Source organism: Pseudoscardovia radai (assembly GCF_002259605.1).
GTDB classification, from domain to species: Bacteria; Actinomycetota; Actinomycetes; order Actinomycetales; family Bifidobacteriaceae; genus Pseudoscardovia; species Pseudoscardovia radai.
Map to the genome: position 1 here is coordinate 57672 of NZ_MWWR01000005.1, position 115343 is coordinate 173014.

A 115343-nucleotide genomic window follows, 5' to 3' on the forward strand; every position below is an offset into this window, starting at 1 on the left:
AGCCCGACCGCCACCGGCACCACCTCGCCGTACTTGCCGATGCGTTCGGTGGCGTCGGCCACGCGCGCGGTGGCGGCGTCGAGGTCGCGCCTGGCGTTGGCGATCTTCTTGCGCACGCTGTCGGGGTACTTCGCGGTCGGCAACGTGCCCTCGAGGCGCTCGACCTCCTTGGTGGCGGCGTCGAACTTGCCCTGCCATGTGGCGAGATACTCATCGAGATGCACCTCGGCGAGCATGAACTGCGCGTCATCGCCGAAGGAATCGTAGAAGCGCTGGAAATACGCGAGGTCTCGGTTCGCAAAATGCTGTTTCTCGGCGCTCATCTCGCAGATGTCGTGGAACACGTCCAGCTCGTCGCGGCCGAGCCGGCGCACGGTGACGCCGCTGTTGCGCGCGATCTTGACGTTGCGCCGCGTGTTCTTGAGGTACGTCTTGAGCAGCGCGTCGCCGTCCTTGATACCCGTGAGGTCCTTGAGATACACCCAGCGGTTCACGATGCTTCCATAGCCACGGTCGAATCCGGCGTGACGCCAGCCCAGGCGCGTCATGTTCTCGATGGCCGCGTCATCGGCGGGCCCGTCGGGTTCGCCGTCGGTGGTGCGGCGCATGTAGACCTGGCCCGGCCAGCAGCTGACGGACACGGCGTGGTGTTTGCGCGCGCAGATGGTGATGGCGCGGGTCATGGCGGCGAGCAGCTCGGCGTCGTCCTCGTCGCACAGGGGGCCGAGCCAGATGGAGCCTTCGAGGCCGAAGCGCCCCTTGGTGAAGGCGATCATGCATCCGGCCACGATGGTGCCGGCCGCGTTGCGCACGCCGACGCAGTCAATCGTGATGCCGCCGCGCTGGGCGAGCGTCGCCATATGCGACGTCTGCTGGAAGCCGCCCTGCGGGTGCCGCGCCGACAGCGCGTCGAGTTCGGCGGGCGTGATCTGCCCGACCGTGTACGTCTTCTGAGTTGTCATTCCTACCTGTTCCTGCCTATCTATTTGCCGACCATGCACCATCGTGCGCCATCGGCTCAACGGCCGAGAATTCGATGCGCCAGGTTCTTCAGCCTGAACACCATCGGACGGACCGGCAGCACGAAGGAACCCGTGAGCTCCTCCACATACCCGTTGAAGCCCTGCTTGAACTCGAGCACGCCGCGCCCCTCGTCATCGGGGTCGCCGAACACGCCGGAGATGCCGTAGAAATTGTACCGGTCCACGCCACGCTCCACACACAGGTGCAGCATGGCCCAGTGCTGGATAAGCGCCGACGCATAGAACGGCTTGTAGCGCTCCACGCTTCCCGAAAACAGATACACCGTCTCGCGCGGATTCTCCACGAACAGCGATGCCGCCGCCGGAAGCACGTCTCCGTCCCCCGCATATTCCGCAGCCTCGGCCAGACGTTTGCGCGCCGCCTCGAGGTTGCGGGTCTCCTCGCCCAGCTGGCGCTCCGTCCTCGTGGTGGGATGCTGGGCCTGCTTGGCCTGCAGCGCCTCGACCTTCGCCTGCAGCGCATCGCGCTTCGTCTCCATGTCGGCCACATATTCGGCCACATGGATCTCGGCCACCGTGAAATGCGCCGCGTTGCCGAACGCCTCCTTGAAACGGCGGAAATACTCCTCGCCGCGGTATTCGAAACCGCGGCGCTCGGCGGTCTGGCGCTCGATATCCGCGAACACGCCCAGCTCGTCCGCGCCCAGTTCGCGCACATGCACGCCCATCGAAGCGGCGCGCTTCACGCTCCACTGCGTGCGCTTGTCATAGGACTTCAGCAACGCCTTCTCGTCCGAGATGCCGGACAGGTCCTTCACATAGCGCCACCTCGGAACGGCGGTGTATCCGACGGTGAAACCCTCGTGTTCGAATCCGCAGTCCTTGAGGGTTTCCACGATGTCATCCGCCGGCGCACCCTGCTCGCCGTCGATCTCACCACCGTCGGACGCGCGCAGGCGATACGGCTCCTCGGGCGTGATTCCCAGCTGTGCGGCGCCCTTTGCCTTCGCATGATGCTTCAGTGCGTCCATGAAGCGCTCGACGAGCTCGCGGTCGTGCCAGTCACACAGCGGACCGTCATGCACCTCGCTGAACGTGGACAGCTTGCCGTGATGCGTCTCGAACAGGGCCGCGGCCACCATGCGGCCGTTCTCCCGCATGCCGAGATACTCCACGTCGATTCCCTCGCCCTCGCGCAGACGCCCCATGGCAGCGGTCTGCTGGAAATTCGACTGCGGGTGTTTCGCCGAAAACCCGTCGAATTCCTCCGGCGTGAGCGTGACAAATTCGAAATCTCGCATGCTGTCAATTCCTCTGCTCGATGCGTTCCTTCGCGCCCGGCGCGCGTTCTCGTGCGCGCCGTCGCCTCCGTGTCCGGCGCGAATGCCGGCGCGGAAAGGTCCCGCCCCATTATGCTACTCGGGGGGCGCGGTGCCCCGCGTGCGCCACCAGGTCGGCCCGGGGTCTTCACGATATCGACGGTATCGGCGCGTCGGGTGGGGCGGGCGACGGCGCTTCACACGACGCGGCGGCTACCTCCTGACGAGCAGCTCCTCGATGGCGGGGACGATGGCGCGAATGGCCTTGCCACGGTGCGAGATCGCGTTCTTCTCCTGCGGCGTCATATCCGCGGAAGTCAGAGGCTCGACGGCGTTGGCCGCGCGGTCGGGCTGGTCGTCGGGAACGAACAGCGGATCGTAGCCGAAGCCGTTCGCGCCATGCGCCTCATGCAGCAGGCGTCCGGGCATCTCGCCGCGCACGGTGCGCTCGACGAGCGAGCTGTCGGCGGCGGGCACCACGAGCGCCATGGCGCACACGAACCGTGCACCGCGATGCCCGTCGGGGATATCCGCCATCTGCGCGAGCAGCAGCGCGTTATTCGCCGCGTCGTCGCCGTGGCGTCCGGCCCATCGCGCCGACAGGATGCCCGGCGCATTGCCCATGACGTCCACGATGAGCCCGGAGTCATCCGCGAGCGCGGCGCATCCGGTGCGGCGGGCCACGTCGCGCGCCTTGATCAGCGCGTTCTGTTCGAAGGTGACGCCGTCCTCGACGGGGTCGGGCAGGCCCAGGGAGCCGGCGGTGACGATATCGATGCGTGCGGCGTCGTCGCCGAGGGATTCGTCGAGGACCCTGCGGATCTCGACGAGCTTGCCCTCGTTATGGGTGGCGACGATAAGGCGCGTGCGGCCGGCGGCCGGCGCGGAGGCGGCGGAGGCGTCGGCCAGCGCGGCATTGCTCGGCGCGGCGTTGATCGGCATGGCGTCAGTCATGGGCGAGCGCCTCCTTCTGGATGGCCTGGAGTTCACGATTCCCCTTCTCGGCGAGGTCGAGAAGCGTGTTGAGCTCGGCGCGGGTATAGGGCTTGCCCTCGGCGGTGCCCTGCACCTCGATGAAGGCACCGGAGCCGGTCATGGCGACGTTCATGTCGGTCATGGCGCGAGAATCCTCGACGTACGGAAGGTCGAGCATCGGCGTGCCGTCGATGATGCCGACGGAAATCGCGGAGACCTGGTCGGTCAGGGCGCGGCTGGCACTGCGGATGATGCGCTTCCTCTCCGCCCATGCGAGCGCATCGGCGAGTGCGACCCACGCGCCCGTGATGGACGCGGTGCGCGTACCGCCGTCGGCCTGGAGCACGTCGCAGTCAATCTGGATCTGGTTCTCGCCCAGCTCCTTCATATCCACCACGCCGCGCAGGCAACGCCCGATAAGACGGCTGATCTCATGCGTGCGGCCGCCGATCTTGCCCTTGACCGATTCGCGCTCGGTACGCTCGGCCGTGGCGCGCGGAAGCATGGCGTACTCGGCGGTCACCCAGCCAAGACCGCTGTCGCGACGCCAGCGCGGCACGCCTTCGGTGAAGCTCGCCGTGCACATGACGCGCGTCTTGCCGCACTGGATGAGCACCGAGCCCTCCGGCGCGTCGGTCCAATGCCGCTGGATCGTCACGGGACGGATCTCGTCCACCGCGCGCCCGTCGGCCCTGGTCATAGTCGTCGTTCCTGCCATCGTGTATCTGCCTCTTCCATATCGTGCCACGGACTCTTGCACCGCGGCCATGTCAGCCGCCCCCATCGTAATACACGGAGCACGCCGCAGGCTGGCGGACGCGGCACGTCACGCCACGCGGCGGAACTCCCATCGTGGCGGCACGTCCGATGGGAGACCGCGAGGCCGACCTGTTCAAGACATCCTCTATGGTGGACGACCATGAGATATGTAGCTGGAGTCTTTCGACTCGTCATCGCGTTCTTCTGTTTGGCCGGCACATCCGAGACGTGGAGCTTCGCGAAGCCCGCGAACTTCGTGTACTTCACCCATCAGACCAACCTGCTGCTCGGCATCACGATGCTCTGGGCGGCCATCGCGTCGTTCACGGGCACGAAGCAGCCGCCCGCGTGGCTCAAGGGCATGCTGACGCTCAACATCCTCATCACGGGAATCGTCGCGGCCGCGATCCTGCCACCCACCGACCCCGCGGAATTCGTGTTTCTTTCGTGGCTGCCGGGCATTCCGCTCGTGCGCATGGTGCATGTGATCGCACCGATTCTGGCAACAGTCGACTTCCTCGTGTTCGACGAGCACAAACGCTACCCGTGGTCATATGCGTTCTGGTGGTTGCTGTATTTCCCCGTGTATCTGGCGTTCGTGCTCGTCCGCGCGCAGATCTGGCCGAATTCGGGCCCCGAGAAAGGCGGTGACCCGTATCCGTATGGATTCGTGAACCTCAGGGAGCTCGGATGGGCGGGGCTCGGCAAGAACATCATGATCTACATGACGGCGTTCTGCATCGCGGGACTGCTTCTGTGCCTCATCGACCACGTTCTGCCTCGCCGCACGCCGCTCACCGGCTGTCTGCCGGGGACGAGCGGCTCGCGCGGCACGCTGCCGGACGGGTCCGCGCCGGCTGACGGCGACGACGGCGCTGCGGCGGACGGTGCTGGCGCCAGGGCACACGATGGCACCGCTCCACATTCTTCGAATGTGGCGTGACCACACCACATAACCCCCACACCACATAACCCCCGCCAAAGCTCGGTTCCCACATCGCCCGGAATCACAGGATTCCGGGCGTTTCCATACCCGCCATCCGGGCACCCTTCCGAAGGCGCGCAATCGTGCACCCTCGACCGCGATTACCCCACCCCGACAGCCCCTTTCCCCACCTAACCCGCACCGAGGGCGCAGAACAATGTACCCTCGACCGCCACTTGCCGCGGGCAAGGCGTATCGGGGCGCGGAAAAGCGGAAAATAAGGGCGGGAACCGGCGTCACGGCCTAGAATGAGACCAGCTCGACGCGGTCGCGCCCCTCCGGAGCCGCGCCCCACAGCATGTCCGGAACCCAGGGCGCCGCCCGGAACCCAGGGCGCCGCCAAACCCAGCCAAGCACAGAAAGCAGGGAGTTGCACATGACCATGGATTACTTCGATTTCAGCCCCGCGATGATGACCGACATGTACGAGTACACGATGCTCGACGCGGCCCTGCGCGACGGAACGGCGAACCGCCGCTGCGTGTTCGAGGTCTTCGCCCGCCACCTGCCGCTGCGCCGCCGCTACGGCGTGGTCGCGGGACTCGGGCGCATCCTCGAGTACCTCAAGGATTTCAAGCCGAACGAGTCCGACCTCACATACATGAAGGACAACGGCATCGTGTCGGACGAATGCATCGAGTGGCTGCGCGGCTATGAGTTCCACGGCTCGATCTGGGCGTATCGCGAGGGCGAGATGTTCTTCCCGAACTCCCCCGTGCTGCAGGTGGAGGGCAGCTTCGCCGAATGCGTGCTGTTGGAGACGCTGCTGCTGTCAGTTCTGAATTACGATTCCGCCATCGCCACCGCCGCCAGCCGCATCACCGCGGCGGCGGGCAACCGTCCGTGCATGGACATGGGCGGGCGCCGCATCCACGAATGGGCCGCGATCGCCGCATCACGCGCCGCAATCGTGGGCGGTTTCGCCGGCACCGCGAACCTGGCCGCCGCGAAGAAATACGGCCTCAAGTGCATCGGCACCGCCGCGCACTGCTTCACCCTTGTGCACGACACGGAACGCGATGCCTTCGTCAGCCAGATCGCCACGCTCGGCAAGGGCACGACCGTGCTCACCGACACCTATAACATCGAGGATGCCATCCGCACGGCCGTCGAGGTAGCGGGCCCCGAGCTCGGCGGCATCCGCATCGATTCGGGCGACCTGGCCACGATGGCCCAGCGTGCCCGCCGCCAGCTCGATTCCCTCGGCGCCACAAAGACCACGATCACCGTGACGAACGACCTCGACGAATACTCGATCGCCGCGCTCGCCACCGCGCCCGTGGACTCCTACGGCGTGGGCACGCGCCTCGTAACCGGCTCGGGCTGCGCCACCTGCAACATGGTGTACAAGCTTGTGGAGCGCGAGAACGGCGCCGGCGAGATGGCGCCGGTGGCGAAGAAGTCGTTCGGCAAGGCGACGACGGGCTGGCGCAAGCGCGCGCTGCGCTCCTATCAGTACGGGCTGGCGCAGGGCGAGCTCGTGCTCGCGGGCAGCAAGGAGTCGCTCGAGAAGTGGACGGCGCCGGCGGAATACGGCGACGTCAAGGACCTGCTGATCTGCGCTGTGGACCACGGGCAGATCGACGAGAGCCTCACGACGCGCGACGCGCTGTTCGCCGCGCGCGATTACCACAAGGCCGAGCTCGACGAGCTGCCGATCGGCGCGCTGTCGCTGTCGGAAGGCGATCCCGCGATCAACACCCAGACCCTCAACATCGGCTGAGTGCGCATCCCGGGGAGGGATCCCTCCCGGCCCCCTCCCCAATGGACGGCTCAGCGGCCCATGGACATCATCTGGTCGTAGATGCGCTTGCACTCGGGGCAGACCGGGTACTTGCTCGCATCGTGCTTGGGAACCCACACCTTCCCGCACAGCGCGACGACGGGGCGCCCGGTCAGGCGCGATTCCATGACCTTGTCTTTGGCGACGTAATGCGCGAAGCGGTCGGCGTCGCCGTCGTCGGTCGAGCGTTCGGGCTTCGTCTCGGTGCGCTCGAGCGTCGCGGTGGACGCACCGGTGCCGGTGGAGGTGGAGGTGTCGGCCTCATCGCGGAAGCCGGCCCCCATCAGGGTTCTCTCAGCGGCTTCCCCACGGTATTGTGCTGCAGTCATGCTCCCATGATACGGCCGAGAAACGCGCGGTTCCGTGAATTCCCCGCATGGCCGAAACGCATGCGGGGTCACGATGGGGCAATCGTGGCCCGCCTCAGCACCCCGCGCACACGCACGCCCCGCACCCACCGCAACCCTTCCGCGCCCCGCGCCCCGCGCACACGCACGCGCCGCCGAGTACTCTAGGAACCATGACAATAGCCGTATGCCCAGGATCCTACGATCCCGTCACCTCAGGCCACCTCGACGTCATCGAGCGATGCACCGCGTTTTTCGAACAGGTTCACGTGGTCATCGCCGTCAACGGAGCCAAGGAACCGCTGTTCACCACCGACGAACGCATCGCCATGCTGCGCCGCGCGCTCGATGACGACGGATACACGAACGTCATCGTGAGCAGCTGGACCGGCCTCATCACGCAGTACTGCACCAACGTCGGCGCCACGGTGATGGTCAAGGGCCTGCGCCAGAACGGCGACTACGAGGCCGAGCTCGGCATGGCGCTCGTGAACCGCAAGCTCGCGGGCATCGAGACGCTGTTCCTCCCCGCAGACCCCATGAAGGAGCATATTTCCAGCTCCATCGTGAAGGACGTGGCGCGCCACGGCGGCGATGTGACGGGCATGGTGCCCGATTCCGTGATCCCCATGCTCAACAAGGCGATGCCGCATCCCGAGCTGTAGGCGGATCCCGGGCACAGGCGGTAAGAAACACGATTGCGATGCCCGGAGCCCATGCCACGCCCATGACGCGCCGGGCGAAACGCGGCGCCAAAGTCATATCGGCGCACGATAATGGGAACCACGCACGACACACCGACGCCCGCCGCAACCGGACGCGAGGGCCGCGCACAGAACGAGGCCGCATAGACCGCGCGCCCGGCACAACAAGCCCGGCACAACAACAAAAGGAGAAGCGCATGAGCGACGCCACCGACGAAACCGTCAACGAAGGCACCGGCACCGCCCCGGATGCGGCAGCAGCAGCGTCATCGGGCGATATCGCCGCGCAGTCGGCGGCATCATCGTCAGACGCATCGCTCGCCGCCTCCGCCAGCGCCTCCGCTGCCGCCGATGACGTGGAGACGACGGATTTCCACAGCGCCGCGCCCGCGGCATCCGTGACCGCGGACATCATGCTTGACTCCTACGCCGCCGGCGACGACGATGACGAGAACGCCCCGCTTCCCGATGACGATGACGACGAGCCGATCGACGACTACGCCGCCGACGACCCCGAATCCCACTCCGTCGCCTCGGCATCCGCCGCCGCACGCGCCGCGAAGGCGAGCGCCGCCGCCGACGACATCCTCTCCGAGGACGAGGAGGAGATGGCGCATAACCAGTTCAGCACCGCCTTCGATCTCATCGATGACATGATCGCCGAGATCACCGAAGCGCCGGGCACGCTGTTCAACCATGACACGGCGCGCGTCAGCCGCAGCCATCTGCTCGAGGAACTCGACAGCCTCAAGCGGTACCTGCCGGTGCAGCTCTCGCAGGCCTCGAGCCTTATGCGCACGGCCAACCTGCGTCTCGACGAGGCGCAGCTCAAGGCCGATTCCGTCATCTCCAAGGCCAATGCGAGGGCCGCGGAAATCATCCATACCGCAGAGGACCGCGCGGAGTTCCTCGCCGGCCAGCAGAACGTGGTCGCCATCGCGACCGATCGCGCGCGGCGCATCGTCACCGACGCGCAGGCGAAGGCGAGCAAGCTGACGATTGGCGCCGACCAGTACTGCAACGACGTCATGGGCGAGCTCAGCCGCCAGCTGCAGCATGTCACGGCGAGCGTCAACGAAGGCGTGCGCGTCATCAATGAGCGCAAGGCCCAGGCGCAGGGTGCCCTGGATTCGCTGACCGCGGCGCAGCAGGCGCATGATGCGCAGACGCAGGCGCAGAACGCGTCCGACGGCGACGAGGCGCAACAGGGCTGATCGCGGCGCAACCCGACGGCAGCGCAATCGTAGATTCGCAATCGTAGATAACTGGCGGCGCCGCACCCGGCGGCCCGCCGAAACCGAAAGGCAGAACATGGCAATTCATCGCAGCGACTCCCCGTGGGCGATTCCCGTGGCCCAGGTCGGCAGCCGCGCCGGACAGACGAAGAGCGTCGACATGGTCATGCCCGCGCCGAGCGGCATCGGCGACGAGTACTTCGGCATCCCCGAGGGCTCGGATGTGCGCGTCGAGGGACGCATCGAGTCGCTCGCCGACGGCCTGCTGCTCACGGCCACCGCGACGGCCGGGCTCGTGGGCGAATGCAGCCGATGCCTTAAGTCGCTCGACCAGGACTGGCTCGTGCAGTTCAGCGCCTACTTCCCCTACGACATGCCCGAATCCACGCCCGACTTCGACGGCGACGAGGATATCGACGCCGGGGAGGACGAAGGCGAGGACACCTACCCGCTGTTCGAAAACGCCACGATCATGGACCTCGAGTCCACGCTGCGCGATTTCTTCGTCGGCTCGCTGCCCTCGCAGCCGCTGTGCAAGCCCGACTGCCTGGGACTGTGCCCCGAATGCGGCGCCGACCTCAACGCGGATCCGCAGCATCACCACGACACCTACGACGCCCGCTGGTCCCAGCTCGGCGACCTCAAGCGCCGCCTCGAGCAGCTGCAGGACGGCGACGATGGCACGAGCGACGAGAGCGGCGACGGCACCGATGATGACAACGACGCCGGCACCAACGCCGGCACGGATGCGAACGGCCATCCCGCCTCCTGACCGGCACGACCGGAGCCCAACTCGCGAAATTCAGCAGATGTGCTATACTCTCAAAGGCTTAAGCTCCAACAATTCGAATTGAGGAACAAAAATGGCACTGCCTAAGTACAAGATGTCGCGCGCGAACACGCATTCGCGCCGTGCTAACTGGAAGGCCTCCGCCACCGTCACCGTGGCATGCCCGAGCTGCGGAGCCCCGAAGCTCCCCCACACCGTCTGCCCGAACTGCGGCGCATACCGCGGTCGTAACTATCCGGCGGCTGTGGATTCTCGCCTCGCCGAGTAGCTTGAACGGAAACCCTGCCATCGACGGGTGGCAGGGTTTTTCTTTGCTCTGACGACATCCCTCACGATTTTCCCACCGAATCCCGCGCCTCTTCCCCGGCGCATCCGCGCGGCGGACAGTTGAATCGACGGCTTTGCGAAGCCGGCTGTTCCACCGACCACCGCATGCCGGCGGACATCGTGTTCCAGGAATCGTGTTCCAGCGCGCCGCACACACCGCAGCGCGCCGCACACACCGCAGCGCGCCGCACACACCGCAGCGCGCCGCACACACCGCAGCGCGCCGCACACACCGCAGCGCGCCGCACACACCGTAAACACACCCCAAACGAAAGTCACCATGGCACTTCATAAGATCAACGACCACACGATGGTCGAACTCCCCCCGGCCACGCACGAGCTGTTCCGAGAGCTGGGCAACACCATCAGCCCCGAACTGCTCGTCACGGCCCTCACCCACCGCTCGTTCTCAAACGAGAACCCCGGCGCCGAGAACTACGAGCGCCTCGAATTCCTCGGCGACGCGGTGCTCGAACTCGTCGTGACCGAAACGCTGTTCACCAAGCACCCGGACTTCACCGAAGGCCAGATGGCGAAGATCCGCGCGGCCGCCGTGTCGGAGGAATCGCTGTCGCATGTCGCGAGCACGCGCCTGCATATCCAGCCGTTCATCCTTCTGGGACGCGGCGAGCGCAGCAGCGGCGGCGCCGACAAGCCGTCGATCCAGTGCGACATCGTGGAGTCGCTGATCGGCTCGGTGTTCCTCGAGCACGGCATCGAGGGCGCGCGCAAAACCGTGCACCGCCTCATCGACGACACGCTTGCGGAGAAAACCACCGAGGGCCCGGCCCTCGATTGGAAGACGTCGCTGACCGTCAAGGCGCATGAGATGGGCCGCGGCGAGGTGACGTACCGCATGAAGGTGACGGGGCCGGCGGAACGCCCGGTTTTCACGGCCAGCGCGTTCCTCGGCGACGAAACCGAGCCGATCGGCATCGCCACGGGCACGAGCAAGCGCAAGGCGCAGCTCGCGGCCGCCGAGAAGGGCTGGAAGCGGCTTGCGGCGCAGGAGAACGACGCCGCCTGAGTTTCGTGCGATGCTTCCGCGGCGGCATCGCGGCGGTGCGCATATGGCCGAATCGTCGCACGAAACCTCCGCGAAACGCTAGTATGTTCAATACACACATCCGTCACGAACGGATACCGGCGATACCGGCGGCCGATGACCACGACGAAATCGGACGCCCCCGCCGGCTTCGTGCCACGCACGCGACGCACCACAGCAGCCGTCGTCCCGCGGCACGGCCGCTCCATGCGCCGAAGGGGTTCCGTCAGAGCGCCACGCCCGTGCCACACGCACCGGCGGCGTATCCGACCCGCTCCCCCGCGCATCCATTCATGATTTGAGAGGACGACATGGCTAGGCCCACTCCATTGCAGGCATTCAGCGGAGTCCCGAAGGGAACCGCACAGAACGACGATGCGCCGACCACCGGCGAGAAGATGACGGGCGCGCAGGCGCTGGTCCGCGCGCTGGAGGATCTGGGCGTCAAGGATGTCTTCGGCATTCCCGGCGGCGCGATCCTGCCTGTCTATGACGCCATCAAGGACGATACGAAGTTCCGTTTCGTGCTCACCCGCCACGAACAGGCCGCGGGCCACGCCGCCGAGGGATACGCCGTCGCCACCGGGCGCTGCGGCGTGTGCATCGTGACCTCCGGCCCCGCCGCCACGAACCTCGTGACCGCCATCGCCGACGCGAACATGGACTCGATTCCGATGATCGCCATCACCGGCCAGGTCGGCGTGAACGCCATCGGCACCGACGCCTTCCAGGAAGCCGATACCGTCGGCATCACCTACCCGGTCACCAAGCACTCCTACCTCGTCACGCGCGCACAGGACGTGCCGCGCGTCGTGGCCGAGGCCTATTACATCGCCACCACCGGCCGCCCCGGCCCCGTGGTGATCGACCTGTCGAAAACCGCGCAGACCGGCGAGATGTACTACACATGGCCGCAGCGCCTCATGCTGCCCGGCTACGCCCCCACCACCAAGGCGCACGGCCGAGTGCTCGAGAACGCCGCCAAGCTGTTCTCGCAGTCCTTCCGCCCCGTGCTGTACGTCGGCGGCGGCGCCATGCGCTCCCACGCCTCCAAGCAGGTCAAGGAACTCGCCGAGATCACGGGCGCGCCGGTCGTCACCACGCTCAACGCGCGCGGCATCATCCCCGACTCCGACCCGCATATGCTCGGCATGCTCGGCATGCACGGCACGATCGCCGCAACCGGCGCCGTGCAGCGCTGCGACCTGCTCGTCGCCATCGGCGCCCGCTTCGACGACCGCGTGACCGGCAAGCTCGCCGCCTTCGCGCCGACCGCCCGCGTCATCCATATCGACATCGACCCGGCCGAAATCGGCAAGAACCGCGCCGTCGACGTGCCCATCGTGGGCGACGTGGCCACCGTCCTGGACGACCTCATCCCCGCCATCCGCGAGTCGCAGGCGCAGAACGGCACGCACGACCTCAAGCCGTGGTGGGACGCGCTCACCAAGCTGCGCACCGAGTACCCCACCAGCTACGACCGCCCCGAAGACCAGCCGACCGACGGCACGCTGTCGCCGCAGTGGGTCGTGTCGCAGCTGAGCAAGGCCGCCGACCCCAACACCATCTGGGTGTCCGGCGTGGGCCAGCACCAGATGTGGGCGAGCCAGCTCATCGACTTCGAGAAGCCGAATTCCTGGATCTCCTCCGGCGGCTCCGGCACCATGGGCTACGGCCTGCCCGCCGCCCTCGGCGCCATGGTCGGCTCGCAGCGCGACTTCGACGGCAAGCACCCCGTGTGGCTCGTCGACGGCGACGGCAGCTTCCAGATGACGAGCGAGGAGCTGGCCGCGGCGACGCTCGACGGCACGCCGCTCAAGATCGCCATCCTCAACAACTCCGTGTACGGCATGGTGCGCCAGTGGCAGACGCTGTTCTTCAACCAGCACTACTCCGCCACGATTCTGCACGACGGCGAGCCGGACGCCGATGAGACGCCGGGCAAGTCCGGATACGTGAACATCCCCGACTTCGTCAAGCTCGCCGAGGCCTACGGCTGCCTCGGCCTGCGCGCCACCACCAAGGAGGAGGCGCTCGCCGCCATCAAGACCGCGAACGAGACGAACGACCGCACGGTGCTTATCGACTTCCGCGTGTGGCAGGACGCCATGGTGTGGCCGATGGTCCCGGCCGGTGCGTCCAACGATTCCGTGGCCTACCGCCAGGGCATCCATCCGCTCGACAACTCCGAGGCCGCCGCGAAGGCGACGCTGTCGCCCGAGGGATTCTGAGTCAGTCCAGCTAGTGAGTCTTGAGTCTTACGAGGAGAATTTGACATGGCAGCTTATCCTGCATCGCAACCCGGCGCCCAGCGCCACACCCTCTCCGTGCTTGTGGAGAACCGTCCGGGCGTGCTCGCCCGCGTGTCCGGCCTGTTCGCCCGCCGGTCTTTCAACATCGACTCCCTGACCGTGTCGCCGACGGAGCGCCCCGAAATCTCGCGCATCACCGTCACCGCACGCGTGGAGCAGGCTCCGCTCGAGCAGATCATCAAGCAGCTCAACAAGCTGCTGCATGTGCTTAAGATCGTGGAGCTCGACCCCTCCACCACCGTCGAGCGCGAACTCGTGCTCATCAAGGTGGCGGCCGACGTGTCGAACCGTTCCGATGTGCTCGAGCTCGTGCGCATGTTCCGCGCGCATGTGGTGGATGTGAACACCGAGGCGCTCACGATCGAAGCCACCGGCTCGCAGGGCAAGATCGACGCCCTCATGGACCTGCTCCAGCATTACGGCGTGATCGAGCTCGTGCGCTCCGGCGCCGTGGCCGTGACGCGCGGATCCAAGGCGCTGAGCGAGAAAGTGATCGGCTCGGAGATCTCCGACCGCTGAGTCTGGTATAGGGCCGGCTCGCGGGCCGGCAAACGATTCCAAGGGCTCCGCACCATTATTTGGTGCGGAGCCCTTTGCTATTCCCCCTCAGTCAGCTCGTTTCTAACCGCCACCGAAGGCGCACCATCGTGCACCCTCGACCCGCATTACCCTATCCCCACGGCCCTTCCCGCACACTAACCGCCGCCCAAGGTGCACCATCGTGCACCCTCGACCCGCATTACCCCGCCCAACACCACCCCACAACACCCCAACCCCCGCCCAGGGTGCACAATCATGCACCCTCGACCGCCATAACACGCTCCGCGCCTCGGCGAGAACCGGCGATTTTGGCTTAAATACTGGTCATTTGGAGGGTTTGAAAAATGGATTTACACTAGGGGCATCAAGTTCTTTACCAGAGGGGACTTCCAAGGCCGGCGCCATCGGAGGCGCGGGCCATAACGAAAGAACAACAGAACAATCAACAAAGGCAGCGCACGAACGCGCCGCATGGGGATTCCGATTCACAACGATTCGCAACGATTCGCACAGCGGAGCCATTGGTTCCGAAGGGTCGCCGACGGTTTGGCCACCCGGACCTTGGGGACCGGTGTTTTCGCCAACGGATCGACCGCGCTCTCCGAGGCCCCGCGGCGAACGCGTTCGAGCGCACGACAGGCACGGTGCAAGGCATCGTGCGGAAAGGGAGACATATGAACAAGCCCAACGATTCGTCGAATGACGATTCGGCGGAGGACGCCGTGCCCGACCAGGAGACAACCGCCGACACGGCTTCGGACACCACGTCGGCGCCCGGCGATGCATCGGGCACAGGCAACGGCTCCGACGCCTCCGGCACCCCGGCCGCTGTGAGCGACGGGCGGTCCGGCGAATTCGTCGAGACGCCTGTCTCCGCCATCGCCGCCGCGCAGCGCGAGCGCCGCCACGGCATCACGCCCGAGGAAGGGGAGGATTGGATCAACCAGAGCGTCTCCGTCGACGACGAGGACGACGATGACGAGGACGAGAACGACGAGGACTTCGCGGATACCCCCGCCACTACCGCCGCTGCCATCGATTCCACCGACCCCGCGCAAAGCCATCAGTTCGGCCATCGTCATATCCGCACCATGGACGACCTTCGCGCGGCCATCGACATCATGCACTGCGACGAGTGGGACGAATCCGACGGCCCGCGCCTCGAGGCGTTCTGGATCGACAGCGGCGGCGAAAGGATTGACGACGCACTGAGCAACGGAAAGCTCAACGGCATGCCGTTCTACGATTACCCGCTGATCCGAAGCCGCATCGACGACTACGTGTACTGCTCAACGCGACGGTTCCGGCGTGCGTCGAACAACGAGCCAAATTTTTACAATGCAGGCGATTTCGTCAACCGCCTCGCCGTCAGCACGCCGACCGCGGGCGACCCCGCGGTTTCCGAAGGAGGAGTCAGCTGGGGAAGTTCGTCGCATTGCATGTTCCGATCGATTCTCGACGAAACGAATCTCCTGCTCACTGAGCCGACACCCGGCCGCACAGCACCCGACTGCCTGGTGCTGTGCGAGAGGGAATCCGGCCTTGCCATGCCCGTGCCTACCGGCATGACGCTGGAATGGCGCATCTTCCCCTCCGACGGCATGCCCGGCGGCACGCTCGACATCCGCACCTACTGTCTGCCGCGCTGGGGCGCGTCCAACCCCGCGTACACCGACATGACGCGCGACGTCGACCAGATGACGCTGTGCCGCGAGGCGGTGGCGACGGAACGATTCCTCGTCGCGCTGCTGACATCCGCCGCGTCGCAGGCGGGCGGCCCGCCCCAGGCATACGACGACTACCGCCAGGAGATCAAGCGGATCCGCGAGGAGCACGCCTGATTCGCGCATCGCGTATCCGTCTTCACAGTCCCATTCTCACGGTCCCATTCTCACAGTCCCGTCTTCACCGCGTAAGGAGCGCATCATGGCAACAGCATTTTCCACAATCCCCATCGTCGACACCACATCCATCACCGACGCCGCGGCCGCGCCGACCGCAGCGCCGTCCACCACAGCCACATCCACCTCCGCCGCATCCCCGGCGACCCCCACCGCCTCCACCGGCGTGTCCATCGTGGAGACCACCGCCACGCCGGATTTCGACGACATCGACCTGCCGCCGCTCGATGATGACGACGGCGGCAGCCACGGCTGCGAATGGGAATTCGATAACTGCTACGAGGAAGGCACCTATTCGCTGGCCCCCTATCTCGACACCGCCACCGGTCAGCCGGAGCAATACCGCCTGTGCCTGCGGCATTACGTCGTGTGGCTCGAGCGCATCGCGGATATCCTCGGGCAGTCGATCTGCCGGAGGGAGCACGTCCCCCAGAGCGTCCTGCAGGAACAGGTGCTGGACGCGATCAAGGACTGGAAGCACCCGGCCGGGGCGCCGCTCGAGGAAGTCCCGTTCCCCACCGTGCTGTACAGGCGCTACGGGAACCGGACGGTGGACATCAACCCCTATTGCTCGGAAATGATCGACGGTGGCGCCGCGGAGGCCGGCACCGCATCTGCCGATGCCGCGGAGGCCGGCGCCGCTCCCGCTGGCGCTGACACCGACGTCGAGGCCACCGATGCCACCGATGCCAACTCCGACACCAGCACCAGCTCCGACACCACCGACGCCACTGCCACATCCTTCGATGACCTGGAAACCGTGAATCCGAACCGCCGGATGGGTTACAACGAAGCCGTTTTCGCCGCCGTGACGCGCAAAATCGACGAATTCACCGCACGGCGTGGCATCACGGTGACGGCGTCCGCGCATTTCGACACGCACACCCGCACGCGGAATCTGCGCTGGTACTCGTCTCTGTACGAGCTCATCCAGTCCGCGGTGCTGGAGGGGACGCATTCCACCAAACAGGCGCTGGAAGCAATCGAGGCGTTGGACATCGATGCGATGGTCAATGCCATCGCCGATGCGCGGGACGACTCGTTGCGCCAGTCCCCCATTCCCGGCGGCACCGACGAACTGATGCGATACATCAAACACGAGGTATGGCGTCTGGAGAAGGAGAAGCGTCAACGCGCCCGGGCGGAGAGGGAGATGCAGGACGCCGCTTCCGGCGAGGATGCCGATGATGACAGTACCGTTTCCGGCGACGCCGGTGCTTCCGACAGCGATGGCGCTTCCGGCAACGCTGATGGCGACGCCTAGACCGCGTCAGCGTATTCTGACGGGAGGCCGCGGTGCAAGACGCCATAACGAAAACCGATGGCGAAACGCCCGGCAGGTCCATGCCTTCGGGCGGAGGCTGTGCCATACTTGAACATAGCGTCCGCCATTGCGGTACCATGCTGCCCCGCGGCTCTGCGCGTTCCGTCCATCTCACCCATCCTGGAACGCGACGCGGGAACCGTCTGTACGAGAAGGGATTCCATATGCTGTCAGACGACAACCAGACGCGAGTCAAGGCCTATCTCTCGGAGCTCGCCCATTACGGGCTCATCCAGTCCGGCACCGCCTACACCGCGCTGACCATCGACGAGATCAACCACCTTGCCGACGCCCTGCGCTCCGGCAAGGAGAACGTCGACTCCATGAAGGTGGCCGACCTCATCAACAAGCGCGTCCAGGCGGCGAAGACGAATCCGACGGAATCCTTCGTGGAATAGGCGCGCTTCTCCTTCCCATCGCCCGTCGCCGCGTTACATCCGCGCCGGTGCCGCAAGCCGTGCTTGCCTGGCAGCTAGCCTGACACTGACACTTTTCGCTGGAATGCTTCGTTTCTCGGCTACAAACCAGTCGGTTCCCGCGCCATTCCAGCGAAAAACGTCGGCATTCCCAACATTAAAACAGCATGGACCGGCCGTAATAGTCCTCGTTCCCCAGCTTCTCCAGCCGCTCGCGCCGCTTCAGCTCGGCTCCGAAAACACGCGGCACACCAATAAGACTGAGTTTCCGGCGCAATTCCTGCGGATGCCGCACATCGCCCATATGAAACCGCACGACGAGAACACCCAGGGAATTCAGCGCCGTCTCCCGGTCCTTCTCACGCACCAGCACCTCCTCCACATCCCGCCCATTGCGCATGGCCTCGTCCTTGTATTTGCGCATACCATCGAGCTCGCCCGCAATCAACAAGCCTTTCTTCACACGCCACAGAAAATCTGGGCGGATCTCACGGTGCGTCAGAGGGTTGACGAACGGAACCTGAATCTCGGGGTCGACAAAGCCCAGCTGGAGAATCGCTGCATGCGCCTTGGACTCGCCACCGTTCTCGCAATGCCCATTTGCATAACGCCACACAAGCCGCGCGGCGCGGATTCCCTTGTATGGCCCGGAGAATGACTCCAGGTACTCCTGCATGCGCCCGGGTGACGTCAGGTCACGTCTGTACGCCATCTCCCAGATGGGAAGCGAGTCGCAAAAGCGCAGATCCCGAGCACAGTCCAGCAGCACCCGTTCGACGCTTGGCACGTGCACCCCGTCGATTTCCACGCACCCATGCGAATCCCCGATCGACTCATGCCTCTGCACCGCGTCGCCGCCGCTCCTCATCGACACGCCACGGGGCACCAGGACATGAACCTTGCGTTGCAGCGATACGTCATCCGTGAGCCCAAGCATCCACGCCGCGCTGAGCGAACACAACGTGCACCGGGGATTTTTCAGGGCAACGGAGCGCAGAATCACCGTAATGCGCTGTTCAATGCCGAGTTTCCGCCATTCTTCGGCGATCGCATACATATGCGGCAGCGGGGTGACGAGCCGTCCCGCAAGCATGTTGCGCCGAAGATAACTCCTTTCGGAGTTATCTTCGGCCCATGCAAGGGTCTGCCGCTCCTCGGCACGGACCAGCGCCCTATGCAGCATCACTTTCCCCGCTTCTTGCATGGAGACGCAACACTTTTCGCTGGAATACGCCGTTTTTTACCCCAAAAACAGCCTACATTTGCAGCGTTCCAGCGAAAAGTGTCGCGGCCACCCTACCGAGAAGCCTTGGAAGCCCTGGCATCGACGGCGCGGATGCAATCCACCACCTTCTGCTCGGTGATATCATGCACGGCTCCGCGGAAGAAGGACTCGGGCCCGCCCGCGATCACGGCCACCTTCCACAGGTTCTCGTCGGTCGGTTCGGCGCCCACCTCGGCGAAGGTGCACGGCAGCCCGATCTCGCGGTAGATCGGCAGGAGACGGTCGAACTCGTCCCACTCGTTCTGCGCGGCGAGCTGCACGAGAATGCCGTACGCCACCTTCTGCCCGTGCGTCGACACATGTGTCTCCGGGCACGCGGTCAGGCCGTTATGCACGGCGTGCGCGCCGGACACGCGGCCGTTCGTGCCGGCGAATCCTCCCACGCACGAGGCAATATGCACAATCACGTCCACCATATGCCCGAGCTTCTCGTCCGCCACGCCATTGCGCACGGAGGCGAGCGCCTCGCCGCTCTCGCGCACAAGGAAGTCGCGCGTCACCTTCGCGGCGGCCAGGCCCAGCGCGTCGGCGGGCTCCGGGTCGGTCAGATGCCTCTGAATGCCCTCGGCCTCGTACCACTTGGCGAGCGTGTCGCCGATGCCGCCCACGAGGTAGCGCTCGGGCGCGGCCGCGATGATCGTCGGATCGGCGACGACGAGCTCGGCGCCGTGGCGCAGCGGCATGCCGGCGATGCGCTTGCCGTTCTCGTCATACACAATGACGACGGACGAGGACGCGGCGCAGGTGGCGGCGATGGTGGGGACGGTGACGATCGGCAGGTTCATGTTGTGGTGCACGCCCTTGGCGGTGTCGAGCAGGCGTCCGCCTCCGATGGCGACAATGACGTCGGCCTCCGCGTCGAGCACCTTCTCGGTCAGCTCGTCCATATTGCGGTAGGTGACGGTGCCGTCATAATGCAGCACCTCGGTTCCGTCGGGCAGGGTGCCGCCCGCCTCCTGGAAGGCCTCCCACGATGCCTCGCCGGTGATGACGCACGGCTGGCGGTAATCCTTGGCGATGTATTCTGCAAGGTGCTTGACCGCGCCATTCGCGCGAATGTACTGGTGCGCGCCCGGCCTGACATCCATGGTGACGGCGCTTGCCTCGGTTGTAGCCATGATTCTCCTTTTATGCCTTGTGTACGTACACGCGGAGATCCCCGAATCATCCACGATCCGGCTCCATGGAATCCACGCGTTACGTCCCATCGTACCAAGCCATACCTTGTGCGCCGCTGAATGACCCATATCGCCACGGCGTGTCCGGCCAATGTGCCCGGGCGGACGCCGACGGGGCGGGGCGCCCCGCACGCCCCCGCGCCCCGCACGCCCCCGCGAAGGAAGACGACGGAGGCAGAGGCGCCGGGGTACGCTCACACCACCATCCGCCTTATCTCGTTCTACGCCTCCTGCGCCTCGAAAGGCGTGCGCTCGCCCGCGGTGACGTGGAACGGCAGACGATTCTCGCGCCGCGGCACGGGGCAGGTGCAGTACGGAGTGAAGGCGCACGGGAAGTTGTAGGCGCGGTTGAAGTCGATCCGGTCGATGGCGCAGGCGGCCGCCTGCCCGAATTCGAGGATGCGGCCGTTGCCGTAGGTCTCGTGCCCGCTTGTGGCGTCGGCGAAGAACACAGTGGGCGTGCCGTGGTCATCGACCACCTCCAGCGAATACCCGGCGCCCCGGTACTCGAAGTCCACGGTGCCGATAACCGGCAGCAGCTGGAACACGGATGGTTCCACGGATTCCTGGCGCGTGACCCGCGCCTTATCGCACGGAGTGAAATGCGCAGGCAGCACCCAGTCGGGGTTGGGCCGGTAATGCGGCACGCCGAAGAAACGGCGGCGCGTGATGGAATGCGGGTTCTTCAGGCGCAGCCAGAAGCGGGGCGCGCCGCCGATGAACGCGCCCGGCAGCGAGCGCACCTCGACGCGCAGGTCGCCGTAGTCGAAGTCGGCGAGGTCGTTCTCGCCTTTGTTGCGCGCGGTGAACGACATCGGCCGCGCCACGGTACGCCCGGCGTTCATCACCAAATGGTGCGCGTCGGGTTCATACACGATGGTGTCGTCCTGCGCATGCCAGGTTCCGGGGAACAACGGGACCTCTGCGCTGTCTCCCGAGGACAGCCATGTGAGGGCGACGGGAGACAGATAGCCGTGCGGCGAGGCCAGCGCATCGATGTGCGCGGCATGCCAGACGTACCAGCTCTGCTCGAAGGAGTCTGCCGGTTCGGCGGAAGAGAAGGCCACGGAGGCCGCCGAGGCCTTGCGTTCCGCCGCTCCCTTGCGCGAATGCGAGCCGTCATGCCTGCCAGCGACGGCGGCGAATAGAGAGGCGGTGCGCGCCTCGGTGCTGCTGGACGCGTCGGCGGTGTCCGACGTGGGCGATGGCGCGGCGTCGTTGCCGTGCGCGACGCCCGACGATAGATGGTCATCCGGCTGGCCGGAATCCTGAAAAGCTTCCACGATTGTCCTTTCGGGATGTTTCGCATATGACGGCGGAGCCCCGACGACGCGGCCCGTGTTATCAGACGACGAACATGCGCCCGGCGCGTGATGTCTGCGGATACCCCTTCGATGGATGACCCCCGGTGATACGCCTATCATAGGATTCCTCCGACGACGACACATCCTTGTTGCCATTGTATACGACGATGACGCGTCATCGGCGGCATGTGGCACCGGATAGTTCAGCGTGTCGCGCCGCGCATCACGTCTCGCGCCAATGGCGCCGCGGATACCAACGCCCGCGCCGCACCTCAACCAGCAACACCGCCACCGTCACGACGCCAATCGCCGCAATCGCGACCATCAGCCCCTTGCGCTCGTCCCATACTGTCGTCGGATCGGGCGCGGCGCCCGGATACTCCACGCGGTGCCCGCTGACGAGCAGGCGCTGCGTGTTCACCCCGTACGGTGTGCAGGTCATGAGCGTCAGCCGGTCCTCGCCGGGCGTGACGCGCAGAAGCGAGGTGTCGTCGGGATTGATGATCCAGATGGCGTCGACCTGATAGGCCAGCGTCTCCCCCAGCACCTCGAGGTACATCGAGTCACCCTTGCGCATCTCGTTGAGACGGGTGAACATCTCCGCGTCGGTCAGACCGCGGTGCCCCGTGATCACCGTATGCGTGGACGGGCCGCCGACGGGCAGCGACGTGCCGTACAGATGCCCGGCCCCCACGGCGAGCACACGGTCGGAGGTGCCGTGGTAAACGGGCAGGTCCACGCTGATCGACGGCACGCGCACGGTGGCCATGACGCCGTCGCCGGCGTCGAGAAGCGACAGGTAGTCGGCATAGGACGAGCCGTTGCTGGTGTCGTTCATATCGGGTGTGGGGTCGGAGGCAGCGGTGCCGGCATCTGCGGCGGAATCGGCGGACGCCGTGGCGCTTCCGACGCCGGACAGGGCGCTCGTGCTGCCGATCTGCGGCTGGCCGGAGCGCGCGAGGCGTTCGTTATACGCCTGGGCGTCGGCAAGCATCTGCTTCACGCGGTCGGTGGGCCACCGCGAGACCTCGGTCTGCGCATTGTCGGCCACGTCTGCCAGTTCCTTCGCCGATTGCATCTGAAGGAACACCGGATACAGACCGAGTATGAGCGAGGCGGCGACGAGCAGCACGATCAGCATTCGCAGCAGGCGCAGATACCGGCGCAGGCGACGCTGGCGGCGGCGATGCGGAAGGTCGACGATCAGCGAATCGAAATCCGGGGCGGCGGCACCGCCATCATTTCTCATGGTGCCGGATTCCCCGGTGCCGTCACCCCCCACAGTGTCTCCGGACCCCGCAATGTCGCCGGCCCCCACAGTGCCGCCTCGGATACCGGCGTTCTCCGGCATGCGAAGCGCCGCCCCAGTGCCTGCAACGGCATCGGGGCGGTCACTATCGGAACGCCGGATCATGTCGGCCTCTTCGCATCGGTGAACCCGGAAACGGACTCAGGTGACTTCCCGGGCCCTACTCCTCGAGTCCCTTGCGCGCACGGCGGTAGGTCACCGTCAGCGTGACCGCGATACCCGCGATGACGAGGGCGAGGAACGTGAACAACACCACGCCCGCGGCGCCGGTCAGCGGCAGCTGCGTGACGTTCTTCACGTTCTTGACCGTGATGGCGCCGTCCGGGGAGATCGTGGCGAGGCCCAGCGTGTTGTTCTTGGTCGAGCTGAGAGTGTTCGTCACGTCGCCGTTGTCGCCGATCGCATGGTCCACCGTGAAGGTGGCCAGGATCGACTGCGCGTAGCCCTTCGCCGTGTTGGTCGATGTCTCCTTGAAGGTGTAGGGGGCGGCCTGTACCTTCGGATTCGGCACCTCGTTCGCCGCCAGGCCGTTGACCGTGATCTTGCCGTTGGCATCGGTCACAAGGTTGGTGACCTTTCCTGACGGGTTGTAGTTGTACTCGCCGTCCACCACTTTGTCGCCGTCCATCACTTTGTCGAAGGTCAGCGGCTTGTTGGTGTCAGACTGCTTGGCGCTGTCGCCGCGGAACAGGTTGAAGGTGACGTCGGCCAGGGCCGTGTCAGCCCCCACACCCACCTTCGTGAACGAGATGGAACCCGTGAACACCGTGGTGTCCCACTTGTCGGTCCATCCCTGGCCATTGGCGTTGACGCGGGCGGAGTTATACGCCTTGTTCGCTGCGAGGTCTTCGGTCGTGTCGCTTGTCTTACTGGTCGCGGCGTCCGTGGACGTGGACGTGTAGGTTCCCGCCTTAACGATGTCGGCGTTAATCGTTGCCGGGTAAGCCACGCGCAGATACTTGCCGGCGAGCGCCTTCGGCGACGTGATCGTGATCGTCATCGTCGTGGTCTTGTCGGCCGCGGTGGAGACGTTCCACGAGTAGTCGGCGCCGTTGGTCAGCGTCGCGGCCGAGGCCTCGGTGTCCGAGGTGATCGCGGCATCGGCGAACATGACCTTCATAGCCGTCGGGTTGAGCGTCAGGCCGCGCGAGGCCTGGTCCATGATGACGAAAGTGTAGTCATTGTAGTTGGCGGCGTGGGGCGAGATCCGCGTATCGATCGTGTAGTACAGCGTGTCGCCGATGCTGAAGTTCGCCAGATCGTCGGCATTCGTGTGGGCGGCGTCGGAGTAGACCTCTTTATGCGGCTTGGACTGAGCCTCCTCCGCCTTGGCGTAGAAGCGGCCCAGCGTGTCGGCGATGGCGCTCTGGCCGGTTCCCTCGTCGATGAGGAACTTGGTGTAGATGGTGCCGTTCGAGGTGATGGGCGTCGCCACGATGGCGAGCTTGTCGGTGCCGCTGTCCTTGATGACGTACCATCCCTCGGGCAGCTTCGGAATCGTCAGGTCCTGGGCGGCGTCCCCTGGCACTGTCGCCGAGCCGTTGGGCGCCAGGCCCTCGGGCAAAGACAGCATGGCGGCCACCGAGGCGAGTTCGTCGCCCGTCAGCGTCGCCATGAAGGCGGCGGGGTTCTCGCCGTAGGCGTCGCTCCACTTGGCCTTCACGCTGTCGTTGCCGTACATGCAGGCGGTGTGCAGCTTGTACACCCAGCGCTGGTTGTTATCCTCGGACGGCCCGGGAACGGTTGTCACGTCCATGGACGCGATCGTGTCGGTCGAGGCGGCCTTGACATTCGAAAACGTCGCGAAGCGATACGCGCTGTACGTATGCCCCGGCTGCGCGTTGACGACGGTGATGCCGCTGGTGTCCGTGGGATCGGCAAGCGCCGGCCTCGCGGGCAGCATCGTCATGAAGGCCATTCCCACCACTGTCATCATCGCCACCAGCGCGGCGATGAGCTTACGTGTCCTGGTCATCGTAATCTCCTTATTCTCTTCCCCCGGACCGGCGGTGCCGGCCCGGTCCCATACGGGTTCGTTATCTGTTGTCTGTCGACGCCCCGCGCGGTATGCGCGGTACATGCGCCGTGCGCGCAGGCCTGCCATGGATCCGTCGGCGATGACGGGGCGACCTGCGGGGCCGATGTCATCGCACGGCTACGCATCACGGTTCTTCATCACGCTCCCTCCTTTCCGCCACCCGTTGCATGATGGCGAGCACGACGCCCAGCAGCAGCGCCATCGCGAGCATCGCCCCGATGACGATCAGTCTCTCGAGGCCCGATCGAGATCCCGTCAGGGGAAGCGCCGCCGTCACGGCATCCGTATTGGTGAAGTCGAGAACGGCGAACGATGCATCGGTGACGTTTATCTTCCACGCCACGAAGTCGTACCTTTCCTGCCCCATGTCGTCGGCCGTGCGCCAGGCCGTGAGGTCCGCCTCCAGCGTCGAGGACGCGTCATCGGTGGCTTCCACGGAGACCACCACAAGATACGACGCCTTCGAATAGCTGTAGGCGGAGGAGCCGGAACCGGCGCCGGCGACCTCGGTGACGCGGTAGCGGTAGAGCCCTGGCACGGAGAACGCGATGCGTCCGAAGGTTCCGGTCACGCTTGCCCCGGGACCCGACGATGCATCCTTCGCCACCGTGATCTGGCACGGGTTCGCGGACGTGGCTCCCGAGCAGGACGACGGCATCGGGTTGCCGTATGCCTCGTCCACACCATCATCGGACGCGACGGGCACGAGACGCAGCACGAAGGCATCGCCGGCCGCCCATCCCTTGTCTCCGCTCACGGTGACGCGCACCGTCGGGAAGTTGGTGATGGAAACCGCCTTCGCACGATTCGTCACCACCACCGACAGAGCGTCGCCCGCGGCGAGGGACGGGGCGCGTTTCGCTGTGCCCGTCACTCCCCCGTCGGCAGGCGTGGAGGCGGCGCCGTCAAGGGCGCCGCCGGCCATCACATAGGTCGGGGCGAGGTAGCTTCCGTCATTGAAAGCGCTTCCGTCGGAGTTGACCTCGCGCACGGTGACGCCGTTCCCTCCAACGATGCGGTGGATCAGCGCCTTCTGACCCACACCGAGCGTCACAAGCCCGTTCGTCGTCGTAAGACTCTGCGTGGAGCCGTCGGGCAGCACGAGGTCATAGGAGCCGGAAAACGGAGTCGCCCCGATGAGGGCGAGTAGGGTGAACTGCGCATCGGACGGGCAGTCGATGCATTTCTTCTCCAGCGTCGCGTCGAACACATTCGCCGAAATGACGGCATTGTCGACCTGCAGATGGGAGACATCATCGACCACATAGGTCGGCGTCGTCAACCCCAGCGCATCGCGCGTCAGAGACCTGCCTTGCACCGTGGTGGAATACGCGGCGCTCCAGTCACCCAGCTCCGTGACGTAATACTTGCTCGTCACATGGATGGTCTCGCCGGGCGGGGCGGTCAGGCGCGCAGTCTGGCCGCCCGCCAGCCAGATGGTTCCGTCCGCGGCACTCACGCCGCTCGACACCGTGGCCCCCGATGCGTCGATGACGTCATAGGAACCGGTGAAGCGTTCGAAAGCCGTGGAAACATCGGGGTCGTAGTTGATGAACGCGGCGAAGCCGAACCGCGTCTCGTCCACCGGCACGGCATCGCCGAACGTCACCTTCTTGGCGATTTCAAGGGTTCCGCTCGGCAGCGTCGGCATGTTGAAGCGCATGAAGCAGTTCGAACCGCCTCTGCCGCGCTCCAGGTAGAACAGCGACAGCGTGTGCTTCTTGTACGGCGTGGGATCCCACGTCTTGCCCACCCGGGAGAACGCCTCCCAAAGCGTCGTCGCATGCGAGACGGCCCACCAGTCCGCATCGGGCTGGTCGTAGGTGATGGCGCCCGTCGTGAAATCGATGGTGCCGCCGCGACGCTCGGAGCTGCTACCGCCGCGGATGCCGCCCATGTCGAGCGCAAGCACGCCATCCACGAAAACCCACACGTCATCATCGCCGGAGAAGTCGAAGATCATGTCCTCGCCGTCGGTCTTGCCTCCGTCGGGCATATAGAATCCGCCCGACATGGACATGCCGCGCGCTTGGTAAGAGGAGTGGGGCGCTACGTTGTCGAGAGGAGTGAACTCCCGCACACGGCTCGAACCGCCGGCCGGGATATCCGTCAGCGTCATGCGCTGGGTCGAGGGGTCGTACCTCGCGTCCTGCGTACCGCTGTCGAACCGATAGTAGCCGTCCGTGCCGCGCTTGAGAAAACCGCCGGCCACCGGATAGGAGGTGACTGCCACGTCGCTGGCGCCGCCGAATAGGTAGGCCAGGCTTTCGGTGCTGCCTGTGACGTCCGGGTCCAGCGTCGGATACCCGTCGGAACCGAGTGCGTTCTCGACGATGCCCGCATACACGGGTCCTCCGGTTGCACAGTTCCAGTCGTAGTCCCGCCCGGACGAATGGTCGAGGCAGTCGGTGTCCGTTATGACACCGTTCCACTGCTTGTCCGTACCGGAGTGGTCGCCGAACAGCAAGGCATGGCCGTTGTCATTGATGGATGGCTTGGTCAGGCTGTATCCCCATCCCCACCCCCGTCGGTAGCTGCGCTGGTCTGAATAGTCGAACAGCGTTATCGCCATGCCATTGTCGGAGGCATCGACGGAGGAGTCGGCCGCATACGCCGGGTGCACGCCCATGGGCGAGACGGCGACGAGCGGGATGCAGACGAAAAGCGTCACGACGATAGCCGCGACGATCTTGCGGGCGCAGACAGCGACGGAGGCACGGCGGGCTACGCCGGACGCACCAGACGTATCGTGCACGCCGGGCACACCGGACATGCCAGGCACACGTCGGGGCACATCCCGAAGGCGCGGTGCTTCCGCGCCACGAGTGAATCGTTCCAGTCGAACCATGGAAGCCACCTCCCTTCATTCAGCTACCCTGGCTGTGCGGGCGTCCGTACGAATGCCCGTGACTGTGGCGTTTCCGATGCGAAAGCGCGAAGCCCTCGCCATCGTCCCGCCGCTCTCTCGGCGGCCGGACCGACAATCGAAAACACCCTGCGGTTCAGTTATGCGATGGAACGGCGATGCCGCTCATGGCCCCCCATGGGAACGCATATGGGCATATGGAAAGGGACGGATAGCAGATAGCCGGCTCTTCCCATACGTCTCCGCGGACCGTCGTCATCGACGGCGCGGGCGGCATTCCGTTCCAATGTTGCGTTCGAGACGGAATGTCGATTCCGCTTCGAACGGCCAAAGTCATCTCGTGCATTCCATCGTAACACCCGGGAAATCCCAAGCAAGAAGTCTTCTTTGAAATGTTGGCGAAGGGCGAGTTCCGCGGCGTGTCCGGCGTGTCATGCGTGCCAGGGCCGCCATGGGGAAGACGAATCGTGGCCTCTTGCGCCGCGCGCGAACGGATAGCGGCCTGCGGATATCATGGCAGACATGTCTACGATTACGGTTTCTACGGATGGCAGCGCGCTCGGCAACCCGAACGGCGCCATGGGATGGGCCTGGGCGGACCACGAGGGCGGCCGGTGCGACGCCGGCGGGGCTGCGAACGGCACGAACCAGATCGGCGAGCTGTGCGCCGTGCTCCAGGCGTTGCGCACACATCGGTGCGCCGATACGCTCGTCATCGAAAGCGACTCCCAGTACGCCATCAACTGCTCCACCAAGTGGCTGCGCGGCTGGAAGCGCAACGGCTGGCATAATTCGCAGAAGCAGCCGGTGAAGAACGCCACCATCATCAAGGCCATCGACTACGAGATCTCACACCGCGAAGGCGCCGTGAAATTCTCATGGGTCAAAGGCCATGCTGGCGACGAGTTCAACGAGAAATGCGACACGCTGGCGCGCGGATACGCCGAACAGTGCAAACAACACGGCACGCCCGGTTATCTGCCGATCGAGGGATGGCACGATCTCATCGCCAGCCCGTACGCCGCGAACCTGCGCGTTCCCGACGATGTCCGCGCCGCGTTGGAAACGGGCATCGCCTCGGTGAGTCGCACCATCGCGAGCACGCCGGAGGGTGCGGAGCATGTTCCGGCGCCGTCGTGGGCCCGGAGCGGGGCTGGCTCCCGGCGCGCAGCCGGCCCGGCTTCCAGGGCAGGGGCGGAATCGAGGGCGGGCGCGGCGACAGCGCCGTCGGCGTCTTCGGCCGCGGCATCGTCATCGTCGGCATCGTCATCATCGGCGCGACATACGCCCGCGCACGCCGCGGCGCCGCATACACCGGCCCATGCGGCGGGCTCCGTTCCCGCACCGCCGGTCCAAGGCGCGGGCGCGACACGGGCAGCATCGGCCGCGCGTACGGCTTCGTCGACGCACACGGGTTCCGCCTCGCGCACAGCTTCCGCCTCGCGCGCGAGCATGCCGGCGGGGGAATCGCCGGACAACTCCGTCGCCAACCTCGTACGCGTCATGGATGCCGCGACACGCCGCCTTCTCGAGGCCTCCGAACGCCTCGACGCCGCCACCGGACGCTACGAACGCGCCGCCGCCCGGCTCGAGACCGCCGTGCGACGTCTTGACGACACCACGGGGAATAATAAAACCCAAGGCACGCTGTTCTAGAACCGCTTGACGCCGTTCCGGACGGCGCGGCGCATACGACACGGCATACAACACGTCGGGGCGACGAACGCCCCGCGATGATTAAGGAGAACAATGGACAAGGCAGAACAGGACAGGCTTAAGAAGGCCGCCGGCATCGAGGCCGCGAAGCTCATCCAGGACGGCATGATCGCCGGCCTCGGCACCGGTTCGACCGTGCGCTTCCTCGTGGACGAGCTCGGCCGCCGAGTGCAGGAGGAGGGCCTCAAGTTCACGGGCGTCACGACGTCGCGCCGCACGCAGGAGCAGGCCGAGGGCTACGGCATCAAGATCGTGAACATCGACGACGTGGACCATATCGACATCACCATCGACGGCGCCGACGAGGTGGACAAGAACTTCAACGGCATCAAGGGCGGCGGCGCGGCGCTGCTGTGGGAGAAGATCGTGGCGATCAACTCCAACAAGGTGGTGTGGATCGTGGACCAGTCCAAGGTGGTCGACACGATCGGCAAGTTCCCGCTTCCGGTGGAGGTCATCCCCTTCGGCAACGGCCAGGTGATCCGCAAGTTCGAGGCGAAGGGCTACAAGCCGACGCTGCGCCTCGACGCCGAGGGCAAGCCGGTGCTGACCGACGAGAACGACTATGTGGTGGATCTGCACCTCGAGCGCATCGACCATCCGCAGGAGCTGGCCGAGGACCTCATCCACACCGTGGGCGTGGTGGAGCACGGCCTGTTCCTCAACATGGTGGACCAGGTTATCGTCGGCGATCCGGCAGGTCCGCGCGTGCTGACGAATCCGAATAAGTAAGCGGATTCCCGCTGATTTCAGCGGATTTTCCACGATTCCTAGGGGAGGTCGAGTTCGGCCTCCCCCTTGTTTTTGTTTTTTCATGCGCTTTGTGCTTCGGCGTTCGAATGCGGGCACGAGAAAATCCTTCGGAGTGTCGCGCGGTTATGATTGAGATGTCATGTCTATTCATAAGGCGGATCGCAGGGAAGAGCGGCCGCCGAGCCGTCGAGGTTCCGAACCGAGACGGTACCGACACTGAGGTAATGAGGGAAAGCGTCCCGCGATGGCGCTCCGGTTCGAGAAGGGTTTCGATCCGGATCGGGCGGGCGACTCCGTGGGTACGCGCTCCCTTGGGGGAAGGAGACACCTATGAAAGCCACAGCACACCGGCGCATAGGCAGACGATTCGTCGCCTGCCTCGCGGCGATCGCGATGGCGCTGGCGGGAAGCATCGTCGTTGCCGCGACGGTCGCACCCACGGCGTCGGCCGCGAGCGCGTGGGAAAGCCTGTCGCTCACCGAGAAGCAGTCCTCGTATGGCTTCTTTATGTGGCGCGCGGAGAACGGCACCAGCGATTTTATGAGGAACACCGCCAAGGATGCGGCGAATATCCTTAAGAATTCCAAGCTTCCGGAGACCAAGAACATTGGCGGCGACGGCGATGCCACGAGTCTGCCGAACCTGAAGATGGGCGCCGAATACCTGGTCCGTTATAACAAGTGGCGTTCCGAACATTCCGGCACCGAGCCGTGCCGCCATGACATGGATTCCAAGGCGTCGAACGGCACTTACGTGGCCAATTGCCCGAGCACTGCCAAGCTCGGCGAGATCCGTACCTCCGACACCTACGTGGCCCTGACCGAAAACAACACCAACTATGGCGCGACGGCGGGCGACCATGCCGCAAACCACGGCCAGGCTTACAACAGCGACACCAATGACATCTATCCCTTCGAGAACCTGGCATGGGCCGGCGAATCATGGCAAGACGGCGAGCAGCCCACGGACAAGTACGCCTCATCCACCGATACCACGATGGGCATCAAGGGCTGGTACAGCGAGAAATCGGATTTCGACGCGCAGTCGAAAACCGCCGTCCTCGGCCACTATCTCACCATGACCGACAAGCGGGAGAACTCAAGCACCTACACATTCAGCTACTCCCCGCATACCGTGGGCGCCTATGCCGTGAATTATTCGACTCCGAAGCAGGCAGTGATCGGGCAACGGTACTCCTGGGATTCCAAAGGCAACGAGACTGTGACCAATATCATGGGCTGGAGCCGCACAAAAACCGAGGGCATGGACCTCGACCTCGTGTACAACGGCAAGTCCACCTACGCCCGCTACACCGAATCCGCCACGGATTATCTCAATGACGTCAACGCGTATATCTCCCTGGTGAAGACGATTGGCTCCGTGACGGCGCCGGCGGGCATCACCGTGGAGTCCGGCACCGATCCGAAGGCCTCCGCTCCGTCGACGGTGTCCGTCACGTATTCCGACGGTACGACCGGCACGGCCAACGTGACGTGGGATGATTCCAACACCACGTGGAAGAACCGCAAGGGCGGCTCCTACACTATGTCCGGAACGGTCCACGATTCCGTGGCGAACAAGGATCTGTCGACAAGCATCGCGGTAACGGTTAAACCCGCCGGAATCAAGGTGGCCAATACGTCGTCCTCGACGAACCTGACAGTCGACCCGGGCACGGATCTGTCGACCGTGCTGCCGACCCTGACATCGATCACCTACACGAACGGCGAAATCGTGCCGGGAGGCACTCTCAAGTGGTCCATCCCCGACGGCGCCACGAACGGCCAGCATCTGAAGTCCACCGACTTCTCCGTTCCCGGCGAGGTCTACGATGCCGACGGCGTCGACACGAAGCAGACCGTCAACGCCAACATCACCGTCCGCCCGATCACCGTCTCCACGGTGAATGCGGTCACGGCGTCCACAACAAGCGGCATCGCCCCGTCGCTGCCGTCCACGGTTACGGTGAACTGGAGCTACGGCGACCCGTCCACCGAAAGCGTGACGTGGGACTCTATCCCGGCGTCCTCCTACGCGAAGGCCGGCACCTTCACGGTCAACGGCATCGTGAACCTGGGCTCCGGAACCACGACGAAGGCCACCGCCACCGTCACCGTGCAGGATGCCATCCCGGCGTCCGTGGTATTCGACGGCACGTCGAGCCCCTCCACCTCGCTCACGATTGACGCGGGCACCGATCCGACGAGCCTGCTCAAGGCCAAGACCGCGACGGTGACCTACACCGATTCCACAGGCGCCACGATCCGGACCGACACCGGCAAGGCCGTGACGTGGGATGCCGTGAAGCGCTCGGATTACATGGGCTCCACCACCGCCGACACGCAGTTCACCGTGAAGGGCACCGTCGACGGTCTGCCTGTCACGGCCATCGTCACCGTCAGGCAGGCGACGCTGCAGTCCGTGTCCTTCAAGACCGACAGCGTCGTCACCTCGACGTCGGTGACCACGAAGGCCGGTGTCAAGCCGAGCCCCTCCACGTCAGCGGTTGAATCGTATTCCAACGGGAAGAAGGAGCTCGTCGAGCTCACCTGGCCCGACCCCGACGCCTCGCAGTACCACGGTTCGCCCGACGGCGACACGTCGTTCACGATGACGACGTCCCACAAGGGTTTCCAGCTCACCGCCGACGTCACCGTGCAGCAGGCGACGCTCACCTCCGTCACCTTCCCTGGCACCGACTCGACCGAGACGACTGTGTCCACCGACGCGGGCACAGCGCCTGCGCTCCCGGCGAACGCCGAGCTGACCTACTCGAACGGCGACACGCGCGACGCCGCCATCGCGTGGAATGCTACGGATCCGAGCAAATACCACGGCTCCATCGACGCCGACACCTCATACACGCTGACCGGCACGGCCTCGGGCCAGACCCTCACGGCCACCGTCACCGTGCGCCGAGCCACGCCGTCGAGCGCCGTCATCAAGGGCTCGGATTCCGCCCAGGCCGCCGTCACCACGGCCGCCGGTACCGCACCGGCGCTGCCTGGCACGGCCACCGTCACCTATTCCAACGGTGACACGCGCGATACGCAGATTACATGGGACGCCATCCCCGAGTCCTCCTACCACGGCTCGATCGACGGGAACACGACTTTCCAGGCCAACGGCACGGTGGACGGCACGTCGCTGACGGTGAGCGCGGCCGTCATGGTGACGCCTCCGACGGCCACGAAGGTGGCGTTCGACGACGGCACCGCCGAGTCCGCGGTGTCGACGCCCGCCGGCATCAGGCCCGGTCTGCCCGGCACCGCCACGGTCACCTATTCGAACGGCGACACGCGTGCCGCCGACATCACATGGGGTGACGTGACCGCCTCGCAGTATGCGAAGGCCGGTGCCGAATTCGACGTGACCGGCCACGTGACCGCGCTGCCGGGCACCGCCCTCACCGCGCATGTGACCGTGACCGACGCGTATCTGGTCAGCGTGACGTTCCACGGCACGGATTCCACCACAACAACCGTCACCACGCCCGCGGGCACCCGTCCGGCGCTTCCCGAGACGGCCGACGCCACGTATTCCGACGGAACCGTGGTCCCCGTGACGATCCAGTGGGATGCCACGCCCGACTCCTCCTACCATGGCTCGGCCGACGCCGACCAGACGGTGAGCGTGACCGGCCATGCGTCCGGCACGGATCTCACCGCCACGGTGACTGTGCAGCGCGCCACGCCTACCAGCGCCGTGATCGACGGCACGACGTCCGCAATCGCGGTGGTTTCCACCGATGCCGGCGTGGCACCGAGCCTCCCTGCGACGGCCACCGTCACGTATTCCAACGGCGATACCGCGAATGCGGCGATCGAGTGGGATGACATCGACGCATCTGCTTATGCGGGCGTCATCGGCCAGACCACGACGTTCACCGTGAACGGCACCGCGGACGGCATGCCCGTCAGCGCCACGGTGACCGTCGCCGCCAAGCCCGCCACGCAGAACATGTACCGTCTGTACAACCCGAATTCGGGAGAGCATTTCTTCACGGGAGACATGAACGAGTACAAGACTCTGTGCGACCGCGGCTGGCAGGGCGAGGACGTCTCCTGGGTGGCGCCCGCGCAAGGCGATGCGGTCTATCGTCTCTATAACCCGAACACGGGCGAGCACCACTACACGCTCGACACGAACGAGCGCGACACGCTGATCGGCCAGTACGGGTGGAAGGACGAAGGCATCGGCTGGTACTCGGGCGGCTCCACGCCGGTGTACCGCGTGTATAACCCGAACGCCTTCCAGTTCGGACACCTGTTCACCGCGGACGGCAACGAACGCGCCCAGTTGCTTGGCTACGGCTGGAACGACGAGAATATCGGCTGGTATGCCGTGTCCGCCAAGTGACGCCCGACAAGCGCCGTTGACCAAGCGCCGCTGATCAAGCGACGCTGACCAAGCGACGCCAGCCAATGCGCCGGCCGCGCCCGCCTCATCGCGGGCCGGCCGGCGTTTTTCATACATCGGAGCGGTGGGCACACCAGAGGCGGGCACCCCACCACATTGTTATGAAGCGACGGCCGGGGCGTTCCGCATTCCCAGGGCGTTCCACATTCCCAGGGCGTTCCACATTCCGGAGGCGAACGGAGGGCGAATCGTGGGTAAAGAAAAAGCCCCTCGAAGGAGGGGCCTGGCTACTCGCCAATAAGCTTATAAGCAGAGCATGCGAGTGCGAAAGACTACTTGCGCTGGTGGCGAGTCTTACGCAGCAGTTTGCGGTGCTTCTTCTTGCTCATCCGCTTGCGGCGCTTCTTGATGACCGAACCCATCTCAGCCTCCGTTCAATAAACTTGGTTCACGATGCCAACTTGCCTAAGTGTACTACCAATATCGGACGCACAAGCGGGAGAATCGTATTTTCCGGCGGTTTTTCCGGGAAAAACCGCATACGCCGCGCCGCGCGCGCCCGCGCAACGGCCTCACATCGGGAACGCGGAATAGAACCCGTTGACCGACGCATACGCGCCCGTCGCCATGAACACCACCGTGTCATTGCGCCACAGAGCCGTGGACGCCGTGCCGTCGGTGGGATTCGTATCGCCATCGGTCATGACGATGTACTGGCCAGTCGTCTCGCCATCCACCTTCACATTCCCGTGCGCCTGCGCCATGCCGTTGAGCGAATCCTTGAGCAGGCCGTACTCCTGGGTGGCGTCGTCCGCCGACGACCACTGCGCGAAAACAAGCGTCACGTCCTGCGAGGAATCGCCGTTCGAATAGGTGACGGTGTATTCCTCGATCGGATCGGCGCTCGCCCAGTTCTGCGTGGCGGTCACGTCCTGCCGCGCGAAAGCGCCGACGCTTTTCGGCAGCGAGGAGACGAGCGAGCTGGCGTCGGACGGCAACGCGGACGCCGACACCGTGGGCGAGGCCGAGACGAGCTGCTGCGAGGTGGTGTCGGTGGTCGTGTCGGTGCGGCGCAGCGCCCAGCCGGGCCATCCGAACGCGCTGACAAGGGCGAGGACGAGCAGGATGACGGCAACGATGACGACGATGTTGCGCTTCTTGCGTGCGCGCTTGTCGGGGGTCGGATTCAGTTCAGACATACTGCCGATTTTGCCATGTCGAGCAGACGTTTGCCGCCGCGCCCGCGGTTTCGACGATGGCACCGCCGCGGTTCGCCGCAAGCGAAGACACACAGCGCCCGGCATCGTGTAGCGTCGGAGGTATGGCAAAGTCAAGCGTCCACTATGTGTGCACCGATTGCGGGTGGAGCGGCGTCCAGTGGTTCGGCCGCTGCCCGGTCTGCGGCGCGTGGGGAACGATAGAGGAATTCCGCGAGGCCCCGTCGCGCACGAAAACCCGCACATCAGCGGCCACGTCGCGTGCGGCCGCCATCGCCGCGAGCCGCGGCGCCAGGCCGGTCCACGCCGTATCGTCGACCGGAGCGCCCGCATCCGCGCGCTCCGGCGGAACGTCCACGGCCGCGCGCGGCAGCGACGCAGCGCAACGTGGCGAAACCGGCGTCTCCGCCACGACCTCTGTCTCCCCCACCACCGGCACCCCCACCGCCGTACCCTCCGCCGCGCAACCCGACCCCGCCCCCTTCGACGATGACGCCGACTCCCGCCGCCTTCCCACGGGCTTCTCGGAATTCGACCGCGTACTCGGCGGCGGCATCGTGCCCGGGTCCATCGTGCTTATGGCGGGCGAACCGGGCATCGGCAAATCGACGCTGCTTCTGGAAACCGCCAGCAACGTGGCGCGACAGGGCCAGACCGTGCTGTATATCTCGGGCGAGGAGTCGCAGTCGCAGGTGCGCATGCGCGCGCGGCGTATCGACGCAACCGCCGACACCCTTTTCATCGCCTCCACCACCGATCTCGGCACGGCGCTCGACCTCATCGAGGAGAACCAGCCGGGCCTCGTCATCGTGGATTCGGTGCAGACCATCTACTCGGCCGACGTGGACGGCATCCCCGGCGGCTCCACGCAGGTGCGCGAGGTCACGACGGCGCTGATCGACGTGGCGAAGCGCTCGTCGATCCCCGTGCTGCTCGTCGGCCATGTGACGAAGGACGGCTCGATCGCCGGCCCGCGCACGCTCGAGCATCTCGTGGACGTGGTGTGCCAGTTCGAGGGCGAGCCGCAGACCGCGCTGCGCCTGCTGCGCAGCGTGAAGAACCGCTTCGGCCCCACGGACGAGGTCGGCTGCTTCGATATGTCGGGCGAGGGCATCGAGGAGGTGCGCGACCCGTCGGGGCTGTTCCTGTCGGACGGCGACGACACGCCCGCAGGCACCTGCATCACGTTCACGATGGATGGGCACCGCAGCCTGCCGATCGAGGTGCAGGCGCTTGTCACCGCGTCGGTGCTGCCGTCGCCGCGCCGCGCGACGAACGGCGTGGACCAGAACCGCCTCGCCATGATCGTGGCCGTGATCTACCGCCATGCCAAGATCAATCTGCTGGCGAACGACCTGTATGTCTCCACGATTGCCGGAGGGTCGGCGCGCGAGCCGGCCGACGACCTTGCGATCGCCGCGGCCCTCGCGAGCGCCGCGACCGACTGCCCCATCGCGCGCACGACGGCCGCGTTCGGCGAGATTTCGCTGACCGGGCAGATCCGCCCCGTGCCCAGGCTCGAAAGCCGCCTGCGCGAGGCCGCTCGGCTCGGGTATAAGAAGGCGGTGGTGCCGCGCAACCGGCGCTACGACGGACGCAAGCCGATTCCCGGCATCGAGCTGGTGGAAGTGGCGACCCTTGCGGACGCGCTGCACGCGCTTGGCGTGGACAGGAAGCGGCGCAGCGGGAAAGGCGCGGGTGCCGAGGAAAAGGCGTAGCGGAAGGGTCGCGGAAAGGTCACGATGTAGAAAATCGCGACAGAAAAATCACGACGTTAAAAATCGTGGCAGCGTTCACTCGCCGGAGGATGCTGACGCGCTACCCGACGCGCTGGCGCTTGCCGAACTCGACGCCGACGCCGAACCCGCCGACGAACCCGATGCCGCACTCGACGCGGACGACGCCTTGACGTACACGGTCATTTTCTGCGACTGCACGCCCGACACATCCTTGAGCTGCAGCTGCGCGTAATACGTGCCCGGCTTGACCAGCACCTGGCTCGGATCGGTCACGCACTCATCCGTCTGCTCGTCGGTCGTCCACGTCAGATCGCGGCGGTCCACGTCGGAGTTGCGCATGAGCAGGTAGATGGGATCGGCATCGCAAGCGCTCGAATCGTAGACCACGTCGCCCGTCGCGGCGCTCGTGATAACAAGCGCCTCCGAATCGCTCGCCGCGTTGGCGAGGCAGTTCTGCTTCGACGTATGCGTCAGCACCGCCGTGAAGGTGGCGCTCTGCCCCGAAGACACCACGATGCTCCCGTTCACATCGGAATCATCGGCCTGCCCCGACGCACTCGCCGACCCCGACGCACTCGCCGACGCCGACGCGGGTCCGGACTCGGACGCGCTCGCCGACGCCGAGGAATCGCCGTCATCGGAGGCGAACGACAGCGTCACATCGTTCGACGTGCAATCGGGAATGCCCGCCGTCTTCCCTGTCGACAGCGAGGGGTCGGGCGACGGCACCGCCGACCGCGACACCGCGTGCGCATCGTCGTAATGGATGCGCTCGTTCACCGCGCCGCCGACCGCCGCGACGAAGCGGATATCGGATATGACTACGAAAAGGACGATTGCCAGCGCCGCGATTGCTGCGATAAGCGCCACGATGCGCCGACGGCGATACATGCGCTCCTGTTCCGGTGTGCGTCGTGATTTTCTCGTAGCCATGTCACTCAGTCTATGGAATTGCCGCATATCCGTCATGCGGCGTGCACGAAAAGCTTACAATCCCCGCCGACTTTCCGCACCGCGCGATTCCACGATTCCTCTCTCTCCGTAACAATGTGATGGGAAACGGACAAAAAACACGCGATTGGCCCCGGAATTCCTCGATTTTTGTCCGCAAGCCATCACATTGTTCGAGGGAGGAGGGGCGGATCCCGCACGGCGTTCGCGACGGGTCGCGTTCGCGGTGGGAACGGGACGAAACACGCCGACGGGCGGCGTGGTAGTATCTGGACTGTTGTTTCAGGGCGAGGTGAAATCCCTCACTGGCGGTACAGCCCGCGACCTGCGAAAGCAGCCGATCCGTTGAAATTACGGGGCCAACGGTTATAGTCCGGATGAAAGAAACGAGGTTCCCGTATGGGAGTGTCTCAGCATACCCAAAATCCGACCGATCAGTCGAACTCCGCGAATTCCGCAAGCACTGCAAAAACCGCAAACCCCGGGAAAACCACAGACACCGCACGCGTCACTCCGCATTCCCACTCCACCACCGGCTCCGGCACCTGGTCCACGCGCCGCATTGCGGTCTATGCGCTGTTCGTCGCCGTGGCGCTGGCACTGTCGTTCATCTCCGTGCCGCTGATGCCCGCCGCACCGTTCCTCCAGTACGATCCCTCCGGCATCATCGCGCTGATCGCCGGCTTCGCATTCGGTCCGTCCGCCGCAGCCATCGTCACCGTGCTCACGTGGCTGCCGCATCTGTTCACGAACCCCTTCGGCGCAATCATGGCGATTCTCGTCACCGGCGGCGCCTCCATCCCCGCGGCCATCGTCTACAAGCGCCACAGAGCCTTCACAGGCGCCGTCATCGGCCTGCTTCTGGGCGACGTCATCGCCATCGCGCTGGCAATCGTGGGCAATCTCATCATCACGCCGCTGTACTCCCCCGGCATCACCGTGGCTGACGTCATCGGCATGATCGTGCCGTTCCTGCTGCCGTTCAACCTGCTCAAGATGGCGATCAACACCATCGTGACCATCGCCGCGTACAAGCCGTGCTCCCTGCTGCTGAAGAGGACGGATGCCTGATTCCCCGACCATCGAGAGCCGCCTTGCCGAAGGCCCCGCCTCCCAAGGCCCCGCCACAAGCAGCTCCGCCGAAGGCCCCGCATCCGAAAGCCCGGTGCTCGCGCGCCTCGACGACGTGAGCTTCCTCTATGGCCGCACGACGGCGCTTGACGGCGTCTCGCTGACGATTCGCGCCGGCGAATACATAGCGATCGTCGGCCGCAACGGCTCGGGCAAAAGCACGCTCGGGCGGGTGCTGAGCGGCCTCGTGGCGCCCGACGACGGGCGGGTGGAGCTGATGGGCCGCGAGGTCTATTCCGGCGTGTCGGGGGCGGTGTCGGCGGAAAAACACGATTCTCTCGCCGGCTCACCCCCCGCCCAGACCGACGCGAATGCCGCGGAATACCGCGCGGCACGACGCGACATCGGGCTCGTGCTGCAGAACCCCGCCGACCAGATCGTCACGACGGTGGTGGAGGACGACGTGGCCTTCGGTCCGGAGAATCTGGGCCTGGAGCCCGACGTCATCACCGGGCGCGTACGCGAGGCCCTCGAGGCCGTGGATATGACGCGGTTCGCGCAGGCCGACCCCGACCGCCTGTCAGGCGGCCAGCAGCAGCGCGTCGCCATCGCCGGCGCGCTCGCCATGCACCCGCGTCTGCTTATCCTCGACGAACCGACCGCCATGCTCGACGCCACCGGCCGCGACGACGTCATGCGCGCCATCGACGCGGCGCACCGCGGCGGCACCGCCATCGTGCATATCACGCATATGCCGGAGCAGGCCGCGCGCGCCTCGCGCGTCATCGAACTGCGCGACGGACGCATCGTGTATGACGGCCCCAGCGCCGCCTCGCCGTTCTGCGCCGCGCCAAGGCACCACGATTCCCCCGCCGCGAGCGCCGACACGCAGGTCGGCACACACAACACCGCCCCCGACACCTCCAGCACCGCCGACGCCTTCCGCGTGGAGAACGCCTCCTACCGCTACCGCGACGCGGCCACCGACTCCTGGGCCCTGCGCCATGTGTCGCTGACCGTGCGGCGCGGCGAATTCGTGGCGCTGACCGGCCGCAACGGCATGGGAAAGTCCACGCTCGCCACTCTTCTGTGCGGCGTGGACGCGCCCACCGAGGGAACAGTCCGCGTATTTGGCACGCCCACGGCGACTGCACGGCAGCGCCGGAGCCTGCGCGGGCGCGTGGGATACGTCATGCAGCATCCGGAGCGCCAGCTGTTCGCCGAACACGTGGAGGACGATATCGCCTTCGGCCCCTCGTCCCTCGGGCTTCCCACAAGCGAGGTGCGCCGGCGCGTACAGGCGGCGATGGACCTTCTGGGCATCGCGCATCTGGCCAACCGCGTGCCGTGGGAGCTGTCGGGCGGGCAGCAGCGACTCGTGGCGATCGCGGGCGTCGTGGCCATGGAGCCCGAGGCCATCGTGCTCGACGAGCCGACGGCGGGCCTCGACCTCGAGGCGGCCGCCCGCGTGCTCGATGCGCTGCGGGCGCTTCATGCCGAGGGGCGCACGATTGTGATGATCACGCATGGCGACACCTCGGCCGCCTCGCGCACGATCCGCCTGGGCGAGTGTACGGAAACCGACACCCGCGCCGGCGATGCCCGCACTACCGACGCCCGCACAACCAACGCCCGCACAACCAACGCCCGCACAACCGACGACGGCATCGCGGACGCAACGACGCCATCGTCCGCCGACGCCCCACACCGCACCCCCGCACAAAACCGCGCCCCTCTCGCACGCCTCGACCCGCGCGCGCTGATCATCGGCACGCTTGTGGGCATGGTGGGCATGTTCTTCGTCGCCACCCCGCTGCAACTGCTGTGGGCGTTCCTCGGCGTATGCGCCGTGGTGGCGCTGAGCCCGCGCAGCCTGCGCGGAACGCTGCGCAACTGCCACGGCATGCTCGCCAGCGTGCTTGTACTGGGACTGCTCAACGTATTCTTCGTGCGCTCCGGCACGCCGCTGGCGCATATCGGCTCGCTGCCGATCACGGACGAGGGCATGAGAAACGCCGTCATCTACTCGCTGCGCTTCGTGTTCGTGCTCGTGCTGGGCCTGGCGATGACGGCATGCACCACTCCGACGAAGCTCACCGACGCGGGCGCGGCGATGCTCTCGCCCCTGTCCCGGCTCGGCGTGCATGTGGACGAGATCAGTCTCGTCATGTCTCTGGCGCTGCGCTTCATGCCCGTCATGGGCGCGGAGCTGCGCACGCTGAGCATCGCGCAGGCCACGCGCGGCGGCGACGTGGCGAGCGGATCGCCGGCGAAACGCTGCCGCGCGGTGATGGCGCTTATCGTGCCCATGTGCGCGGCGGCGCTGCGCCACGCAGAGATGCTGGGAACGGCGCTGGACGCGCGATGCTACGAGGGCGGCGCGCACCGCACGCACTGGCATCGCTCGCGCTGGGGAATCCACGATGCCATCGCCCTTCTCGCCGTCGCCGGCTGGATGACGGCGCTGCTGCTTCTCCCCCGCCTCGTCACGATTCTCGCAGCCTGACGCAGCGGCGCGAGGACATGCCACGATTCCCCCCAACAACAGCATTCGGCCCGGACGCCATGAGACGCCCGGGCCGTATTCCGTTTCCGGCTCACCCCTCGGGCAGACGCACCCCATGGTCGGCGCCGATCACGATCAGCCCGTCGTCATCCAGCGACGCAAGGCAGGCGTCGAGCTGCGCGCGGTCCTTCCACAGGCCGCGCACCGTGGCATAGGGCAGAACCGCTCCGGGCCCCGCCTGGCGCAGGGCGTTGAGCACGATGCCGCGCACCTGCCGGTCGGTGCCGGCGAAGCGCTGACGCGGGCGCGTGCGCCGCTGCCCCAGCCCCGGATACCCCGCGGCGCGGAACGCGCAGATATCCGCCACCGGGCAGTCCGCGCATGCCGGCGACGACGCAGTACACGCCACGGCGCCCAGCTCCATCACCGCCTCGTTCCACACAACCGAGGCGGAGGCATCGTCGGGAAGGCAGGCCTGCGCCAGCCTGCGGTCCGCCGCCGTCGTGGAGCCGCCCAGCGACTCGACGCCGCACATCGCGCGCTGCAGCACGCGCCGTATATTCGTGTCGATCACCGCCACGCGCCGCCCGAAGGCGAAGCTCAGAACCGCGCTCGCCGTGTAATCGCCCACGCCGGGCAGCGCCACGAGCTCGTCGTAAGTGCGCGGCAGGTCGCCGTCATAGCGGTCGCGCACCTGGATGGCGCATTCGCGCAGGCGCAGCGCACGTCGCGGGTACCCCAGCGACCCCCATGCCGTGATGACCTCGGCCGGGGTGGCGTCCGCGAGCGCGGCGGGCGTGGGCCAGCGGTCCATCCAAGCCGTCCAGAACGGCAGGACGCGGGCCATGGGCGTCTGCTGGCTCATGACCTCCGAGAGCAGCACGCCCCACGGGGTGGTGCGTCCGAAGCGCCACGGAAAGTCGCGCGCGGAGGCGTCCCACCAGGCCGTGAGCGGGGCGCGGCAGGCGCGGGCGCGCGAGACGGCGGCGCCATCGGACGCGGCGGCCGCGTGCGTGTCCGCGTGTGTATCCACGATGGCGCCATCATGCGCATCGTGCCGTCCGTGCGAGGGAGCATGGGTGTCTGTCATGGTTTTTATTGTGTCTCATATGACTGAAAATGGCGACATGACAGGCCGGACGGCGCAGACGGAGACGAAGGACGCGGCGCAGGCGGAGAAGAAAGTCGAGGCGATGTTCGAATACGGGTACCGCAAGTCGAACTACGGCCCCGACGAGCTCGTGACCGACGCGCACGGCAACCCGATCACGGTGGCCGACGCGATGATCTCGATCCAGGAGGCGGCGGCAGCGCCGACCTCGACGCCGCATCTGTGCTTCTACTCCCCGCGCATCCCCGGCAACACGGGCTCCGCCATCCGCCTGTGCGCCATGACGGGCACGATTCTGCACCTCATCGAGCCCATCGGATTCAATTTCAAAGACACGAAGCTGCGCCGCGCGGGCCTCGACTACCACGACATGGCGCATGTGGTGATCCATCCGGATTTCCAGAGCCTCGTCGACAGCATGCCGAACTCGCGCATCATCGCGTTCACCGAGAAGGGCTCGAAGCTGTACACCGAGGTCGAGTACCGGCCCGACGACATCCTCCTGTTCGGGCCGGAGCCGGGCAACGTGCCCGAGCCGCATGACGTGATGTTCGGCCCACATGTGGCCGAGCAGGTGCGCCTTCCCATGCGTCCCGTCACAAACGCCCTGCACAGGAAGCGCGACATGAACCTCGCCAACTGCGCGGCCATCGCCACCTACGAGGCGTGGCGGCAGATGGGCTTCGCCGGCGGCGAGTGACACGCCCTGCCCGTCGCACCGACGCGGCCGGAAACACCGTCCGGCCGCGACCCGGCCGTGCAGGCCCCGAATGAGGCCCCGTGCCGATATACTGTCTTCAGCGTCTCTTTGCAAGCCTCGCATAACCTCGCATAAAGATTCAGGAGTTTCCATGAACAAGGCAATCATCACCGTGGTGGGCCAGGATACCGTCGGCATCATCGCGCGCGTCTGCACGTACCTGTCCGACCACAGCATCAACGTCCTCGACATCTCGCAGACCATCATCGACGGCTTCTTCAACATGATGATGATCGTGGACTACACGAACTCCACCGCGGACTTCGAGGATGTCGTGAACGACCTGGACAAGCTCGGCGAGCAGATCGGCGTGCGCATCCGCTGCCAGCGCGAGGAGATCTTCACCCGCATGCACCGCGTCTAGGACGACGCCGGGACCACAGCCGCACCCATATTTCTCGCATACGAAGGATTACCTCATGCTGAATATCATGGAGGTCCACGAGACCAACAAGATGATCGAGCAGGAGCAGCTCGACGTCCGCACGATCACGATGGGCATCAGCCTGCTCGATTGCGCGACGAACGATGTCGACACCACCTGCAGCAACATCTACCGCAAGATCACGAACTACGCGAAGAACCTCGTGGCCACGGGCCGCGACATCGAACGCGACTTCGGCATCCCGATCGTCAACAAGCGCATCACCGTCACCCCGATCGCCCTCGTCGGCGCCAGCTGCTGCAAGACCACCGACGACTTCGTGAAGATCGCCCACGCGCTCGACAAGGCCGCGAAGGAGGTCGGCGTCGACCTCATCGGCGGCTACTCCGCACTGGTGAGCAAGGGCATGACGCCCGCGGAGAAGCTGCTCATCGAATCCATCCCACAGGCGCTGACGGAAACCGACATCGTGTGCTCCTCCGTCAACGTGGGCTCCACCAAAACCGGCATCGACATGGATGCCGTGAAGATGATCGGCGAGGTCATCAAGCAGACGTCCATCAACACCGCCGACCACGACAGCTACGGCTGCGTGAAGTTCGTGGTGTTCTGCAACGCCCCGGACGACAACCCGTTCATGGCGGGCGGCTTCCACGGCGTCACCGAGGGCGACGTGGTCATCAACGTGGGTGTGTCGGGCCCGGGCGTGGTGTCGCGCGCCCTCGACGAGGCCCGAGGCAAGGACTTCGAGTTCCTGTGCGAGACCATCAAGCGCACGGCGTTCAAGATCACGCGCGTCGGCCAGCTCGTGGCGCAGGAGGCGTCGCGTCGTCTCGGCGTGCCGTTCGGCATCATCGACCTGTCGCTGGCCCCGACGCCCGCGCCGCACGATTCCATCGGCGAGATCCTCGAGAAATGCGGCATCGAGCAGGTCGGCGCCCCCGGCACCACCGCGGCCCTGGCCATGCTCAACGACCAGGTGAAGAAGGGCGGCATCATGGCGTCCTCCTATGTGGGCGGCCTGTCCGGCGCGTTCATCCCGGTGTCCGAGGATGCCACGATGATCGAGGCCGCGCGTTCCGGCTGCCTCAAGATCGAGAAGCTCGAGGCCATGACGTGCGTGTGCTCCGTGGGCCTCGACATGATCGCGATCCCCGGCGACACGACGGCCGCGACGATTTCCGGCATCATCGCCGACGAAGCGGCCATCGGCATGGTCAACCAGAAGACGACCGCCGTGCGCGTCATCCCGGTGGCAGGCAAGGGCGTGGGCGACGAAGCCGAGTTCGGCGGCCTCATGGGCTATGCGCCGATTATTCCGGTGAACACCGTGAGCTGCGAGGAATTCATCAGCCGCGGCGGACGCATCCCGGCCCCGATCCACTCCTTCAAGAACTAACCAAGAACTAACCGGGCGTGTCGCCTTCGCGGTGCCGCCCGTCGTCCCGCGGCCCGCGCCCTTCCCCACCGCACGGTGGAAGGGCGCGGGCCGTCGCGCGGAATCGTGAGGAAACGCCCATCGTGTTCGTTTCTTAGCGATTCCTGTCACCTTCTAATCGATTTTCCCATGGTTACGTGCGGAACTATGTCATAATATTGTCATGATTTCATCCCAGAGGCAGCAATACATTCTGCGCAGGCTGCGAACCCACGGCACGGTCAGATGCGTCGACCTTGCCGAGGATCTGGATGTCTCCCCGATGACCATTCGCCGCGACATCGCGGCGCTCGAAGACAAGGGCCTGCTCAAGCGCGTCCACGGCGGCGCCGTGACGACGAGCACCCTGATGTCCGAACCGCTTTTCGCCGCGAAGTCCCAGAACGAGACCGGCGACAAGGAAGCCATCGCCAAGGCCGCGGTCGACCTCGTGTCCCCCGGCGACGTCATCGGAATCGGCGGCGGCTCGACCACCTATATGTTCGCGCAGTACCTTTTCGAATCCGACAAATCCGCGGGCATCACCGTGCTGACGAACTCCCTGCCCGTCGCCGACCTCGTGGAAGGGCTCGAGAACCGCGACGTCGAGGTCATCGTGACCGGAGGCGTGACGACGCGCTTCAAGTCGCTTATCGGACCCATCGCGAACAACGTCATCTCCTCGCTGCGCGTCAACAAACTGTTCCTCGGGGCGCACGCCGTGTCGCTGCCGCGCGGCTTTCTCACCCCGAATTCGCTGGAGTCCAGCACCAATGCCGCGTTCCTCTCCATCGCGGACCACGCCATCGTGCTCGCCGACCACACCAAGTGGACGAATACCTCGCTGTCCCTGTTCGCCGGTTTCGACGATGTCGAGACGATTATCACCGACGCGGGGCTGCCCCAGGAGTCGCTCGACGCCACCCGCGCGCTTGTTCCCAATGTCATTGTGAGCTAGGCGCGTCGCAAGTCAGGACGCCGTCGTTCTGCAGCGCCGTCGTGTCACAACGCCATCGTGTCGGCGGCACGACGGCGCCATCGTATTCCCCTTCCCCTCACGCCTCACAAAGCATGGCGCATCATGAGGTGTGGCGCACGCGTTTGCGGCGGTAGTCGCCGGTATGCGTCAGGCGCTGGAAACCCCAGCGCGTCACCGCGCACATGGCCTCGATGACGATGGCCTTGCTCATCTTCGACTTGCCGCGCGTGCGCTCCACGAAAACGATCGGCACCTCGAGGATCTTCCCGCCCGCCTGGTGCACGCGGCGCGTCATATCCACCTGGAACACGTAGCCGTTCGCACGCACCGTGTCGAGGTGCAGGCGCTGCATCACCGACGCGCGGTAGGCGCGGAAGCCGGCGGTCATGTCATGCACGGGCACGCCGAGGCACATGCGCGAGTACCACGATCCGCAGCGCGAGATGAAGTCACGATACACCGGCCAGTTCTCCGTCGTGCCGCCGGGCACGCGGCGCGAGCCGATCACGAGGTCCACGTCGGGGCGCTCGTCGATGGCCTTGAGCAGGCGCGGGAGGTCCTGCGGGCGGTGCGAGCCGTCCATGTCCATCTCGCACACCACGTCGTACTGGCGCAGGAGGGCCCACTGGAAGCCCGCGAGGTAGGCGGGACCGAGGCCGTTCTTCGTCTTGCGGTGGATGACGAACAGATGCGGGTTCTTCGCGGCCATCTCCTCGGCGAGCTCGCCGGTGCCGTCGGGCGAGGAATCGTCCACCACGAGCACGTCGACGTTCGGGCAGTTCTCCATGATTCCGCCGATGGTCGGCTCGAGGTTCTCGCGCTCGTTATAGGTCGGCATGATCACGACAACGCGCTGCTTGCTCTTGTATGGCATGGTCTTATCCTTGCATCCTCGCCCGGTCGGTTCCACAGCCGGCGCCCCACGACGCCGATTCCGAATTCCAACATTACCCCACCGTCCGCCGGTCCGCGTGTAGGGGCGGATGCATCGTGTTTTCTTCCCAGCTCCTCCTCTTCCTTCTCTTCCCCGTCTCTCCCCTTTCTACTTCTCGCTTCCCATCCCGCCGCGACCGCGTCTTTTCCTCTCCCCATCGTTCCCGCGATAGGATAGCAGCAGTACTCACAGGGAGGGCTTATGGATCTTTCGTCTTTTTCGCCGAGGGAGTCCGAAACGTCTCGCACAAGCCGCGCCGGCGCGCCACGGCGGCCGATGACGCCGAACGGAACCCCGCGCGAGGAAGCCGACCTGCTGCTCGGAACGGCGCTGTTCCGCCAGGTCCCGCCGGCCGACGCCGCGCAGCTCATCCCGCATCTGAAGCATCGTGTTTTCGCCAAGGGCGACCTCATCTTCAGCCAAGGCGACACCGACCAGCGCATGTACGTCATCGAACGCGGGCGGGTGAAGCTGACGCGCGAGTCCGCCGACCACCGCATCCAGCTGCTGTCGATCTCCACCGCCGGCGAAATCCTCGGCGAGATTCCCGTGTTCGACCCCAACGGCGGGCCACGCACGGCCAACGCCATCGCCATGACGAACGGCACCGCCACCGCGTCGCTCGAGCATGACGTGCTCTTCGGCTGGCTCGACGACCATCCGCGCGTCGCCGTCAACATGCTGCAGGTGCTCGCCAACCGCATGCGGCTGAATAACGAGCACATCTCCGACCTTGTGTTCATGGACGTTCCGGGACGCCTGGCGAAAACGCTGCTCGACCTGGCGAAACGATTCGGCAAGCCGACCGAGGCGGGCATCGCCGTCACGCACGGACTCACGCAGGAGGAGCTCGCACAGCTCGTGGGAACGTCGCGCGAAACCGTGAACAAGGCGCTGATGGACTTCACCAATCGCGGGTGGATTGCGCGCGACGGACGGACGATCGTAATTTTCCAGCCCGGCCAGCTGATCCGCCGCGCGCAGCGGTAGTGCCGTGGGGCGCGGGGCGGGACGGGACCGTTTGGGGCGTTCACCGTACACATCCGCTCACACTGAACGCCCCCGACCTCGCCAAACCCGCCCCAAACCGGACTCAGCACCGTTCACCGCACACAAACGCTCACACTAAAGATGGTCGAGATGCTGGTGAGGGAGGGATCGAGGCGAAGTGAGGAGGTGGCGAAGAGATCGTGGGGAAAATCGTGGAGACAAACCAAACCGCCACCGTTCATAGCGAAGAAACCTCACCATGAACCACGCTTCCGGCAACCGACCACCCCAACCCAGCGAAAACCCACCCTCGAGGCGAAAAATCCTCACCATGAGGAACGATTCCCCCAGCCAGCCACGCCAACCCAGCGAAAACCGACCCTCATGGTGAACAATCCTCACCACGAACCGACATTTCCCGACCACACCACCCCAACCCAGCCCAAATCGTTCCTCGAGGCGAAAAATCCTCGCCATGAACCACGATTCCGGCAACCGACCACCCCAACCCAGCGAAAACCCAGCCTCGTGGCGAAGAAACCTCACCACGAACCACGATTCCCCCAACCACACCACCCCGCCTCAGCGAAAACCCACCCTCGAGGCGAAAAATCCTCACCATGAACCACGATTCCCCGACCACACCACACCAACCCAGCGAAAACCCACCCTCGAGGCGAAAAATCCTCACCATGAGGAACGATTTCCCCAGCCAGCCACGCCAACCCAGCGAAAACCCAACCTCATGGCGAAAGAAACTCACCACGAACCGACAGTTACCGACCACACCACACCAACCCAGCCCAAATCGTTCCTCGGGGTGAAAAATCCTCACCACGAACCACGATTCCCCGACCGCACCACCCCGCCCCAGCGAAAACCGACCCTCGTGGCGAAAGATCCTCGCCATGAACCACGATTCCCCAACCACACCACCCCGCCTCAGCGAAAACCGACCCTCATGGCGAACAATCCTCACCACGAACCCACACCCACACCAACCACTCAGCAACCGCCCAGCCGCCGTACACCACCCGCCCAAACTCCGCCCAAACCCACCCCTCCCCCGCCCAACGGATGTGTCGAGATTGTGGTTATTGCCCCCGGAAGCGCCGATTCGAGCCATTTCCACGGAAAAGGTAGAGCACGAATCATAAAATGAGGCGTATGTCTAAGAAGAAGCAAAAGCGAACCCGAGAACGAAAGAACGTCTTCGCACTGCTGCTCGCCTATCTGGTATGCATCCTGGCGGGTGGAGTCGTCGCATCCGGTTTCCTCATGCCGTTCGTCGTCGCCACCGACCAGGTCGCGGAATCCGCGAGCCCCTCGCTGACGGTGTCCGAGATCGACTTCAACCCGAACAACCTCCCACAGCAGTCCAAGATGTACGCCTCCGACGGCACCACGCTGATCGCGACGTTCTACACGCAGAACCGCATCGTGGTGGACCTGTCGCATGTCTCGCAGTACATGCAGCAGGCCGTGGTCGCCCGCGAGGACCGCCGCTTCTTCCAGCACTCCGGCGTCGACGTCCAGGGCGTGCTGCGAGCCTTCGTGCAGACCTACGTCAAGGGCGGCGACACCCAGGGCGGCTCCACCCTGACGCAGCAGTACGTCAAGAACATGCTTATCAACGAGGCCACGAGCAACGATGACCCGATCGGCGCGTACCACGCCTCGGAAGACACCATCTCCCGCAAGGTCAAGGAGATGCTCATCGCCCTGCAGATCGAGAAGAAGTATTCGAAGAGCGAAATCCTGCAGGGATACCTCAACATCGCGCAGTTCGGCACCAGTGTGTACGGCGTGGAGACCGCGGCCGAGCACTACTTCTCCAAGTCCGCGGCAGAGCTGGACCTCGGTGAGGCGGCCACCATCGCGGCCATCACCAAGAACCCGGCCGGCTATGACCCCACCGTGCATCCGGACGCGGCACAGGAACAGCGCAACATCGTGCTCGACCTCATGGTGGAGTGTGGCTTCACCACACAGGCCGAGGCCGACGCAGCGAAAGCCGTGAACATAGCCGACATGCTGCATGTCAAGGATGTCCCGGTCGGCTGCCAGACGGCAGGCCAGGCCGCGTTCTTCTGCGACTACGTGGTGCACAAGATCGAGAACTCCGACGTGTTCGGCGCCACGGCGGAGGACCGCCAGAGGCTGCTGTACCAGGGCGGTCTGACGATTTACACCACGATGGACGTGGACGCCGAGAACATCGCGAACGCGGCCGTGCGCAACGGCATTCCCGAAAACGACCCGTCCGGATTCGAAGCCGCGCTGGCCTCGGTCGAGCCGGGCACCGGCAAGGTGCTGGCGCTGGCGATCAATCGAACGTACAACGCGCTGGCCACGGCGAGCGATACCGAGACGTCGATCAACTACGCCGTCGACCAGGTGGACGGCGGAGGCGGCGGCTTCCAGACCGGTTCGACGTTCAAGGTCATGAACCTCTCGACATGGCTGACGAACGGCAACGGCGCGAAGGTGGCCCTGCCGACCTCGACCAGGTACGACACCAGCGGCTTCGAATGCAACACCACGGGCGCCGACTCGTGGGCCGTGCAGAACGCAGGCGGCGGCACCGTGAACCCGGAGACGCCGGAGCACGCGCTCATGTACTCGCATAACACCACGCAGGCCACGATGGGCCAGCGCCTCGGCCTGTGCAAGATCGCGGACACGGCCACGGCCATGGGCTATAAGAACGCCTCCTCGTCCGGCAGCGACCTGCACACCACCATCACCCCGACGAACCTCATCGGCTCCGGTTACGCCTCGCCGCTGACGATGGCCTCGGTCTATGCCACCATCGCCGCGAACGGCATGCACTGCGACCCGATCGCCATCACGCGCGTGACGGATTCCTCGGGCAACGACATGGCCGTGCCGAGTGCGAACTGCACGCAGGCGATTCCGGCGAATGTGGCGCAGACCGTCGCGTACATCATGTACGAAGGAAAGGTGGGCGCCGCCTACTACAGCCAGCTGAACGGCGTCAAGACCTTCGCCAAAACCGGTACCGCAGACAGCTACTTCATGCTGACCGGCGGCTTCGTGACGGGCGCCGCCACCTATGTGGCGACCGGTAACGAGGAGTCGCTGCAGTCCTTCGACAACATGACGATCAACGGCGTCAGGCGCGCCACCTGGGATGGCTCCACGATCGCAACGCCGATCTGGAAGGAGTTCATGAACAACTACATCGCCACGGGCAAGGTGGCGCATGACGAGAACTACGGCCAGCCCGATGCCTCGCTCATGACCTCGACCGGCCAGGGCCAGTGGCGCACCACCACGACCGGCCTCGGCATGCGCCAGGTGCAGATCAGCTAGCGGTTGCGGTTGGCGCGGCGTGTGCTGGCGCGGTGCGGTTGGCATACGATTGCGCCGGCCTATGACCGCACCGGACTGTGATTCGAGGGGCGTCGTCCTTATGGACGGCGCCCCTCTCGCATTCCGCCATCGCATTCCGCCATCGTGGATCGAAATCGTGAATCGTGTATATTCCCGCCGCCACAACCCGCGTCGATAACGCGTCAAAGGTTAATTCCAGCTGAATTCCCGGCCACGAAACGGTTCCGCCTTCTATACTTGTTGCGGATGGCTCATCTTCGGCGCCGTACCGTGCACTATGCAAAGAGGCATCTGTCCGGTAGCCGAACCAAGCCGCGTAAGAATTCGTGTACTGTCCAGGGAGGAACCAGACGATGAGCAAGCATCGCGAGAAGGAAACCGCCGACAAGGTGTCGGGAGCTCCGAAGCAGGAGATCATCGACGAGCCCTCCGGCGTGAGCGCCGTCGAGAAGCTCGCCGAGAACGCCGAGAAGCAGGCGAAGAAGGCGCGCAAGGAGGAGAAGGCGCTGGCCAAGGCCGAGAAGAAGGCGCGCAAGGAGGCCGAGAAGGCCGCCAAGGAAGCCAAGGACGGAAAAGACGGCAAAGACAAGAAGTCCGAGAAGAAGGCGAAGAAGAGCAAGAAGGCAGCCGCCGCCCTCGCCGCGAGTGCCGCCGCTGCCGCCGCCGACGCGGACACGCGTGCCGCCGACGCCGCCCCGCTGCCCAAGCTTTTCGAGCCGCTCACGTTGCGCTCGGTCACTTTCCGCAACCGCATCTGGCTGCCGCCGATGGACACGTACTCGGTGTTCGCTCAGGACGGCAAGCCCACGCCGTTCCATTACCAGCACTATGTGTCGCGCGCGCTCGGCGGGTTCGGCCTCATTATCTGCGAGTCCACGGCCGTGGCGCCGGAAGGCCGCATCTCCCCGAACGACGTGGGTCTGTGGGAAGACGGCCAGGTGGATGCGTGGCGTTGGATCGTGGATGACATCAAGAAGGCGGGCGCCGTGGCCGGCGTGCAGCTCAACCACGGCGGGCGCAAGGCGTCGACCGGGTCGTTCTCGCTCGGCTACATCAACCAGACCGTTCCCGCGGAGCGCGGCGGATGGCAGCCGCTGGGGCCGTCGCCCATCGCGTTCGGCAAGTGCGTGACACCGACCGAGATGACCGTGGAGCAGATTCACGCGGTGGTGGATCAGTTCCGCGCCGCCGCGCAGCGCGCGCTGTGGGCCGGGTTCCAGGTGGTGGAGATCCACGCGGCGCACGGCTACCTGCTCAGCGAGTTCCTCGATCCGCTCGTGAACCAGCGCACCGACGAGTACGGCGGCAGCTTCGAGAACCGCGCGCGCCTTCTCGTGGACGTGGTGGACGCCGTGCGCGACGTGTGGCCGGCGGGTCTGCCGCTGTTCGTGCGCGTGTCGGCCACGGATTGGTCGGTGGAGAAGGGGTCGTGGGACCTCAAGCAGACGATTGCGCTGGCCGCGAAGCTGCGCAACCACGGCGTGGACCTCGTGGACGTGTCGACCGGCGGCATTGTGAGCGGCGTGTCGATTCCGGCGGCGCCGAACTACCAGGTGCCGTTCAGCGAGGCCGTGCACCATCAGGTGGATATCCCGACCACCACGGTGGGCCTCATCACCGAGCCGCGCCAGGCCGAGGACATCCTCGAACAGGACCGCGCCACCGCCGTGGAGATCGGCCGCGCCGCGCTGCGCGAGCCCTACTGGCCGCTCCGCGCCGCCGCTGCGCTCGGCGTCGATCGCAACGATGCCCCGTATCCCCCGCAGTACATCCGCGGAGCCTACGGCACGAAGCGGTAAGCGGGCGCGTGTTGCGAGGGCGCGCGTTGGCGTTCGGGCGCAGGCGCGAGGGCGTAGGCGGGCGCGAGGCATTGCGAATCGTAGCGCCCTGAGGTAGCGCTTCCCATACAACACGATGGCACCTCACGATGGCGCCTTCCTAGGGCGGAGACCTCCGGTCTCCGCCCTTTCGCGTCCCGGAATCGTATTGCCTCCCGCCGCCGGAGCCGTTCACCGCGCACGAACGCTCACACTCAACGGCTCCGACCCCACCAAAACACCCCCAAACCAGACTCAACACCCTTCAGTGCACACGAACGCTCACACTCAACGGCCATTGACGTTTGAGGAGGGGACCCCCCAAGGGGGAATCGGCATCGTCATGGCGAAGAAACCTCGCCACGAACCCACATTCCCCGACTCCACCCCGCCATCGAAGGAAAAATCGTGGTTCATGGCGAAGAAACCTCGCCACGAACCCACATTCCCCGACTCCACCCCGCCATCGAAGGAAAAATCGTGGTTCATGGCGAAGAAACCTCACCATGAACCGCATACCGTGGCACAATCCGACGCAAGGCCAACGTAAAGGTCCTTCATGGCGAAGAAACCTCGCCACGAAGGACCTCCATGTCATCGAGCGGTCTCATACCACCGCCCGCGCCATCATCGCGCGCCGAACCGAACGCCGCCCCGCGCCGCCGCCCCGCGCGCCTCGATGTCACATATCGACGTCCACGCCCACGGCTTCCGTGACGGAGGAGAATCCGTCGCGGCGCAGAAGCTCGGCCAGGCCGCGTTTGAGGACGGCGATGTTCTGGGGTCCGAGGTACATCAGCGACGACACGAACTGAATGAGGCTCGCGCCGTTGCGGATCTTGCGGTAGGCGTCCTCGGGCGTGAACACGCCGCCGATGCCGGCGATGATGAAGCGATCGCCGTATTCCTTGTACACCTGCGCGATAAGCCTGTCGTTCTCGTCGCGGCACGGTCCGCCGGACAGTCCGCCCTTCCAGGACTCGGGCACATCGAGCCCGGTACGGTCCTTCTGCAGGTTGCTCAGCGACACCGCCTGCACGTCATGCGCGGCGAGCACGTCGAGAAGCGCGCTCATCTCCTTCCAGCTCTTGTTCAGCGGCAGCTTGACGAGCACGGGCTGCGAGCGGTCGATCTCGTCGAGCGCGTCGAAGAGCAGGTCGAGGTTGACCGGATCGTCAGTGAAGGGCTCGCCGGCCATCGTGTTCGGGCACGAGACGTTGATCTCGATCATGTCGGTGCGCCCCACGGCGCGGCGCATGGATGTGCAGTAGTCCTCGATGCCTTCGTCAAGGTCGCCGCACAGCCGGTCGTTCGTGCGCGCAAGCGACACGGAGACGCGCATTGTCTCGCACTGCGTCCACGCCTTCTCGGCGCGGCGGATCACCTTCTCGGAGCCGTCGTTCGCAAGCCCCGCGTGCACGACCATGCTCCGGTACTGCGGGAGGCGGTGGAACCAAGGGCGCGGATTGCCCGCGCAAGGGCGGCTCGTGGTGCTGCCGATGGTTTCGAAGCCGAATCCGGCGGCGTCGAGCACCACGGGCAGGTCGCAGTCCTTGTCAAGCCCAGCGGTCAGGCCGAAGGGGTTGAGGAATGGCACGCCCATCACGGTTGATTCGAGGATGGGATCGGTGTAGTCAAGCATCTCGCGCAGCATCCACATGAGCGGGCGTACGCGGACGGCCTGGCGGCAGAAGTCGATCATGGCGGCGTGCGCATAGTCGGGCTTCATGGCGAAGAAGGCCTTCTTGGCGATTTTCTGGTAGCCGAAGGCGAAGAGCCCGGTGCTGGCCCTGTTGATGGCGTCCTTGGCGGGCGACTCGGTTGTATAGGTCATGGCCTCTCCTTTCGACGGGAGCGTTGCGGCTCCGATGCCGTGGGATGCGCGGGCGCACGGAATACGATTACGCGATGCGCGGCGTCCACCGCTGCGTGGCATACTTAGCGTCGCGCAGGGCGCGCGCGTCAGCCATCACGTCTTCTCCGATTGTAGCCTCATGGGCCCCGGGCAGCGTGGCGAGCGCGAACCGCCCGAGATAATCCACGATGGCGCCGCGTGTACGAGGCGCCTTGGAGTCGGCGAGCCCGTCGAGCTGCCGACGCAGCGGATCGACGCGGCGAGAGGCGGATTTCACGGCTTTGTCACGCATTTTCTCCGAGGAGACGCGCAACACGCGGACCATGGTGTCGGCGTCAATATCGTAGGCCATCGTGACATGGTGCAGCAGGCAGCCGGGACCGGCATCCGCGGCAGCGCCGGCACCGGCACCGGCATCTGCCGCGCCTGCGCCAGCCTCGACGCGCGGGGCGGGGAACCGACGCGCGGCCGACCCGCCGATTTTGCCCCGTGGGGAGGCGAGGTCGTTGAAGGCGTCGAAGCGCACGTCGAGCCCCAGCTGCCGCAAGGCGACGACCACCCACTCGTTGCACCGTCGGTAGGCTTCGCGGGGCGTCAGCCCGTCCACGAAGGCGAGAGGCACGTACAGCGAGAACGTCACGGTGTGTTCGGGGCGCACGAACATGGCGCCTCCTCCCGTGCAGCGGCGCACGACGGTGAAGCCCAGGCTGCGCGCGGCATCCGGGTCCACCTCATGGCTCAGCGACTGGAAGGCGCCGATGACGACGGCCGGCGCGCCCCATTTCCACAGGCGCAGCAACGTTGCGGTGCGGCCACACGCCACGCTGCGCGCAATGGATTCGTCGAGCGCCATCTGCATGGCGGGATCGAGGGGCTCGGGGTCGCGCATGACGCCCCAGTCGCAGCTTTTCCACGCGTTGGAAAGCGCCACGGGTGCACCATTCACGATGTCGCCGCGCCGTGACGCGAGGATATTCTGTGACGTGAGGACGTTCTGTGGCGCATCTACAGCTTCTCCGCTCTCCACGGTTGGAGTGCCCTTCACAACATCGGGGTCTCCCGCGGCACCCGTCCCGCCCGCCGCCCGCGCGGCGGCGATGGCGATCGCCCGCGCGTCGATGCCCACAGGAAGGGAGTCTGGCGCATGCACCGAGAACAGACGGCGCAGGGTGGCCTCGATATCGTCAACCGTCGCTCGTCCCTCCCCCACGCACTGCGCAATCGTCATGCCGGCCGCCTTGAGCAGGGGAATCGTCAGCTCATCGACGGACGCGAAGAAATCGCCGTCCACCTGCGCGCCCTCGGCATGCTGCGTTTCCCCGGCATGTGTGTGGTCACTCCACATAATCGTGACGCCTACGAGCTTGCCGCCCGGCGTCTTGTACTCGCCTCGCGTCTGACGCATCCGATCCTCCTCCGATTGCCGCTTCCACGAATGGTGCGCCACCGCACCCGTCACGTGTGCCGTCTGCGCACCATACCGATGCACGGGGCGCCCGGCCATGCACACACGGTAGCACGACACGCCTCGTTTCTCACGCGTGTCACGTGACCACACCACAAAGCTCACACGCCATGCCCGGCGATTGACAACGGATATAAACGGATATGAAAAACGGGATCTTCGGGATTCCACCGTGGAATTCCAAAGATCCCGTCGCCGCCGCCATCCGACGAGGCTTCCCAGGTCGGCGCCGGATGGCGTGGCGTCTTACGCGCCGGCCGCGACACGCCTCGTTTCTCACGCGTGTCGCGCTCCGATGCAAGTCAAACGGCCGTCTGGTTCGCGGGGCGGCACAGCGCTACCCGCAGTATCAGGCGGCTTCAGGGCGCTTACAGACGCGCCAGGATGTCCTGACCCACCTCATGCGTGGTGCGCTGGGTCGACCCCTTCTCGAGAATGTCGGCCTGCACGGCGGCGTCGATGCGCTCCGCCTGCTCGTCGAAGCCGAGGTGACGCAGCAACATGGCGGTGGAAAGGATGGCGGCCGTCGGGTTCGCGATGCCCTTGCCGGCGATATCCGGCGCAGAGCCGTGGATCGGCTCGAACATCGACGGATACTCGTTCGACGCATTGATGTTGCCGGACGCGGAGTAGCCCACGCCACCCACCACGGCGCCGGCCTCGTCGGTGAGGATGTCGCCGAAGAGGTTGTCGGTGAGGATGACGTCGAAACGGCTCGGATCGGTCACGATGAAGATCGTGGCGGCGTCCACATGGAGGTAATCGTGCTCGACCTCCGGGAACTCCTGCGCCACCTTGTCGACGACGCGCTGCCACATGTCGCCGGCGTTCGTCAGAACGTTCTTCTTGTGCACAAGCGTCACGTGCTTCTTGCGCTTCATGGCGAGCTGGAAGGCGTAGCGGGCCACGCGCTCGGCGCCGAACCACGTGTTGATGGAGACCTCGGTGGCCACCTCGTTCGGAGTGTTGCGACGCACGGCGCCGCCCGCACCGCAGTACAGGCCCTCGGTGCCTTCGCGCACGACCACGAAGTCGATGTCGCCGGGGTTGGCGAGCGGGGAGGTGACGCCCTTGTAGAGCTTGGACGGGCGCAGATTGATGTACTGGTCGAGGGCGAAGCGGAGCTTGAGCAGCAGGCCGCGCTCGAGGATGCCGGCCTTGACGCGCGGGTCGCCCACGGCGCCGAGGAGGATGGCGTCCTGCTTCTTGATGAGCTCGAGGTCCTCGTCCGGCAGAATCGTGCCGTCAGACAGGTAGCGCTCGGCTCCGAGATCGAAATCCGTGTAGTTGAATTCAGCGACGCCCTCGGTGGCCTTCTCAAGAACGGCCTGGGCCTCGGGGGTGATTTCCTTGCCAATGCCATCGCCGGGGATGACGGCGATGTTGTATGTCTTCTTTTCTGCCATGGCTCCGAGCTTAGGCGGCGCACAATGGGCGCCGGCGGTGAGTATCGCCTGCCGGACACAGCGTCCACACTGTGAACGCCGCGTCCGGTGCAGGCACCACCGCCGCTCGGACTACCGCGTCAGTCCCATCGTGACAAGCGTCCACGCGTTCTCTTCGCTGACTTCCTGCCACTGATGGTAGCGGCCGCTGCCACCGCCGTGGCCCGCGTCGATCTCGATGCGCGCGATGGCGTCGGCGCCCGCCCCGGCCTCCTGCAGGCGAGCGAGCCATTTAAGCGGCTCCACGTACAGCACGCGCGTGTCGTTCATGGAGGTGGTGATGAAGATATGCGGCATATGCGACGTTCCGTACGCCGCGTCGCGCGCGGCCGCGTCCATCGTGTTCTCGTAAGGGGAATACGATTTCATGTACTCATACACGCGCCGGTCGTGCAGCGGGTCGCCCCACTCGTCCCACTCCGTCACGGTCAGCGGAAGGTCGGGGTCGAGCATGGATGTCAGCGCATCGACGAAGGGCACGTCCGCCTCGATGCCGGCGTACAGGTACGGCGCCATCGTCGCGATCGCGCCCATGAGCAGGCCGCCGGCGGAACCGCCGCAGGCCACGGTGCGCGAGCGCGCCACCCAGCCCTGTGCCTGGAGCGCCGCCGTGACGTCGATGAAGTCGGTGAAGGTGTTGGCCTTGTTCGTGCGGCGCCCCTGCTCATACCAGGCGCGTCCCATCTCGCCACCCCCGCGCACATGCGCCAACGCATACACCACGCCGCGGTCGAGCATGCTGGGGCGCGACACGGAGAAGCCCGGGTCGGAGCTGATGCCGTAGGCGCCGTAGCCGGTGATGAACAGGGGCGCGGCGTCCAGGTGGTCTTGGGAGAGCCATGCGTCGGCGGAGCGCGCGGCGGCATCGGCAGCTGCGTCGACAGCGGCATCGGCTGCGCCGGCATTCCCGTCGCGAGCGCCATCGCGCGCGGCGCGGTTCGCCGCAATCATCGACGCCACATCGGGCGCGTCGATCACCGTATCGACGAGGCCCAGGCCGCCCGCCGCGTCGAGCGCGGGCACGAGCCCGGCCTTCCACACCAGCGAAACCGGCACTCGCACGCCGTCGCGCACGCGCACCCACAGGCGGCGTTCGCGGTACGCGGAGGCATCGTAATGCGGCACGTCGCGGCGACGCAGAAGCGTGTCCTCGCCCGTGCGCATATTGAGCTGGCGCAGCTCCGTGGGCTGCGTGAAGCTGTTGAACGAGTAGCGCGCCGTGGGCGCCTCGTACGACGAATTGCCCGAGAAGCCGATGGAGACGAGCAGGTCGGGGCGGTTCGCGGTGATCTCGCGGAACGGCCACGGACGGCCCTCGAGGAAGGCGCGCGCCGCCTCCGCCTTGGGCATGATGGCGATATGGGTCAGGCTCGAGGCGCGGTAGTCGAGCGCCACGTAGTCGCGGTACGCCGCGATGCCGTCGACGCGCAGACCGCGCAGGCCTTGCAGGATGGCGGGATTGCGCGGGTCGTCGCACGGCGTGTCGGCCGGCAGGGCGCGCTGATCGGGCGAGGACTTCTCGCATCCGGCGGCGCTTCCGACGGCCACCACCTGCCCCTCGCCCAGCGTGTACGGCGGCTTGTGCGAGCGCAGGTCGATCACGTCGATTTCGAAATTCGGATTCGTGACGTTGTGGATCACGAGGGCAATCGGAATGTCGGAGCCGCCCTCGCCCGCACCTTCGAAGGAGGCGAAACTCACATCGTATTCCACGCCTTCGGTGCGCGGGATGAACGGTTTGAACTCGCCGGTCGGGTCGCTTGCCGGCAGCAGGAGCACCTCGGTGGTTGTTTTGGAATCCGTCTCGATCACAAGGCGCGTTTCGTCGAACGACATTCCCACGCCCACCCAGAAGCGCTCGTCGTCCTCGTGCCACGCCTCGCGGTCCTCGGAGGCCGGCGTGCCGACGCGGTGCCGCCACACGGAGTAGGGGCGCCAGGCGTCGTCCACCTTCGTATAGAAAACCCACTTGCCGTCGGGCGTGATGAGTCCGCCGGCGGCCACCTGGTCGATATGCTCCGGCAGGTCGCGGCCGGTGCTCAGGTCCCGGATGCGAAGGTCGTAACGCTCGTCGCCGTGGGTGTCGGTTCCGTACAGGAGCCAGCGCCCGTCGCGGCTGAGGTCCATGACGCCGAGGCGGAAGAAATCGTGGCCCTCGGCCTCCTTGTTCGAGTCGAAGACGATTTCCTCGCCCGGCAGAGGGGACTCCGGGTCGACGGTGGGCGGGTTCCAGTCCTGCGCGTCGAGCACTGGCGTGCGGCAGGTCACGCCGTATTCCTGGCCCTTGTGCGTGCGGCCGAAATACCAATAGCCGTGGATGCGCACGGGAACCGACATGTCGGTTTCATGCACGCGGCCGCGCAGCTCGTCGAGCAGCGTGGCGGCGAAGGCGGCGTGCGGTTTCATGCGCTCGCCGAACAGCGCGTTCTGCGCGGCCACGTAGGATGTGACGTCGGGCGAGGTTTTCTCGCGCATCCACTCGTAGGGGTCGGTGAAGACGTCGCCGTGCGCCTCGCGCCGATGCACGATGCGCCGGGCCGGCGGGTATCCTGCGGCCGTGAGGCAGTCCAGTCGGGCGCCTTCGGTGTCGTTGGCGCCCCTGGCACCCTGCGCGGCCTGTGCGGCCTGTGCGGCCCCGGCGTCTCGTGCGCCCCCGACCACATTGGCGGCGGCTTCCTTCGCAGCGCCGTCCATCGTGCCATCATCGACCATGGCATACCGCCTTTCTGCCGCGTGTCGCGCGGCCCGTGCTTCCTTCGGCCCGTGTCTCCTTCGCCCCGTGCTTCTTCCGATATTCCACCCGAACGGCGGGACACACGCCGCGCTAAGCCGCGGCGCTTCCCGCAGCGCCGTCCCTGGCTCTCTCCTTGGCGCTTTCCTTAGCGAGGCGTTCGATATACGGAAGCATCGTGGACATGAGATTGGAACCGGTCGGTCCGTAGAACACGGGCACGTCGATGTCGGGCACCCGCCGGGGCACCGTGACCCGCGACGTGACCTGCCGGATGCCGATCGCCGCCACGCGTCCCGGATACCGCTGCGCGATCTGCGCGTAGGTGGTGGGGTCGGACTGGCCGTCGTCGCCCAGAAGGATGAAGCGCATATTCGGAAAATCGCTCATGAGCTGCTCGGCGAACTCGAGTTTGTGCTGCACGCCGCTGGGGATGAAGGTTTTCGGGCGCGGGTCGAAGTCGCGCAGAAGCAGCGGGCCCTGCGGGTATCCGTTCGCGCGGATCAGGTGGCGGATGCTGCTTTCGACGTTCCACGGCGAGGTGGACAGGTAGAAGAACGGGGCGTCGGGCAGCGTGCGGCGGATGCGCTGGTAGAACGCGGGCATGCCCTCGACGGCGCGGCGGCGGTTGGGGTCGCGGAACAGCATGTTGAAGATGGCGCTCCACAGGCGCGGCACGTCGGTGACCATGATCGTGTCATCCACGTCGGAGATGATGCCGAGCGGGGTTTCGGACGGGATGATGACGAGCTGCGTGTGCACGGGGCGGCGGTTCGCCACCGAGTACTCCACGTCGTGCACGCCCGGCTCGAGGCGGCGCTCGATCAGAAGGTCGAGATAGCCCTGGGAGTCGGAGAAAATGCTCTGGCCGCTGCGTTCGCGCGATTCGTCACGCGGGTCGAAAACCTGCGTGGAGCCGACCTGCATGGTGAGCACCGGCACGTTGTCGATGCTGACGGTGACGCGCACGCGACCGGCGGGCACCATGAAGGCCTGTCGGATGCCCGGACGCGCGGGGCGGGAATCCTGGCCCTGCGGGGCGTAGGTGGTGCGGCAGATCAGGCGCGAGAAGTCGGTGGTGCCGTAGCCGATATACGGTTCGACGCGCGGAATCCAGTTCATGCGGCGCGCCTCGCGGGCGGAGATGCGCGTCCACATGCCGAAGCCGCTGGTGACGGCGCGGCGCACCGCGCGCACGACAGGCGGCTTGTTCTCGGGGCGCTCCTCGCGGCTGACGTTATCGACGGCGGTTTCCGCGCGGCTGGCGATAATCGGCCCGTCGGGCAGCTCGTGCACGATGTCGGCGGCGTCGCGGCGCCTGGCGCGCTGGCGGCGACGCGCCCGGCGCGACCCGGTGAAGCGCCGCAGTCCTCTGCCGCTGCGCGTGTCGGTGGCGGAAGAGCTACGGCCGGTGGAATCGTGCGCCGCGGCGCCATCGTCTGCCGCACCATCGGTGCCTGCCGCGCCATCGTCCGGTGTCACGATGGCGTCATCGTCGTCATTTTGCGCCCATGCCGGTTCCTCGGGCACACCGAAATGCTTGCTGCGCCGTGCCATGTGCTCCTCTTTCCTGCCGCTATGCCGCGCCCGTCGCCGCGCTTCCATCCCAATGCCTATGCGACGTGTCTGCACACAAGCCTACGCGTAACCCTACACTCGCGCGGTCAGGCGAGGGTGGAGAGGTAGTCGGCGTAGGCGGCGGCGTCCATCAGGCCGGGCGCCTCGTCGAGGCCGGCGCCATCCGCGCCATCCGCGCCGTCTGCGCGCAGCGTGAGAATCCAGCCGGCGTCATAGGCGTCGGAGTTGATGATGGTCGGGTCATCGTACACCGCACCGTTCGTCTCCTCCACCGTGCCGCCGACCGGGCTGACGAAGGGCGAGATGGATTTGCCGGATTCGATGTCGAAGGATTCTGCACCGGCCTCGAGCGTGTCGCCGGGCGACGGCATGTCGATGAACACGAGTTTGCCGAGTTGGTCGGCGGCGTAGGCGGTGATGCCGACGGTCGCGGTGCCGTCGGGGTTGGTGCGCACCCACGCGTGGTCGCGCGAGTAGCGGCGGTCATCCGGGAAGGAGTTCCCGGGGAAAGTGGTATCGGTGGCTGCGTTCGTGTTTTCAGTCATGCTCCCAGAGTACCGAAAAAACACAAGGGCGCGCACGGATTTCGCTCCGCGCGCGCCTGTCGAATCCGGCCGGAGTTCGGTCGGCTTCCTGCCGGTATCGCTCCCGGTTACTGCCCTTCCGATGCGCTCGGGCTGGAGCTCGAGCTGGGGCTGGCGGAGGAGCTCTCGCCGGAGCTCGGGCTGGCGCCAGAGCTCGGGCTTTCGCTTGACGACGGGTTCGAGGAGTCGGTCTGTTGCGAATCCGTCGAATTCGCGTCGGCGTTGTCCTTGTCCTTGTCTTTGTCTTTGTCTTTGTCGGACTCGTCCGGGCGCGTCGGCGCCGTCGGCGTACCGCCGGTCACCTTGACGTACACGTCGTTCTGCACGTTGTCATACAGCCACTTGGCGTCGTCCACGCTCATGTAGACGCATCCGTGCGACGACGGCTGACCCTGCTTGATGGCGTCGCTCGCCCAATCCGCGCCGATGATGGCCACGTCGCCGTTGAAGAAGGTCTCCCACTGCGGCGTGCCGTTCGTCTCCTCGCCCACGATGGCGCCGGACTGCTGGTGGTCCCACACGAAGAAGCTGCCTGTCGCGGTGGTCTGGCCGATGACGCCGGAGGAGATATTCATCTGCTTGAGCTGCGTCGAACCGTTCGAGACGGTGAGCGTCTGGGCGCCCAGGTCGATCGACACCCACATGTCTCCGTTCGCCTTGGTGAAGTCGCGCTTCTGCTCCTGCGTGGTGAAATCGCTGATGGCGGCGGGCACCGTGAGGTCGCCGCCCTTGCCGGCATCGAGCAGGTCCACGATCTTGCCTCCCACGGAGCTCGTGTCGCCGACGGTCACGCCTTTCTTGCCGCTCTGGAGCACGCCGAGGCGCGTGCCGTCGGCGGATTCCACCACGATTTCGTCGCTGGCCGTGCGATTGAGCTTGTCGGCGAGCGAGTTCGTGGCGAAATCGGTGATCGCGGTCGAATCGTAATCGATCGTGATCGTGCCTTTGTCGAGGTCGGAGGTGAGTTTCATCCACGATGCGACGGTGCTCGAGGGAATCGTGTAGCTCGTGTCGCCGTCGGTTTTCAGCACGATGGGGTTGGTCAGGCGCGCGTTCGCGTCATTGCAGGCATCGGTGGCGGTTTTCGTGGTGATGCTCGCCTTGCCGTCCACGATGCTCGAGGTGGCCGTCTGCACGGTGCCGGGCTTGGTCAGCGCGGCATTGACGGCGTTCGTGACGGGGTCGAGGCTTACGGTGCGGCCATCGTGGCTTTCCGTGGTGACGAAGCGCGAAAGGTCCTTGTTATAGGTGACGGTCGCGTTCTCCATGCGCTGGTCCTCGTCCACCATGGCATCGGAGAGATAGGCCACCATCGTGCTGTCATCGATGGTGGCGTTCAGCGAGACGCTCTGGTGCGAGAACGGACTGATGCGCGTGAAGAAGCCTGCGAAGGAGTTGCTGGGCTTCGCGTTGAGAAGGTCGGTGACGGTCTGGTCCACGTTGACGTCCACGCCGAGGTCGCTGAGCGTGGCGACGGTGGTGGCGTCGCCGGCGGTGACGGAGACGGAGGTCTGGCCCGCGATGGTTTCGACGCGCTGGCGCGCCTCGGATGCGGTCATGCCGCCCATGTCGGAGCTGCCGAGCGTTACGCCAGGGGCCACGCGGTCGCTGTAATGGAAGTGCAGGAACAGCACGGTGCCGAGGAAAACAACGGCCACGATGGCCAGGATCAGGCCTACAAGACGCGCCGTGCTCATATGGGCGGCCGTGGAGCCGGAACCGGAGTCGGAGGATTCGCCGTCATGCGCGTCGTCGCCGGACATCATGGCATCGAGGTCGTCGGCATGGCCGCCGTCGACCGGCTGATGCGCGTCGGTGTCGGCGAGGTCGGACAGGCCGTCGGCGACGGCGGACTCGGGCGCTGTTTCGAAAGCAGTTTCGAAAGCCGGCTCAGAGGCCGGGTTGAAAGCCTGGGTTTCGTAGGCCGGCGTTTCGGCCGGGCCGCCCTCAAAGGACAGCGGATCGAAGGCCTGTGTGGCGAAGGCATCGGGGGTGTCGGAAACCACGGGGCCCGCAGGAGCCACAGGGGCACCGACCGTCGGCGACACGCCGGAGGCGACCGGCGTGTCAGGCGCAGGAGGCTCGGGCGCCGGCTGTGCGGCGGCGAACGAAGCCCCGTCATCGAAAGCAAACGGGTCGAAGGCGGCCGTCGCCTCGGTGTCCTCGCCGCGCACGACGGGGGCCGTGCGATGCTCCGGGATAAGCGGAGGCGCCGGTGCGGACGTCGGCGTCACGGGCACCGTGCCGGGCGTGACAGTGGCGGGCGACGAGGCCGATTCGCCCGGCGCAGGAGGCTCCGGGGGCAGGGCGTCGTCCCAGGCCGGCGACGGAACGGCCGGTGCGGCCGCCGTATCGGTTGTCGACGGAACAGCGAAATCGAATCCGGAGGGGCTGAAGGTGCCTGCGTCCGTCGCCCGTGCGTTTGTCGTCTGTGCGTCCGTCACCGCCGGGTTCGCCGCCCCGTCGAACGCGGCATCGTGGGAACCGGCCCTATAGGAACCGGCGGCATCGAAGGACACGCCGGAGACATCAGGCGTGTCGGGAACAAGCGGCGGAACCGGTGGAACCGGCGCATCGGAAACGGACGGCACCGGCGGCATCGCGGGAACCGACGGCGGAACCTGTGCCGAGTCGGCGGAACCGGCCTCGAACCGACCGGTGTACTCGTTGTTCTCGTCGTCGCTCATCACAGCTCCTTGCCGTACCACTGGGAAATCATGTATCGCGCGATCGCCGCCTTGCCCGGCAGCGTCACCTCGTCATTGGCCAATGCACGCGTCAGGTCGTCGCGGCTCATCCAGCGCGCATCCGACACCTCGATATCGTCGATATGCACGTCGTCCGTCGTGGCCTGCGCCACGAAGCCCGCCATCAGCGACGCGGGGAACGGCCACACCTGCGAACCGAGATAGCGCAGCTCGCCCACCTCGATGCCGGTTTCCTCGAGGCATTCGCGGCGCACCGCGTGCTCGAGGCTTTCGCCGGCCTCCACGAAGCCCGCACACACCGAGTACAGGGTACCGGGGAAAGTGGCATTGTGCTGCAGGAGGATGCGGTCGTGCGCGTCCACGATCATGGTGATGACGGCCGGCTCGATGCGCGGGAACAGCATACGGTTGCGGTCGGCTTCGTTCGTGCACCGCTGAGCCCAGCCGGCGTCCACGGTTTCCACGGGGCTCGCGCAGCACGGGCAGAAGCGCTGCGAGGCATGCCACGAGGCGAGGCTGATGGCGCGGGTGGCCAGGCCGGCGTCAAGAGCCGTTGTGTTCGGGGCGAAGTCGCGCAGGTCGCACCAGTCGAAGCGACTGCTTGCGCGTTCGGCGAACAGGAGGTCGGCGGCCGAGGAACCGGTATCCGCCGTCTCGCCGAAATCGTTGTCGGCGCTCACCTGCGCGGCGTCCGGAACCGTGTCCATCACGCGGGACACGTCGACGGCCACGTAGTTCTTCGTGCGGCCGGCCACGGTATGCGTTCCCATGAACATCGCGAGCGCGCCGGAGGCATCGGCCACGGCGTCGCGCACGTATTCGGCGGGCAGCAGGGCCAGGCGCGGGTGGAGGCGGGCGCCGCGCGGCACGGCCACGAGGCCGTGGGAGACGAGGAAGACGCTGGTATCGGGGTCATGCATGATGTCGTCCATGAACCCGGGCTTGCCGCGGTCATAGGTGCGGTCGTCGAGCACGTCCTGCGCCAGCGGCAGGTAGCGCAGCGGCTGCATCATCGCGATCGGCGAGATGATGCGCAGGCCTTCGGTGAGTCCGAGCGCGGGTGACGATGCGGCGGCCTTCGCGGCGGCGGAATCGTCCGCGCCATCGTCGGAAGCGCCATCGTCAGGGCCCGCCGCCTTCGCGGCGCCATCGTCGAACGGCGCGGCGGCCTCCCGCACATCCGCGCCCTGCGGATGCAGGCGCAGCTGCTCGTCGCAGACGCGGCGGTAGGTGGTCAGCAGCGCGGCCGCGACCTCGCGCGGCTTTTCGAAGGAGCTGAAATGCCCGGAGTCCTCGATCACCGTGAAGTCCACATGCGTGTTTTCCATCGGTGCGACGAGCGCGCGCATGGCGTCGGGGTTGCTGGAGGGGTCGCGGTCGCCGGAGATGAGGCCGGCGGGCACGCGCAGGGCGGGCAGCTGGTCGGATTCGTCGCGGCGGCCGGCGGCCATGAGCTCGCGCCAGGCCACGCCCGCGGGGGTCTGCTCGTTGATCCAGCGGGTGAAGGTGGAGATGAAAAGATCGGATTTCTTGAAGTCGGAGTCGCCGTCATGCGGCTGCGCGAAATGCATGACGGGGCCGACGGTGTGGCCCTCGATGCATTCGCGGGCGATGCGGATGCGGTCGGCGCGCGCGGCGGGGCCATCGTTCGCGGCTTTCGAATCCACGATGACGAGACCGGCGACGGCGTCCGGATGGAGGCGGTGGATGGCGAGCGCCAGGTAGGCGCCCATGGAGATGCCGACAAACATGGCGCGTTCATGGCCGTTGGCGCGCAGCACCTGGTCCACGATGGCCTCGGCCATGCGGTCCATGGCTTCGCCGTAGGCGCCGTCGGCATCCACAGCGCCGGTGTCTTCGGGCGACGGGACGGGGCTCTCCCCCGCTCCGGGCATGTCGGGCGCGTAGACCGGGAAGGGTTCGAAGCCCTGCCCGTCGGCCTGTTCGACCAGCGAGCGCGCGCAATTGTCCCAGACACGATGGTCGATCGGAAACGCATGGAGCAGGACGACCGGAACACCCGTGCCATCCCTGTACGAAGTCGTTGCGATACGCATCCTCCGTCTCCTCCTTACTGCGAGACATGTGACGGCGCGGCGCATGGCCGGCCTATCCGGTTTCCCACTCTACCCAGATGCATGGAGAGTGCCGCCACACGGCCGAAGGAACGGCGCGTGCGGCGGCACTGGAATATGACGGCGCAGCGGGCTGACGGCGCGCAGCGGGTGATGGCACGCTCAGTCACGGCGCGCTCAATGACGCGCGCTCAATGACGGCGCCATCGTGACGTCAGACGACGCCCGCCCACATAAGGCCGGCGCGGATGATGCGGCCGCAGCCGTTGGGAACCTGCTCGCAGAAATCGGGCCCCATGGCCACCTGCGGGTCGCTCCACTCGATGTCGAGGGTCTCGTCCTGCGGCGTGCAGTCGCCCGCCATCGGCACCACATAGCACAGCGCGATGGCATGCTGGCGCGAGTCGTAGTATTCCGAGGCGCCGGGCGTCGGGAAGAACTCCGCCACCATGAACGGCGTCACGCTCGTCGGGATAAGGGGCAAGGCGAGGTCGCCCAGGTCATGCGCCACGCTGCGGCGGATCGCGTCGCGGATGGTCTCGTGGAAACGCACGCGACCGGCCACCACGGTGCGGGCGATCGAGCCGTCGTCCGACACGGCGAGAAGCGTACCCACCTGCGCCACCCTGCCGTCCTGATCGGTGTGCACCGGCACCACGACCACATATGGCATGGGAATCTCGCCGCGCACGCGGGAGAGTTCGGAATCGTTCAGCCAGCCCGGCGGATTGCCCGAGCCATTCACCACGTCGTCGGGGGTGATGTGGTCGAACTCGCCGCGTTTGCGGTTGGCGTCGAAATCATCGTCCTCCGGGACCTCGTCATTAAGAACTGCCATGCCACCATTATCCGTATTTTCATGTATCGAGTCCACAGCGCCGCGTCCCTGCGCAGGATATTCACGGCTGCGGTGGGCGGGAGCGAGGCGGATGACGGGCGGAGCCGCTCCTTTCTCCTTTCCCTTTCCCTTTCCCTTTCCCCTTGCCGTCGCGCTGTGAGCGTAATCGACCGAGGCATGGACTTTTCGGGTCCGTTCTGGAATAGTTGAGGAAACGAATGGCGAATGCCAACGAATGCAAGGAGCAACAATGGCCACCCATGAGATCACCGCGCAGAACCTTGACGAGGTCGTCACGTCCAACGACATCGTCCTCCTCGACTTCTGGGCCACCTGGTGCCCGCCGTGCCGTGCCTTCGGACCTGTTTTCGAAGAGGCCTCCGAAAAGCACCCGGAGGCCTACTTCGGCAAGGTGGACGTCGACCAGCAGCAGGAAATCGCCGCACAGGCGCAGATCAGCGCCGTGCCGACGCTGATCGTATTCAAGAAGCAGCGCATCGTGTACAGCGGCGCCGGCGCGCTCGACTCCGCGCAGCTCGAGGACCTCATCTCCCAGGCCGTCGCCCTCGAGATCTCCGATGACGACGCCGATTCCACAGACGGCACCGAGGCGTAACGGCACCGAGGTGTGACGACGACGGGTCGGCGACACCCGCCCGATAACGACGGGTCGATGCCGCCAGACCGGCACCAGGGCGTGCGGTTTTCACCGCACGCCTTTTCCATGCGCCGGCGATGGCCATCCATCCCCCGACGCAAGCTTCGGGCCCTCGCAACGACGGCGCCATCGTGCGCCTTTCCGCGCGGAGCCATCGTGTTTCCTGCAGCCGCCGAAGCGCGGCGCCCTCAGGAATCGTCACCGAAATTTTGCAGAAACTCCGAGGCGGATTTTGCCAAAGTCCGCCATCGTTTCTAAAATTCCGCACAGAAAGAACCGCAGACTCAAGACTATAGGGATAGACGCGGCAGTCACACCTGGCGGACAGCACCGTCCGCCGAGGACAGGAGATTCGTACATGTCAACAAGCCATAGGCTTCCCAAACAGCCGTTGTACCGCAGGCTCAGCGCCAGGCAGTGGAAGATCGCGGGCGTGTCAGCGCTGACGGTCGCCACGATTCTCGCCATGGGCGCGTCGGCCGGCCCTGCGCAGCTTCACACGGTGCAGCTCGCCAGCGCGACCGTGAACGCATACTCGGTGAATGACATCACCGGCGCTGCGTCCCGTGACAATGTGCGCGAGGCGATCGCCCGCCACGAGAACGGCGCGACGGACGCCACGGTGTTCGCAACCGTCGTCATCGACGGGCAGACCAAGATCGTGACCTCCGACACGGCGTTCACCGACGTGAAATCCGTGCTCGAGGCGGGCAACATCACGCTCGGCAAGGGCGACACCGTCTCCCCGAGCCTCGATTCCGCCGTGGACGAAACCACCACGATCACGATCACCAGCGCGAACTCCGACGTGGTGACCGAGGATTCCGACATCGACTTCAACACCGTGACCAAGGAGGACGCCTCGCTGCCGGCCGGCACGACGAAGGTGGAATCCGAGGGCGCCAAGGGCGTGATGGAAACCGTGAGCCTCGTACAGAAGTCCGGCGACACGGTGACGTCGAAGAATACGCTGAGCTCGTATGTGAAGACGGCGCCGCAGGACCGCGTGGTTCTCGTCGGCACCGGTTCCACCAGCTCGTCCACCTCCGGCAGCTCGTCCTCGACGACGGGCACGTCCGGTTCGACGGGTTCGTCAAGCACCAGCAGCTCGCTCGGCGTCACGACCCCGGCCAGCGACATGCAGACATGGGCGCACGATTACCTGCTCTCCTCCGGTTACACCGAGGACGACTTCACCGCGCTCGTGTTCATCATCTCGCACGAATCCGGCTGGCGCGTGGACGCGACCAATGCCTCCTCCGGCGCGTACGGCCTGCCGCAGGCGCTGCCCGGCAGCAAGATGGCCTCCGCCGGCGCGGACTGGGCCACGAACTACCAGACGCAGATCAAGTGGTTCGTCGGCTACTGCAACCAGCGCTACGGTGGCATCACCAACGCATACCAGTACTGGCAGGTGCACCACAGCTACTGATTCCGCGGGCGCGCGCTGGGTGCCTGGACGCCTGGATGCGCTGGCGCGGGTTAGCGCTGGGCGCTGACAATACGATTCCTCCGCTGAGAGGGAATCGGCCTTCCGCCGATTCCCTCTTTTCGTACCGCTGGCGGGGTCGCGCCCTGGCCTTCGCGAAGCGACTGCGCAAAAATGTCGTTGAGTGCGAGCAAACGCTCACACTCAACGACCCCGACTCCTCAAAACCCACCCCTTACCGGGGTCAACCCCCTTCAGTGTGAGCGAACGCTCACACTCAACGGCCCCGACTCCTCAAAACCCACCCCTTACCGGGGTCAACCCCCTTCAGTGTGAGCGAACACTCACACCGAACGGCCCCGGCGCGTGAGGAGGATTGCCGTCGGATGAGATGGCGGCTTCATGGCGAAGAAACCTCACCACCAGCCGCCACAAAAGAAGCCGAAACCCACCACACGGGAAAAATCGTGACTCATGGCGAAATATCCTCACCACCAACGGCCATTCGCCGAAGAAGACCACCACCAACACCCAAAAACACCCCTCATGGCGAAACATCCTCACCACGAACACCCAACCGTCGAAGAAAACCACCACCAACACCCAAAAACACCCCTCATGGCGAAGAAACCTCACCACCAAGCGCCACCGACGGCCGTAGAACAACCCAACCAAGGGAGAACCACCGTCGTGGTGAATAATCCTCGCCACGAAGCAACCCGTCACCTTCTCGCCAAGGAATCCGATCGCCACCCGCACCTCCCCATCCACATCCCCCCATCCGCACCTCCCCCGCCAACCCCGCACACACAAAAAGAGGGGCCTCGCCATATGGCAAGGCCCCTCTTGATTCATCGGGTCAGACGGATGACGGTCCCGAGACGCCCGATCACCCGCCGTCTGCGTGGAAGCCGGTCATCCCCGAACCGGCAACCAGCTACGACCCCACGAACCGCATACGATGCGAGCGGCCGAACACCAGGGTGTACAACGCCCGCGCGCCCGCGCCACGCGCCAACGCCCGCGCGCCCGCGCCGCGCGCCAACGCCCACGCGCCCCAGAACAACGCGCCCGCATCGACACCATGCGGTATCGGTATCAGCCAAAGCGGCCGGAGATGTAGTTCTCGGTCTCTTCGTTCTTCGGATGCTGGAAGATGGTGTTGGTCTCGTCGAGCTCGACCAAATGGCCGGGCTTGCCGATGCCCTGGATGTTGAAGAAGCCGGTGTAGTCCGAGCAACGAGCGGCCTGCTGCATGTTGTGGGTCACGATCACAATCGTGTAGTCATGCTTGAGCTCGTTGATCAGATCCTCCACGGCGAGCGTCGAAATCGGGTCGAGGGCGGAGCAGGGCTCGTCCATGAGGAGCACCTGCGGATGCACGGCCACGGCGCGGGCGATGCACAGACGCTGCTGCTGGCCGCCGGACAGGCCGATGCCCGGGTTGTCGAGACGGTCCTTGACCTCCTCCCAGAGGTTGGCGCCGCGCAGGGCCCATTCCACCAGGTCGTCCGCGTCGGACTTGGAGATCTTCTTGTTGTTGAGGGTCACGCCCGCGAGAACGTTCTCGCGGATGGACATCGTCGGGAACGGATTGGCGCGCTGAAACACCATGCCGACGTTGCGGCGCACCTCGACGGGGTCCGTGTCCTTGGCGTAGAGGTTCTTGCCCTCGAGCAACACCTCGCCGGTGCAATACGCGCCGGGGGTGATCTCATGCATGCGGTTGAGCGTGCGCAGGACCGTGGACTTGCCGCAGCCGGACGGGCCGATGAAAGCCGTAACCTTGTTGGCGGGAATCACCATGTTGATGTCCTCCACGGCGTGGAACTTGCCGTAGTAGACATTCAGGTGCTTGACATCGATTCGCTGTCCCATGTCTTTTCCTTGTTAGTTCTTTCTGTTATGCCTTGGATGCTTCTATGCCTTGGATGCTTCTATGCCTTGGATGCTTCCGGAAGCGTCCGGAGCCGCGGCGTGGGTCGTCACTTGTCGCTGGTATCCACCGCGAAAAGCTTGGCGACGAGGCGGCCGATGACGTTGAGGATGAACACGATGATGATGAGGACCAGGGATGCGGCCCACGCGCGCTCCATACGGATGCCGGTCACGCAGTTGACGGCATTGACGGGGCAGGTGGCGGAGCCCTGCTGGTACTCATTGTAGATGTACACCGGAAGCGACATCATGCGTCCGCCGAAGGGGTTCATGTTCGTGCTGGCGATGGTGCCGGCCGCGATCAGCAGCGGGGCGGTTTCGCCGATGACTCGCGCGATGGCGAGGAGAACGCCGGAGATGATGCCCGACAGGGCAGTGCGCAGCACGATCTTGGTGATCGTGCGGGACTTCGTGACGCCCAGGGCGTACGAGGCCTCGCGCAGATCCTGCGGGACGATCTTGAGCATCTCCTCGCTGCTTCGCACGACGGTCGGGATCATGAGCACCGAGAGGGCCACGGCGCCGACGAGGCCGTTATAGGTTCCCTTGCCCATGATGATCGTGAACAGCGAGAACGAGAACAGGCCGGCGACGATGGACGGAACGCCGCTCATGATGTCGACGAAGAACGAGATGGCGTGGTAGAGGCGGCCCTTCGAGGAGTACTCCACGAGGTAGATGGCCGTGAAGATGCCGATCGGCACCGAGATGACCATCGCGAGAAGCGTCATCTCGAGCGTACCGATCATGGCGTGCAGGATGCCGCCGTACTCGTCGGTGGTGCCGGGTGCCGGCGAACCGCCGACGATGCCCTTCATGTTATGCGACAGGAAGTAGCCGTCCAGACGCATCACACCGTTCGAGATAACCGTCCACAGGACGGAGATCAGCGGGATGAGCGCCACGACGAAGGCGAGCACGATGAGCACGCGCATGAACATGTCCTTGCGCTTGCGTCTGTTGAGGTAGGAACGCTTCGGGGCGAGCTTCTCGAAATCCGGCACGGGACCGCGCGAGGCGTCGGAGCCCTTGGACGGGCCGGAGACCTGGGATGCGGTTGCGGAAGTCGTGTTCTGTGCCATTACTTCACCTCCTTGTCGGTGATCTTGCGGGCGACGTAGTTCACGATGAACGTGATGACGAACAGCACGAGGCCGGAAGCGATGAGCACGGAGACGCCGAGTGAATCGGATTCCGCAAACTGCGCGGCGATGTTGGCTGCAATCGTCTGCTGGCGGCTGGCGAGCAGCAGGTGCCAGGAGAACGTACGGCCCGGCGAGAGAATCATGAGCACGGCCATCGTCTCGCCGAGGGCGCGGCCGAGGCCGAGCATCGAGGCGGACACGACGCCGGAGCGGCCGAAGGGCAGCACGGCGAGCTTGATCGCCTCCCACTTGGTGGCGCCGAGCGCGAGCGCGGCCTCCTTCTGGAGCCTCGGAGCGCGCATGAACACGTCGCGGCTCATGGAGGTGATGATCGGCAGGATCATGACCGCGAGCACGAGCGAGACGGTGGCGATGGTTCGCGGAGGATTCGCGATGTTGCCGTTGTCATCGCCTCCGAACAGCGGAATCCAGCCCAGATACCTGTTGACCCAGGACCAGAAGCCGTACATATGCGGCACGAGCACGAGACCTCCCCACAGGCCGTAGACGACGGAGGGGATGGCCGCGAGAAGGTCGATGACGTAGTTCAGGACCGTGGCGAGCTTCTTCGGCGCGTACTGGGAGATGAACAGCGAGATGCCGATCGCGACGAAGAACGCGAGCACGAGGGCCAGCGCTGCGACGAGAACGGTGCCGAAGATCAGCGGCGCGACGTACTGCCAGAAGTTATGTGCCTGGCCACCTGTAAACGATTCGATTGTTGCAGTGACCTTGCTGGAATCGCCCGTGAAAACCGGGGATGCCTCAACAAGGAGGAAGACTGCGACGGCAGCGAGCACTGCGAGGATCAGCACGCCGGCGAACGTTGCGACGCCCTTGAACACCTTGTCTCCGGTGTGAGAGTGGCGTCGCGGCGCAGGCGACTGCGAAGCAGCTTTCGCGGTATTGCTTGACACCGCTTTCTCCTTCTTTATGGATCGATGTGGACTTTTCAGTTGTAGACGTTCTGCGAACCACGCCCGTGGAACGGGGCCGGAGCAACCGGCCCCGGACACCGCAAAAGCCGCCGCCTGGATCCGGCGGCGGCTTGCGGTCTCCACGATGGTCACATGCTCGGGCCGATTGCATGGGCCGGATGGGTCGGATGCGCCGGATGCGCTCCGCTCTCGGCCTAGTGCAAGGGCCATGCAAACGGAGCGATCGCCTGCGGCTCAGGCGCGCACTAGCCATGTGGGTTCGTCAGGTTATTCAGTTATTCAGTGTCGAAACCTATTCAGTGTCGAAACCGATGTGCGGTGCGATCAGTTGGTCTGGATGGAGTCGATGGACTTCATGACCTTCTCGCGCAGCGCGTCGGACATCGGGGCGGAGCCGGCGTTCTCGGCAGCCGTCTTCTGGCCGTCCTCGCTGACCACATAGGTCAGCCACTGCTTGACGAAGGTGGCGTCTTCGGCCTTGTCATAGGCCGGGCAGGCCACGTCGTAGCTCACAAGGACCACCGGGTAGGCACCGGCCTCGGTGGTGGCGTGGTCGATCTTGATGACGACGCGGTTGTCGCCCGTGGCGCTGTCATCCTCCGGGGAGGCGTCGACCACCTTGGCGGCGGCTTCGGCCGAGTACGGCACGTACTCGTCGCCGACCTTGACCGCGACGGTGCCGAGGTCACCGGCCTGCGAGGCGTCGGCGTAGCCGATGGTGCCCTCGGCGGCCTTCACGGTCTGGATGACGCCGGAGGTGCCCTGGGCGCCCTGGCCGGCGGCGGCGGGCCAGTTCTCGCCCGGATCGTAGGTCCAGGAATCGGGAGCGGCCTGGCTCAGGTAGTTCTGGAAGTTCTTGGTGGTGCCGGACTTATCGGAACGGTACACCGGCGTGATGGCGAGGTCCGGCAGGTCGATGTCGGGGTTCTCGGCCTTGATGGCGTCATCGTTCCAGTTGGTGATTTCGCCGTTGAAGATCTTGGCGATCGTGTCGGCGCTCAGCTGCACGTGCTTGTCGGAGCCGTTGAGGCCCTCGCTGTCGAGGTTGTACACGATGGCGATCGGGGAGATGTAGACCGGGATGTCGAAGGCGGTGGTGCCGTTCGCGCAGCGGCTGGAGGACTGGCTGACCTGATCGTTCGTCAAAGAGGCGTCGGAACCGGCCCACAGAACGTTCTTCTGAAGGAAACTCGTCACACCGGCGCCGGAACCGGACGGATCATAGGAGATCTGCGCATCCGGGTACGTGCCCTGGAAACCGGCGATCCATGCGTCGACTGCGGACTTCTGGCTGGAAGCGCCGGCGCCCGCGAACTCGCCGTTGATCTCAACGGCCGAGGAGGAGGAATTCGAGTTGCTCGCGGACGAATCGGTGTTGTCGCCACAGGCGGCGACGGAAGCAAGAAGCGCGACGCTGGATGCAACCGCAGCGGCACGCATAAGGATATTCTTTCGCATGTTTGTGCTCTTCTGTTTCAACTTATCTTCACAGGACGCGGCTTTCCGCGCCCCTCGGGAATCCAGACCCAGCATGGCCATACGGCCCTGCGACTGAACGTTTTCACGATATGCCAATCGGGCCGGCCTCGGAGAGAAGATAAATGAACAGAAAATGAATATCCGTGTCCCGATGCGAAATGCGCCCGGGGACGTTCCCCAGGCGTCCACGGGTCCCTCAGGCGCGGTCGGGATCGTCGATCTTGTAGCCCAGGCCGCGCACGGTCGTCACATAGCGCGGATGCGACGGATCGTCCTCGATCTTGGCACGCACGCGCTTGATATGCACGTCGAGCGTCTTCGTGTCCCCCACGTAATCCGCGCCCCACACGCGGTCGATGAGCTTATGGCGCGTCACCACATTGCCCTGGTTGCGCAGCAGGCATTCGAGCACCTCGAATTCCTTGAGCGGGAAGAATACGGGCTCGCCGTGAACAAGCACCTGATGCTCGGCCACCTTCATCTCGATGGGCCCGCAGAGCAACGGCTTCTCGTCATCCGTCGGGGCCTGTGCGGAATCCACGTCGCGGCGGCGCAGCACCGCGCGGATCCTCGCAAGCAACTCGCGGTAGGAGTACGGCTTGGTCACGTAGTCGTCGGCGCCGATCTCAAGGCCCACGATTTTGTCGATCTCCGAGCTCTTGGCGGTCAGCATGATGATGGGCACCACCGATGTCTCGCGAATCTTGCGGCATACCTCGATGCCGTCCATCCCGGGGAGCATGAGGTCGAGCAGGACGAGGTCGATGCCACCGTGCGAGAACGCCTGGAGACCCTCCTCACCCGTTTCGGCGGACAGCACGTCGTACCCGTCCTTCGTCAGGCGGAAGACCAGGGTCTCCCGATACGATGCCTCGTCCTCGATGATGAGAATCCTCGTCATGGGTGTGTCGCTCCTCCATATATATCGACATGCATATCGATGGCGTCGCCGCGCGGGTAGGGCGCGGCTCACCTCTATTCATCATCCCCGACTCGCGGGCCGGCCGCAAATCAGACGATCGCCATGCGTTCCGCGACGGGTGCATCGTGGGGCGCGACCACAACACCATCGTCATCATCTGTCGTGACGCCGGATCCTGCGGTTTCGACGGGCGGCAGGCAAATCGTGAACGTGGAGCCGTCGCCGGGCTGCGACCACACGGTTACGGAGCCGCCGGCCTCCTCCACCACGTTCTTCACGATGGCCAGGCCAATGCCCGTGCCGCCGGTATCCCGCGAGCGCCCGCGGTCGACGCGGTAGAAACGCTCGAAGATGCGCTTTTGCTCCCCCGCGGGAATACCGATGCCGTTGTCGACGACGCGAATGCGGGCGCCGCCGTCACAGCGATCGACGGTCACGCCGATGCGCCCTCCCTCGTCGGAATAGCGCACGGCGTTCTCCACAAGGTTCTTCACCACGCTGCGCAGGTCCTTGGGGCTGATGCGCGCGGTGACGTCGCAGGCGGTGTTCAGCGAGACGATCATGGATTTCCTTTCGCTGAGCACCGAGACATCGTCTACGGCTTGGCGCACGACGGGCGCCACCTCGATGGGCACAAGCGAGGAATCGGGGACGATGGTCTGCGTTTTCTGCAGTTCGATGAGCTTGGAGATGAGCTCGCTCATGCGCGCGGCCTCCTGCGAGATGCGCATGGAGAAATGACGCACGGCGTCGGCGTCATCGGCGCAGTCGGTCAGCGTTTCGGCGAGCAGCGAGATGGCGCCGGCGGGCGTCTTGAGCTCATGGGACACGTTCGTGACAAAATCGCGGCGCGTACGTTCGAACAGCACCTGGTCGGTGATGTCCACGCCGGTGATCGTGTACAGGCCGTCGCCGACCGGAGCGACGGTGACGCTGTGCCACGTCTGACCGTCGTCAAGCGAGATGCGGCGCGTGCGTTGGGTGCCGGAATCGGCCACGACGCTGAGCATGTCGAGGATGTCGGCGTTGGTGAAGCGGCCGTCCGTCCACAGCGTGGAGTCAAGCTGGCGGCTGATGAACAGGGTCCGGCCGTAGCCATCGCTGACGGCGACCGGCATGGGAAGCGATTCGAGAAGCGTATAGACGGCGACGTTGCGTTCGGAGTCATGGGAGAACAGCTCATTCACTCCGTCGGACGGATACGGGCCACGCAGGTCATCCTGCCCATCGCGCAGACCCACGCGATAGCACAGCGTTCCCACGATCAGCATGGCCACGATGGCGACCATGACGACCACTGCCATGTGATAACCCATTGACCCTCCAGACTTCGAGAGGCCTCGCTCTCCTGCCGCCCCCTGTGTTCTGCCAATGCGTCCTGCCTATGCCGGATTCCGACGGCGCAATCGTATGACAGTGTAAGGCATCGGGCCGGGAACGAGCCATGTCCTCCGGGGCTTTCGTGCAAGATTTCGCCCAGAGTTTACCCTCCGTTCAGCCTCGTCGCCGCCGCGGCATAACGTAGAGGCATCTGAGTATACGGACACGGCGGAACAGGCGCAGAACGAGGAAAACCGGGAGGAAAACCGGACCGGCGCCGCACACCGTGCATACCGCAACCACACAGCGCCACCTTGCGGCGGCCACATCGCGGCGACGCCACGCACACCATGGATATCGCGCACAACCGGCACGCGAAGCCGGCACCCGCAACCGGCATACGCAACCGGCATACGGAAGCATCGCAATCGTATCGAAGGAGAAGCATGGGCAAAGAGATCCTGACACGCACGAATTCGTTCCATAATGGACATCTCACGCATCCGGCCTTCGTGTCGCTTGCCATCCTCACCGTCATCACCTTCGTCGGCAATTTCACGCAGCTGCAGCTGTCGAGCGCGCTGCCGCAGATCGTGGCGGATTTCGGCATCCCCACCACCCTCGGCCAGTGGATGACCTCCGTCTTCCAGCTCGTCATGGGCATCATGGTGCCGCTCACCGCGTTCCTCACCACGCGTTTCAGCACGCGGCGCATCGTCATCGCATCCATGGTGGTGTTCACGCTCGGCTCGCTGCTCGCCTGGCTCGCGCCCACGTTCCCGCTCGTGCTCACCGGCCGCACGCTCGAAGCCATCGGCTCGGGCATTATGTGGCCCGTGTTGCAAATCACGATTTTCGGCATCTTCCCCTTGGAACGGCGCGGATTCGCGATGGGCTCGCTCGGCATGGCGCTCAGCGTGGCGCCGGCGATCGGCCCGGTTCTCGGCGGTTGGCAGACCGATACCTCCGGATGGCGCTCCATCTTCCTGTCGCTGACGGTGCTCGGCGTGCTGTGTCTCGTCGCGTCGGTGCTGTGGCTTCGCAATTTCAACGATGGCGACGCCTCGCAGCGCGCCGATTTCTTCTCCGTGGCGCTGTCGATTTTCGGATTCGGCGGGCTGCTGTACGGCTTCACGAATATCGAGAGCAATCCAATCTCCTCGCCCGTGTGCTGGGCGCCGATGACCGTGGGCGTCGTGGGAATCGTGTGGTTCGTGCTGCGTCAGACGCATATGGACCGGCCGCTGCTCGACCTCAGCGTGCTGCGCAACCGCAGCTTCCGAACCGGCACCATCGTGGCGTCGCTGTCGTTCTTCGCATTCAGCTCGATCATCGTGTTCATGCCCATGTATATCCAGGACCTGCGCGGGTATTCGGCCACGATGAACGGCGTCATCTGGCTGCCCGGAGCCATCGGCATGTGCATCGCGCAGTTCTTCGGCGGGCGCATGCTCGACCGCTACGGCGCGCGTCCCGTGGCGCTGTGCGGATCGACGCTGCTGATGCTCGGTACGCTCGGCATGGCCACGCTGAACCTCGGGTCGTGGATCTGGCTTGTGTCGATCTACCAGTTCACGCGCATGCTCGGCATGGGCTTCACCCTTATGCCCGTCACCACATGGTCGCTGAACTGCCTGGAGCCGCGGCTTGTGTCGGCCGGATCGGCCGTCACGAATACATGCCGCCAGCTCGCCGGCGCCATCGGAGCGCCGGTGCTCGTGGTCACGATGTCATCGCTGACGCGCATGCGCACCGGGCAGCTCGCGCAGTCCCCCAATCCCTCGGTTGCGGCGGCCGCGGCGCAGGACGGGCTGATGTTCGGCATCCACTGGACGCTGGTGATTTCGACGATCATCAGCCTGTGCATGCTGATCGTCATCATCGTCGGCATCCGCGGGCGCGGCGCGCGGCGCGGCGCCTGATTGCGGGCTGATTGCGGGCGGCGCCGTGTCAGAACGGGCGGCGCGCGCCGTAGCCAATCGTGGTGTAGCCCGGAGCGCCGTAGCCTGGGGCGCCACCGTAACCTGGGGCGCCACCGCCGGGAGCGGCATATCCGGCATTGGGACCACCGTACCCGGCACCGGGGCCGCCGGGCGCACCGTACCCCACGCCAGGCTCGCCGGGCTCCGCGCCATTCCCGCGCGACTCCTGTGCGGCAAGCGACGCCACGGTCGCGGGCGCCGGAATCGGCGTCGGCACGCCGTACAGATTCGCCACCTTCGCCTGCAGCCGCGCCACACGCATCCGGTCGAGGCGGTCGTCGATCTCCTTCTGCTCGTGCAGCTCCACCGGCCGCTTGATACGCAGCACCCTCACGTAGAACGCCAGCAGGCCGGCCACCAGCAGCACATACAGCGGAATCGACACCATCAGCGGCATCTGGTCCCACGCGATGCCCATGCTCGAATACGCCAACTGCACAAGCCCCATATTCGACGCCATATGCACCACGATGCAGGGCCACAGGCGCCCCGTCAGCTCGAACAGCGCACCCTGGAACAGCGCGAACAGCGCAATCGCCGGCACGAAGGTCCACACGGGATGCATCACCGTGAACAGCGCCGTCTGCGTGAGCATCGCGAGCCACGGCGCCGCAAGCCGCATGCGCCCGTACAGAACGCCGCGGAACATGTATTCCTCGCAGATCGGAGCCACGATCACACCGAGCACCAGATACGAGGCGGCGTCCTCGTCGGCCATGTCGGTCTGGTAGTTGTCGGGCGACGGAAAGGCCGCCTCGAGCCCCGCGTACAGCGACTGCTCGATCGACGACATGACTATGAACGCCACGATGATGCCCAGCACGAGCGGAGCCGTCATATGCACACGAATCGGGCGCGACACCCCGCGCGTGCCTTTATAGAGGTAGACCAGCACCGGCAGCATGAGCAGATCGCAGACGATCGACAGCACCGCGTCGCTCGTATCCTGCAGCAGCACGGACATCGGCGTCGAAATCAGCACCCACGCAAGAAACGCCACCAATGGCGTGGTGATCATCCACCCTGCGTTGCGTCCCCGCTTGATCATGTGGTCCTGCCTCCTCGGGTTGGTGGGTTGTCCTTTCCCATACGATTTTCCCGACGATACCACCGCCGCTTGCCTGGTCGGCGGCCCGCCGACGGGGCGTCCGGCCACGGCACGCCCTACGCCTATCGTACGGCCTCGGCCGGGTGTGCCGGCGCAAACCCGACCGAGGGAGCACAATCGTGTGCCTTCGACGCCGGTTACACCCCTCACAGCGCCTCCCCACCGCCCTAACCCCCACCGAGGGTGCACAATCGTGCACCCTCGACCACGATTACCTCCACCCAACGCCCCATCCAGCACCCTAATCCCCACCGAGGGTGCAGAATCGTGCACCCTCGACCGCGATTACACCCCTCACTGTGCCTCCCCACCGCCCTAACCCCCACCCAGGGAGCACAATCGTGCACCCTCGACCACGATTTAGTTGGAATCTGCCGGGTTCGAGAGGGACAACCCAGGCCGAGGGAGCAGAATCGCGCACCCTCGACCGCGATTACCCAGCCCGACACCCCCTTTCAGCACCCTAACCCCCACCGAGGGTGCAATCCCGTGCACCCTCGACCGCGATTACCCAGCCCGGCACCCCTCCCCACCACCCTAACCCCCACCGAGGGTGCAATCCTGTGCACCCTCGACCACAATTAGGGTGGAATCAGCCGGATTCAAGAGGGGCAATCAGGGTCGAGGGTGCACAATCGTGCACCCTCGACCGCGATTACCTCCGCCCCACGCCCCATTTGACAACCTAATCCCCACCGAGGGTGCAATCCCGTGCACCCTCGACCGCGAAAACTCATAGGAATCAGCCGGGAACGCACGGGGCATCGTCGGCGTGCCTTGCGGAGGCGGTGCGACAATGGTTGCATGGCTACACCTTGTTTTTCATCCCACGGCTACGGCGACGTGGAGGTCTACGCGGAGCGGATCGACGACGATGCGCCCGCGGCAATCACCGTGATGCGAACGAACGGGACCACGCCCACGCGATCCCATGACGATGCGGGGATCAGCGGCGCCGCGGGGGCGTTTGATGGCGGCGATATCGTGGCTCGTGCGGAATTCCCCAAGGGCCAGTGGCGCGCGCATCTGACGATTCCGCTCCCCGCTGACAGCACCACCGACGGCGCCACCAACCACAATCCCGACACCGCGAACGGCGCCTCCGCACCGGAATACACCCTCGTGCCGGTCAACGCGCGCATCGGCATCGCGTATCTGTCGGGCCGCGACGACATCCTCGACGCGGGCATCCGCTACGTCTGGCCTGTGCCGACGCCCGAGGCGCCGATGGACAAAGGCCGCGCATCCACGCATTTCCAGCCTGTCGCGCGCTGGATGAACGACCCGAACGGCCTGTGCTATTTCCAGGGCCGCTACCACATGTTCTATCAGTTCAATCCCTTCGGCTGGCAGTGGGATCAGATGCACTGGGGCCACGCAGTCAGCCGCGACCTCGTGCACTGGACCGACCTTCCGGTGGCCCTCGATCCGCAGCCGAGCCTGTACCTCGACCGCACGGAAACGGGCGGCGCCTTCTCCGGCTCCGCCATCCCGATCGACGATGACGGCGTGCCATGCCCCGGCGACGAGGCGACGGCACTGGCCGTGTTCTTCACGCGCGACATCACGCGCAAGGACGGCACCGAAAGCGTGCGCGACGAGTGGCAGGTTCGTGCCGTAAGCCACGACGGCGTGACCTTCGGCCCGGAGACCTGCATCGTGAGCCGCCACGACGGCGACAGCATCGACGGATTCTCCATCAACTTCCGCGACGCGAAGGTGGAGGCGGTTTTCGACGATTCCGGCGCCGTGCAATACAACACGATGGCCGTGGCGACGAACCTCCCCGTCGACGGACCGACCGCGCCGCCGGCCGCCGCCATCGCGCTGTTCCGCACGGCCGGTCCGTGCGTGACGCGCAAGGACTGGACCTACTGTGGCCCCGGTCTGCTCGATTCCTCGCATCCTGGCACGGCGTCGCTCGAATGTCCTGATTACTTCACGCTCGACGGAACCGACGTGGCCTGTGGTTCGCTGATGTTCTACACCGATCCGCAAGGGCGTTACGAGCCGGTCGGCTGGTACACGGGGCGTTTCGACGAACACGGCCTCATCGGCATCGAATGCCGCGGCTACTGCGACTACGGTTCGGCGTGGTATGCCTCGCAGACCTTCCTCGAGCGCAAAGCCGGCCGCGAGCGCCGCATCCAGATTGGCTGGATTCCCGACTGGCATAAGATCCGCGTGGAGACGCCGAATGGCGTCAATGGTGCGATGACGCTCCCCCGCGAGCTGCATGTGGCGGATGACGGCCGTCTGACGGTTCGCCCCGTGCAGGAGGTGTACGACCTCATGCTCGGCGATATGCTGGCCGACGGCGATTGCGCGGAGGAGCCGGGCGACATCACGGTGCCGGGCAATGCATGGTATGCGCGGCTCACTGACCTCGCCGACACGACGCGCATGGTGATTGCATGTGTGGAGGACGGCGGGGAAAGCCGCAAGATGGTGCTCACCCGCACGGTCGGGTCGGTGCGCATCTCCACCCTCGGCGCCGCGACCGACGGCATCGACTTCGACCTGGCGGTGCCCGACGCGCAGACCATCGAGGTGTTCTACGACCACGGCATCGTGGAGGTGTTCGCCGACGGCAACGCCGCGACGCTGCTGTTCGCCGACGATCGCGACGATGGCGAGGTGGTGGTGCCGACCGCCGGCCATCTGACGGTTCGCGCCCTGCGCGTGTAGGTGGCGGCGTCGAGGCGCGGCGGCGTCGAGGCGGCGGCACGCCTAGGCGGTTTGCCGTGAGGTAGCGACCGCAGGACATCGCATCATCGCGCTGGTGCACCAGAAGGGGCCCGGTCGAGTCCATCGACCGGGCCCCTTCGTGCGCGACGATTGCCGCGCTCCCCTGTACGTCGCACCGCGGGATCCCGAGCGCATCCCTCACGGTCGAGAGGTATCACCCCGCCCGGCGACCGGTCTGGTACGACGCACGTCTCTTCATTTCTTCTGTTTTTCAGTTCTTCCGCGTCTGCAGTTCTTGTGTCTGCAGTTCTTCCGCGTCTGCATATGTGCCGTCTGCTGAATTTGCTGTGTTCTTCTGTGTTTGCGAGACTCAATCCCTGACGTTCTCGCGCCGAGCCTCCCCAGACCGGGTCCCTTCGAATCGCCAGAAGATTGCGCTCTCGCTGTTATTCTAAGGCATGCACGATGAGGCATGCATCGTGAGACATGCGTTGCGGAACGGATATCCGCGGTCGCGCAACCTAGGGCCGTCACAACCGCGGATCCGCCACCCGGCCTTAGGAGAGCTGGAAGGTATGCGTCACCTTGGGGCCGTGGTACAGCGCGAGGCCCTCGACCTCCACCTGCACCGGCGAAGAATCGTCGAGCGTGTAGGCGACCGTCACAGTGGACGAGGAGCCGGGCTGCACCTGGGAGAGTTCGGACTGCGGGTCGTAGCCGGCCGGGCTCTGCGTGTAGATGGCCACGTCGAGGCTCACGCCGTTCTGATAGACATACGGCATGAAGGCGGTGGCGAAGGATGTCGCCTCATCGCTGTTGTTCGTCCATTCGTAGGTCACCATCACGGTGTCCTTGCCGTTGTAGTCAGCACCGGCGCTGGTAGCGGACACAATCTTGAGGTGGTAGTCGCCCAGATCGCCCTCGGTATCCAGAGTCGAATCGCTCGCGGAGCTCGCGTCGGAGCTATCGGAGGTGTTGGAACTGTCGGAGGTGTTGGATGTGTCGGACGCAGACGTATCGGACGTCTCGCTCGACAGGCTTGCCGAAACCGACGACGTCGCCTCGTCGATCGCGTTCGAGGCCGCCTGCTGCATCACCAGCGTGATAACCATCGCGAGCACGCACAGTACGACGGCGGCGATGGACAGGCCGCGACCGGACTTCGGGCCGTCGGCACGCGACGCGCGGATGCCGACGATGCCGAAGATCAACCCGAGGATGCCCAGCACGAATGCCGCGTTGTTGATAATCGGAATGAAGCTGAAGATGACGCCGATGATGCCAAGCACAAGGCCTGCGATGGCCATGCCGGACACCTTCTTCGCCGCCGCGGGCTGGGTGCCCTGCGACTGCGGCGTGGTATCGGACTGGTAGCTCTTCTGCGGTTCGTCGCTCATAACTCTCCTCTCATATCGACCGTCTCGTATATGGACGCCCCTTGCATGAGGCCGTTTCCTTTCCGGAACCGTTCCTCTTGCGAGTTCTCTTCCGAGGGCTTCTCCCGGGGTTCGATTCCCGAAATCGTCGCCAGGGAATCGTTGCGATTCCCGAGACAGTCTGTTGTTGTTGCTCTGTTGTTGCTTTTTCTCCGGTCGTTCCCCTGATGGGTCATTCCCCGAGGTTGATTGCCACTGTATGGACATTCCGAATCCGCCGACAGTGTCCGACATGCCATATCGAGATGAACGAAAGGACAATGGCGCCGATATATCGGTCTCGCGTAAGGTGGCGGTTAAGATAAGCGTGACTGGAACGAAGCGCGCCTAAAACGCGCGGCGGCGGAAACGCCGACCGGCACGTCATGTCGCGCCTCGCGTCAGACGATGGGCACAGGCGGAACAAGGCACAAGCAAGAAGGGAGGTGGCGGGAATGGAACCGCACAGCACCACGCAACACGGCAGCACCATGCTCCCCGTGTCGCCCTCGGCTGCGCCCGACGGCGACACCGCCGATACCTCCACGGGTTTCACCTCGTCGAAACTCGCCACATTCGTCGTCACCGTCATATGCATGGTGTCGAATTTCATCACGATGATCATGGCCGCCCACGCGACGCCCGTCATCACGGACAAGGCCCCGTGGCTGGTCATCATCGCGACTTTCGGCATCGCGCTGGTGCCGCTGGCGCTGAGACATCGCGACGACTCCGCCGAAAGCCTGGACAGGCTCTCCATCACCGCCGCCGTCCTGACCCTGCTGCTGCCCATCGGCCCCGCCTTCGCCGCAACGATGCTGGGCTCGCTGATCGCCCGGCGCACGTCGAATATACAGAACAATCGGCTGGTGTGGATGCAGGCGATATCCATCATCGTCACCAGCTTCCGCGACGCTTTCCTTCCCGGCGACGGGTCGATCATCCGCATGATCCTCACCGACAGCCACAATCCGGACGTCGCCTCCGCCGCGCCGCCCCAGGCAACGGTGCTTATCACCGACCTCATCTGCGCAATCGTCTGGATTCTCATGGCCGTGCTCATCGGTCTCAACGAGCGCCATCGCGCCGTCGCGGACACAGCCGTGCGAAAAAGCACCCTCGAGCAGACGAAAACCAAGGAGATCCAGTCGGCCCTCATCAGCCAGCAGTTCGCGGATGCCGTCGCCGCCGAAGCGCATGACACGCTGGCGCATAGCCTGACGGATATCGCCATGAACTCGAACCTCATTCGCTTCCGCGCCGAACAGATCACCAAGGCGGCCCGGGCGAATGCCGCGGGCAGTCCGGAAGCCAACACGGCGCATGCCGCGACCATCCCCACTCCGCGCCATACTGATCCGCCCTTCCCGGACGTCACCGAGCCCACGGCTGTCGGTACTGGCTCAGACTCCAGCGCCAACTCTGTCTCCGGCCCCGGTTCCGACAGCATTCTGGAACAGGCATCGGATACCGAAACGACGGCCGCTTTCGCCGCGACGGCAGATATCGCGCGCCTCGCCGAGGATATCGCCATGTATGCGGAGAATATCCGCCGCGAGGCCGCGGGAGCGCTTGACGAAACGCATGGCATCATCGACGTGCTGCGGCATCCCGACCGGGAAGACAATATTCTTATGCCGCGTCAGGAGATTTCGCTGGCTTACGATTCACTGAAGGCGCTGTTGGAGGATGCGCGCAGCGCGGGCCTGAGAATCGACACCTGGATTAACCTCGAGAACTGCGAGGCACTCGATCCGGCCATCAGCACACTCGCCTACCGAATCGTGCAGGAAGGCCTGACGAACGCGCAACGGCATGCGCCCGGCACCACCGTGTCCCTTCAGGTCAGATGTGCCGAGGGCGACGGCGTGTCCATCGATATATCGAACGAGGCACCCGACGAAAACGCTCCGATCACCGCAGACGCACCATCCGCCACCGCCGATACACGCAAAACCGCCGATACACGCAAGCTGGGCGGAACCGGGCTCGCGGCCCTGAAACAGCGCGTCGAATCCGTCGGCGGATCCATGCTCTACGGACTCAACTGGAGGCATGTCTTCAATCTGCATGTCTCCCTGCCGCAGGAACCGCTGGCAGAAACCGCTGATTGACATTCGAAACGCTGGCGAAAACTCCAAACCGTTGACCGAGATCCGAAACCACTGCCCCAAACCACCGACCGAATCCCGGAACCATCGTTTCGCCGTCATTCGCGCGGTTCCACTACCATGGAACGCGTGACCGACACCACACCCATTCGACTCATCATCGCGGACGACGATCCGCTGGTCCGTCAAAGCCTCGAGCTGCTGCTCGCGCAGGCTTCGGACGGCCGCATCGACGTCGTCGCGACCTGCGCCGATGGACAGGAGACGATCGCCGCCGCGGAGCAGAAGAATCCCGATGTCATTCTCATGGACATGGCCATGCCCCATCTCGACGGCATCGAGGCCACGCTCCGCATCAAAAGCGCCAATCCTGACGTGCGCATTCTCATCCTCACATCGCTGTCACCGCGCAACGCGGTCGAGCGCGCCGTGGAGAAAGGCGCGGACGGCTTCATTTCCAAGGCCGACGATATCCGGGATATGGTGCGGCATATCACCGAGGTGCACGCCGGCCGGCCGCAGTTCAGCCCGTCCAGTCAGCAGCAGCTCCTCGCCGATATGCGCGCGACGCGCCTCAACTCGCGTGAGGACGAGGCCCGGCGGCTGCTGGATTCCCTCCCGGAACGCGAACGCGAGACCGTCATCCATGCGGCCAAAGGGCTGAGCAACCAGGAGATCGCGCTGCAGATGTGCATCAGCGAACGAACCGTGAAGGCGCATCTGATGTCGGCCTGCGACAAACTCGGCATGAACCGCGTCATGCTCGCCCGTCTCGTCGAACGCGCCGGGCTGTAAGGAGCCCGGGCAACGAGGGCGGCGGAATCGGCACCGAGGGTGCGCGCAATTGCACCCTCGACCGCGATTACCCCCGCCAAGGACGGCCCAAACCCGCCTAACCCGCGCCCAAGGTGCACAATCGTGCGCCCTCGACCGCGATTGCACCCGCCACACCCGCTCACAGGCCATCTAACCGGCACCCAAGGTGCGCAATCGTGCGCCCTCGACCGCGATTACCCCCGGCGCAGACGCCCCAAACCCGCCTATCCCGCACCCAAGGTGCACAATCGTGCGCCCTCGACGCGGCGGCGACCTCGCATTGGCATCGCATGGGCCCCCGTCGCACCCACACCCGCGCCCACACCCGCACCCACACCCACAAACCCGCCCGTCACGCCTGCCATCGCGGCATTCTGCCCGGGGCAGGAGGCAAGGGTCTCGAGCATGGCGGTGCGCTCGGTGCGGGTCACCGACAGGCCCCACGTATGCTTGATCGACACCTGCATCGCCACATAATCGCAACGGAACCCCTCATTCGGCGGAAGCCAATGGTCTGCGGAGGCATCGCTTTTCTCCTGATTCGCCTGGCCCTGCACGGCAAGCAGAACGTCGGAATCGTTGGCAAAGGCGATGCGTCGTGAAAGCTCCCACGTATCGGCGCCGGAAATCCACGCATTGCGCAGCGCCACCACATGGTCGATCTGCACGGCGGCGCTGGTGCTTTTGCCACGCCGGAACCGCACCTCCTGGCCGGTGTAGGGATCGGCAAGCGTGCCGGAGCGCACCGTGCACCCGTCGGTGTCGAATACCACGTCGGTGAGGTCACGCGCCAGCACATCCTCGCGCACATCACATCCGTTGCCGTCGGGATCGGTGGAGCGGAAGGCGAAAAGGTCGCGGTCATACGATGCCGAGGCGTGTGGTTCCGCTACAGTAAGCCCGCGCGCCAGATCGGCCGCCTCGCCAAAGGCCATAGTGCCGCCGGTGGCGCGACGCACCGGTTCGCTGACACGCGGCAGCACGATTCCGATAACGAGGCCGAGAATAGCCGCGATGGCGAGAAGCGCCGCGAAACGACCCAGCGGGCGGCACAGCGCGCGAACCATGTGGCGCGACCACACGGTGACGGCGATCCTCATCCGGCGAAACGTGCTTTTCCACGATTCGGATGTCTGTTTCCGGACCGCGGAATCGTGGCGCCGCCTATCGCCGCGCCCGCGGCGATCCCCGCCGCGTCCCTGCCACGAATCCTCCTCCCGGCGGTCGCGCCGATGCCGACGCTCCTGCCGATGGGATGTCCTTGGCGAATACTTCTGGTGTGAATATCTGTGTTCCATGCGATGCTCTTTCCGCATCGCATCCCCTGTGAGAACAACCTTAGCGGACGGCACACCGCACGTCTACCCCACCCCGCACAAAACAAAAACCTCTCCCCTCCGCAACGGAGGGAAGAGGTTACGCGTTGGTATCGTGAAATCCCCAACCGAGGAAACCCTCGGGATTTCAAAGTCCGCGAACCCAGGGGAAGGCGGGGCGCATCGCGGCGCCGGCCGAAGCCAAACCAGCCAGCCGAAGCCGAGCCACCGGAAGCGCCCACGCTTCCCGGGAATTCGCAGGAAAAACTAGGACAGCAGGGCGATGTCGAGCGGGATGCCCGGGTTCATCGTGGAGCTGATCGTAGCCTTCGTGATGTAGCGGCCCTTCACCGTGGACGGCTTGAGACGCTTGATCTCCTCGGCGACGGCCGTGAAGTTCTCGACGAGCGCCTTGGTGTCGAAGGAGAGCTTGCCCACGAGGAACGACAGGTTGCCGTCCTTGTCGACGCGGAACTCGATCTTGCCGCCCTTGATGTCCTTGACGGCCTTGGCCACGTCCATGGTCACGGTGCCGGTCTTCGGGTTCGGCATGAGGCCACGCGGGCCGAGGATACGGCCGAGGCGGCCGACCTTGCCCATCATGTCCGGGGTGGCGACCACGGCATCGAAGTCGAGGTAGCCGTCCTGGACCTTGGCCACGAGATCGTCATCGCCGACCTCGTCGGCGCCGGCCTCGGCGGCGGCGGTAGCGAGCGGGCCACGTGCGAACACGATGACCTTGGCCGTCTTACCGGTGCCGTTCGGGAGGTTCACGGTACCGCGAACGAGCTGGTCGGCCTTGCGCGGGTCGACGCTCAGGCGGTACACGGCCTCAACGGACTGGTCGAAGTTGCGAGCCGGCATGCTCTTGAGCAGTGCGATCGCCTCTTCGGGGGTGTACAGGTTGGAACGGTCGACTTTCTCGGCCGCTTCGCGATACTTCTTGGAACGCTTAGTCATCTGCTTCTCCTCAATCAAGCAGGTGCGGTATGGGCAGCGTCTGCCCTTCCGCGACATTACTTATGTTGTGCGACTCTGGACGCCGTGCCGGGCACGGCGCGGTCGGATGGACGGCAATCAGTCGGTGACGGTGATGCCCATGGAACGGGCGGTGCCCTCGATGATCTTCATGCCGGCCTCGATGTCGCGCGCCGACAGGTCGGGCATCTTGGTCTCGGCGATCTCACGCACCTGGGCCTTCGTGACGGAACCGACCTTCGTCGTCAGAGGATTGGCAGCACCCTTGTCGACACCCGCGGCCTTGCGCAGCAGATCGGCTGCCGGCGGGGTCTTGAGGATGAACGTGAAGGAACGGTCTTCGTAAACCGTGATCTCCACAGGGATGATCTGACCCATCTTGTCCTTGGTCTGATCATTGTAGGCCTTGCAGAAATCCATGATGTTCACACCATGGGAACCCAGGGCCGGGCCGAGCGGCGGGGCCGGGTTGGCCTTGCCTGCCGGGATCTGCAGCTTGATAAGGGCTGAGACTTTCTTCTTAGGAGCCATTGCGAGCTTCTTCTTTCTGTAAAGCGGTCAACGAAGCGATGCTTCTCCCGCAACTTACATGGTCAGTGCCACGCGCGGCGAACGCGCGCACGGCAACTTTCTAAGTATGCCAGCATCCCCCGACATCCGCAACCAGCTTCCACGCCTCTTCCCCGCTCCTCCCCCATCTACCCGCTCCCTCCCCGACCTCCCTGCAACAATGTGACGGTTTGCGGACAGAATCGACCCGAAAAGACCACAAAATCGTCGGATTTTGTCCGGAACCCATCACATTGTTACGGAATGGAACCCAGGGTTGTTACGGAATGGAACCCAGGATGCTACAGGGGAAAGACCTCGAAATGCGAAACCCCGCTCGTATGAGCGGGGTTTGGAAGTCTATGCGGCAATGCACGCCGGCGTCGCCGTGTACCGGCGACTGCTACTCGATTTTCTCGACCTGGTTGAAGCCGAGCTCCACCGGGGTGTCGCGGCCGAAGATGTTGACAAGCACATTGAGCTTCTGCGTCTCGGGGTTGACCTCGGACACAACGGCAGGCATCGTGGCGAAAGGTCCGTCGATAACGGTCACGGACTCGCCCACCTTGTAGGTCACCTCGACGATGCGCTGCTTGTTGGCCTCTTCCTTCTCGCCCGCGGCCTTCAGGGCCTGCGTGCGAATCATCGGGGCCATCATCTGCACGACGTCTCGGCGGGACAGCGGAATCGGCTCGCGCTGCGTGCCGACGAAGCCGGTGACGCCTTCGGTCTCGCGCACCTTGCGGCGGGCGTCCTCGTCATCGGTCATGCGCACCAGCACATATCCGGGGAAGCGCACGCGGGTGACGACCTTCTTGCCCTTCTCCGTATGCTGCTCGATCTCCTCCATCGGAATCTCGACCTGGAACACCTGGTCCTCGAGGCCGAGCGAGGAGATACGGGACTCGAGATTCGCCTTGACGCGCTTCTCATAGCCCGAATACGTGTGAAGCGTGTACCACTTGCCGTCGAGGGCGCGCAGGGACTTGGAGAATTCCTTGACGGCGATCGTGCCGGCATCCTCCGCTTCGGCAGGCTCGGCTGCCTCGGAAGCGTCGGAGTTCTCGGAATTTTCAGACGATTCCCCCGCCGTCGCATCGTCGCCGTCCCCTGCGGCGGATGCATCGTCGGAATCGGATGCGTCGGAAGCGTCAGCAACGTCAGCCGCAGAATCCGCGGTCACCTCTGCCGCAGGCGCCGCCACATCGGCGTCATCCGCACCCTGGCCATCAGTGACCTGGTCATCCGCGACCTGCGCGGTCTCGGGGGCCGCGTCGTCGAGGACGCCATCCGTCCCGGCTTCGTTGAGTTCATCAGACATGTCTGCCATGAAAATCACCTTTGCAATGCGTTTCCGCTGGATATTTCCGTCGGATCGTTTCCGCCAAAATTCTACGGTGTATGCCGGGTCGTTCCACCGTCAAGGCGACTGTCAGCCGAAGATGCGGAAGACGAGGTCACCGAACAGGCCATCCAGACCCATGACGAGAAGCATCATGAGAAGGACGAAGATGAACACGGCCAGCGACCAGAAGAACAGCTGCTTACGCGTAGGCGTCACGACCTTACGCATTTCATCGATGATCTGCTTGATGAACCTGCCCAGACGCATAAAGACATTCATCTTGACCGGCTTTTCGTTCGTCGAAGACTCCGCCATATCCCGTCCTTACAGCTGCGTGAGGTCGTCGAGAACTTCTCGACACCGAGTAGGGAAGGCGGGACTCGAACCCACAACCTACGGTTTTGGAGACCGTTGCGCTACCAATTGCGCCACTTCCCTGAAGTGGTTCCATGTGGCATAGTTCCACAATGAAAACCGCCAATCCGATATACTACCGTCTTTTCGTCGATTCGTCCACTCGACACAAAAAAGTCTGCGAAACCCATGCGGATTCCACAGACTTTTTCCCGTTTTCTACGATGTATCCGCCCTGTTCCCCGCGCGTGTCGCCTGTCACGAACCGAGGCGACACGACGAGGCGACACGACACGGATCCCGTGGCGAACGCGCGGCGAAAGCGCTACGCCTCCACCCAGGCCTTGAAGCGACGCATGCCCTCGGCGAGGTCATCGTCGGACAGCGCATAGGAGAAGCGCATGTAGCCGAGCATGCCGAAGCCCTCGCCCGGCACGGCGGCGACCTTCGCCTCGTCGAGAAGCGCAGCCGCCAGCTCGACGGACGTGGCGCTCACGGTGCCCTGCGGCCCCACCGGGCGGCCGAGCAGCTCATGCACGTCGGCGAAGGCATAGAACGCGCCCTTCGGCATAATGCAGTGCACGCCGGGGATGGAGTTCAGTGCGTCGACGATGGCGTGGCGGCGGCGATCGAAGGCCTCGCGCATCTTGGCGACCGCGTCGAGCGGGCCGTTGACGGCGGCGATGCCGGCGCGCTGCGCCACATCGTCCACATTGCCGGTCATATGGCCCTGCAGCTTGGAGACGGCCTTGATGACGCGCGGCTCGGCGATCATCCAGCCCACGCGCCAGCCGGTCATCGCGTAGGTCTTGGCCAGACCGTTGAGCACGATGAGCTGCGGACGCAGCTCGGACACCACGGCGCCGATATGCGCGGTGGTGGCGCCGTCATAGACCACATGCTCGTAAATCTCGTCGGAAATCACCCAGATGCCGTGCTCGATGGCCCATTCGCCGATGGCCTTGAGGGTTTCGGCAGGCCACAGGGAGCCGGTCGGGTTATTCGGGGAATTGATGATGATGACCTTGGTGCGGTCGGTGCGCGCGGCCTCGATCTGCTCGATGGTCGGCACGAAGTCCTGGTCTGCGCCGGCGGTGACGAACACCGGGGTGCCACCGGCGAGCTTCACGGCCTCCGGGTACGTGACCCAGTACGGCGTGGGGATGATGGCCTCGTCGCCGGGGTTGAGCACGGCCTGGAACGATTCATAGACGGCCTGCTTGCCACCGTTGGTCACGAGGACCTGATCGGGCTGGATCTCGTAGCCGGAGTCGCGCAGCGTCTTGCGAGCGATGCCTTCGCGGAATTCGGGAAGGCCCACGGTCGGCGTGTAGCGATGGTTGCGGGAGTCCTTGGCCGCGGCGATAGCGGCTTCGACGATGGGTCCGGGGGTGGGGAAATCCGGCTCGCCCGCGCCGTAGCGGATCACGTCGATGCCGGCCGCCTTCATCGCCTTGGCCTTGGCATCGACGGCCAGCGTGACGGAGGGGGCAACTTCATTAACACGATTGCTCAGAGACAATTCCATAGTCGCCCAGTCTATTCCGCTATATGGATTTCCCGACGGACACGCCGCGCCGACCGGACGTCCTTCCGCAGCTCGCCTTGACGGGCACACGATTCAGACGAGCACGACTCAGACAAGCACGAGATTGTCACGGTGCACGACCGGCCGCGCGTATTCCTCACCGAGGAAGCGGCTGAGCTGCTTCGACGTGCGCCCGAGCATCTGCGGCAGCTCGTCGGAGTCGAATCCGGCCAGCCCCTTGGCCACGTGGCGCCCGTCCTCGGAATCCACCCAGATCGGGTCCCCCGCGGAGAAGGTGCCGTCCACGCCCACGGTGCCGGCGGCCAGGAGGCTGGCGCGCCCGCCGCGAATGGCACGCACGGCGCCATCGTCGGCCACCACCGTTCCCTTGGGGTTCGAGGCGAAGCGGATCCACAAACGACGCGAGGTGCCGCGGTGCTTGACGGGTGCGAACACGGTGCCGACGGGGTCGCCCATGACGGCGGGCCCCGCGTAGCGCGCGCTTGTCAGAACCGTGGGGATGCCCGAGACGGCGGCGATGCGCGCGGCCTCGAGCTTGGTCACCATGCCACCGGTTCCGACGCCCGAGGTGGAATCCCCCACCTCGATGCCGTCGAGCTGGGCCACCACATTCGGCACATAGCCGATGCGGCGCGCGCCCGGCTGGCTCGGCGGCGCCGTGTACAGGCCGTCGACGTCGGTGAGCAGCACGAGGGCGTCGGCACGCACGATATTGGCGACGAGCGCGGAGAGGCGGTCGTTGTCGCCGAATTTCACCTCGGAGGTGACGAGCGTGTCGTTCTCGTTCACGATAGGCACCACGCCGAGCTCGAGCATGCGCTTCAAGGTGCTCTGCACATTGTGGTAATGCGAGCTGCGAATGGTGTCGAAGGCGGTCATCAGCACCTGGCCCACGCGCACGCCATAGCGCGAGAACGCCTGCTCGTAATGCGCCATGAGCAGGCCCTGCCCCACTGCGGCGGCCGCCTGGCGGGTCACGGGGTCGTCGGGGCGCGTGTCGAAGCCGAGCGGGCCGAAGCCGGCGGCCACGGCGCCCGAGGAGACGAGCACGAGGCGCGCACCGGACATGACGGCATGGCTCAGCGCCGTGACGATGGTGGTCAGGCGCGAAACGTCGAGATGGCCGCTGCTGGAGGTCAGCGAGCTGGAGCCGACTTTCACGACGATGGTGCGCGCCTGCACGATGGCACGGCGGATATCCGCCTCCGACGGCTGCGCGTCCCACTGACCGGCGAGCGCATCGTCGGTCAGCGCGTCGTCGGTCGGCTCATTCTCGTCCGCCCAGTCCTCGCCGGTATGCGTGCCGATATCCGTCATTTCCTCTCCGTTCCCTTATGGCGTCCGCCGCCCGGTCACTCCTCGTCCGGTGCGGCGTTCTGCGCGGCGGTATCGGCGCCATCGGCCGTCTGGGCCGGCTTGGACGCCGCATCGTCGTCCGAATAGGCCTCGGTACCGTCCCAGTCCGTGTCGTCGAAACGACGCAGCAGGCCGTGTTCGTCGTTCGGATCGTCGTTCACGGCGGGGTCGGCCCAGTGGCCGGCCTTGCGCTCCTCGGCCATCGCCGCGCGCACGGCCGTTCGCGCATCCATCATCTCATGGTATTCGCGACGGCGCTCGGCATTGGTGCGGCGATGGGCGCGGCCATTGTCCTGCAGACGGATATCGGTGCCGCGCATGGACTGCGGCGTGCCGTCGAGCATCTCGGCGCCCGCGGCCACGGTCGGATCCCAGTCGAAGCTCACGGCATCGTCCCCGCGGCCGATGCGCACCTCGTCGCCGATATGCGCACCGCGCAGGCGCAGCGCCTTCTCGACGCCGAGCTTGGCGAGGCGGTCGGCCAGATAGCCCACGGCTTCGTCGTTGTCGAAGTTCGTCTGGCGCACCCACTGCTCGGGCTTGTCGCCGGTGACCTCCCACCAGAAGCCGGTGGAGTCCTGGCGGCGCTCGACTTCGAAGTCGTAGCCCAGGCCCTTGTCCTTGCCGGGGCGGCGACGGCGGTTCGGCATGTCGAGCGGGTGGATGACCTCGCGCTCCTCCTCACGGGCCGCCTCGCTCTCCTGGATCTTCGCACGCAGCTCCTTGACCATGGCGTCGAGAAGGAAGGTGAGCTCCTTGAGGCCTTCGTGCGTGGCCGTGGAGATCATCATGACGGTCAGACCCATGTCCTCGAACTGCGGCTTGACGAATTCGGCGAGCTCGCGGGCCTCGGGGATGTCGATTTTGTTGAGGATGATGACGCGCGGACGTTCGGCAATCGGGATGGCGCCGAGCGGCAGGTCGAGGGAGCCGGCGTACTGCGCCAGCTCGTTCTCAAGCGCATGGTAGTCGCTGATCGGGTCGCGGTCGGGGTCGAGCGTGGCGCAGTCGATCACATGCGCGATGACCTCGGTGCGCTCGATATGGCGCAGGAACTCGAGACCCAGGCCCTTGCCCTGCGCGGCGCCGGGGATAAGGCCCGGCACGTCGGCAATCGTGAAGCGGTCGTGTCCGGCCATGACGACGCCGAGGTTCGGCACCAGCGTGGTGAACGGGTAGTCGGCGATCTTCGGACGCGCGGCGCTCATCGTGGCGATAAGGCTCGACTTGCCGGCAGACGGATAGCCCACAAGGGCCACATCGGCGATGGACTTGAGCTCGAGCACGATATCGCGTTCCTCACCGGGCTCGCCGAGAAGGGCGAATCCGGGGGCGCGGCGCGTCTTGCTCGACAGCGCGCGGTTGCCGAGGCCGCCCTGCCCGCCCTTGGCGAGCACGAAGCGGTCCCCGGCGTGGCTGAGGTCCGCCAAGAGCTTGCCGTGCGCGCGGGGCGTGAACTCGCCGTCCGCACCACCGTTCTCCTTGGCGCGCGCCTCGTCCTCGCGCTGCTTCTTGGTGGGGGCCTCGAAGATCACGGTGCCGACGGGAACCGGCAGGATGAGGTCGGCGCCCTGTCGGCCGTCCTTGTCATCACCCAGGCCCATCGTGCCGGATTGCGCGATGCGGTGCGGCATATAGCTGTAGTCGAGCAGCGTGGTGGCGTTGGAATCGGCAACGGCGATGACGGAGCCGCCGTCGCCGCCGTTGCCGCCGTCGGGGCCGGCCAGCGGCTTGAACTTCTCGCGGCGGATCGATGCCGCGCCGTTGCCGCCGTCGCCGCCCTTGACGTGGAGCGTCACACGATCGACGAATTCACTCATGTCCTGTCCAATCGTTGGAGTGTGGGTTTGCGTCCAGGCGCCGCGCGGCGCCTTCGGGCCCGGCGCATGCCGCATGCCGTATGCCGCATGGCCGGGAATCGCTGGAAAATCGTATGGAAATATGAAAAAGCCGCGCTCATAGGGGCGCGGCTTCGCAGAACAATCTGCCCTGACGCTTACTCAGCGTCCAGGACGTCGATGACCTTGCGGTCACGACGGACACCGAACTTCACGGTGCCGTTGGTCAGAGCGAACAGGGTGTGGTCCTTGCCCATGCCCACGTTGTGGCCCGGGTGGAACTTCGTGCCGCGCTGACGCACGATGATGTTGCCGGCGAGAACCGACTCGCCGCCGAACTTCTTGACACCGAGGTACTGCGGGTTCGAATCGCGACCGTTACGAGAGCTAGATGCGCCCTTCTTATGTGCCATGATCTATTCCTTTCCGAATCTGACGGCGACTCAGGCGATCGAGGTGATCTTGACCGTGGTCAGCTTCTGACGGTGGCCCTTGCGACGGGCAACGCCGGTCTTGTTCTTGAACTTCTGGATGCGGATCTTCGGACCCTTCACATCGTCGGCCACGACCTCGCCCTTGGCGGAGACCTTAGCCAGGTCCTTGGAGTTCAGCGTGACCTTGTCACCGTCCACAAGGAGGATGACCGGGAATTCAACGGTATCGCCATTGGCCGCATCGAGACGGTTGACGGTGATCTTGTCGCCGACTTCGACCTTCTCCTGATGACCGCCGGCCTTCACAATCGCGTACATAGTTCTACCTTGCCTATAAGTTCTGGAATTTCGTCGTCTCACGAGGTCGATCCGACCCTCACATGGCCCTGTGTTGTCGGGAAAAGGGTTGGAGACACCCGTGGCACGACACCGACTAACTAATCTATACCACACGCCCCCGGTTCGTCAAATCGACAGCGCATGCGACACGCAGGGCGACACGCCGGACATTCCGGCCGCCGCCCTGCATCGCCTGCCGCGCGCCTGCGGCATCGTCTGCCGCGCGCCGCAGGCTCAGCGCTCGTCGCGCGAATCCGCCGCGGCCTGCGCAGCCGCCGCGATACGCGCCAGCTTGGCCTTCACCGACGGCGTCGAGCTAGGCTGCAGCTCCCTGTCGGGAATCTGCGTGCCGTGCTTGTGCTTGTTCGTCTTGACGAAGGGGTCGCCGCCCTTGAGGGCGTACGGGTCGTCGTAGGAGGCCGACACGATCGGCTTGTCGTGCAGGATGAAGCCGCGGCCCTTGCAGGTCGGGCATTCCTCGGAGAAGGCCTCGACGAGGCCCTGCCCCACGCGCTTGCGCGTCATCTGCACGAGGCCGAGCGACGTGACCTCCGCCACCTGGTGCTTCGTGCGGTCGCGCGAGAGGCATTCCACGAGGCGGCGCAGCACGAGGTCACGGTTCTGCGGCATCACCATGTCGACGAAGTCGATCATGATCATGCCACCGATGTCGCGCAGCCTCAGCTGGCGCACGATTTCCTCGGCGGCCTCGAGGTTGCAGCGCGTCACCGTTTCCTCGAGCGACTTGCCCTTGCCGATGAAGCGGCCGGTGTTCACGTCGATCGTGGTCATGGCCTCGGTGCGGTCGATGACAAGCGAGCCGCCGGAGGGCAGGTAGACCTTGCGCTCCATGCCCTTGCGCAGCTGGCTGTCGATGGACCATTTGTCGAACACGTCCTTGCCGTTGTGGTCCTCGGGATTCCACTTCTCGAGACGGTCGAGCAGGTCGGGCGCCGTGGACTCGAGGTACTGGCGGATGCGGTCATACACGCGGTCGCCTTCGACGACGAGCTTGGAGAAATCGTCGTTGAAGATATCGCGCACCACGCGGATCGCCACGTCCGGCTCGCCCTGGAGCAGATGCGGCTTGCGCGAATGCTGGTATTCCTTCTGCTTGGCCGTGATGTCGTCCCACTGCTTCTGCAGATGCTGCAGGTCCTTGACGATGGCCTCCTCCGGCGCCCCTTCGGCGGCGGTGCGGATGATGACGCCCATGTCCTTCGGCGCGATCTTGGAGACGATGGACTTCAGGCGCGCGCGTTCGTGGGCGGGCAGCTTGCGGCTCACGCCGGTCATGCCGCCGGAGGGGACGAGCACGAGGAAACGGCCGGCGAGCGTGACCTGGGAGGTCAGGCGCGCGCCCTTGTGGCCGATCGGGTCCTTCGTGACCTGCACAAGCACCGGGTCGCCGGACTTGAAGGCGAGTTCGATGCGGCGCGGCTGGCCTTCGAGGCGCGTGGTATCCCAGTTCACCTCGCCTGCGTACAGCACGCCGTTGCGGGCCTGGCCGATGTCGACGAACGCGGCCTCCATGCTCGGCAGCACGTTCTGGACGCGGCCCAGGTAGATGTTGCCGACCGACGAGACCTCCTGGATGTCGGAGATGTAATGCTCGACAAGCGTGTTGTCTTCGATGACGGAGATCTGCGTGTGGCGTTCCTTCTCGCGCACAACCATGAGGCGGTTGACGCTTTCGCGGCGCGCGAGGAAGTCCTGCTCGGTGATGAGGCTCTGGCGCGAGCGGTCGCGGCGGTTGTCGCGGCGGCGCTGCTTCTTGGCCTCGAGGCGCGTGGAGCCCTCGATGTCGGTGATCTCGTCGATGTACTGCTGCTTGCGCGAGCGCGGGATGGCGACCTTCTCCTCCTCGGCCTTCGCGCCGCGACGGCGGCGGCGACGGCGGGTGACGGTCGTTTCCTCTGCCGGCTCCTCGGCGGGTTCCTCGACCTCGTGGCGGCGACGGCGGCGGCGCATGCGCGTCGTGCCGGCGGCTTCATCGGAGTCCTTGGAATCCCTGGAAGACGTGCGGCCGGAGTCGCGGCCCGAATCCCTGCCGGAATCGGCGGATTCGCCGCGGCGGCGGGAGGAACCGGCGCCCTCGGCGTCGTCCTCGACGGGGCGGTAGTCGATGTCGTCGTACCGGAGGTCTTCCTCGATCTGCTCGACCTCGGCGGCGGCGCGGCGCTCCTGTGCGTTGAGGCGGCGGGAGCGGCGCGAGCGCCCGGACCTCGTGGTCTCGGAGTCCTCGTCCTCGCGTTCGTCGCGGGTATCACGATTATCCCTGTCATCGCGCTCATCGCGTTCGTCGCGCGCGGAGCGGGAGCGGCGCGAACCGCGCCACGAGGCGTCCTCGCGGTCCTCGGAGGACGAGGACCTGCTGCGGCGACGCGTGCGCAGGCCGGTGCGGGTCTCGTCGGAGTCCTCGGAATCGGACCGGCGGTTGTGGTCCTCGGCGGTGGCCGGGCCGTGCGCGGGCAGCACCGGTTCCTGGAAGAGAAGGGACATCATGGGATGCTGCGGCTTGTCGCCGCGGCTGCGCGACTCGCGCGCGCCCTGGTGCGCCGAGCCCTCGGGATTCGAGAACTCGAGAATCTGGCTGACCGCGCGGCGAGCGCGACGGGCGCGCGCCGACGGCTCGTCGTCGGAATCGTCAAAGTCATCGGCCCCCGCAGAGGCGGAGCGGATGCGAGACGGAGCCGGCGCGTCGTCGATGGCCGCGCGGCGGCGACGGGCGCGCGTGCGGGTGCGGGTCGTGGCGGAATCGCCATCGGATTCACGGGATTCGGATTCACGGGATTCGGATTCACGGGATTCGGTCTCGCGGGAAGCGGCGGCCGAATCGTCGGAGGCGGCGTTCTGAGCGTTCTCGGTGCGCTCAGGCTCCTGCGGCGCGGGAATGCCCGGGTCGACGAAGATCTCGGAGGCGAGCCTGTCGATGCGCGTGCGGCGCGCGGCCTCCGCATCGACGGCGTCCGCCTTGCGGCGGCGCGAACGGGTGCGCTTCCTCGTCGGCTGCTCCTTCGAGCCGTCCTGCGTTTCCGAAGACTTGGTCTCCGGGGACTTGGACTCCTGCGACGGGGCCGGAGACGGCGCGGGGGCCGGGCTGGGGTCGCCGGCGGGTTCGCCGACGCGGACGACAACGGGACCGGCGGATGCTGCCGCCGCCCCGGCGCCGCGCACGACGCGGCGGCTGCGGCTTCTGCGACGGAGCGCGGCGGATGCGGGCTGGTCGGATGCGGATTCGGATGCTCCTGCCGGAATCGGCGACGGAACGATGTTATTGCTGTCTGTCGTAGACACTGTGCTCCTTGACACTGTGCTCCTAAGGACGCGCTGCATCGCACCCCGGATATGGCCGGCCACGGCGCATGCTCTCACCACGCGCCGACGGTTCCGGACCGTCGGAAAAAGTCTCCTTGGCACCGGGCGGACGCCATAGCTCCGTCATTCCTCATGCTCCGTCGTCTGCGTTCCCATCGTCTCGCGGCACCGTCAGCAATGCCGTCACGGGCGAATCGCAATCCCGAAATCGGAGGGGTATATACCGGGAATCGTAACCGGGGGATCTACGCCTCAGTGCATCGGCGGCATGCAGGCCGCCTTCGTATAAGTATCGCACAGATTCGCCGAGCGCATGCGCAATCCGCTCCGGGCGACATTGCACCGGGACGGACTGCATGTGGCGGCGCGCCGTGCGGCGGGCCACCGACGGGTCAGCTAAGCCAGCCCGACAGGATGTCGGCCATCAGCGTCAGGTCGCCCGCTGGCAGCTGTTCGTCGGCCTTGTGCGCGAGCTTCGGATCGCCGGCGCCGAGGTTCACGGCGGGGATTCCGAGCGCCGAGAAACGGGCGACGTCGGTCCAGCCGAGCTTGGCCACCGGTCCGCGGCCGGTCCTCTCGCGCACATAGCGCACAAGCGCCTGCGCCTGGTCGTCGGTCAGGCCCGGGCGTGCCGCGGGGCTTTCGTCCTTCATCTCGATGCCGTAGCCCTCGAACACGCCGCCGGTGGCGACGCATTCGCCGCCGCCCAGCGCCACGGGGCAATCGGCGCCGAACATCAGGGCCTTCGCCTGCGCCATCGTTTTGTCGGGGGCGAAACGATAGTTCACATGCACGCGGCATTCGTCAGGGATGACGTTCGTGCCTTGGCCGCCCGAGATCAGCGTGGCGTTCAGGCCCTCGCGGTAGTCGAGGCCGTCCACCGGAACCGTGGCCGGCTCGTAGGCATTGAGACGATTGAGGATGCCGGCGGCCTTGTGAATGGCGTTGTCGCCCATCCACGCGCGCGCAGAATGGGCCGCCACGCCGTGGGTGATGACGTCGAAGCGCATCGTGCCGTTGCAGCCGCCCTCGATGCCACATCCGGTCGGCTCGCCGATCAGCGCGAAATCGCCGTCGAGCCAGTCGGGATGCGCGGCGGCCAGCTTGCCCAGGCCGTTCTTGTCGGCCGCGACCTCCTCGTGGTCGTAGAACAGGTACGTGATGTCGCAGGTGGGCTCGGTCAGCGTGGCGGCGAGCCACAGGAACACGGCGTCGGAACCCTTCATATCCACGCCGCCGCGACCCCACAGCACGCGCTGGCCGTCATGTCCCTCGCGCACATCGTCGCGGATGGCCGGATCGCCGGGCTCGAGCCAGCGCGGCGGGAAGTTGTCGATAACGGGCACCGTGTCGAGGTGTCCGGCAAGAATAACGCGGGTGGGACGGCCCAGATTCGTCCGGGCGACGACCGTGTCGCCCGACCTGCGGACCTCGAGATGGCCGAAACCGCTCAGAAAGCGTTCGACGGCATCGGCGAGCTCCTTTTCCGAATCGGATACCGAATAGCACGCGCACAGCTGCATCGCCAGCGAGTCCAGGGACTCGGCCTGAGATGCGGACGGATCGAAAACAATTGTGGTCATACGCCTATCGTAGTTGAGACCCACGCCGCTCCCACGGCATCGTCCGCGCATCCGCGCCATCGTGGCGCCGCGGCGCAGGCATTCGTGCCACCGCCATCGTGGCGCCGCACGACCGCATCCGCGCCCACATACCGCGCCGCCGCACGCCGGCCCCGTCCACCACACGCCGACCCCGAAGGAAGGAAGCAATGTCAGGTCTTCTCAACGCCATGGAGGGTTTCGCCGTCATCGGCATCGTCATCCTCACCGGATACGTGGCGGCGCGCATGCGCATCGGCGGACCGCAGGCCCAGAAGGTGCTGAATCATTTCTCCTTCTTCATCTCCAGCCCGTGCCTGATGTTCGCCACGCTGTCGAAGCAGGAGCTCGACGTCATCTTCCATCCGTCCATCATCGTGGCGTTCACATCGGCGCTGGCCGTGGCCGTGATCTTCTTCGTGCTCAACCGGATCTTCTTCCACATGGACGCGGCGAACGCCACCGTCGGCTGCCTCAACTCCATGTACCTGAACTCCAACAACATCGGCCTGCCCGTCGCCAAGTACATCCTCGGCAACCCCGGGCTCGTCGCGCCGATCCTCGTCATGCAGCAAGCGTTGTTCACCCCGATTGCGCTGACGGCGCTCGACATCTCCACCTCGGGCAAGGCGAGCGCGAAGAAAATCCTCACGCAGCCGCTCCACCAGCCGCTTCTTATCGGCTCTCTCGGCGGCATCCTCATCTCGTGGATCAGCTCGCGCGTCGGCACCTTCGTGGTGCCCAACTGGCTGTTCGACCCCATCGAGATGATCGGCGAATCCGCCGTGCCCATGATCCTCATGGCCTTCGGCATGTCCCTGCGCGGGTCGAGCCCCGTGGCCGAGCGCAAGCAGGAGCGCGAGGCCACGTTCACAGTGGTGTTCCTCAAGAACGTCATCATGCCGGTGATCGCGTTCCTCATTGCGTATTTCTGCATGGGATTCCGCGGCACCGTGCTGTACGGATGTGTGGTTCTCGCCGCGCTGCCGTGCGGACAGAACGTGTATAACTACGCGGCGCGCTACAACGTGGGCATGCAGTTCGCACGCAACGGCATCCTTTTCAGCACGCTGAGCTCCCCGATCATCATCGCCATCGTCGCCGTGCTGCTCGGCTAGGCGCGGGCGGCGGAAAGTCGCCGAGATTCCCATCCAAGGTGCACAATCGTGCACCCTCGACCGCAATTACCCCCGACCAAACCCACATCCGGCCACCTAACCGCCACCCAAGGTGCAATCCCGTGCACCCTCGACGGAGAACGCGGGAACATCGGAGGACGGACGGGCGGGCGTCCCCGGTAACAATGCGAAAGAGGGGGCAGGGCGCGCAGTCAGCCTGCGTCACCCCGCGCGCCTCTACTTGAGCAGGGAGCGGGAGATGCGGGTCAGGCGGGCGACGAAACCATCCCAATCGTTGCGCATGGCGGTCAGCAGCGTCAGATCCTGGACGCTCTCGAGCGGAATCCAGCGCACCTCGAGGCTTTCGTCGTCGTTCGCCTGCGGAATGACGGTGTGCCCGGGCTTCTCGAACGCGAAAACCGTGGTGTATCCCCACGCGCCGTGCGATTCGAGATACGCGCCGACCACGTCGATGTCCTCGGGGCGGATATTCGCTTCCTCGAAGCTTTCGCGCAGCGCACCCTCGAGCGGGCTCTCGCCGTCCGCGGTCGCGCCGCCGGGGGCGCCCCACGTGCCGCCTTCGGCGCTCCACAGCGCACGATGCTGCAGCAGAACGTCGGTGATGCGGCCGGTCGTCGGGTCGCGGCGGGCCAACAGCACGCCGGAGGCGCCGTTATGCCCCCAGTGGCGGTGCCCGCACGGGCAGTCCACCCAGCCATCGCCCGGCTGGTGCACGTTGTCCTTGGCCTCTTCGGACGGCGGCTCGCCGTCGGCCGACGGATCGGCCGTATCGAGCGACACACCGGGGCGCACGGTGCCCTCCCCCACGAGGTTCCACAGGTCGGTCCAGTCGATGCCGAGCTCGGCCACGAGGGCGCGCACGGTCGGCAGGCTCAGGCCGATGATCCCGCTCGGGTCGCCCTCGATCGATTCGATGAACGGCCCGCCGAGCCCTTCGAGCGTGAAGCACCCGGCCACCTCGAGCGGCTCGCCGCTGGCCACGTACCGGTCGATGTCGGCATCGGAGAAATCGGCGAAACGCACGACGGCGCGGCTTGTGCGACTCGCCTCGCGGCCGCTCGCGAGATCCACCACCGTATGCCCCGTCCACAGCACGCCCGACGCGCCACGCATGGAGCGCAGACGCTCGTGCGCCACCTCGGGCGTATGCGGCTTGCCGTACACATGCCCGTCGATCTCGAACATGGAATCGCAGCCGATGACGAGCGGCCCGGCCGGCGACGCCAGCATGCCCTCGTGGTTGCGCAGCGCCTCACGGATCGGCAGCACCTGCGACACGGTTCCGAATCCGTCCTCGAGCGGCCGACTGACGACGAGCTCGCCCGTCGCACGGCGCGCGGCGGCCGCGGTCTGCTCGTATGTCGCCGCCACGACGCGCGCCTTGGCGGCCGCGAGCGCCGCGACCTGGTCGGCCGGCGTCAGCGCATCGACGCCGGGCAGGCCGCGCCGGGCCGCCTCGTCGCGCAAGGTCTGCGGCTCGTCCACATGCGAGACGCGAATCGTCGGCAGAATGCCCGACTGGACCAGAAGGTTGCGGCGCGGCCGCGACTGGGAGGCGAGGATGACGGAAACGCTCATATGCTGCTGTTGCTGCTTTCTTTCATACGATGGGCCCGACGTGGCATACGACGGACCCGACGGTTTTGCGGCGTGGCGGACGCTAGGCGATGGTCTCGGCGAGCACGCCCTCGGTGTCGATCGGCAGATGCTCGACGCGCCAATGGCCGGAAGCCAGCGCCTTCCCGGCCACCGCTAGCACGCCCTCGGAATCGTCGCCGTCATGCACGCAGATAACGCACGGGCCGGCGCCGGAAATCATGGACGCGTAGCCGAAGGCCCGCAGGCGGCGCATCAGCGCGGCGCTCGGCTCCATCAAGGAGGCGCGGTAGGTCTGGTGCAGGGTATCGGCGGTGGCGCTGTACAGGATCGAGTTCGTGTCATCGCCGCACTGCCCGCCGAGGGCGGCCGGCAGCAGCGCCACGCGCGACACGTTGAACAGCGCGTCATGGTAGGGAACCTGCGCGGGCAGCGCCTGGCGCGCACGCTCGGTGGACAGCTCGTAATCGGGGATGAACACCCACGCGTTGATGCTCGGCGACACCGGGTACACCTGCGTGTGGTAGCCGGAGGCGAAGGGGCGCGGGGAGCCGGGGAACGTGGCGCCGGTACCGTCGGCATGGGCCACGCCGGGGGCGTCGGCCTCGCTGGAGGGCACCTCGTCGGCGGCGTCGAAATCCCAGGAAACGGTCATGTTGCCGTATACGGCGGGCGCCACGTTGTCGGGGTGGCCTTCGATGCGCGCGGCCACGTCGAAGATGGCGTCGCGCGTCGGGCGGTCGAGGGTGCGGCCGTTGAGGGCCATGGCGGCGGTGACGCCGGCGGTGATGGCCTCGGCGCTCGATCCCATGCCGCGCGCCTGCGGGATGCGGTTCGTGGCGTCGATGCGCAGACCGGTGCGCGGGAAGCCGAAGGCCTGGCACGCCTGATTGTAGGCGCGCACGACGAGATGCGACGCATCGCGCGGCAGGGTGTCCTCGCCCTCGCCGTGGATGTCGATCCGGACCTGTCCCTCGGGCAACGCCTCGAATTCGATGGAGTCGCGCATGCCGAGCGCCAGGCCCGCGGTATCGAAGCCGGGGCCGAGGTTCGCGCTCGTTGCGGGAACCGTCACCCTGATGATGCGGGGCCGCGCGGATGCCGCCCCCTGCAGACGGTCGGTTGCCGTACCGGGCATGTCACCGGTCATTTCTCTGCCTTTCCACTATCGTCCGCCATTGCGGCGCGTTCCTGTGCATCGTCATACGATGCCGTCGACCGGGCATCGTATCGCGACACCGTCACGGATGCAGCGCCGGCAAGACCATCGTATATACGCGCATATATGCCGCGGGCGGCGACACGGGACTCCCCCGCACCGCCGCCCGTCGGAAAATCAGCCTTCGAAAACGCGGATCACCGTCAGCACGGACTTGATGTCGTTGACGGACTTCTCAAGGTCCTCCACGACCTCGCGGATCTGGCGGTCGCTCACTGCGTGCGTGATGACCCACAGCTCATGCGTGCCGTCGTCACCCTCGGCTTCGACCTGCTGGACGGTTTTGATCGACACACCGTGCTTGGCGAACACGAGCGCGGCGTTCGCAAGCACGCCCGGCTTGTCGAACACGCTCATGCGCAGCATGTAGCTCGAGGTGTCGTCGGCAGCGTCGAGAATCGGCGCGTTCGAGTACAGCGGGATGTCCGGGCCGACCGTGCTGTGCACGCGGTGACGCGCCTCGGTCACGACGTCGCCCACCACGGCGGAGGCGGTCGGAGCGCCGCCGGCGCCGCGGCCGTAGAACATGAGGTCGTCGGAGGCCTCGCCCTCGACGAACACGGCGTTGAAGGAGCCGCCGACCTTGGCGAGCTGGTGAGTCTCCGGCAGCATAACCGGGTAGACGCCGGCGCTGATCTCGTCCTTGTCGTTCTGCTTGACGACGGCGAGCAGCTTGATGACGCGGTGGAGGGCCTTGGCTGCGGCGATGTCGGCGGCCGTGATGTTGCGGATGCCCTCGACGTGCACATCGTCGATCCTCACGTCGCGGTGGAACGCGAGGCAGGCCATGATCGCGGCCTTGGAGGCGGCGTCGAAGCCGTCGATGTCGGCGGTCGGGTTCGCCTCGGCGAAGCCCGCGTCCTGCGCGGCCTTGAGCACCTCGTCGAAGTCGAGGCCCTTCGTGGTCATCTCGTCGAGGATGTAGTTGGTCGTGCCGTTCACGATGCCCATGATGCGGTTGATGCGGTCGCCGACCATGGATTCGCGCAGCGGGCGCACGATCGGGATGGCGCCGCCGACGGCGGCCTCGAAGTAGATGTCGACGCCGTGCTCGCGGGCGGCGGCGTAGATCTCCGGGCCGCATTTGGCCAGGAGGGCCTTGTTCGCGGTCACCACGGAGGCGCCGTTGTCGATGGCCTTGAGGATGAAGGTGCGGGCGGGCTCGATGCCGCCGATGAGCTCGATCACGATGTCGGCGCGCGTCGCCAGCTCTGCGGCGTCGTTCGTGACGATGGACTGGTCGATCCACGGGGCCTCGACCGGGTCGAGGGTGGCGATGCCGACAAGCTCCATGCGACGCCCGACGCGTGCCTCCAGTTCATCGGCCTGCTCGACGAGCAGACGGGCCGTCTGAGACCCGACGGTTCCAGCGCCCAGCAGCGCAACACGGATCGGTGCGTCATTGTTTGCCATGGGAATGCCTTTCTGATGTATGAGAGCTGTGTGAGAGCGCCGTCTGGCCGATGGGCCGGGGATTCTGGGGAACGGAACCCGCCGGGGGCCGATCGTCGCGTGCGCAGACCCTTGCTTTTCGTATCATACGTGACCGCGCCGGACGTTGGCCGGCAACGTCCGGGCGGCGGGCACGGCGTGTCGCGTATGGATGAGCGGCTTTCGGTTGGCGGGCCGGGTGCGAAGGACGCGGCGCGAAGGACGCGGCGCGGCGCTCAGCCCCGCACGACGACGTTGCGCAGGTCGCCGATGCCCGCGACGTGCACGATGGCCTCGTCGCCGGGCTTCAGGGAACCGGAGGCGTCGGGCGTGCCCGTCAGGATGACGTCGCCGGGAAGCAGCGTGGTGAACGACGAGATGAACGCAATCTGCTGCGGAATCGAATGGATGAGGTTCTTCGTGGTGCCCGATGCCTTCTCGACGTTCTCGCCGTTGAGCGTGAAGGAGATGGCCGCGTCGGTGTAGTCGAGCTCGGTCTGGATCCACGGGCCGAGCGGGCACGAGGTGTCGAAGCCCTTGGCGCGCGTCCACATGGGGTCGGATCCCTGCAGGTCGCGCAGCGTCACATCGTTGACGCAGGTGTAACCCAGCACATGCTTCATGGCGTCGGCCTCGCTGACGTTCTTCGTCACGCGGCCCATGACCACGGCCACCTCGGGCTCGAAGTTGAGGTCGTTGGAATACGAGGGAAACACGATGGGGTCGTCGGGCCCGATGACGGAGGTGCTCGGCTTGGAGAAGATCACCATCTCCTCGGGGGCGTGCACGGTGGGGTCGCCGCCCGCCATCCACTGGGCGTGGGCCTCGTAGTTCTTGGCCAGCCCCAGGATCTTCGACGGGATGACCGGCGCAAGCAGACGCAGCCCCTCGTGGTCGAGGGAGTAGCGCTTGCCGGTGGGCTCCACGGGCTCGGCCCCGAGCGGGAAGCCGTTGAGCTCGACGAGATAGTCGAGCCCGTCCTGGGCGTCCTTCTGGACGAAGGCGTAACGAATCGTATTGTCAATGCTGAAACGCGCAATCCTCATACGGCCAGTCTACCCAAGGCACGTACCGGCTCCCCGGCTCCCCGCCCACGGCGAACGGACGGAGCGGGAGCTTCGTGAGCCGCGCCCCTCTCTTCGCACAGCCGGGAACGATTCGGCACGGCGTGAAACGACACAGGCCGGTCCGCGCATCCCTCGCCGAGAGGGGCGTGCGAACCGGCCTGTGTTATCGAGTTATCTGTGCCGTCGGGTTATGTGTGTTATCAGGTTACGCGTTGCTTGGATAGCTACGTTGCCCGGCTACCTGCGTCTGCCGGTGAGCCGTGGACTTGCAGCGGGAGCATCGCATCAGGCGTTCTTCACGGCCTTCGGACGCTCGAGCACGCGGTACGCGAGCGACACGACGAACACATAGAGGCAGCCGATGGACATGACCAGGATGGCGCCGATCTGGCCCATGCCGCCGGCGGCGGCGCCCATAAGCGGCGGGAAGATCGCGCCGCCGATAAGGCCCATCATCATGAGGCCGGAGACCTCGTTCTGACGCTCGGGCTCGGTGATAAGCGCCTGGCTGAGGAACAGCGAGAACACGTTCGAGTTGCCGAAGCCGACAAGCGCGACGGCGATCCAGAACAGCGCGACCGGCGGATTGGTCTGCACGGAGGAGAACACCGCGAAGCACACGGCGGACAGCACCATGATCACGCCGCAGATGCGCAGGCCCACCTTGTTGCTGATCTTCTTCAGCGCGATGCCGCCGGTGAAGCAGCCGATCATACGGGCGATGAAGTACACCATCGTCGCGTTGGTGGCCGTTTCGAGGGCGATGTCGGTGTGTTCCATGAGGATACGCGGCGCCTGGGCGTTGACACCGACGTCCACGCCGACATGAGCGACGATGCCGAGGAAGCACAGGAGGATCACGGGGTCGGCGAGCAGCTTGAAGCAGCGGGCGATGGTGGTGGTGGACGACGTGACACCGGATTCGTCAATCTTATCGAGGGCGAGCAGGACGTAGCCGATGATGCCGATGACGAGGTAGATGGCGAACAGGAGCCACCACTTACCGAATTGCTTGGATGCCCAGGAGGCGATGAACGGCGCGAACAGCGAGGCGAATGCCTTGACGAACTGACCGGTGGTGAGGGTGGATGCAAGTTGGTCGCCTTTGACGAACAGCGCGAGCAGCGGGTTCAGCGAGACCTGCATCAGCGTGTTGCCGATGCCCAGAAGAATGAAGCCGATGACGATAAGCACGAGGCGCGCGGTCTTGGCGCCGTCGGACGCACATGCGGTGTATGCGATGACGGGCAGGAGCATGGCGCCGACCGTGACGAGGATCGACAACAGCACCGTGCGGCGACGGCCGATGCGGTTCATGAGCACGCCGGTCGGCACGGAGAAGATGAGGAACCAGAAGAACACCATCGTGGTGAGCAGGTTCGCCTGGGTGTCGGAGAGGTTGAATTCGGGCTTGACGTAGTTCGTGGCGGTGCCGACGAGGTCGACGAAGCCCATGACGAAGAAGGCGAACATCACGGGGACGATGGCCTTGGCCCCGGTATGCGATGCGCCTTTCGGGTTGGTGGTGGCAGGTGTCTGTGCCATGGTGGTTCTTTCTCTTGTGTTCCGTTCCGGCTGAATCCGGTTCGGTTCGGTTCGCGCGAATGCGCGGGACCGTGTTCCGGCGAGGCCGGAATGGTGTGGATGGCGCTGTCTGCGCCGGTCAAGATCGGCAACGATGCCGGGCCTCCGCTCCGGGCGCCGGCCTCATCGCCGGCGGACGGAGCGGAGGATGGACGAAGGACGGACGCTTGGGAACGCCCGGCACGCCCGTTCGGCCTAGGCGGCGGCTTCGGCGACGTAGTCGGGCATGGTCTCGGGGTAGGTCGGCCAGGCGCCGTCGCAGGTGCACACAAAGGCCGCGGTGTTCACAGCGGAGCGGTGCGCCTCGGCCAGCGTCGCACCGGTGAGGATGCGGGCCGCGAAGGTGCCGGAGAAGGAGTCGCCGGCGCCCACGGTGTCGGCCACCTCCACATGCGGGGTGGCCAGCGTGGAGCTTTCGCCATTCTTCGACACAATGGTGCTGAAGTCGGAACCGGCCGTGAGAATCACGTAATCGAGGTTGTACTTCGACAGGAACCAGCGGCAGGCTTCGTCATCGGAGGCCTGGCGGATGTCGAACATGTCGCGCAGGAGCAGGAGCTCGGCGTCGTTGAGCTTGAACACCGTGGCGTAGCCCAGGAGCTCCTCGATGAGGTCCTTGGAGTAGTGGTCGCCGCGGATATTGATGTCGAAGAACTTCATGGCGCCCGGACGCACATGCTTGAGCAGCTCGACGATGGTGTCATGCGACTCCGGAGCCCTCAGGCCGAGGCTGCCGAAGCACACGGCGTCGGCCTTCTCCACATAGGAGATCAGCTCGCGGGTCAGCAGGATGTGGTCCCACGCCACATTGCGCACGATCGTGTACTCGGGGATGCCGTTCTTGAGGGTCACGTCGACGGTTCCGGTGGGCCAGGCGTTGCGCTGGATGACGGAGTTGATGCCGTTGGCCTTGACTGCCTCGAGCAGCTCGTCGCCAAGCTCGTCCTCGCCGACGGCGGAGATGGCATAGCCCTCGGCGCCCGCATGGGTGGCGTGGTAGATGAAGTTGACCGGGGCGCCGCCCGCACGCTTGCCTCCGGGGAGCATATCCCACAGGAGTTCGCCAAGGGAGAGAACCATGGGCTTGTTCATGATGTGACCTTTCTGTTGTGGCTGTGGCGGCGAAGCCGTCGGTTGATGGTGGTTTTCAAAGTCGTTGTTGTGGATGTGGCTGCGGACGAGGCCATTGCGCGTGACGCGCCTAGGCCCCGAGGGCGAGGAAGTCGGAGGGGTGGTCGAGGAAGCGGTCGATGGCGACGGCTGCCGCGCCGAGGATCGTCGCATCCTCCGGGAGATCCGACAGATGGATATCCGTCGAATCGTTGAGCTCGGGAAGCACCCGTTCGTCGACCACCCGGCGGGCGGCGGCGAGAAGGCGATCCCCGCCGTGGGAGACGATGTCTCCGAGCACGATGACATCGGGGTTGTAGGCGTTGATGATCGTGACGCATCCGAAGCCGACGAATCGTCCGATGCTTTCGACCATGCTTTGCGCCGCCTCGTCGCCCTCGTCGCTCGCCTTGAACAGCTCCATGCACGCCTTGCGGTGGCTCATGGACGCCGCGCCGGGGACGATGGTGCCGTCCTCCACGAGGTCGTGGTGGATGGCGACCGCCGAGCAGTAGCGCTCGAGGCAGCCCACATTGCCGCAATCACAGGGCCGGCCGTTCACGTCGATGCTGACGTGGCCGATCTCGGTTGCCGCGCCCTGGGCGCCGTTGATGAGCTCGCCGTGGTCGATGACGCCGAGTCCGACGCCTTCGCCCAGCAGGTAGTAGGCGAGATTGGACGCGTCGGCGCTTTCGGAGAACAGGCTCTGGGCGAGCACACCGGCGCGCGCATCCTGCTCGACGAACACGGGGACACGGAAGGCGCCGCCGAATTCGCGCAGGAAATTGACCCGACGCCACCCCTGCATGGAGGAGACGAGGGCCGTGCGGCCGACGGTGCGTAGGTAGGGGCCGGGCACCGCCATGCCGATGGCGATGACGTTGGGATCCTGCGCAAGCAGGATGCCGACGGTTTCGTGCACGCCGCGCACGGCGTCGGGAATCGTCTCGTCGGTGACATCCGGTAGGTCCGTGACGCTCAGGGGCGTGCCCTTGAGGTCGAAGACGCCGATCTGCACAAGGCTCCGGGCGAATTTCACGCCGATGACGTGAAGGCGCTCGGAAGCGAAGCGCAGGCCGATGGACCGGCGGTTCTTGCGGCCCACGATGCCGCCCGTCTCCTCGATGATGCCGGTATCGAGCAGGCGTGCGGAGATCTTCGTGAGGGCCGCGGGAGTCAGGGACAGCGCATCGGCGAGTTGCGCGCGGGAGCAGACGCCGTTGTGATACAGGTATTCCAGCACGCTGGATCTGTTGTACTCGGAGACCAGAGCCTGTGTGGTCTTGGCTGTGCCTTCCATGACTGACGCTTCCTTGTGTCCGTGATGTGTTGCGTATGGCTGTATGGAGTGTTCCGTTTCGCCCCCGGTTTCCCGCGGACGTTGCGGAATATGAGCTCTCACCATGGCGTCCGGTCTTTCGTCTTCGACCGACCGGCTGCCATTCCGGCTTGAACTGGTTTATAGATTAACACGGTTAATCTATAAACGCCACTAATTCTCCCGGCATGTCGCAAGAAAACTCCCACCTTTCACCGAACCAACACATATATATTCCAGACCGCCGCCCCTCGGACAAGCCACCATCCCCACCCCATGCAAAAGGGCCGGACCCGGCGTACCGGATCCGGCCCATCGTCATGCCATCTGCATCGAATCGTCAGATGAAGGCGCGCGGCCCGAAAATGGCCGTGCCGACGCGCACAATCGTGCTTCCCTCGGCCACCGCGTAGGCAAGGTCATGCGTCATGCCCATGCTCAGCTGCGTGCAGGTGGGGATGCTTGACTGCAACTCGTCGCGCAAGCCACGCAGATGCGCGAAGCCGCGGCGGATCACGGCCTCGTCGTCCACATGCGCGCCGATCGTCATGAGGCCGTCGAGACGCACGCCGTCGAGGTCGGCGATCTGCGCGGCCAGCTCCGCGGCCTCGGCGGGCTCGCAACCGGACTTACTCTCCTCGCCGGATTCATTGACCTCGAGCAGCACGCCGGCCGTGATGCCGCGCGCCGCCGCGCGCGTGGCGATGCGCTGGGCGAGCTTCAGGGAATCGACCGACTCGATCGTGTCGACCACACCCAGCACCTTGTTGATCTTGTTGGCCTGCAGCTGGCCGATCAGATGGAAGCCCAGATGCGCGCCATCCCCCAGGCTGCCGGCGATATCGATGCCGCGTGCCGCGCATTCCTCGCGCAGACCGTCGGCCTTC

General features: G+C 65.6%; 84 protein-coding genes, 1 tRNA gene, 3 pseudogenes and 1 riboswitch (2 of these 89 cut by a window edge). Of the genes and pseudogenes, 32 read left to right on the top strand and 56 right to left on the bottom strand.

Features of this window, described 5'->3' with window-relative positions; translation table 11 throughout:
- The 4 genes from PSRA_RS03535 to rph form a co-directional block, all read right to left on the bottom strand.
- Nucleotides 1-962: the 5' portion of an aminoacyltransferase gene (locus tag PSRA_RS03535; RefSeq protein WP_245834869.1), read on the bottom strand. The gene continues 310 nt to the left of window position 1, outside the view; the window shows 962 of its 1272 coding nt (coding positions 1-962); the start codon lies at nucleotides 960-962; its stop codon lies off the left edge, out of view.
- Between the two features lie 56 nt (nucleotides 963-1018).
- Nucleotides 1019-2284 carry an aminoacyltransferase gene (locus tag PSRA_RS03540; protein ID WP_094660527.1) on the bottom strand — a complete coding sequence of 422 codons (1266 nt, stop codon included), beginning with the start codon at nucleotides 2282-2284 and terminating at the stop codon, nucleotides 1019-1021.
- 231 nt (nucleotides 2285-2515) lie between these two features.
- Nucleotides 2516-3256: a non-canonical purine NTP pyrophosphatase gene (locus PSRA_RS03545; RefSeq protein ID WP_245834870.1), complete on the bottom strand. Its 741-nt coding sequence runs from the start codon at nucleotides 3254-3256 to the stop codon at nucleotides 2516-2518.
- Nucleotides 3249-3995: a ribonuclease PH gene (rph, locus tag PSRA_RS03550; protein ID WP_094660528.1), complete on the bottom strand. Its 747-nt coding sequence runs from the start codon at nucleotides 3993-3995 to the stop codon at nucleotides 3249-3251. The genes PSRA_RS03545 and rph overlap by 8 nt, the downstream gene beginning before the upstream one ends.
- A gap of 201 nt (nucleotides 3996-4196) precedes the next feature.
- Between rph and PSRA_RS03555 the strand changes: the two genes are divergently transcribed.
- Entirely contained in the window at nucleotides 4197-4979 is a 783-nt protein-coding gene (locus tag PSRA_RS03555; protein ID WP_169712470.1) for a Pr6Pr family membrane protein, read from the top strand.
- Between the two features lie 424 nt (nucleotides 4980-5403).
- Nucleotides 5404-6744 (top strand): nicotinate phosphoribosyltransferase, encoded by a 1341-nt coding sequence (locus PSRA_RS03560; protein WP_094660610.1) that lies wholly within the window; start codon nucleotides 5404-5406, stop codon nucleotides 6742-6744.
- A 50-nt stretch (nucleotides 6745-6794) separates the two neighbouring features.
- Here the strand turns inward: PSRA_RS03560 and PSRA_RS03565 are convergent, their stop codons facing one another.
- Entirely contained in the window at nucleotides 6795-7088 is a 294-nt protein-coding gene (locus PSRA_RS03565) for a DUF3039 domain-containing protein (RefSeq protein ID WP_094660529.1), read from the bottom strand.
- A gap of 236 nt (nucleotides 7089-7324) precedes the next feature.
- Between PSRA_RS03565 and coaD the strand changes: the two genes are divergently transcribed.
- From coaD to PSRA_RS03615, 10 genes and pseudogenes are all read left to right on the top strand, one after another.
- Nucleotides 7325-7816, top strand: coding sequence for a pantetheine-phosphate adenylyltransferase (gene coaD / locus PSRA_RS03570; protein ID WP_094660530.1), 492 nt, complete (start codon nucleotides 7325-7327; stop codon nucleotides 7814-7816).
- A 236-nt stretch (nucleotides 7817-8052) separates the two neighbouring features.
- Entirely contained in the window at nucleotides 8053-9069 is a 1017-nt protein-coding gene (locus PSRA_RS03575) for a hypothetical protein (protein WP_094660531.1), read from the top strand.
- 97 nt (nucleotides 9070-9166) lie between these two features.
- A pseudogene (locus PSRA_RS03580) lies at nucleotides 9167-9766 on the top strand (YceD family protein); the annotation flags it as partial.
- A gap of 187 nt (nucleotides 9767-9953) precedes the next feature.
- On the top strand, nucleotides 9954-10148 hold the full coding sequence (gene rpmF, locus PSRA_RS03585; RefSeq protein WP_094660533.1) for a 50S ribosomal protein L32: 195 nt from the start codon (nucleotides 9954-9956) through the stop codon (nucleotides 10146-10148).
- Between the two features lie 369 nt (nucleotides 10149-10517).
- Nucleotides 10518-11234, top strand: coding sequence for a ribonuclease III (gene rnc / locus PSRA_RS03590; protein WP_245834878.1), 717 nt, complete (start codon nucleotides 10518-10520; stop codon nucleotides 11232-11234).
- Between the two features lie 329 nt (nucleotides 11235-11563).
- Nucleotides 11564-13483 (top strand): acetolactate synthase large subunit, encoded by a 1920-nt coding sequence (locus tag PSRA_RS03595; protein WP_094660535.1) that lies wholly within the window; start codon nucleotides 11564-11566, stop codon nucleotides 13481-13483.
- Nucleotides 13484-13528: 45 nt separating this feature from the next.
- Nucleotides 13529-14083: an acetolactate synthase small subunit gene (gene ilvN, locus PSRA_RS03600; protein WP_094660536.1), complete on the top strand. Its 555-nt coding sequence runs from the start codon at nucleotides 13529-13531 to the stop codon at nucleotides 14081-14083.
- A 695-nt stretch (nucleotides 14084-14778) separates the two neighbouring features.
- On the top strand, nucleotides 14779-15945 hold the full coding sequence (locus PSRA_RS03605; RefSeq protein ID WP_094660537.1) for a hypothetical protein: 1167 nt from the start codon (nucleotides 14779-14781) through the stop codon (nucleotides 15943-15945).
- 85 nt (nucleotides 15946-16030) lie between these two features.
- Nucleotides 16031-17269: a hypothetical protein gene (locus PSRA_RS03610; RefSeq protein WP_094660538.1), complete on the top strand. Its 1239-nt coding sequence runs from the start codon at nucleotides 16031-16033 to the stop codon at nucleotides 17267-17269.
- Between the two features lie 224 nt (nucleotides 17270-17493).
- Nucleotides 17494-17727: a hypothetical protein gene (locus PSRA_RS03615; RefSeq protein ID WP_094660539.1), complete on the top strand. Its 234-nt coding sequence runs from the start codon at nucleotides 17494-17496 to the stop codon at nucleotides 17725-17727.
- A gap of 175 nt (nucleotides 17728-17902) precedes the next feature.
- Here PSRA_RS03615 and PSRA_RS03620 read toward each other — a convergent pair whose 3' ends face one another.
- The 6 genes from PSRA_RS03620 to PSRA_RS03645 all read right to left on the bottom strand — a co-directional run bounded on the left by PSRA_RS03620 (nucleotide 17903) and on the right by PSRA_RS03645 (nucleotide 27632).
- Nucleotides 17903-18949, bottom strand: coding sequence for a hypothetical protein (locus PSRA_RS03620; RefSeq protein ID WP_143516316.1), 1047 nt, complete (start codon nucleotides 18947-18949; stop codon nucleotides 17903-17905).
- Nucleotides 18950-19041: 92 nt separating this feature from the next.
- Nucleotides 19042-20148, bottom strand: a complete 1107-nt coding sequence (locus tag PSRA_RS03625; RefSeq protein WP_158216308.1) for an iron-containing alcohol dehydrogenase family protein — start codon at nucleotides 20146-20148, stop codon at nucleotides 19042-19044.
- A 281-nt stretch (nucleotides 20149-20429) separates the two neighbouring features.
- The gene (locus PSRA_RS03630; RefSeq protein WP_158216309.1) at nucleotides 20430-21491 is read right to left on the bottom strand and encodes a DUF1684 domain-containing protein; all 1062 of its coding nucleotides are present in this window, start codon (nucleotides 21489-21491) and stop codon (nucleotides 20430-20432) included.
- Nucleotides 21492-21735: 244 nt separating this feature from the next.
- Nucleotides 21736-22761 carry a class C sortase gene (locus PSRA_RS03635; protein ID WP_158216310.1) on the bottom strand — a complete coding sequence of 342 codons (1026 nt, stop codon included), beginning with the start codon at nucleotides 22759-22761 and terminating at the stop codon, nucleotides 21736-21738.
- A gap of 220 nt (nucleotides 22762-22981) precedes the next feature.
- Nucleotides 22982-24796 carry an isopeptide-forming domain-containing fimbrial protein gene (locus PSRA_RS03640; protein ID WP_158216311.1) on the bottom strand — a complete coding sequence of 605 codons (1815 nt, stop codon included), beginning with the start codon at nucleotides 24794-24796 and terminating at the stop codon, nucleotides 22982-22984.
- 187 nt (nucleotides 24797-24983) lie between these two features.
- On the bottom strand, nucleotides 24984-27632 hold the full coding sequence (locus PSRA_RS03645) for a Spy0128 family protein (protein ID WP_245834879.1): 2649 nt from the start codon (nucleotides 27630-27632) through the stop codon (nucleotides 24984-24986).
- Between the two features lie 606 nt (nucleotides 27633-28238).
- Between PSRA_RS03645 and PSRA_RS03650 the strand changes: the two genes are divergently transcribed.
- The 3 genes from PSRA_RS03650 (at nucleotide 28239) to PSRA_RS03660 (ending at nucleotide 34553) form a co-directional block, all read left to right on the top strand.
- The gene (locus PSRA_RS03650; protein ID WP_094660546.1) at nucleotides 28239-29381 is read left to right on the top strand and encodes a ribonuclease H family protein; all 1143 of its coding nucleotides are present in this window, start codon (nucleotides 28239-28241) and stop codon (nucleotides 29379-29381) included.
- 93 nt (nucleotides 29382-29474) lie between these two features.
- Nucleotides 29475-30173 carry a ribose-5-phosphate isomerase RpiA gene (gene rpiA, locus PSRA_RS03655; protein ID WP_094660547.1) on the top strand — a complete coding sequence of 233 codons (699 nt, stop codon included), beginning with the start codon at nucleotides 29475-29477 and terminating at the stop codon, nucleotides 30171-30173.
- 351 nt (nucleotides 30174-30524) lie between these two features.
- Nucleotides 30525-34553: an Ig-like domain-containing protein gene (locus PSRA_RS03660; protein ID WP_094660548.1), complete on the top strand. Its 4029-nt coding sequence runs from the start codon at nucleotides 30525-30527 to the stop codon at nucleotides 34551-34553.
- Between the two features lie 332 nt (nucleotides 34554-34885).
- Here PSRA_RS03660 and PSRA_RS03665 read toward each other — a convergent pair whose 3' ends face one another.
- Nucleotides 34886-34975, bottom strand: a complete 90-nt coding sequence (locus PSRA_RS03665; protein ID WP_004268639.1) for a 30S ribosomal protein bS22 — start codon at nucleotides 34973-34975, stop codon at nucleotides 34886-34888.
- 150 nt (nucleotides 34976-35125) lie between these two features.
- A complete protein-coding gene (locus PSRA_RS03670) occupies nucleotides 35126-35752 on the bottom strand; it encodes a hypothetical protein (protein WP_094660549.1) in 627 nt (208 codons plus the stop codon).
- 122 nt (nucleotides 35753-35874) lie between these two features.
- Between PSRA_RS03670 and radA the strand changes: the two genes are divergently transcribed.
- Entirely contained in the window at nucleotides 35875-37488 is a 1614-nt protein-coding gene (gene radA, locus PSRA_RS03675; protein WP_094660550.1) for a DNA repair protein RadA, read from the top strand.
- Between the two features lie 75 nt (nucleotides 37489-37563).
- Here radA and PSRA_RS03680 read toward each other — a convergent pair whose 3' ends face one another.
- Entirely contained in the window at nucleotides 37564-38442 is an 879-nt protein-coding gene (locus tag PSRA_RS03680; protein ID WP_143516317.1) for a hypothetical protein, read from the bottom strand.
- A 292-nt stretch (nucleotides 38443-38734) separates the two neighbouring features.
- Nucleotides 38735-38853, top strand: a riboswitch (FMN riboswitch).
- 6 nt (nucleotides 38854-38859) lie between these two features.
- Between PSRA_RS03680 and PSRA_RS03685 the strand changes: the two genes are divergently transcribed.
- Nucleotides 38860-39531 (top strand): ECF transporter S component, encoded by a 672-nt coding sequence (locus PSRA_RS03685; protein ID WP_094660552.1) that lies wholly within the window; start codon nucleotides 38860-38862, stop codon nucleotides 39529-39531.
- Nucleotides 39524-42037: an energy-coupling factor transporter ATPase gene (locus tag PSRA_RS09655; protein ID WP_094660553.1), complete on the top strand. Its 2514-nt coding sequence runs from the start codon at nucleotides 39524-39526 to the stop codon at nucleotides 42035-42037. Before PSRA_RS03685 ends, PSRA_RS09655 begins: the two co-directional genes overlap by 8 nt.
- A gap of 91 nt (nucleotides 42038-42128) precedes the next feature.
- On the opposite strand, the gene PSRA_RS03695 is transcribed toward PSRA_RS09655, so the two are convergent.
- On the bottom strand, nucleotides 42129-43127 hold the full coding sequence (locus tag PSRA_RS03695; protein WP_094660554.1) for an HhH-GPD family protein: 999 nt from the start codon (nucleotides 43125-43127) through the stop codon (nucleotides 42129-42131).
- Between the two features lie 37 nt (nucleotides 43128-43164).
- Between PSRA_RS03695 and PSRA_RS03700 the strand changes: the two genes are divergently transcribed.
- The 4 genes from PSRA_RS03700 to PSRA_RS03715 all read left to right on the top strand — a co-directional run bounded on the left by PSRA_RS03700 (nucleotide 43165) and on the right by PSRA_RS03715 (nucleotide 46668).
- A complete protein-coding gene (locus PSRA_RS03700; RefSeq protein ID WP_245834881.1) occupies nucleotides 43165-43848 on the top strand; it encodes a tRNA (cytidine(34)-2'-O)-methyltransferase in 684 nt (227 codons plus the stop codon).
- Between the two features lie 151 nt (nucleotides 43849-43999).
- The gene (locus PSRA_RS03705; protein ID WP_094660556.1) at nucleotides 44000-44272 is read left to right on the top strand and encodes an ACT domain-containing protein; all 273 of its coding nucleotides are present in this window, start codon (nucleotides 44000-44002) and stop codon (nucleotides 44270-44272) included.
- Nucleotides 44273-44327: 55 nt separating this feature from the next.
- Nucleotides 44328-45692: a PFL family protein gene (locus tag PSRA_RS03710; protein ID WP_094660557.1), complete on the top strand. Its 1365-nt coding sequence runs from the start codon at nucleotides 44328-44330 to the stop codon at nucleotides 45690-45692.
- Between the two features lie 202 nt (nucleotides 45693-45894).
- Nucleotides 45895-46668 carry a DeoR/GlpR family DNA-binding transcription regulator gene (locus PSRA_RS03715; protein WP_094660558.1) on the top strand — a complete coding sequence of 258 codons (774 nt, stop codon included), beginning with the start codon at nucleotides 45895-45897 and terminating at the stop codon, nucleotides 46666-46668.
- 121 nt (nucleotides 46669-46789) lie between these two features.
- On the opposite strand, the gene PSRA_RS03720 is transcribed toward PSRA_RS03715, so the two are convergent.
- The gene (locus tag PSRA_RS03720) at nucleotides 46790-47563 is read right to left on the bottom strand and encodes a polyprenol monophosphomannose synthase (protein ID WP_245834872.1); all 774 of its coding nucleotides are present in this window, start codon (nucleotides 47561-47563) and stop codon (nucleotides 46790-46792) included.
- A 336-nt stretch (nucleotides 47564-47899) separates the two neighbouring features.
- Between PSRA_RS03720 and PSRA_RS03725 the strand changes: the two genes are divergently transcribed.
- From PSRA_RS03725 to PSRA_RS03735, 3 genes are all read left to right on the top strand, one after another.
- Nucleotides 47900-48613, top strand: coding sequence for a Crp/Fnr family transcriptional regulator (locus tag PSRA_RS03725; protein WP_094660559.1), 714 nt, complete (start codon nucleotides 47900-47902; stop codon nucleotides 48611-48613).
- 1167 nt (nucleotides 48614-49780) lie between these two features.
- On the top strand, nucleotides 49781-51949 hold the full coding sequence (locus tag PSRA_RS03730; RefSeq protein ID WP_094660560.1) for a transglycosylase domain-containing protein: 2169 nt from the start codon (nucleotides 49781-49783) through the stop codon (nucleotides 51947-51949).
- Nucleotides 51950-52323: 374 nt separating this feature from the next.
- Nucleotides 52324-53769, top strand: coding sequence for an NADH:flavin oxidoreductase/NADH oxidase (locus PSRA_RS03735; RefSeq protein ID WP_094660561.1), 1446 nt, complete (start codon nucleotides 52324-52326; stop codon nucleotides 53767-53769).
- Between the two features lie 700 nt (nucleotides 53770-54469).
- Here the strand turns inward: PSRA_RS03735 and PSRA_RS03740 are convergent.
- From PSRA_RS03740 to PSRA_RS03785, 10 genes and pseudogenes are all read right to left on the bottom strand, one after another.
- Nucleotides 54470-55621: a quinone-dependent dihydroorotate dehydrogenase gene (locus PSRA_RS03740; protein WP_094660562.1), complete on the bottom strand. Its 1152-nt coding sequence runs from the start codon at nucleotides 55619-55621 to the stop codon at nucleotides 54470-54472.
- A 67-nt stretch (nucleotides 55622-55688) separates the two neighbouring features.
- Entirely contained in the window at nucleotides 55689-57047 is a 1359-nt protein-coding gene (locus PSRA_RS03745) for a lipoate--protein ligase family protein (protein ID WP_094660563.1), read from the bottom strand.
- 428 nt (nucleotides 57048-57475) lie between these two features.
- A complete protein-coding gene (locus PSRA_RS03750) occupies nucleotides 57476-58513 on the bottom strand; it encodes a 3-isopropylmalate dehydrogenase (protein WP_094660564.1) in 1038 nt (345 codons plus the stop codon).
- A 111-nt stretch (nucleotides 58514-58624) separates the two neighbouring features.
- Entirely contained in the window at nucleotides 58625-61264 is a 2640-nt protein-coding gene (locus tag PSRA_RS03755) for a S9 family peptidase (protein WP_245834873.1), read from the bottom strand.
- Between the two features lie 112 nt (nucleotides 61265-61376).
- Nucleotides 61377-62570, bottom strand: a complete 1194-nt coding sequence (locus tag PSRA_RS03760; protein ID WP_420820541.1) for an App1 family protein — start codon at nucleotides 62568-62570, stop codon at nucleotides 61377-61379.
- A 377-nt stretch (nucleotides 62571-62947) separates the two neighbouring features.
- Entirely contained in the window at nucleotides 62948-63406 is a 459-nt protein-coding gene (locus PSRA_RS03765; protein WP_094660566.1) for a glycine cleavage system protein H, read from the bottom strand.
- Between the two features lie 107 nt (nucleotides 63407-63513).
- The gene (locus PSRA_RS03770; RefSeq protein ID WP_094660567.1) at nucleotides 63514-66132 is read right to left on the bottom strand and encodes a L,D-transpeptidase; all 2619 of its coding nucleotides are present in this window, start codon (nucleotides 66130-66132) and stop codon (nucleotides 63514-63516) included.
- Nucleotides 66132-67166 carry an NAD(+) diphosphatase gene (gene nudC, locus PSRA_RS03775; protein WP_094660613.1) on the bottom strand — a complete coding sequence of 345 codons (1035 nt, stop codon included), beginning with the start codon at nucleotides 67164-67166 and terminating at the stop codon, nucleotides 66132-66134. Before nudC ends, PSRA_RS03770 begins: the two co-directional genes overlap by 1 nt.
- A gap of 234 nt (nucleotides 67167-67400) precedes the next feature.
- Nucleotides 67401-68255: pseudogene (locus PSRA_RS03780) on the bottom strand (alpha/beta fold hydrolase); the annotation flags it as partial.
- Nucleotides 68256-68442: 187 nt separating this feature from the next.
- Nucleotides 68443-69066 carry a DUF4916 domain-containing protein gene (locus PSRA_RS03785; protein ID WP_094660568.1) on the bottom strand — a complete coding sequence of 208 codons (624 nt, stop codon included), beginning with the start codon at nucleotides 69064-69066 and terminating at the stop codon, nucleotides 68443-68445.
- A 250-nt stretch (nucleotides 69067-69316) separates the two neighbouring features.
- Here PSRA_RS03785 and trxA point away from each other — a divergent pair, with 250 nt between their 5' ends.
- Together trxA and PSRA_RS03795 are read left to right on the top strand one after the other, a co-directional pair.
- Nucleotides 69317-69682 (top strand): thioredoxin, encoded by a 366-nt coding sequence (gene trxA / locus PSRA_RS03790; protein WP_094660569.1) that lies wholly within the window; start codon nucleotides 69317-69319, stop codon nucleotides 69680-69682.
- Nucleotides 69683-70082: 400 nt separating this feature from the next.
- Nucleotides 70083-71156, top strand: a complete 1074-nt coding sequence (locus PSRA_RS03795) for an aggregation-promoting factor C-terminal-like domain-containing protein (RefSeq protein WP_169712471.1) — start codon at nucleotides 70083-70085, stop codon at nucleotides 71154-71156.
- A gap of 324 nt (nucleotides 71157-71480) precedes the next feature.
- Here the strand turns inward: PSRA_RS03795 and PSRA_RS03800 are convergent, their stop codons facing one another.
- The 7 genes from PSRA_RS03800 to PSRA_RS03830 form a co-directional block, all read right to left on the bottom strand.
- Nucleotides 71481-71906 carry a hypothetical protein gene (locus PSRA_RS03800; RefSeq protein ID WP_143516318.1) on the bottom strand — a complete coding sequence of 142 codons (426 nt, stop codon included), beginning with the start codon at nucleotides 71904-71906 and terminating at the stop codon, nucleotides 71481-71483.
- A 345-nt stretch (nucleotides 71907-72251) separates the two neighbouring features.
- Nucleotides 72252-73031, bottom strand: a complete 780-nt coding sequence (gene pstB, locus PSRA_RS03805) for a phosphate ABC transporter ATP-binding protein PstB (protein WP_094660571.1) — start codon at nucleotides 73029-73031, stop codon at nucleotides 72252-72254.
- A gap of 107 nt (nucleotides 73032-73138) precedes the next feature.
- Entirely contained in the window at nucleotides 73139-74173 is a 1035-nt protein-coding gene (gene pstA, locus PSRA_RS03810; RefSeq protein ID WP_094660572.1) for a phosphate ABC transporter permease PstA, read from the bottom strand.
- On the bottom strand, nucleotides 74173-75081 hold the full coding sequence (gene pstC, locus PSRA_RS03815) for a phosphate ABC transporter permease subunit PstC (protein WP_245834882.1): 909 nt from the start codon (nucleotides 75079-75081) through the stop codon (nucleotides 74173-74175). Before pstC ends, pstA begins: the two co-directional genes overlap by 1 nt.
- Before the next feature lie 417 nt (nucleotides 75082-75498).
- The gene (locus PSRA_RS03820; protein WP_094660574.1) at nucleotides 75499-76632 is read right to left on the bottom strand and encodes a phosphate ABC transporter substrate-binding protein PstS; all 1134 of its coding nucleotides are present in this window, start codon (nucleotides 76630-76632) and stop codon (nucleotides 75499-75501) included.
- A 217-nt stretch (nucleotides 76633-76849) separates the two neighbouring features.
- Nucleotides 76850-77554: a response regulator transcription factor gene (locus PSRA_RS03825; RefSeq protein ID WP_094660575.1), complete on the bottom strand. Its 705-nt coding sequence runs from the start codon at nucleotides 77552-77554 to the stop codon at nucleotides 76850-76852.
- A gap of 110 nt (nucleotides 77555-77664) precedes the next feature.
- A complete protein-coding gene (locus tag PSRA_RS03830; RefSeq protein WP_094660576.1) occupies nucleotides 77665-78891 on the bottom strand; it encodes a sensor histidine kinase in 1227 nt (408 codons plus the stop codon).
- A 450-nt stretch (nucleotides 78892-79341) separates the two neighbouring features.
- Here PSRA_RS03830 and PSRA_RS03835 point away from each other — a divergent pair, with 450 nt between their 5' ends.
- Nucleotides 79342-80817, top strand: coding sequence for an MDR family MFS transporter (locus tag PSRA_RS03835; protein WP_245834874.1), 1476 nt, complete (start codon nucleotides 79342-79344; stop codon nucleotides 80815-80817).
- Between the two features lie 28 nt (nucleotides 80818-80845).
- On the opposite strand, the gene PSRA_RS09475 is transcribed toward PSRA_RS03835, so the two are convergent.
- A complete protein-coding gene (locus PSRA_RS09475; RefSeq protein WP_094660578.1) occupies nucleotides 80846-81925 on the bottom strand; it encodes a CPBP family intramembrane glutamic endopeptidase in 1080 nt (359 codons plus the stop codon).
- Nucleotides 81926-82789: 864 nt separating this feature from the next.
- On the opposite strand from PSRA_RS09475, the gene PSRA_RS03845 reads away from it, so the two are divergent.
- Complete coding sequence (locus tag PSRA_RS03845) at nucleotides 82790-84673, top strand: glycoside hydrolase family 32 protein (protein WP_094660579.1); 1884 nt, start codon at nucleotides 82790-82792, stop codon at nucleotides 84671-84673.
- A 557-nt stretch (nucleotides 84674-85230) separates the two neighbouring features.
- Here the strand turns inward: PSRA_RS03845 and PSRA_RS03850 are convergent.
- Nucleotides 85231-86070 carry a DUF5067 domain-containing protein gene (locus PSRA_RS03850; RefSeq protein WP_211280480.1) on the bottom strand — a complete coding sequence of 280 codons (840 nt, stop codon included), beginning with the start codon at nucleotides 86068-86070 and terminating at the stop codon, nucleotides 85231-85233.
- A gap of 473 nt (nucleotides 86071-86543) precedes the next feature.
- Between PSRA_RS03850 and PSRA_RS03855 the strand changes: the two genes are divergently transcribed.
- Nucleotides 86544-88202 carry a sensor histidine kinase gene (locus PSRA_RS03855; RefSeq protein WP_094660581.1) on the top strand — a complete coding sequence of 553 codons (1659 nt, stop codon included), beginning with the start codon at nucleotides 86544-86546 and terminating at the stop codon, nucleotides 88200-88202.
- 117 nt (nucleotides 88203-88319) lie between these two features.
- Nucleotides 88320-88994: a response regulator transcription factor gene (locus PSRA_RS03860; RefSeq protein ID WP_094660582.1), complete on the top strand. Its 675-nt coding sequence runs from the start codon at nucleotides 88320-88322 to the stop codon at nucleotides 88992-88994.
- A 395-nt stretch (nucleotides 88995-89389) separates the two neighbouring features.
- Here the strand turns inward: PSRA_RS03860 and PSRA_RS03865 are convergent.
- The 13 genes and pseudogenes from PSRA_RS03865 to dapE all read right to left on the bottom strand — a co-directional run.
- Nucleotides 89390-90082: pseudogene (locus PSRA_RS03865) on the bottom strand (HNH endonuclease family protein); the annotation flags it as partial.
- A 516-nt stretch (nucleotides 90083-90598) separates the two neighbouring features.
- Nucleotides 90599-91291: a 50S ribosomal protein L1 gene (gene rplA, locus PSRA_RS03870; RefSeq protein WP_094660583.1), complete on the bottom strand. Its 693-nt coding sequence runs from the start codon at nucleotides 91289-91291 to the stop codon at nucleotides 90599-90601.
- 117 nt (nucleotides 91292-91408) lie between these two features.
- Complete coding sequence (gene rplK / locus PSRA_RS03875) at nucleotides 91409-91840, bottom strand: 50S ribosomal protein L11 (RefSeq protein WP_094660584.1); 432 nt, start codon at nucleotides 91838-91840, stop codon at nucleotides 91409-91411.
- Between the two features lie 421 nt (nucleotides 91841-92261).
- Nucleotides 92262-93179: a transcription termination/antitermination protein NusG gene (nusG, locus tag PSRA_RS03880; protein ID WP_094660616.1), complete on the bottom strand. Its 918-nt coding sequence runs from the start codon at nucleotides 93177-93179 to the stop codon at nucleotides 92262-92264.
- 111 nt (nucleotides 93180-93290) lie between these two features.
- Nucleotides 93291-93518, bottom strand: a complete 228-nt coding sequence (secE, locus tag PSRA_RS03885; RefSeq protein ID WP_094660585.1) for a preprotein translocase subunit SecE — start codon at nucleotides 93516-93518, stop codon at nucleotides 93291-93293.
- Between the two features lie 50 nt (nucleotides 93519-93568).
- Nucleotides 93569-93641 (bottom strand) — tRNA-Trp (locus PSRA_RS03890).
- Between the two features lie 241 nt (nucleotides 93642-93882).
- A complete protein-coding gene (locus PSRA_RS03895) occupies nucleotides 93883-95085 on the bottom strand; it encodes a pyridoxal phosphate-dependent aminotransferase (protein WP_094660586.1) in 1203 nt (400 codons plus the stop codon).
- A gap of 108 nt (nucleotides 95086-95193) precedes the next feature.
- Nucleotides 95194-96423, bottom strand: coding sequence for a glutamate 5-kinase (proB, locus tag PSRA_RS03900; RefSeq protein WP_094660587.1), 1230 nt, complete (start codon nucleotides 96421-96423; stop codon nucleotides 95194-95196).
- A 35-nt stretch (nucleotides 96424-96458) separates the two neighbouring features.
- Nucleotides 96459-98282, bottom strand: a complete 1824-nt coding sequence (gene obgE / locus PSRA_RS03905) for a GTPase ObgE (RefSeq protein WP_094660588.1) — start codon at nucleotides 98280-98282, stop codon at nucleotides 96459-96461.
- A 176-nt stretch (nucleotides 98283-98458) separates the two neighbouring features.
- The gene (gene rpmA / locus PSRA_RS03910) at nucleotides 98459-98713 is read right to left on the bottom strand and encodes a 50S ribosomal protein L27 (RefSeq protein ID WP_094660589.1); all 255 of its coding nucleotides are present in this window, start codon (nucleotides 98711-98713) and stop codon (nucleotides 98459-98461) included.
- 30 nt (nucleotides 98714-98743) lie between these two features.
- Nucleotides 98744-99052 (bottom strand): 50S ribosomal protein L21, encoded by a 309-nt coding sequence (rplU, locus tag PSRA_RS03915; RefSeq protein ID WP_094660590.1) that lies wholly within the window; start codon nucleotides 99050-99052, stop codon nucleotides 98744-98746.
- Between the two features lie 255 nt (nucleotides 99053-99307).
- Entirely contained in the window at nucleotides 99308-102409 is a 3102-nt protein-coding gene (locus tag PSRA_RS03920; RefSeq protein ID WP_094660617.1) for an Rne/Rng family ribonuclease, read from the bottom strand.
- A gap of 374 nt (nucleotides 102410-102783) precedes the next feature.
- On the bottom strand, nucleotides 102784-103974 hold the full coding sequence (gene dapE / locus PSRA_RS03925) for a succinyl-diaminopimelate desuccinylase (protein ID WP_169712473.1): 1191 nt from the start codon (nucleotides 103972-103974) through the stop codon (nucleotides 102784-102786).
- Between the two features lie 188 nt (nucleotides 103975-104162).
- Here dapE and PSRA_RS03930 point away from each other — a divergent pair, with 188 nt between their 5' ends.
- The gene (locus tag PSRA_RS03930) at nucleotides 104163-105110 is read left to right on the top strand and encodes an AEC family transporter (protein ID WP_094660592.1); all 948 of its coding nucleotides are present in this window, start codon (nucleotides 104163-104165) and stop codon (nucleotides 105108-105110) included.
- Nucleotides 105111-105347: 237 nt separating this feature from the next.
- Here the strand turns inward: PSRA_RS03930 and PSRA_RS03935 are convergent, their stop codons facing one another.
- The 8 genes from PSRA_RS03935 to PSRA_RS03970 all read right to left on the bottom strand — a co-directional run.
- Nucleotides 105348-106709, bottom strand: a complete 1362-nt coding sequence (locus PSRA_RS03935) for a Maf family nucleotide pyrophosphatase (RefSeq protein WP_094660593.1) — start codon at nucleotides 106707-106709, stop codon at nucleotides 105348-105350.
- 82 nt (nucleotides 106710-106791) lie between these two features.
- A complete protein-coding gene (gene thrB / locus PSRA_RS03940; RefSeq protein ID WP_094660618.1) occupies nucleotides 106792-107865 on the bottom strand; it encodes a homoserine kinase in 1074 nt (357 codons plus the stop codon).
- 198 nt (nucleotides 107866-108063) lie between these two features.
- Nucleotides 108064-109359 (bottom strand): homoserine dehydrogenase, encoded by a 1296-nt coding sequence (locus tag PSRA_RS03945; protein ID WP_094660594.1) that lies wholly within the window; start codon nucleotides 109357-109359, stop codon nucleotides 108064-108066.
- A gap of 254 nt (nucleotides 109360-109613) precedes the next feature.
- Nucleotides 109614-110423 carry a fumarylacetoacetate hydrolase family protein gene (locus PSRA_RS03950; protein ID WP_094660595.1) on the bottom strand — a complete coding sequence of 270 codons (810 nt, stop codon included), beginning with the start codon at nucleotides 110421-110423 and terminating at the stop codon, nucleotides 109614-109616.
- Nucleotides 110424-110729: 306 nt separating this feature from the next.
- Entirely contained in the window at nucleotides 110730-111989 is a 1260-nt protein-coding gene (locus tag PSRA_RS03955; RefSeq protein WP_094660596.1) for an MFS transporter, read from the bottom strand.
- Between the two features lie 234 nt (nucleotides 111990-112223).
- Nucleotides 112224-113120, bottom strand: a complete 897-nt coding sequence (locus PSRA_RS03960; protein ID WP_094660597.1) for a carbohydrate kinase family protein — start codon at nucleotides 113118-113120, stop codon at nucleotides 112224-112226.
- Between the two features lie 109 nt (nucleotides 113121-113229).
- Nucleotides 113230-114438 carry an ROK family transcriptional regulator gene (locus PSRA_RS03965; RefSeq protein ID WP_094660598.1) on the bottom strand — a complete coding sequence of 403 codons (1209 nt, stop codon included), beginning with the start codon at nucleotides 114436-114438 and terminating at the stop codon, nucleotides 113230-113232.
- 358 nt (nucleotides 114439-114796) lie between these two features.
- On the bottom strand, nucleotides 114797-115343 hold the 3' portion of the coding sequence (locus PSRA_RS03970; RefSeq protein ID WP_094660599.1) for a YggS family pyridoxal phosphate-dependent enzyme. 248 nt of this gene lie beyond the right edge of the window; 547 of the gene's 795 nt are visible here — the last part of the coding sequence; the start codon falls outside the window, past its right edge; the stop codon is at nucleotides 114797-114799.

Bases quoted from the DNA above. Each gene is read 5' to 3' on its own strand.
- rplA (WP_094660583.1), bottom strand. From the start codon at position 91,291: ATGACTAAGCGTTCCAAGAAGTATCGCGAAGCGGCCGAGAAAGTCGAC.
- rnc (WP_245834878.1), top strand. From the start codon at position 10,518: ATGGTCGAACTCCCCCCGGCCACGCACGAGCTGTTCCGAGAGCTGGGC.
- ilvN (WP_094660536.1), top strand. From the start codon at position 13,529: ATGGCAGCTTATCCTGCATCGCAACCCGGCGCCCAGCGCCACACCCTC.
- PSRA_RS03755 (WP_245834873.1), bottom strand. From the start codon at position 61,264: ATGGTCGATGATGGCACGATGGACGGCGCTGCGAAGGAAGCCGCCGCC.
- trxA (WP_094660569.1), top strand. From the start codon at position 69,317: ATGGCCACCCATGAGATCACCGCGCAGAACCTTGACGAGGTCGTCACG.
- PSRA_RS03625 (WP_158216308.1), bottom strand. From the start codon at position 20,148: ATGGCTACAACCGAGGCAAGCGCCGTCACCATGGATGTCAGGCCGGGC.
- PSRA_RS03920 (WP_094660617.1), bottom strand. From the start codon at position 102,409: ATGCAGCGCGTCCTTAGGAGCACAGTGTCAAGGAGCACAGTGTCTACG.
- PSRA_RS03685 (WP_094660552.1), top strand. From the start codon at position 38,860: ATGGGAGTGTCTCAGCATACCCAAAATCCGACCGATCAGTCGAACTCC.
- pstA (WP_094660572.1), bottom strand. From the start codon at position 74,173: ATGGCACAGAACACGACTTCCGCAACCGCATCCCAGGTCTCCGGCCCG.
- rph (WP_094660528.1), bottom strand. From the start codon at position 3,995: ATGGCAGGAACGACGACTATGACCAGGGCCGACGGGCGCGCGGTGGAC.
- radA (WP_094660550.1), top strand. From the start codon at position 35,875: ATGGCAAAGTCAAGCGTCCACTATGTGTGCACCGATTGCGGGTGGAGC.
- PSRA_RS03645 (WP_245834879.1), bottom strand. From the start codon at position 27,632: ATGTCCGGTGTGCCCGGCGTGCACGATACGTCTGGTGCGTCCGGCGTA.
- PSRA_RS03700 (WP_245834881.1), top strand. From the start codon at position 43,165: ATGACAGGCCGGACGGCGCAGACGGAGACGAAGGACGCGGCGCAGGCG.
- PSRA_RS03715 (WP_094660558.1), top strand. From the start codon at position 45,895: ATGATTTCATCCCAGAGGCAGCAATACATTCTGCGCAGGCTGCGAACC.
- PSRA_RS03855 (WP_094660581.1), top strand. From the start codon at position 86,544: ATGGAACCGCACAGCACCACGCAACACGGCAGCACCATGCTCCCCGTG.
- PSRA_RS03640 (WP_158216311.1), bottom strand. From the start codon at position 24,796: ATGACCAGGACACGTAAGCTCATCGCCGCGCTGGTGGCGATGATGACA.
- PSRA_RS03785 (WP_094660568.1), bottom strand. From the start codon at position 69,066: ATGGCAGTTCTTAATGACGAGGTCCCGGAGGACGATGATTTCGACGCC.
- PSRA_RS03695 (WP_094660554.1), bottom strand. From the start codon at position 43,127: ATGACAGACACCCATGCTCCCTCGCACGGACGGCACGATGCGCATGAT.
- PSRA_RS03860 (WP_094660582.1), top strand. From the start codon at position 88,320: ATGGAACGCGTGACCGACACCACACCCATTCGACTCATCATCGCGGAC.
- PSRA_RS03850 (WP_211280480.1), bottom strand. From the start codon at position 86,070: ATGAGCGACGAACCGCAGAAGAGCTACCAGTCCGATACCACGCCGCAG.
- PSRA_RS03960 (WP_094660597.1), bottom strand. From the start codon at position 113,120: ATGAACAAGCCCATGGTTCTCTCCCTTGGCGAACTCCTGTGGGATATG.
- PSRA_RS03735 (WP_094660561.1), top strand. From the start codon at position 52,324: ATGAGCAAGCATCGCGAGAAGGAAACCGCCGACAAGGTGTCGGGAGCT.
- rpmF (WP_094660533.1), top strand. From the start codon at position 9,954: ATGGCACTGCCTAAGTACAAGATGTCGCGCGCGAACACGCATTCGCGC.
- PSRA_RS03620 (WP_143516316.1), bottom strand. From the start codon at position 18,949: ATGCAAGAAGCGGGGAAAGTGATGCTGCATAGGGCGCTGGTCCGTGCC.
- PSRA_RS03650 (WP_094660546.1), top strand. From the start codon at position 28,239: ATGGCAGACATGTCTACGATTACGGTTTCTACGGATGGCAGCGCGCTC.
- PSRA_RS03575 (WP_094660531.1), top strand. From the start codon at position 8,053: ATGAGCGACGCCACCGACGAAACCGTCAACGAAGGCACCGGCACCGCC.
- PSRA_RS03825 (WP_094660575.1), bottom strand. From the start codon at position 77,554: ATGACGAGGATTCTCATCATCGAGGACGAGGCATCGTATCGGGAGACC.
- PSRA_RS03720 (WP_245834872.1), bottom strand. From the start codon at position 47,563: ATGCCATACAAGAGCAAGCAGCGCGTTGTCGTGATCATGCCGACCTAT.
- PSRA_RS09655 (WP_094660553.1), top strand. From the start codon at position 39,524: ATGCCTGATTCCCCGACCATCGAGAGCCGCCTTGCCGAAGGCCCCGCC.
- PSRA_RS03555 (WP_169712470.1), top strand. From the start codon at position 4,197: ATGAGATATGTAGCTGGAGTCTTTCGACTCGTCATCGCGTTCTTCTGT.
- PSRA_RS03605 (WP_094660537.1), top strand. From the start codon at position 14,779: ATGAACAAGCCCAACGATTCGTCGAATGACGATTCGGCGGAGGACGCC.
- PSRA_RS09475 (WP_094660578.1), bottom strand. From the start codon at position 81,925: ATGATCAAGCGGGGACGCAACGCAGGGTGGATGATCACCACGCCATTG.
- obgE (WP_094660588.1), bottom strand. From the start codon at position 98,282: ATGAGTGAATTCGTCGATCGTGTGACGCTCCACGTCAAGGGCGGCGAC.
- PSRA_RS03565 (WP_094660529.1), bottom strand. From the start codon at position 7,088: ATGGGGGCCGGCTTCCGCGATGAGGCCGACACCTCCACCTCCACCGGC.
- PSRA_RS03895 (WP_094660586.1), bottom strand. From the start codon at position 95,085: ATGGAATTGTCTCTGAGCAATCGTGTTAATGAAGTTGCCCCCTCCGTC.
- PSRA_RS03945 (WP_094660594.1), bottom strand. From the start codon at position 109,359: ATGGCAAACAATGACGCACCGATCCGTGTTGCGCTGCTGGGCGCTGGA.
- PSRA_RS03595 (WP_094660535.1), top strand. From the start codon at position 11,564: ATGGCTAGGCCCACTCCATTGCAGGCATTCAGCGGAGTCCCGAAGGGA.
- rpmA (WP_094660589.1), bottom strand. From the start codon at position 98,713: ATGGCACATAAGAAGGGCGCATCTAGCTCTCGTAACGGTCGCGATTCG.
- PSRA_RS03615 (WP_094660539.1), top strand. From the start codon at position 17,494: ATGCTGTCAGACGACAACCAGACGCGAGTCAAGGCCTATCTCTCGGAG.
- PSRA_RS03740 (WP_094660562.1), bottom strand. From the start codon at position 55,621: ATGACCTATACAACCGAGTCGCCCGCCAAGGACGCCATCAACAGGGCC.
- PSRA_RS03830 (WP_094660576.1), bottom strand. From the start codon at position 78,891: ATGGGTTATCACATGGCAGTGGTCGTCATGGTCGCCATCGTGGCCATG.
- PSRA_RS03965 (WP_094660598.1), bottom strand. From the start codon at position 114,438: ATGGAAGGCACAGCCAAGACCACACAGGCTCTGGTCTCCGAGTACAAC.
- PSRA_RS03705 (WP_094660556.1), top strand. From the start codon at position 44,000: ATGAACAAGGCAATCATCACCGTGGTGGGCCAGGATACCGTCGGCATC.
- PSRA_RS03725 (WP_094660559.1), top strand. From the start codon at position 47,900: ATGACGCCGAACGGAACCCCGCGCGAGGAAGCCGACCTGCTGCTCGGA.
- PSRA_RS03670 (WP_094660549.1), bottom strand. From the start codon at position 35,752: ATGTCTGAACTGAATCCGACCCCCGACAAGCGCGCACGCAAGAAGCGC.
- rplU (WP_094660590.1), bottom strand. From the start codon at position 99,052: ATGTACGCGATTGTGAAGGCCGGCGGTCATCAGGAGAAGGTCGAAGTC.
- PSRA_RS03845 (WP_094660579.1), top strand. From the start codon at position 82,790: ATGGCTACACCTTGTTTTTCATCCCACGGCTACGGCGACGTGGAGGTC.
- secE (WP_094660585.1), bottom strand. From the start codon at position 93,518: ATGGCGGAGTCTTCGACGAACGAAAAGCCGGTCAAGATGAATGTCTTT.
- PSRA_RS03770 (WP_094660567.1), bottom strand. From the start codon at position 66,132: ATGAGCGACGACGAGAACAACGAGTACACCGGTCGGTTCGAGGCCGGT.
- rpiA (WP_094660547.1), top strand. From the start codon at position 29,475: ATGGACAAGGCAGAACAGGACAGGCTTAAGAAGGCCGCCGGCATCGAG.
- proB (WP_094660587.1), bottom strand. From the start codon at position 96,423: ATGACGGATATCGGCACGCATACCGGCGAGGACTGGGCGGACGAGAAT.
- PSRA_RS03820 (WP_094660574.1), bottom strand. From the start codon at position 76,632: ATGCGAAAGAATATCCTTATGCGTGCCGCTGCGGTTGCATCCAGCGTC.
- PSRA_RS03730 (WP_094660560.1), top strand. From the start codon at position 49,781: ATGTCTAAGAAGAAGCAAAAGCGAACCCGAGAACGAAAGAACGTCTTC.
- nudC (WP_094660613.1), bottom strand. From the start codon at position 67,166: ATGATGCAGCCGCTGCGCTACCTGCCGCTGGCGCAGGACGTGCTCGAC.
- PSRA_RS03750 (WP_094660564.1), bottom strand. From the start codon at position 58,513: ATGGCAGAAAAGAAGACATACAACATCGCCGTCATCCCCGGCGATGGC.
- PSRA_RS03955 (WP_094660596.1), bottom strand. From the start codon at position 111,989: ATGGCACAGACACCTGCCACCACCAACCCGAAAGGCGCATCGCATACC.
- rplK (WP_094660584.1), bottom strand. From the start codon at position 91,840: ATGGCTCCTAAGAAGAAAGTCTCAGCCCTTATCAAGCTGCAGATCCCG.
- dapE (WP_169712473.1), bottom strand. From the start codon at position 103,974: ATGACCACAATTGTTTTCGATCCGTCCGCATCTCAGGCCGAGTCCCTG.
- thrB (WP_094660618.1), bottom strand. From the start codon at position 107,865: ATGCCCGGTACGGCAACCGACCGTCTGCAGGGGGCGGCATCCGCGCGG.
- PSRA_RS03560 (WP_094660610.1), top strand. From the start codon at position 5,404: ATGGATTACTTCGATTTCAGCCCCGCGATGATGACCGACATGTACGAG.
- PSRA_RS03635 (WP_158216310.1), bottom strand. From the start codon at position 22,761: ATGAGAAATGATGGCGGTGCCGCCGCCCCGGATTTCGATTCGCTGATC.
- coaD (WP_094660530.1), top strand. From the start codon at position 7,325: ATGACAATAGCCGTATGCCCAGGATCCTACGATCCCGTCACCTCAGGC.
- pstB (WP_094660571.1), bottom strand. From the start codon at position 73,031: ATGGGACAGCGAATCGATGTCAAGCACCTGAATGTCTACTACGGCAAG.
- PSRA_RS03835 (WP_245834874.1), top strand. From the start codon at position 79,342: ATGGGCAAAGAGATCCTGACACGCACGAATTCGTTCCATAATGGACAT.
- PSRA_RS03930 (WP_094660592.1), top strand. From the start codon at position 104,163: ATGTCAGGTCTTCTCAACGCCATGGAGGGTTTCGCCGTCATCGGCATC.
- PSRA_RS03540 (WP_094660527.1), bottom strand. From the start codon at position 2,284: ATGCGAGATTTCGAATTTGTCACGCTCACGCCGGAGGAATTCGACGGG.
- PSRA_RS03680 (WP_143516317.1), bottom strand. From the start codon at position 38,442: ATGGCTACGAGAAAATCACGACGCACACCGGAACAGGAGCGCATGTAT.
- PSRA_RS03710 (WP_094660557.1), top strand. From the start codon at position 44,328: ATGCTGAATATCATGGAGGTCCACGAGACCAACAAGATGATCGAGCAG.
- PSRA_RS03795 (WP_169712471.1), top strand. From the start codon at position 70,083: ATGTCAACAAGCCATAGGCTTCCCAAACAGCCGTTGTACCGCAGGCTC.
- PSRA_RS03545 (WP_245834870.1), bottom strand. From the start codon at position 3,256: ATGACTGACGCCATGCCGATCAACGCCGCGCCGAGCAATGCCGCGCTG.
- PSRA_RS03935 (WP_094660593.1), bottom strand. From the start codon at position 106,709: ATGAGCGTTTCCGTCATCCTCGCCTCCCAGTCGCGGCCGCGCCGCAAC.
- PSRA_RS03665 (WP_004268639.1), bottom strand. From the start codon at position 34,975: ATGGGTTCGGTCATCAAGAAGCGCCGCAAGCGGATGAGCAAGAAGAAG.
- PSRA_RS03765 (WP_094660566.1), bottom strand. From the start codon at position 63,406: ATGACTGAAAACACGAACGCAGCCACCGATACCACTTTCCCCGGGAAC.
- PSRA_RS03745 (WP_094660563.1), bottom strand. From the start codon at position 57,047: ATGCGTCAGACGCGAGGCGAGTACAAGACGCCGGGCGGCAAGCTCGTA.
- nusG (WP_094660616.1), bottom strand. From the start codon at position 93,179: ATGTCTGATGAACTCAACGAAGCCGGGACGGATGGCGTCCTCGACGAC.
- PSRA_RS03610 (WP_094660538.1), top strand. From the start codon at position 16,031: ATGGCAACAGCATTTTCCACAATCCCCATCGTCGACACCACATCCATC.
- PSRA_RS03950 (WP_094660595.1), bottom strand. From the start codon at position 110,423: ATGAGGATTGCGCGTTTCAGCATTGACAATACGATTCGTTACGCCTTC.
- PSRA_RS03660 (WP_094660548.1), top strand. From the start codon at position 30,525: ATGAAAGCCACAGCACACCGGCGCATAGGCAGACGATTCGTCGCCTGC.